76 protein-coding genes and 1 tRNA gene are annotated in these 96,142 nt (G+C 54.0%); 26 read left to right on the forward strand and 51 right to left on the reverse strand.

What is annotated here, in order from left to right; genetic code table 11:
* Nucleotides 1-420 precede the first annotated feature (420 nt).
* From PLF13_10010 to PLF13_10020, 3 genes are all read left to right on the forward strand, one after another.
* Nucleotides 421-2,631 (forward strand): UvrD-helicase domain-containing protein, encoded by a 2,211-nt coding sequence (locus PLF13_10010; GenBank protein HOP07612.1) that lies wholly within the window; start codon nucleotides 421-423, stop codon nucleotides 2,629-2,631.
* Nucleotides 2,632-2,831: 200 nt separating this feature from the next.
* A complete protein-coding gene (locus PLF13_10015) occupies nucleotides 2,832-3,659 on the forward strand; it encodes a ZIP family metal transporter (GenBank protein HOP07613.1) in 828 nt (275 codons plus the stop codon).
* A gap of 78 nt (nucleotides 3,660-3,737) precedes the next feature.
* On the forward strand, nucleotides 3,738-4,421 hold the full coding sequence (locus tag PLF13_10020) for a HEAT repeat domain-containing protein (protein HOP07614.1): 684 nt from the start codon (nucleotides 3,738-3,740) through the stop codon (nucleotides 4,419-4,421).
* 85 nt (nucleotides 4,422-4,506) lie between these two features.
* On the opposite strand, the gene PLF13_10025 is transcribed toward PLF13_10020, so the two are convergent.
* The 5 genes from PLF13_10025 to sat all read right to left on the reverse strand — a co-directional run bounded on the left by PLF13_10025 (nucleotide 4,507) and on the right by sat (nucleotide 9,380).
* On the reverse strand, nucleotides 4,507-5,352 hold the full coding sequence (locus tag PLF13_10025) for a YkgJ family cysteine cluster protein (protein ID HOP07615.1): 846 nt from the start codon (nucleotides 5,350-5,352) through the stop codon (nucleotides 4,507-4,509).
* Nucleotides 5,353-5,361: 9 nt separating this feature from the next.
* On the reverse strand, nucleotides 5,362-5,634 hold the full coding sequence (locus tag PLF13_10030; GenBank protein HOP07616.1) for a hypothetical protein: 273 nt from the start codon (nucleotides 5,632-5,634) through the stop codon (nucleotides 5,362-5,364).
* 131 nt (nucleotides 5,635-5,765) lie between these two features.
* On the reverse strand, nucleotides 5,766-7,640 hold the full coding sequence (gene aprA, locus PLF13_10035; protein HOP07617.1) for an adenylyl-sulfate reductase subunit alpha: 1,875 nt from the start codon (nucleotides 7,638-7,640) through the stop codon (nucleotides 5,766-5,768).
* 16 nt (nucleotides 7,641-7,656) lie between these two features.
* Complete coding sequence (gene aprB / locus PLF13_10040) at nucleotides 7,657-8,094, reverse strand: adenylyl-sulfate reductase subunit beta (GenBank protein ID HOP07618.1); 438 nt, start codon at nucleotides 8,092-8,094, stop codon at nucleotides 7,657-7,659.
* Between the two features lie 65 nt (nucleotides 8,095-8,159).
* Nucleotides 8,160-9,380, reverse strand: a complete 1,221-nt coding sequence (sat, locus tag PLF13_10045) for a sulfate adenylyltransferase (protein ID HOP07619.1) — start codon at nucleotides 9,378-9,380, stop codon at nucleotides 8,160-8,162.
* A 798-nt stretch (nucleotides 9,381-10,178) separates the two neighbouring features.
* Between sat and qmoC the strand changes: the two genes are divergently transcribed.
* Nucleotides 10,179-11,351 carry a quinone-interacting membrane-bound oxidoreductase complex subunit QmoC gene (gene qmoC, locus PLF13_10050; GenBank protein ID HOP07620.1) on the forward strand — a complete coding sequence of 391 codons (1,173 nt, stop codon included), beginning with the start codon at nucleotides 10,179-10,181 and terminating at the stop codon, nucleotides 11,349-11,351.
* Nucleotides 11,352-11,486: 135 nt separating this feature from the next.
* Complete coding sequence (locus PLF13_10055; GenBank protein ID HOP07621.1) at nucleotides 11,487-11,924, forward strand: hypothetical protein; 438 nt, start codon at nucleotides 11,487-11,489, stop codon at nucleotides 11,922-11,924.
* Between the two features lie 360 nt (nucleotides 11,925-12,284).
* Here the strand turns inward: PLF13_10055 and hemL are convergent, their stop codons facing one another.
* The 13 genes from hemL to PLF13_10120 form a co-directional block, all read right to left on the reverse strand.
* The gene (gene hemL / locus PLF13_10060; protein ID HOP07622.1) at nucleotides 12,285-13,577 is read right to left on the reverse strand and encodes a glutamate-1-semialdehyde 2,1-aminomutase; all 1,293 of its coding nucleotides are present in this window, start codon (nucleotides 13,575-13,577) and stop codon (nucleotides 12,285-12,287) included.
* Nucleotides 13,578-13,586: 9 nt separating this feature from the next.
* Nucleotides 13,587-14,561, reverse strand: coding sequence for a porphobilinogen synthase (hemB, locus tag PLF13_10065; protein ID HOP07623.1), 975 nt, complete (start codon nucleotides 14,559-14,561; stop codon nucleotides 13,587-13,589).
* 5 nt (nucleotides 14,562-14,566) lie between these two features.
* Nucleotides 14,567-16,117, reverse strand: a complete 1,551-nt coding sequence (cobA, locus tag PLF13_10070; protein HOP07624.1) for a uroporphyrinogen-III C-methyltransferase — start codon at nucleotides 16,115-16,117, stop codon at nucleotides 14,567-14,569.
* Nucleotides 16,114-17,031: a hydroxymethylbilane synthase gene (gene hemC, locus PLF13_10075; GenBank protein ID HOP07625.1), complete on the reverse strand. Its 918-nt coding sequence runs from the start codon at nucleotides 17,029-17,031 to the stop codon at nucleotides 16,114-16,116. Before hemC ends, cobA begins: the two co-directional genes overlap by 4 nt.
* 18 nt (nucleotides 17,032-17,049) lie before the next feature.
* Entirely contained in the window at nucleotides 17,050-17,694 is a 645-nt protein-coding gene (locus PLF13_10080; protein ID HOP07626.1) for a bifunctional precorrin-2 dehydrogenase/sirohydrochlorin ferrochelatase, read from the reverse strand.
* Nucleotides 17,691-18,917 carry a glutamyl-tRNA reductase gene (gene hemA / locus PLF13_10085; GenBank protein ID HOP07627.1) on the reverse strand — a complete coding sequence of 409 codons (1,227 nt, stop codon included), beginning with the start codon at nucleotides 18,915-18,917 and terminating at the stop codon, nucleotides 17,691-17,693. Before hemA ends, PLF13_10080 begins: the two co-directional genes overlap by 4 nt.
* Nucleotides 18,918-18,938: 21 nt before the next feature.
* Nucleotides 18,939-20,639 carry an FAD-dependent oxidoreductase gene (locus PLF13_10090; protein HOP07628.1) on the reverse strand — a complete coding sequence of 567 codons (1,701 nt, stop codon included), beginning with the start codon at nucleotides 20,637-20,639 and terminating at the stop codon, nucleotides 18,939-18,941.
* A 95-nt stretch (nucleotides 20,640-20,734) separates the two neighbouring features.
* Nucleotides 20,735-21,934, reverse strand: a complete 1,200-nt coding sequence (gene nrfD / locus PLF13_10095; GenBank protein HOP07629.1) for a polysulfide reductase NrfD — start codon at nucleotides 21,932-21,934, stop codon at nucleotides 20,735-20,737.
* 7 nt (nucleotides 21,935-21,941) lie between these two features.
* Nucleotides 21,942-22,742, reverse strand: a complete 801-nt coding sequence (locus PLF13_10100) for a 4Fe-4S dicluster domain-containing protein (GenBank protein HOP07630.1) — start codon at nucleotides 22,740-22,742, stop codon at nucleotides 21,942-21,944.
* Entirely contained in the window at nucleotides 22,742-23,125 is a 384-nt protein-coding gene (dsrJ, locus tag PLF13_10105) for a sulfate reduction electron transfer complex DsrMKJOP subunit DsrJ (protein HOP07631.1), read from the reverse strand. The genes PLF13_10100 and dsrJ overlap by 1 nt, the downstream gene beginning before the upstream one ends.
* Nucleotides 23,118-24,743 (reverse strand): (Fe-S)-binding protein, encoded by a 1,626-nt coding sequence (locus tag PLF13_10110; GenBank protein ID HOP07632.1) that lies wholly within the window; start codon nucleotides 24,741-24,743, stop codon nucleotides 23,118-23,120. Before PLF13_10110 ends, dsrJ begins: the two co-directional genes overlap by 8 nt.
* A 2-nt stretch (nucleotides 24,744-24,745) precedes the next feature.
* Nucleotides 24,746-25,744: a sulfate reduction electron transfer complex DsrMKJOP subunit DsrM gene (dsrM, locus tag PLF13_10115; GenBank protein ID HOP07633.1), complete on the reverse strand. Its 999-nt coding sequence runs from the start codon at nucleotides 25,742-25,744 to the stop codon at nucleotides 24,746-24,748.
* Nucleotides 25,745-25,777: 33 nt separating this feature from the next.
* Nucleotides 25,778-26,332, reverse strand: coding sequence for an RsbRD N-terminal domain-containing protein (locus tag PLF13_10120; protein HOP07634.1), 555 nt, complete (start codon nucleotides 26,330-26,332; stop codon nucleotides 25,778-25,780).
* Nucleotides 26,333-27,131: 799 nt separating this feature from the next.
* On the opposite strand from PLF13_10120, the gene PLF13_10125 reads away from it, so the two are divergent.
* The gene (locus PLF13_10125) at nucleotides 27,132-28,409 is read left to right on the forward strand and encodes a hypothetical protein (GenBank protein ID HOP07635.1); all 1,278 of its coding nucleotides are present in this window, start codon (nucleotides 27,132-27,134) and stop codon (nucleotides 28,407-28,409) included.
* A gap of 101 nt (nucleotides 28,410-28,510) precedes the next feature.
* On the opposite strand, the gene PLF13_10130 is transcribed toward PLF13_10125, so the two are convergent.
* The 8 genes from PLF13_10130 to PLF13_10165 all read right to left on the reverse strand — a co-directional run bounded on the left by PLF13_10130 (nucleotide 28,511) and on the right by PLF13_10165 (nucleotide 38,878).
* Entirely contained in the window at nucleotides 28,511-28,828 is a 318-nt protein-coding gene (locus tag PLF13_10130) for a TusE/DsrC/DsvC family sulfur relay protein (protein HOP07636.1), read from the reverse strand.
* A 70-nt stretch (nucleotides 28,829-28,898) separates the two neighbouring features.
* Nucleotides 28,899-30,593 carry an NAD(P)-binding protein gene (locus PLF13_10135; protein ID HOP07637.1) on the reverse strand — a complete coding sequence of 565 codons (1,695 nt, stop codon included), beginning with the start codon at nucleotides 30,591-30,593 and terminating at the stop codon, nucleotides 28,899-28,901.
* A gap of 173 nt (nucleotides 30,594-30,766) precedes the next feature.
* Nucleotides 30,767-32,254, reverse strand: coding sequence for a hydrogenobyrinic acid a,c-diamide synthase (glutamine-hydrolyzing) (gene cobB, locus PLF13_10140; GenBank protein ID HOP07638.1), 1,488 nt, complete (start codon nucleotides 32,252-32,254; stop codon nucleotides 30,767-30,769).
* A gap of 30 nt (nucleotides 32,255-32,284) precedes the next feature.
* The gene (locus PLF13_10145; protein HOP07639.1) at nucleotides 32,285-32,530 is read right to left on the reverse strand and encodes a hypothetical protein; all 246 of its coding nucleotides are present in this window, start codon (nucleotides 32,528-32,530) and stop codon (nucleotides 32,285-32,287) included.
* A gap of 10 nt (nucleotides 32,531-32,540) precedes the next feature.
* The gene (gene dsrB / locus PLF13_10150) at nucleotides 32,541-33,620 is read right to left on the reverse strand and encodes a dissimilatory-type sulfite reductase subunit beta (GenBank protein HOP07640.1); all 1,080 of its coding nucleotides are present in this window, start codon (nucleotides 33,618-33,620) and stop codon (nucleotides 32,541-32,543) included.
* A gap of 58 nt (nucleotides 33,621-33,678) precedes the next feature.
* Nucleotides 33,679-34,881 carry a dissimilatory-type sulfite reductase subunit alpha gene (dsrA, locus tag PLF13_10155; protein ID HOP07641.1) on the reverse strand — a complete coding sequence of 401 codons (1,203 nt, stop codon included), beginning with the start codon at nucleotides 34,879-34,881 and terminating at the stop codon, nucleotides 33,679-33,681.
* 480 nt (nucleotides 34,882-35,361) lie between these two features.
* Entirely contained in the window at nucleotides 35,362-37,599 is a 2,238-nt protein-coding gene (locus PLF13_10160) for an FAD-dependent oxidoreductase (GenBank protein HOP07642.1), read from the reverse strand.
* Between the two features lie 4 nt (nucleotides 37,600-37,603).
* Nucleotides 37,604-38,878, reverse strand: a complete 1,275-nt coding sequence (locus PLF13_10165) for a CoB--CoM heterodisulfide reductase iron-sulfur subunit A family protein (GenBank protein ID HOP07643.1) — start codon at nucleotides 38,876-38,878, stop codon at nucleotides 37,604-37,606.
* A 400-nt stretch (nucleotides 38,879-39,278) separates the two neighbouring features.
* Between PLF13_10165 and PLF13_10170 the strand changes: the two genes are divergently transcribed.
* Nucleotides 39,279-40,550, forward strand: coding sequence for a hypothetical protein (locus PLF13_10170; GenBank protein ID HOP07644.1), 1,272 nt, complete (start codon nucleotides 39,279-39,281; stop codon nucleotides 40,548-40,550).
* 60 nt (nucleotides 40,551-40,610) lie between these two features.
* Here PLF13_10170 and PLF13_10175 read toward each other — a convergent pair whose 3' ends face one another.
* Nucleotides 40,611-41,456 (reverse strand): hypothetical protein, encoded by an 846-nt coding sequence (locus tag PLF13_10175; protein HOP07645.1) that lies wholly within the window; start codon nucleotides 41,454-41,456, stop codon nucleotides 40,611-40,613.
* 241 nt (nucleotides 41,457-41,697) lie between these two features.
* Between PLF13_10175 and PLF13_10180 the strand changes: the two genes are divergently transcribed.
* A complete protein-coding gene (locus PLF13_10180; protein ID HOP07646.1) occupies nucleotides 41,698-43,440 on the forward strand; it encodes an ankyrin repeat domain-containing protein in 1,743 nt (580 codons plus the stop codon).
* A gap of 96 nt (nucleotides 43,441-43,536) precedes the next feature.
* A complete protein-coding gene (locus tag PLF13_10185) occupies nucleotides 43,537-45,234 on the forward strand; it encodes a cation:proton antiporter (GenBank protein HOP07647.1) in 1,698 nt (565 codons plus the stop codon).
* A 23-nt stretch (nucleotides 45,235-45,257) separates the two neighbouring features.
* On the opposite strand, the gene PLF13_10190 is transcribed toward PLF13_10185, so the two are convergent.
* Nucleotides 45,258-45,890 carry a hypothetical protein gene (locus PLF13_10190; GenBank protein HOP07648.1) on the reverse strand — a complete coding sequence of 211 codons (633 nt, stop codon included), beginning with the start codon at nucleotides 45,888-45,890 and terminating at the stop codon, nucleotides 45,258-45,260.
* Between the two features lie 222 nt (nucleotides 45,891-46,112).
* On the opposite strand from PLF13_10190, the gene PLF13_10195 reads away from it, so the two are divergent.
* From PLF13_10195 to PLF13_10220, 6 genes are all read left to right on the forward strand, one after another.
* Nucleotides 46,113-46,496, forward strand: a complete 384-nt coding sequence (locus tag PLF13_10195) for a hypothetical protein (GenBank protein ID HOP07649.1) — start codon at nucleotides 46,113-46,115, stop codon at nucleotides 46,494-46,496.
* Between the two features lie 34 nt (nucleotides 46,497-46,530).
* Nucleotides 46,531-47,511, forward strand: coding sequence for a DNA polymerase III subunit delta (gene holA, locus PLF13_10200; protein ID HOP07650.1), 981 nt, complete (start codon nucleotides 46,531-46,533; stop codon nucleotides 47,509-47,511).
* A gap of 2 nt (nucleotides 47,512-47,513) precedes the next feature.
* The gene (locus PLF13_10205) at nucleotides 47,514-48,137 is read left to right on the forward strand and encodes a sigma-70 family RNA polymerase sigma factor (protein HOP07651.1); all 624 of its coding nucleotides are present in this window, start codon (nucleotides 47,514-47,516) and stop codon (nucleotides 48,135-48,137) included.
* Nucleotides 48,138-48,142: 5 nt separating this feature from the next.
* Nucleotides 48,143-49,432 carry a zf-HC2 domain-containing protein gene (locus tag PLF13_10210; protein ID HOP07652.1) on the forward strand — a complete coding sequence of 430 codons (1,290 nt, stop codon included), beginning with the start codon at nucleotides 48,143-48,145 and terminating at the stop codon, nucleotides 49,430-49,432.
* Nucleotides 49,433-49,521: 89 nt separating this feature from the next.
* The gene (locus tag PLF13_10215; protein HOP07653.1) at nucleotides 49,522-49,974 is read left to right on the forward strand and encodes a PspC domain-containing protein; all 453 of its coding nucleotides are present in this window, start codon (nucleotides 49,522-49,524) and stop codon (nucleotides 49,972-49,974) included.
* On the forward strand, nucleotides 49,971-50,870 hold the full coding sequence (locus PLF13_10220) for a DUF5668 domain-containing protein (GenBank protein ID HOP07654.1): 900 nt from the start codon (nucleotides 49,971-49,973) through the stop codon (nucleotides 50,868-50,870). Before PLF13_10215 ends, PLF13_10220 begins: the two co-directional genes overlap by 4 nt.
* 82 nt (nucleotides 50,871-50,952) lie before the next feature.
* Here PLF13_10220 and PLF13_10225 read toward each other — a convergent pair whose 3' ends face one another.
* The 4 genes from PLF13_10225 to PLF13_10240 form a co-directional block, all read right to left on the reverse strand.
* Nucleotides 50,953-52,569: an Ig-like domain-containing protein gene (locus PLF13_10225; protein HOP07655.1), complete on the reverse strand. Its 1,617-nt coding sequence runs from the start codon at nucleotides 52,567-52,569 to the stop codon at nucleotides 50,953-50,955.
* Between the two features lie 379 nt (nucleotides 52,570-52,948).
* Entirely contained in the window at nucleotides 52,949-55,501 is a 2,553-nt protein-coding gene (locus PLF13_10230; GenBank protein ID HOP07656.1) for a C25 family cysteine peptidase, read from the reverse strand.
* Nucleotides 55,502-55,732: 231 nt separating this feature from the next.
* Nucleotides 55,733-56,926 carry a diaminopropionate ammonia-lyase gene (locus PLF13_10235; GenBank protein ID HOP07657.1) on the reverse strand — a complete coding sequence of 398 codons (1,194 nt, stop codon included), beginning with the start codon at nucleotides 56,924-56,926 and terminating at the stop codon, nucleotides 55,733-55,735.
* Between the two features lie 346 nt (nucleotides 56,927-57,272).
* Entirely contained in the window at nucleotides 57,273-58,658 is a 1,386-nt protein-coding gene (locus PLF13_10240; GenBank protein HOP07658.1) for a thrombospondin type 3 repeat-containing protein, read from the reverse strand.
* Between the two features lie 246 nt (nucleotides 58,659-58,904).
* Between PLF13_10240 and PLF13_10245 the strand changes: the two genes are divergently transcribed.
* The 3 genes from PLF13_10245 to PLF13_10255 all read left to right on the forward strand — a co-directional run bounded on the left by PLF13_10245 (nucleotide 58,905) and on the right by PLF13_10255 (nucleotide 62,612).
* The gene (locus tag PLF13_10245; GenBank protein ID HOP07659.1) at nucleotides 58,905-60,299 is read left to right on the forward strand and encodes an MBL fold metallo-hydrolase; all 1,395 of its coding nucleotides are present in this window, start codon (nucleotides 58,905-58,907) and stop codon (nucleotides 60,297-60,299) included.
* 207 nt (nucleotides 60,300-60,506) lie between these two features.
* On the forward strand, nucleotides 60,507-61,400 hold the full coding sequence (locus PLF13_10250; protein HOP07660.1) for a hypothetical protein: 894 nt from the start codon (nucleotides 60,507-60,509) through the stop codon (nucleotides 61,398-61,400).
* Between the two features lie 42 nt (nucleotides 61,401-61,442).
* The gene (locus PLF13_10255; GenBank protein HOP07661.1) at nucleotides 61,443-62,612 is read left to right on the forward strand and encodes a hypothetical protein; all 1,170 of its coding nucleotides are present in this window, start codon (nucleotides 61,443-61,445) and stop codon (nucleotides 62,610-62,612) included.
* Nucleotides 62,613-62,621: 9 nt separating this feature from the next.
* Here the strand turns inward: PLF13_10255 and PLF13_10260 are convergent, their stop codons facing one another.
* The 6 genes from PLF13_10260 to PLF13_10285 form a co-directional block, all read right to left on the reverse strand.
* The gene (locus PLF13_10260) at nucleotides 62,622-64,004 is read right to left on the reverse strand and encodes a hypothetical protein (protein ID HOP07662.1); all 1,383 of its coding nucleotides are present in this window, start codon (nucleotides 64,002-64,004) and stop codon (nucleotides 62,622-62,624) included.
* A gap of 355 nt (nucleotides 64,005-64,359) precedes the next feature.
* Nucleotides 64,360-64,433 (reverse strand) — tRNA-Arg (locus tag PLF13_10265).
* Between the two features lie 190 nt (nucleotides 64,434-64,623).
* On the reverse strand, nucleotides 64,624-65,634 hold the full coding sequence (locus PLF13_10270) for a Stp1/IreP family PP2C-type Ser/Thr phosphatase (GenBank protein ID HOP07663.1): 1,011 nt from the start codon (nucleotides 65,632-65,634) through the stop codon (nucleotides 64,624-64,626).
* A gap of 160 nt (nucleotides 65,635-65,794) precedes the next feature.
* On the reverse strand, nucleotides 65,795-67,165 hold the full coding sequence (locus PLF13_10275) for a T9SS type A sorting domain-containing protein (protein HOP07664.1): 1,371 nt from the start codon (nucleotides 67,163-67,165) through the stop codon (nucleotides 65,795-65,797).
* A 76-nt stretch (nucleotides 67,166-67,241) separates the two neighbouring features.
* Nucleotides 67,242-71,204 carry a T9SS type A sorting domain-containing protein gene (locus tag PLF13_10280; GenBank protein ID HOP07665.1) on the reverse strand — a complete coding sequence of 1,321 codons (3,963 nt, stop codon included), beginning with the start codon at nucleotides 71,202-71,204 and terminating at the stop codon, nucleotides 67,242-67,244.
* A gap of 529 nt (nucleotides 71,205-71,733) precedes the next feature.
* Nucleotides 71,734-72,189: a VanZ family protein gene (locus PLF13_10285; GenBank protein ID HOP07666.1), complete on the reverse strand. Its 456-nt coding sequence runs from the start codon at nucleotides 72,187-72,189 to the stop codon at nucleotides 71,734-71,736.
* 107 nt (nucleotides 72,190-72,296) lie between these two features.
* Here PLF13_10285 and PLF13_10290 point away from each other — a divergent pair, with 107 nt between their 5' ends.
* The 5 genes from PLF13_10290 to folE all read left to right on the forward strand — a co-directional run bounded on the left by PLF13_10290 (nucleotide 72,297) and on the right by folE (nucleotide 78,110).
* Nucleotides 72,297-73,355 (forward strand): potassium channel protein, encoded by a 1,059-nt coding sequence (locus tag PLF13_10290; GenBank protein ID HOP07667.1) that lies wholly within the window; start codon nucleotides 72,297-72,299, stop codon nucleotides 73,353-73,355.
* A gap of 218 nt (nucleotides 73,356-73,573) precedes the next feature.
* A complete protein-coding gene (gene tilS, locus PLF13_10295) occupies nucleotides 73,574-74,968 on the forward strand; it encodes a tRNA lysidine(34) synthetase TilS (GenBank protein HOP07668.1) in 1,395 nt (464 codons plus the stop codon).
* Nucleotides 74,925-75,476 (forward strand): hypoxanthine phosphoribosyltransferase, encoded by a 552-nt coding sequence (gene hpt / locus PLF13_10300; GenBank protein ID HOP07669.1) that lies wholly within the window; start codon nucleotides 74,925-74,927, stop codon nucleotides 75,474-75,476. The genes tilS and hpt overlap by 44 nt, the downstream gene beginning before the upstream one ends.
* A gap of 205 nt (nucleotides 75,477-75,681) precedes the next feature.
* Complete coding sequence (gene ftsH / locus PLF13_10305; GenBank protein ID HOP07670.1) at nucleotides 75,682-77,538, forward strand: ATP-dependent zinc metalloprotease FtsH; 1,857 nt, start codon at nucleotides 75,682-75,684, stop codon at nucleotides 77,536-77,538.
* Between the two features lie 2 nt (nucleotides 77,539-77,540).
* A complete protein-coding gene (gene folE, locus PLF13_10310; GenBank protein HOP07671.1) occupies nucleotides 77,541-78,110 on the forward strand; it encodes a GTP cyclohydrolase I FolE in 570 nt (189 codons plus the stop codon).
* Between the two features lie 169 nt (nucleotides 78,111-78,279).
* Here the strand turns inward: folE and PLF13_10315 are convergent, their stop codons facing one another.
* Both PLF13_10315 and purL read right to left on the reverse strand, forming a co-directional pair.
* Entirely contained in the window at nucleotides 78,280-79,002 is a 723-nt protein-coding gene (locus PLF13_10315; protein HOP07672.1) for a UDP-2,3-diacylglucosamine diphosphatase, read from the reverse strand.
* Nucleotides 79,003-79,165: 163 nt separating this feature from the next.
* Complete coding sequence (gene purL / locus PLF13_10320) at nucleotides 79,166-81,412, reverse strand: phosphoribosylformylglycinamidine synthase subunit PurL (protein ID HOP07673.1); 2,247 nt, start codon at nucleotides 81,410-81,412, stop codon at nucleotides 79,166-79,168.
* 268 nt (nucleotides 81,413-81,680) lie between these two features.
* Here purL and PLF13_10325 point away from each other — a divergent pair, with 268 nt between their 5' ends.
* Complete coding sequence (locus PLF13_10325; protein HOP07674.1) at nucleotides 81,681-82,055, forward strand: hypothetical protein; 375 nt, start codon at nucleotides 81,681-81,683, stop codon at nucleotides 82,053-82,055.
* Nucleotides 82,056-82,063: 8 nt separating this feature from the next.
* On the opposite strand, the gene nth is transcribed toward PLF13_10325, so the two are convergent.
* The 6 genes from nth to rpmE form a co-directional block, all read right to left on the reverse strand.
* Nucleotides 82,064-82,723, reverse strand: a complete 660-nt coding sequence (gene nth / locus PLF13_10330) for an endonuclease III (GenBank protein ID HOP07675.1) — start codon at nucleotides 82,721-82,723, stop codon at nucleotides 82,064-82,066.
* On the reverse strand, nucleotides 82,720-83,580 hold the full coding sequence (prmC, locus tag PLF13_10335; GenBank protein ID HOP07676.1) for a peptide chain release factor N(5)-glutamine methyltransferase: 861 nt from the start codon (nucleotides 83,578-83,580) through the stop codon (nucleotides 82,720-82,722). The genes nth and prmC overlap by 4 nt, the downstream gene beginning before the upstream one ends.
* On the reverse strand, nucleotides 83,577-84,569 hold the full coding sequence (locus tag PLF13_10340) for a hypothetical protein (protein ID HOP07677.1): 993 nt from the start codon (nucleotides 84,567-84,569) through the stop codon (nucleotides 83,577-83,579). The genes prmC and PLF13_10340 overlap by 4 nt, the downstream gene beginning before the upstream one ends.
* Nucleotides 84,570-84,586: 17 nt before the next feature.
* Nucleotides 84,587-85,657 (reverse strand): peptide chain release factor 1, encoded by a 1,071-nt coding sequence (gene prfA, locus PLF13_10345; protein ID HOP07678.1) that lies wholly within the window; start codon nucleotides 85,655-85,657, stop codon nucleotides 84,587-84,589.
* Between the two features lie 70 nt (nucleotides 85,658-85,727).
* Entirely contained in the window at nucleotides 85,728-86,696 is a 969-nt protein-coding gene (locus tag PLF13_10350) for a DUF1385 domain-containing protein (protein ID HOP07679.1), read from the reverse strand.
* A gap of 122 nt (nucleotides 86,697-86,818) precedes the next feature.
* Nucleotides 86,819-87,031, reverse strand: a complete 213-nt coding sequence (rpmE, locus tag PLF13_10355) for a 50S ribosomal protein L31 (protein ID HOP07680.1) — start codon at nucleotides 87,029-87,031, stop codon at nucleotides 86,819-86,821.
* A 666-nt stretch (nucleotides 87,032-87,697) separates the two neighbouring features.
* Between rpmE and PLF13_10360 the strand changes: the two genes are divergently transcribed.
* Nucleotides 87,698-87,952, forward strand: a complete 255-nt coding sequence (locus tag PLF13_10360; protein ID HOP07681.1) for a SemiSWEET transporter — start codon at nucleotides 87,698-87,700, stop codon at nucleotides 87,950-87,952.
* Nucleotides 87,953-88,130: 178 nt separating this feature from the next.
* Here the strand turns inward: PLF13_10360 and PLF13_10365 are convergent, their stop codons facing one another.
* Nucleotides 88,131-88,655 (reverse strand): hypothetical protein, encoded by a 525-nt coding sequence (locus PLF13_10365; protein HOP07682.1) that lies wholly within the window; start codon nucleotides 88,653-88,655, stop codon nucleotides 88,131-88,133.
* Nucleotides 88,652-89,224: a sigma-70 family RNA polymerase sigma factor gene (locus PLF13_10370; GenBank protein ID HOP07683.1), complete on the reverse strand. Its 573-nt coding sequence runs from the start codon at nucleotides 89,222-89,224 to the stop codon at nucleotides 88,652-88,654. The genes PLF13_10365 and PLF13_10370 overlap by 4 nt, the downstream gene beginning before the upstream one ends.
* 136 nt (nucleotides 89,225-89,360) lie before the next feature.
* Here PLF13_10370 and PLF13_10375 point away from each other — a divergent pair, with 136 nt between their 5' ends.
* Nucleotides 89,361-89,717 (forward strand): hypothetical protein, encoded by a 357-nt coding sequence (locus PLF13_10375; GenBank protein HOP07684.1) that lies wholly within the window; start codon nucleotides 89,361-89,363, stop codon nucleotides 89,715-89,717.
* A 135-nt stretch (nucleotides 89,718-89,852) separates the two neighbouring features.
* Here the strand turns inward: PLF13_10375 and PLF13_10380 are convergent, their stop codons facing one another.
* The 3 genes from PLF13_10380 to PLF13_10390 form a co-directional block, all read right to left on the reverse strand.
* Nucleotides 89,853-91,685 (reverse strand): ABC transporter ATP-binding protein, encoded by a 1,833-nt coding sequence (locus PLF13_10380; protein HOP07685.1) that lies wholly within the window; start codon nucleotides 91,683-91,685, stop codon nucleotides 89,853-89,855.
* Nucleotides 91,675-93,483, reverse strand: coding sequence for an ABC transporter ATP-binding protein (locus PLF13_10385; GenBank protein HOP07686.1), 1,809 nt, complete (start codon nucleotides 93,481-93,483; stop codon nucleotides 91,675-91,677). Before PLF13_10385 ends, PLF13_10380 begins: the two co-directional genes overlap by 11 nt.
* 713 nt (nucleotides 93,484-94,196) lie before the next feature.
* Nucleotides 94,197-95,621: a thrombospondin type 3 repeat-containing protein gene (locus PLF13_10390; GenBank protein HOP07687.1), complete on the reverse strand. Its 1,425-nt coding sequence runs from the start codon at nucleotides 95,619-95,621 to the stop codon at nucleotides 94,197-94,199.
* Between the last annotated feature and the right edge of the window lie 521 nt (nucleotides 95,622-96,142).

Genomic DNA, 96,142 nt, shown 5'->3' on the forward strand with positions numbered 1-96,142 from the left:
TGGGTGAGCCACCGATGCGCCGCACATCCCACCCGTGGACGGGTGGGCCACCGACGACTTTTTCAACACTTCCTTTCGCAGGAAAGACATTCCCCGGGGCGTGATGCGGCAGGGGCAGACCGGGAGGTCTGCCGCCCACGAAGCGGAAAAGACGTTTTGCGGGGTGCACTGCTGCTGGGGCAGACCGGGAGGTCTGCCGCCCACGAACATCCCACCCGTGGACGGGTGGGCCACCGACCGCCTTTCGCGGGAAAGACGTTTTGAGGGGTGCACTGCTGCAGGGGCAGACCGGGAGGTCTGCCGCCCACGAAACCCAGGACTGGGTGAGCCACCGGCGAATGAACGAACGCGTAAACCTTCATCAAAAAACCAAATGTGGTTGCCTTGTGCGTTTGAGTCTTTATATTCCGACCCGTACCTATGAACAGACTGCTCAATAACCTCAACGAAGCGCAGCTTCAGGCCGTAACCACGACCGAAGGCCCTCTCCTGGTAGTAGCGGGCGCCGGTTCGGGTAAAACCCGCGTCCTGACCCGACGCCTGGCATACATTTTAACCGAACGCAAAGCCGCCCCGCACGAGATTCTTGCCGTAACTTTCACCAACAAAGCCGCGGGTGAAATGAAACAGCGCGTGGCGGAACTGCTCGGGGGGGACATCCGCAGTCTTCAGGTATCGACTTTCCATTCCTTCTGTGCCCGGTTGCTGCGATCCGACGGACAACACCTCGGTTATGACTCGACCTTCACGATTTTCGATCAGGCCGATGCCCTGACCTTGCTGAAAAACTGCGTCAAGGAGTTGGGCTTCTCGACCACGCAGTTCAGCCCCAAAGCTCAACTGGGTAAAATCAGCCGGGCTAAAAATAAGCTGGTTCTGCCGAATGATTTCTCGACCAACTCCAACGGCTATTTCGAGAAGATCACGTCGCAGTTGTACGGCATGTACCAGTCCCGCCTGCGGCAGTGCAATGCGATGGATTTCGACGATCTCCTCGTTAACTCGGTGCTTCTGTTGAAAAATCACGAAGCGGTCGGGACGAAATACCGCGATCGTTTCAAATACATCCTGGTCGATGAATACCAGGACACCAACCATGTCCAGTATCTTCTGCTCAAGAATTTGGTCGGTCCGCACAAAAACATCTGCGTGGTCGGTGATGAAGACCAGTCGATTTACGGCTGGCGCGGGGCGGATATTCGCAACATCCTCGACTTCGAGCGGGATTTCCCCGGCGCCCGAACGATCAAATTGGAGCAGAACTACCGCTCGACAAAAACGATTCTGCGGGCAGCTTCATCGGTAATTAAAAACAACGAAGCGCGTAAAGACAAAACCCTTCGGACCGACAACGCCGACGGCGACAAAATCAGGCATTATCTGGTCGACAACGCCGAGGAAGAGGCAATCCGGATAGTCGATGTAATCGACAAGGAACGCGACAAGACACCGCTCAAGGAACAGGCTATTCTCTACCGTACGAACGCCCAGTCGCGACCTTTCGAAGAACAACTGCGGCGACGTTCGCTCCCCTATCAGATCGTCGGCGGGATAACCTTCTATGAACGCAAAGAAATCAAGGACCTGCTGGCCTATCTGAAGTTGATCGCAAATCCGCGGGACGAGGTTTCCTTCGGGCGAGTGATCAATTACCCCAAGCGCGGTCTCGGAGACAAATCACTCGAAGCGGTTCAGGAACGCGCCCGTGCGCATGACCTGTCTTACATGATGTATCTGCTTTCCGACAGTGCCGCGTCAGAACTGGGACGACTCTGGGGCAAGCTCGCGCCGTTCGTCAAACTGATCGAACAACAACTTACGAATAAAGACAAATTCCCGGTCGATCATATCATCCAGGACCTGGTCGAAGAACTGGGGATAATCGACCTGCTCAAAACCGAAGACGAGATTCAGGGACAGACGCGGGTGGAGAATGTCGAGGCCCTGATCGAAGGTATGAGCGACTGGTCGCGAGCCAATGAAGGGGCGACGCTGGAGGATTACCTGTCGGAGATTTCTTTGTTTACCGATCTCGATCAGTATTCGGAAATCGAGGACAAAGTCACGCTGATGACGATCCATTCCGCCAAGGGACTCGAATACGACACGGTTTACCTGGTCGGACTCGAAGAAGGCCTCTTCCCGCTCGAACGTTCGATTTCCGAACCGATGGCGCTGGAGGAAGAGCGGCGGCTGTTCTATGTCGGGGCAACGCGCGCCCGTCGGAGTCTGATGATTTCCACCGCCAGTTCCCGGTTCCGTTTCGGAGAAGTGGCCTCAACCGCTTCTCGATTCGTCGGGGAAATGGATCAATCGGTGCTCGATCGAAGAGATTTTCGTCGTCAAAGACGCTGGGAATACGAGACCTCACACCGAGCGCCTTCGCTGTTCGATAACTCGCACCGCTATCAGAGCAAAGCCAAGACCGAGGAACCGGTCGGGCTGCATTACGAATATGAAGGCCTGGAAGGGCTCCAGGTGGGGTGTGTCGTCCAGCATCCGACGTTCGGTCGCGGCCGGGTTACATCGATGGAGGGCTACGGCGAATCGCTCCGGCTGGAAATTATGTTCTCGGGAATCGGGATCAAAAAGATCATGGCCAAATACGCCCGTCTCAAGGTGATCGGATAACGGGACTGGTATCGGATTTATCGTGAACCGATTTACTCTCCGATTGTTTTAGTGGACAATTGTAGTGATTTGGGACGACCATGGAATGGTGTTTTTTCGGTAAAACATCATCCGACGGCGATTGATAAGCAAACTGCAGGGCTCGGTGAAAAGTGACTCCCCGGTGCCCGGCAGTTCTTTTGGAATAGAAGGATACGGATATGGACATTGTCCGGGCGATAACCGGAATGAATCCCGTTCTGCAAGCGCTCCTTGCGACAATTTTTACCTGGTTCATGACCGCTCTCGGAGCCGCCGGAGTATTTCTGCAGAAGGAGCCGAGTCGCCGGACACTCGACATGATGCTTGGCTTCGCGGCCGGTGTCATGATTGCCGCCTCTTATTGGTCGTTGCTGGCTCCGGCGATAGAAATGTCCGAGGGCGGCTCGCTACCGGCCTGGGTTCCGGCTACCTCCGGTTTTCTGCTCGGAGCGTTCAGCCTCCGCCTGGCGGATAAAGTCATTCCGCACATGCACCCCAAATTGCTGGGAGGCGGTAAAGATCATATTGAGGGTGTTAAAACCAGTTGGCATCGTTCGATTTTGCTGGTGGCCGCGATAACGCTGCACAACATCCCGGAAGGTCTCGCTGTGGGAGTAGCGTTTGGTGCGGTCGGAGCTGGTTTGGAGTCGGCCGATCTGGCCGGGGCGGTGGCGCTGGCGATCGGTATCGGCATCCAGAATTTTCCCGAGGGTCTTGCCGTCTCGGTGCCTTTGCGCCGTGAGGGAATCACTCGCATGAGAGCTTTCTGGTACGGGCAGTTGTCCGGAATCGTGGAACCGATGGCAGGCGTGTTGGGAGCGGCACTCGTTCTTATAGCCAAACCTATTCTCCCCTACGCTCTCGCTTACGCCGCTGGCGCGATGATTTTCGTGGTAGTCGAGGAGTTGGTGCCGGAGTCCCAGACCAGCGGCCATTCGCACGCTGCCACGATGGGAGCCATGATCGGCTTCGCGGTGATGATGACCCTGGACGTGGCGCTGGGGTAGGCGTACACCGAAACAACCGGGAACCGGGACCAATCGGGATTGTTTAAGCGTCTGAAAAAAGACTCGAGAGGATATGAATTGATTTCAAGACAAAAGAAAACAACCGGCGTATCGGGACAACGTCGCCGCAAACAAATAATAAAACAGATTCTGACAGAGCGAGATTTTTCCAAAATCGAAACCATAACGGCCGAAGACCCGAATGTGTTACGCGCTCTAGCCGGATTGCTTTTCGATAATGATCGGTTGGCCTGCTGGCAGGCAATCGAGGCGCTGGGCTTTGCTGCCTCGGTACAAGCCAAAACCGACTTGGAAAAAGTTCGCCGGTTGATCCGCAGCCAGTTCTGGCACATGAATGATGAATCCGGCAATATTGGCTGGTTTGCGGCCGAAGCGATCGGCGAAACGATTCACGCCGTCCCGGAGCTGGCCGATGAGTTCGGCGGGATGCTGCCGGCGTTTTTCATCGAAGAGCCGTTCGAGCAGGGCGCTCACTGGGCGGTGGCCCGGATTGCGGCAGTGCGACCGGACATCTACAAACCGATGATGCCGCTGATCACGAAATCGCTGGCGGCGGACGATCCGCATATACGGTTGTACACACTCTGGGTGCTGCGCGAGTTAGGCATCAAGTTCATCAAGGGAACGATTCGCGAGTTGGAGCCGGACGACGCTCCGGTCAGCTTCTACAGCTTCGAAACCGGGCAAATGGTCGACTCGACGGTCGGGGCCGAAGCCACGAAAATACTTACCAATTCCTGATTGCTAAATTTCTTTTCCCGACATACAAAAGCGGGAGCCCGGTGAGGCATCCCGCTTTTTTTGATATCGGTATGGTCTGCAAAGACTATTTCTTCGGGATTTTCCCCTTGGCCTTCAGCTCCGACTCCTTGGTCGCCATGACCACGTCGTTAACCTTCATGGTTTTCTCGCCGAACAGGGCAAAACGCAGCCAGCGGAAGCCGAACTTGAGCAGCTCGACGTCGTCTTCTTTGATCTTCTTCAGAACATCCTCTTCGACCACGAACTTTTTGAGGAAGGTACTCTCGAAAACGAACTCCCGGAATTTGTCGAGGTTGTAGGCAGCCGTGAAAAACATCTCGATCTTCTGCGGCGGAAAGGTGTTGCCGTGCTGCAGATACGGATGCAGGGTGAGGTCTTTCCACATTTCGCCGATCTCGTTGTAATCATGGATGCCCTGGCCATCGAGCCAGCCCTTGAGCGTCTGCTTTTTGGACTCGCCGAATCCCTTACAGATTTTCTCCTGAAGCAGGAAGTAAAATTCCTTCTGGAGGGGACCCTGGAGGTCGCCGGCGGGTGAGGCCAGACCGACCGGGTACATACGGCAGGCCCAGGGTCGGTCTTCATAGACGCCGCAACCCTTCTCGGTCACGAAATGGCAGCTCTTCTTTTCGTTTTCCTGCATTTTAAGGAGAACGACCGGAAAAGCGATGTTCTTATCGAACGGGATAATGGTGTACTTGGACAGAAATTCTTCCGAGGTGATCCCCAGCCTGTTCTTGAGCCTGAGGATGTCGTAGGGAGTCAGGAAGATGTTGACATCCGCACAGCACTGATTGAAACAGGCAACGCCGGGATGACAGGAGAACTGAAACTCAGTGTCCATCTCGAGGCGCGGGAATTCTTTGGGATCCTTGAGAATAGCTTCTTTGAGATTTTCTAATTCGCGCATGGTACTGATTTACTCCCAGACAATTCTGTCTTTGAGGGCCTCCGGCGACCAGACCGGCAAAGGTCCGCTCTGGCCCGTCTCCGGGTCATACCGATGGCGGTAAGAGACGTTCTGCTGGTACTGCTCTCTCATCCAGTCCCAGCCTTTCTTATAATAGGGGCATTCATCGTTGAAACAGACCAGGTGTGGATGCACGCCCCAGCCGGCCTCCACGGGCGGCTTCCATTTGAGCATCTTCTTGCCGCAGTATGGGCAAAGGGTTTTATCTTCGTTTTTATCCATGGTACGTTTATCACCTGTTAGTCGTTAACTCGTAGCCTTATACCGATATCGTTTATTTGCTGTCCCGTCAAATTAAAATCCTCCGGGCTTTGGCCCGGAGGATTTTATTATCAAACAAAAAGCACTTCCGCTTATTCGGTAATGCGAATGATGTCGCGTTTCATCATTTCCCATTCACCGTTGTCCGGATTCCAGCGGCAGTTGGCGAAGACTTCCCAGTCTTCCTTCATGCTCGGGCAATCCGTCCGGAAGTAGTAACCCGGCCAGCGGGTCTCTTCACGGAAGAGGATCGTGCGAATGTGAGCTTCGGCCTGCCACATACGATGGATGTTCTCATGGCAGCGCATCAGCTCGTGCAGGCTGGCAGCACCCAGCTTAACCGAATCTTCCTTAAGGAAGGTCAGGAGCTCGAGGCCCTTTTCCAACAGAACGTTGGAGGTCTTGAACTGACTGGACACACCACCGGCGTACTCATCCATCAACTTCTGCAGACGGAACATGAACTGCTTCGGACGGATGTAGTTCGGGTTGGTGTCGGGGTCGGTCGAGGCCTTCTGATTCTCAGCAAAGAGATCCAGCGGTTGCAGGATGGTCTTCTTGAGTTCTTCGACCTTGGCCATGTCGACCTTCGGCTCTTCGTTGTTCTCAACGACGTACTTACAGGCAGCCTTGGCGGCAATACGACCCTCGGTCAGTGAACCGGAGGAGAACTTGTGCGAGGAGGCACCGGAGGCGTCGCCGGCGGCGAACATACCCTTGACGGTAGTCATGTTGGTGTAACCCCAGAAGTAATCCTTCGGAGCGAGGTCTTCGGGACCCGAGACCCAGGCGCCGGAAGCACCGGAGTGGGAACCGATGAAGTACGGCTCACAGGCCGCGATCTCGGACGGCTTCTCTTCCGGAGCGGTGTTGGTGGCCGCCCAGAGAATAGCCTGCGAGATGGTCATATCGAGGAAGTCTTCCCAAGCTTCGTTCTCGAGTTCTTTCATTCTCTTCTTGAACTCTTTGGGATCATCCTTATGAGCGGCGGCGATGTTGGCAATGGCCTCTTCCGTACGCATGTAGATAGGACCCTTGCCGTCCATGACGTCAAGCATCATGAGCCAGTTACGGAGGTTGGCCGGAACCGGCTTCACCAGACCGTACGGCTGCCACTTCTGCAGTTCCTCGGCATTGGTCTGCATGTAGTTCTCACCCAGGCCGTTGGTGGCACGGGACTTGAACAGCAGGAACCAGGCGCCGACCGGACCGTAGGCATCCTTAAAGCGCACCGGGATGAAGCGGACTTCCTGACAGGTCATCTCAGCACCGGCCTTCAGGGTGAAATAGGCGGATGCGCCGGAGTTGAACGGCGGGTACCAGGAACGACCCAGACCTTCACCGGTCGAACGCGGCTTGAAGATGTGCACCGCGCCACCCATCATGACCAGCACGGCTTTCGCCTTGAAAACGTAGAACTTGTTCTCACGAACGGAGAAACCTACGGCGCCAACGCACTTGTTGCCGTCCATAAGAGGCTCGGTCAGGAAAACACGCTCGTAAATGTTGTCGGAACCGACGGCGTTCTTAGCAGCTTCGGCAACGATGATCTTGTAGGATTCACCGTTGATCATGAGCTGCCAGCGACCTTCGTGAACGTAATTGCCTTCGGCATCCTTCCAGATCGGCAGACCCCACTTCTCGAAGAGATGGACGGTACCGTCGACGTGGCGAGCGATCGAGGCAACCAGGTCTTCACGGGTGATACCCATCAGATCCTGGCGGACGTAGTCGATGTAATCCTTAATGGTGTTCTTTCCACCACAGACGTCGACATACTGGTTGATAGCGGACAGACCCATCGCAACCGCACCGGAGCGGTCCATGGCAGCCTTATCCACGACGGTGACCTTCAGGCCGTTTTTCTTGGCCCAATAGGCAGCTTCGACGGCAGCGCCGCAAGCGGCCATACCACCACCGGCTATAAGAACATCGGTGGAGACTTCGACAGTTTCAAAGTTCGGCATTTATCTCCTACCTTTCTTACTTAACGCCCGGCAGATTATCACACTTGGTACAAGTCGGCTCGCCCATCAGCAACTGATCTTTGAGATCATCCGGTGACGCAAAACCGCCGTCCGGCACCGCGGAACCTTCCGGGGTGGTACGGATCGGGAACTTGAACCGCTTCAGCATGCCATTACGGAACTTCACTGTCCACATAATGGTGTCCGTGGAACGCATCGGCGTAACGCTGGCGCCGAGCGGGACGAAGTCGGCGTAGCCGCGGACTTCAATGGCCTGCGTCGGGCAAATCTTGACGCAGCACATGCATTCCCAGCACATTTCCGGAGCCTGGTTGTAGGCCTTCATCAGGTCCTTGTTGAGAACCATCAGGTCGTTCGGACAAATGTACTGGCAAGCCGTCTTGTCAAGTGCCTTGCAGCCATCGCACTTTTCGGGATTCACAAAACTTGGCATTAATTCCTCCTAATTGGAAAATGCTTACGGCTTATGTAATCGCTTCTTATATCGTTTATTACTTCTTACTTCTTTTTCACATCACCGGTCGCCGCACCGTGCAGCTTGACCTCGACCTTGTCCTCATCCTTCAGACTGGCGTAGTACTCGCGCAGAATAGCGAGGACTTCGGGACGGCTGAATTCGGCCGGGACATCGCCGCCCTCGGAGAGAGCCTTGCGCAGAGCCGTACCGGACAGGAACAAACGGTCTTCTTTACCGTGCGGGCAGGTCTTCATCGATGCCATACCCTGGCACTTGTAGCAGTAGAAGGTCCAGTCGATCGGGAGCATCTTGCACTTCAGGGCGCCGTCCGGCAGCTTGTGGAAGATTTCCTGAGCGTCGAACGGTCCATAATAGTCACCGACACCGGCGTGGTCGCGGCCGATGATCATGTGGGTGCAGCCGAAGTTCTGGCGGAACACGGCATGCAGGAGGCCTTCACGCGGACCGGCATAGCGCATATCGAGCGGATAACCGCCGGTGAGTACGCGCTCTTTAACGAAATACAGGTCGGTCAGGGTGTTGATGCACTTCACGCGGACGTCGGCCGGAATGTCGCCCGGCTTCAGCTTGCCGACCAACTGGTGAATGTACAGGCCGTCGGAAACTTCGCTGGCGATCTTGGCCAGGTATTCATGCGAACGGTGCATCGGGTTACGCAGCTGCAGAGCGGCCACGGTCTTCCAACCACGCTTCTCGAACTCCGCACGGCTCTCGGCCGGACGCTGATAAACATCGCCGAATTCTTTCGGGAAATAGCTCTCGGAAAGAACCTTCACCGGACCGGCGATATTCCATGCCTTCTGGGCTTTGACCACCTTCACACCGGGGTGATCATCATCGGCCGTACCGAAAACATGCTTGCACTCGAATTCCTTATCGATCTGATAGCTCTCGGTCACCTTCATGGTGCCCATGATCTCGTTCGTTTCGCCGGAAATGAGGCAGATATCGGTGCCGGCGGCGATCTTCTCATCGTGAGACAGAGTAACCGGGATCGGCCAGAAAATGCCGTTGGCCATGGTCATCTTTTCGCAGACACCCTTCCAGTCGGCTTCGCCCATGAAACCTTCCAGCGGGGTAAAACCGCCGATACCCATCATGATAAGGTCGCCGGTCTCGCGGGTGGTCATGACCACTTTGGGAAGCCCCTCGGCGCGCTTAAGTTCCGCTTCGCGCTCTTTGCCTTCCAGCAGCAAGATCTTCAGTGTATCGCTGCCATGTGGTGGAATGAGATTAGACATAGTTAAACCTAACCGTTGGTTTATTGTTTATAATTCCTACTGATCCTATCGTCTTTTCCATGCGATATTTGTGCCTTTTTTCACAAGCACATCACTATATCTTTTAGGGGTGTTGGCTGTTTGGATGCACTTCGCCCCATACACATTGAGGACTAATAGTAATTTTTTTCACAAGGTCTGTCAAGCGGTTTTAGGCGGAAATCTTACATTTTTCGGCATTTTTCGTGATCGTCAACAAATTATTGTTATTTTTATTATGTTGGTTTCCAATTACTTACAAATCGAGACCGACGAAAGCCGAATTCTCCCCACGACAACCCTCAACAAGTCTTGCTTTATAAAAAGTTTAGGTATACTTCTGAGTATACTTTATCATTGGCAAGTCCTCTAGGAAGCTCCCTTTTGATACCCGGAAGAGACCATATCACGAAAAAAAAGCTATAGTTTTTTTTGCAATTAATACATCCGGAGTGCACATTTTCAGGATTCAGCAGTGAATAATCATACCGGGCCCGGATTTTCAAAGGAATATGTTTTTTTTGGCTATTAAAATTAACGATATACATATTGCCGGAGGACCTCAGATATTTACTCGGAGCCTGCCCTATTGCAATGCAAGGCAATGCCTTATATGGCAACAAAGAAGGCTGCGAGAATCTGGAAGTCCGACTAACATTGTGAAAAAAATAACAACAAAGGCCTTGACAGCATTGACGGGCAGAGCTATTTTTTTGCCCGTATGGCCTTCCCCGCTCCCAAGGGGTGGCGAGTGTCTATATTAACCGAAGGAGTTGCTCTATGGCCGAGAGGCAAACAGTGCAGCCGGACTTGGATTTCATACGAGAAATCCGTGCGGCCGGCGGCGACACGCTCAACAAGTGTTACCAATGCGCTACTTGTTCCACTGTCTGCAATCTGTCACCGGCGAATCAGCCTTTCCCCCGCAAGGAGATGATCTGGGCGCAATGGGGAATGGCCGACAAGCTGGTTAATGATCCGGATATCTGGGCTTGTTTTCAATGCAATGACTGCACCATCCACTGCCCTCGTGAAGCCCGACCGGGTGATGTCCTGGCGGCGGTGCGGACATTCGCTTATCGCAACTTCTCGTTCCCGTCGTTCATGGGGAAAGCACTGGCTAAACCGTCGGCACTGCCGGTTCTCCTGGCGATTCCGGCGATTATCCTGCTGGCTTGTATTTTCATCTTCGCGCCGCATACGGAAACCGGCGAGTACGTGTTCATGACCAGCAATGTGATCGACTACAATTTCTTCCTGCCGCACAGCTCGGTCGATGCTTTGTTCGTATTCGGCAACATCCTTATCTTTATCTTTGCCGCGGTTGGTTTCCTGCGTTTCTGGAAAGGTCTCAAACGGCCTGATGATGAAATCAAGGTCGGTTTCATCCCGGCGTTCATTCAGGTGTTTTTCGAGACGCTGAGTCATAAGCGTTTCAACATGTGCGAGACCAACAAACCGCGCACAATCGGCCACATGCTGTTGCTTTTTGGATTTATCGGCGCCATGTTCACCACCGGGGCGGTTTTCGTTTTCATCTTTATTCCCCACTACCTCAACTTGCTGGGTCTGGAAAGCCTTCATTCCTGGTTCAATCTGCCGATTGATCTGCCCAATCCCGTCAAGATCCTCGGCGTCCTCAGCGGTGTAGCACTTATGCTGGGCGGTATTTTGCTGATCGTTCGTCGCTGGACCAGCCGTGATATTGTCGGCGCCAACGGTTATGCCGACTACCTGTTTTTGTATATAATGACCATCGTCGGTCTGACCGGGATGCTCTCCTGGGTCACCCGTCTGATAGGGATACCGATGCTGGCTTATGTAAATTATTTCATCCACATGCTGTCGGTCTTTTTCCTGCTGTGGTATATGCCCTATTCCAAATTCGCCCACATGATTTACCGGACGTTGGGATTGGTGTATGCGCGGCAGATCGGACGTCAGCCAAGGTAAGTTTTTGATCGGGGGCTGCCTCAAAAACGGACCAATCAGGGAACATTCCCGACACTGCGATGTTCAGGAACCTGATACTTGGTTGGAACACTAGTTTCAGAACGTTGAGAGGATATAAAACAAGGAGATCAAAAGATGTCTACGAAAGAGATCCAAGACGCCATCGTTAACAACATGAGGCGCTGGCAGAAAGTCGAGAACGCTTCGGTGGCCTCGACCGGAGCCGTTATCGAAAATACCGACAATCCGGTCGTGCGTTTGATTATGGAAGTGATCCAGCGGGATTCTCAGTTCCATTACCGGGTTCAGGATTTGATTGCCGATAGTCTTACTACCAAAACTATCACCCTCAATCCGGACGAACTGGCCAAGGTCTGGGGGATGATCGAGAAGCATATCGCTCTCGAAAAGAAAACGGTCGAGTTGGCCGAAGAGGCCATGGCCTCTCTCAAGGGCAAGAAGATGGTGGTGCAGGAGTATCTGCTCGACTATCTGCTGACCGATGAGGAAAAGCACAACAAGGTGCTGGCCACGCTTGAGAAGATCAAGAAGGGGATGTACCCGTACGGTTGATCTCGACGATCATTGATGATTTTATAAAGGGCGTCGCACGACGCCCTTTTTTTGTGGGTAAGTTGGCAGTGGGTCTCCGATGACACGCCCACCCGAGAAACGTCTTTACCGCGAAAGCGGGAATCCATCTTCATTTTTAAGGTGCCCCACCCCTCGGGTGGGAAGTTTACAACGTTGTCAGGTGTTATACTCACGGTACACACAAGGACATCTGCCACCCACGAACGGCGCAAGGGACGAAGATAGGCTACTGCTTTCGCAGGAGCGACGTGATTCGGGTGAAGTCTTCGTGTACAAACAGGACATAGTCCGTAAGTCCCACCCGAGGGGTGGGGCACCAAGGCTAGTCGAAAGGCCGTGCTATTTCTCGGACTCGAGGAAATGTTCGACGCCTCGGAGTGTCGCCTCAAGGTGCTCTTCGCCGTGCGAGAGCGAGACGAACCAGGCCTCATAGCCCGAAGGCGGCAGAAAAACACCGGAGTCAAGCATGGCTCGATGGAAACGGGCGTACTTGTCCATATCGGAACGCCCGGCCGAGGCAAAATCGACAACATCCTCATCGGTGAAAAAGATCGTAAACAGCCCCTCGACCAGATTGATCCGAACGTTGCAACCGGCCTGCTCGAACAGCGCGGCCATCTGCCTGGTCAGCTTCTCCGAGAAATGCTTGAGATACTCATAGACGGTCTGATTGTTCAGGTTGCGCAGCATGGCAATGCCGGCCGCGGTTGAAAGCGGGTTGCCGGACAAAGTCCCGGCCTGATAAACCGATCCGAGCGGAGCCAACTGGTCCATCAGAGACAACCGGCCGCCCACACCGCCGATAGGTAAACCGCCGCCGAGAATTTTTCCCAGGCAGACCAGGTCCGGAATAATCCGGAAATAACCGGCCGCTCCGGCGGGAGACAGGCGGAAACCGGTAATGACCTCGTCGAAGATCAGGACGGCGCCGTGTTTTTTGGTCAGATCGCGCAGCAATTTGAGAAATTCCGGCTGCGGCGGGATAACCCCCATGTTGGCGGCCACCGGTTCGACAATCACCCCGGCGATCTCGCTCCCGTATTTTTCAAAGCACTCACGCACCGCTTCAAGATCATTGTACGGCAGCGAAAGAGTGGTTTGCGTAACGGTTTCCGGCACACCGCCGCTCGCGGGCAAAGAGCCGGTAGCCAATCCACTCCCGGCCTTGACCAGAAACATGTCGGAATGACCGTGATAACCGCCGTCGAATTTTACGATAATTTTCCGGCCGGTAGCGCCGCGAGCGATGCGGGCCGCCGTCATGCAGGCTTCGGTCCCCGAAGACACCAGCCGCAGCTTCTGAATCCAGGGCATGCGTTCGGAAACCAGATCGGCCAGTTCCAACTCGGCTTTGGTCGGCACTCCGAACGATGTCCCCTTATCGACAGCATTCTTGACTGCCTGGAGAATCGACGGGTGGGCATGACCGAGAATCAACGGCCCCCAGGACATGACATAGTCGACATAACGGTTGCCGTCAATATCGAACAGCCAGGCGCCCTGACCGTGGTCGGCAATGAACGGACTGCCGCCGACCGAACCAAAAGCACGCACGGGACTGTTCACCCCGCCGGGGATCAATTCGGTCGAGGCGGTGAAGACTTTACGGGAGTTATCGGTATTGTAGGGCATTCCGTCTTCCTATTCAGAGAGCCAGCGGGCCGCATCGAGAGCATGATAAGTAATAATGATATCCGCCCCGGCCCGTTTGATCGAGGTCAGGATTTCCATGACCAGTTTCTTCTCATCCACCGCTCCGATACCGGCCGCCGCTTTTACCATCGCGTATTCACCCGAGACGTTGTAAGCGGCCAGGGGCTGCTCGAACTCCTGACGGGCGCGATGGATCACATCCAGATAAGACAGCGCCGGTTTGATCATGACAATATCGGCCCCCTCGTCCACATCGAGGTCGATCTCACGCAAGGCCTCGCGCCAGTTGGCCGGGTCCATCTGGTAGCCTTTGCGGTCGCCGAAACGAGGGGCGGAGTCAACCGCTTCGCGAAACGGTCCGTAGAATGCGGAGCAGTATTTGGCCGAATAGGCCATAATGGCGCGGTCGCTGAAGCCGTTGTCGTCGAGCGCCTCACGGATAAACGCCACGCGGCCGTCCATCATATCCGACGGGGCTACGATATCGGCGCCGGCCCGGGTGTGACTGAGCGCTTGCTCGGCCAGAATTTCGAGGGTGGCGTCGTTGTCGACCTCGTTGTTCTTGACAACACCGCAATGGCCGTGATCGGTGTATTCACAAAGGCAGACATCGGTAATAACCAGAATCTCCGGGCAGCGCACTTTGATAGCACGCACCGCCCGCTGGACAATACCGTCGTCGTCGAGCGATGCCGAACCGGTAGCGTCTTTGTCGGTCGGCGTCCCGAACAGAATGACCGCCGGGATGCCAAGATCATAGGCAATGCGAGCCTCATCGGCAGCGCGGTCGACCGGCAGATTACTGATGCCCGGCATGGATGAGATCGGCGTGGGAGCAGTCACCAGATCGCTGACAAAGAGCGGATAAACCAGATTATCCGGACTGATTCGAGTCTCCCGCACGAGGCGACGAATAGCCTCGGTGCGACGAAGACGACGGGGGCGGTGGAAGGGTGATTCCATCTTCGTTATCCCTGCTTCTCTTTGGTAAAGTAGCTGACTAAAGCCTCAATGACACCCGGTAATGAATGTTCGGCCGCCTCGACCGTAACCTTGAGACCGTACGATTCGATCATGGCCGAGGTTGACGGTCCGATCGAGACAAGAACAGCTTTCTCAGTCAGTCGAGCTAGCTCGCCGACAGAGAATTTCTGAACGAGCCCTTCGGCCGTCGAGCCGGAGGAGAACAGAATCACATCGGGCGGGAAGTCAAACAAGCGGTTACGATATTCATCGGGCCATTCCGGATGATATGTATGGTAAACCTCGAGCGGCAACACCGAAGCACCGGCCGCGGTCAAGGTGTCGTAAACGGTATTATCAGAAAGATTCCCCTGCACCCGTACGACCTCGGCGCCGGCCAGGGAATAGGTCTCGCATAACTCCGACGCCAGTCGCGCGACGGTAGCTTTGGTCGGAATGAAATCGGCAGTAAGAGCATGTTCGCGCAAGGCACGAGCCGTGCCGTAACCGACCGCGGCGATGCGGTAAGCTGCCAGGTGGCGGACATCGCCGACCTTCTCAGCCAGTTGACGCATGAAATAGCGAACGCCGTTTTCACTCGTGAACAACAGCCAGCGATGCGATCCGGAGAGACGTTTTATTTTGCTCCAGGCGTTGTCATCGACCACCTCACGAGTGGCAATAGTCGGATACGGAAGGACTTCCGCGCCTAGTTCACGCAACTCATGATAAACCGAACCGGCCTGATCGGCCGGGCGCAGCACCATTACACGCAAGCCCGAAAGAGCTTTGCCGCCGTACCAGTCCAGGGTGCTGTGAAGCTCCACGGTCTCACCGATCATGAACAACGCGGGAGGTCGAATGGATTCTTGTTGAACCAGATCCGGCAGCGTTCCCAGCGTTCCGATTACACGACGCTGGGTCGGCAGCGTTCCGCGTTCAATAATCGCGGCGGGGCGATCAGGCGACATGCCGCCGTCAATAAGCTGACTCACGATCCCGGCCACTTCGCCGACGCCCATGTAAATCACGAGCGTGCCGTTTTTCAGGCGGGCGAGGTCATCCCACGGTACGGAAGAAACATCCTTGTCTTTAGCCTTATGGCCGGTAGCGAAAGTTACCAGCGAGGCACGCGTGCGATCGGTACAGGGGATGCCGGTGCAGGCTGCGGCCCCGATGGCGGCAGTAATACCGGGAATAATTTCGTAAACGATTCCGTGTTGCTTAAGATAAGCGGCCTCTTCCCCACCGCGCCCGAAGATCAGCGGATCGGCGCCTTTGAGCCGTACGACCGTTTTGCCTTCACGGGCAAGCTGAACCAGGAGAGCGTTTATTTCATCCTGAGGAAGGGCGTGGTCGGAGGCCTTCTTGCCGACATAGATCAACGCCGTTTCGGGTGGCAGAGAAATAATTAACTCCGGCGGGATCAGATTGTCGTAGACCACGGTGTCGGCCGACTCCAACAGGCGCTGACCGCGTACGGAGATAAGCTCCGGATCACCCGGACCGGCGCCCACGAGATACACTTTTCCGACATCGTTCTGTTCGGCGGTCATCGTTCCATCAACTCTCTGGCCCCCTGTTCGATCAGGTCCGCAGCCACTTGCCGGGCGAGGTTCTGCTCGGTTTGTCCGGATTCCGCCTCGGCAAAGGCATGAAGTCTGGTTTTGCCTGATTTGTCAAGTACGACGGCATCGAGCAAAAGCCGGTCGTTCTCGAAACGGGCATGGCATCCGACGGCAGCGGCACAACCGGCATTCAATTCGGATAGTAGATTGCGTTCGACAGCGAGACAAACACGGGCTTCGGGGTCGTCGATGAGGGCGGCATCGCGAAGGATGATGCCGTTGTCGGCTCGCGCCTGAACCAGCAGAAATCCCTGGCCGCCGGCCGGAAGAAAGGTCGATAAATCGAACAAGTCGGCAATGCGCTCGGTCAAACCGAGTCGAGTCAGTCCGGCTCGGGCCATGATTAAGGCATCGTATTGGCCGTCATCGAGTTTGGCGAGCCGGGTTTCGACATTGCCGCGAATCTCCTTGATCCGTAAATCGGGGCGAACATGCAACAATTGCGCGGCGCGGCGCGGTGAACCGGTACCGATCACGGCGCCCTCAGGAAGATATGCGAAGGTCGTTCCTGAATTGGCGACCAGGGCATCTTCCACGGGTGCTCGCGGCGGAACAGCAGCCGTCACAAGTCCTTCAGGCATAACCGAAGGGAGATCCTTGGCGCTATGGACAACGAGATCAAAACGCCCCTCGAACAAGTCAGCCTCAAGTTGACGCGTAAACACTCCCGGCTCCGGCATCTGCGAGAGCGCGGTGGTGCGATCCCGGTCTCCTTTCGAGATCACCTTAACCAGCTCGATCGTAACATCTCCCAACGCCTCAGTCAGAAGCTCACTGACGATACTTGACTGAACCAGGGCGAGACGGCTGGCCCGGGTACCGATTTTAATCCGGCGCGGCATGATTATATTCGTTCAGGATCAGTCACCGGCCTTGAGCCAGTCGCGAAGAATCTCCTGAACCTGTTCATCCTTAGGATTCTCTTTCAAAAGGTCTTTCCAGTCGGCGTTGAGAAACATGCCGAAACATTTCAGCCGGGCTTCCTGATCGTCAGGTCCATCGGCGTGTATCATTTCGCGAAACTGAACGGCATATTTAGCGATACGGGTCCAACGGTCCGGGAATATGTCGTCCATAATCAAACGCAGATAACCGGAAAGGTAGGGTGCTTTGCCGTCGGTCGAGATCGCCACGGTTAACGGCCCGCGCCGGGTTACGGCCGGCATGATGACATCGCACAACTCCGGCTGGTCGACCACGTTGACCGGCACCCCGGCAGCGATCGCTTCCTCGTACACCTGCTTGTTGACCGCCTGGTCGTCAGCCGATGAAATCACCAGGCCGAATCCTTTTACGTCGCCGGCCTGATACGGACGCTTTTCCAGCGTTACCTTCTTGCGCGAATGGTAGTATTCGATTTTCTCGACCACCTCCGGCGCAATGACGGTGATAGTGCTCTCGAATTCGAGGAGCGTGTTGATCTTCCGCAGGGCCACTTTGCCGCCGCCGACGACAAGACACTTGCGCCTCTTGAGCGAGAGCCCCACCGGGAGGTATTCGTTCATGACCTTCCTTTCTTTCCGTTTTCACCCTGCTCCGAGACTCGATATTTAACCTGGGCCATTTTATGCGCCATACGCTCGGCCGCTTCACGAACGGCGCGATGATACTGCGACGGCAACAAGTTGAAAATGGGAGCCAGTTCCTGATCCTTAATCGCCTCGAATTTCTCGGACAGGCTGTCGTATGTAAATTCGTGCTTAATATGATCGTACCAATAGGCGAACTCCTGGAGCCGCTCGGCGATAATCGCCTCGGCATTGGGAATCGCCGCCGCCCGCTCGCTCTGACGCTGGTCAACGAACGCCTGAACATCTTCCATGTCAAGCAGCTTCAAACCGGGATGGAACTCCCCGGACACTTCGACATCGCGCGGAATAGCAATATCCATAACGGTCAACTGCTTGTCGGGCATATCCGTGAATAAGTCGTTGAGCATCTTACGCGTTACAATCGGCTGCTCGCTGCCGGTGCTGGTAAAGACGATATCCGCTTCGCGCAGCAGAGCGGGAAGTTCATCCAATCCATGACCGGAGCCCTTGAATTTCGCGGCAAGGTCTATCGCTTTCTCGGGCGTGCGATTGGCGAAAACGAGCTTTTTGTGATGCAGTTTACGCCAGCTTGAAGCGGCCAGGCTGATCATGCGGTTGACACCGATGAACAACACGGTAGGACGAGTCGATAAATCGAGCCCGGAACGCAGCAGCTCTATTGCCGCCGAGCTAACCGAGCAAGCCCCCCGGCCCATTTCGGTATCGGTGCGAACCTGTTTTCCCACCCGGAACGCCTGGTGAAAAACACGATGGAGTATTTTTCCGGTCATTTTCACCCGACACGACGAGCTATAGGCCTCTTTTACCTGTCCGAATATCTGATTCTCACCGAGGACCATCGAATCGATCCCGGCGCACACCCGAAAGAGGTGACGGGCAACATGTTTCCCTTTACGCTGGTAAAAGCATTCTTCCAGACGTGCGATATCGATTCCCCGGTATTCCTGGTAGAATTGACAGAGGAGATCGAAGGGATCTCTTTTACGGGGACCGACAAAACAGAATTCGACGCGGTTACAGGTGGAAATAATTACGGCCTCAACGACGCCGTCGATCAAACCGAATTTCTCCAGCGCTTCGGCCGCATCTTCGGGGCCGATTTGCAGAGGTTCACGTTGTTCGACCGTCGAGGTCTTATGATTGATGCCGCAGAGAACTAAGCGCCATTCCGTCATCGTCTCACGAATTCCTCAATCTTATCCGGCCAGCTGGCGCTTCAGCATCGAAGCACCGCCGCCGACAATTCGTAGTCGGTTAAAGCCCGCCTTTTTCAGAATGACCGCCGCCTGATAGGATCGCGGTCCGCGCTGGCAAATAACCGCAATTTCCCGCTCCGGGTCAAGCTCTCCGATGCGTTCGGCCAAATCCTCGAGCGGGATTTTATGAATACCTGCAAACAGATCGGGATTGAGCGGCAGGGGGTCGGTTTCGACTTCGGTGTTCGTTCGGACATCAAGAAGAACCGGCTTGCCCTCGGCTATCGTCGCCTCCGACGGGAGTGTAAATCCAAAGCCGCGTTGCTGCGCTTCAGCCATTGAGGCTAACTGATGCAGGGGATCGAGTGCCTCGGAGTAAGGCGGTGCATAGCCATGCTCGAACTCCAGCAAATCGGCCACGGTCGCCTTGCGCCCCAGGTATGATGAAAAAACATCGACACGACGACAGATATTCCCCGGACCGGCCACCTGAATACCGAGCAGTTGCATATTGTCGGGACAATAAACCATTTTTGCCGTGAAGAATGAACTCTCGGGATAAAATTCAGGTTTGTCACCGAACGTTCCCCATACCGCGGCAGCATTCAGACCGGCCCGCTTAGCGGCTTCTTCGCTGAGACCCACGGCGCCGACGTTGACGTCGAACACTTTCACCAGAAAGGCCCCTAATACACCCGGAAAACGGCTGTTGCCGTCGGTGATATGGTCGGCGATAACTCGTCCGTGGCGATTGGCCAGCGAACCCATCGGCAAAAACAACGGCTGTCCGGTGAGAATATGGACCGACTCGACACAATCGCCGCCGGCGTAAATACATGGATCACTGGTCTGCATATACTCATTTACGGCAATACCGCGACTGGGACCGATTTCGAGTCCACAGTCAACGGCCAAATCGGTGGCAGGATGCACACCGACACACAGGAAAACGTAATCAACCGTGACCGGTTCCAAACCGGTAACGTGCAGGGTCAGGTGTTCTCCGTCTTTGACGATTCTTTCCACTCCGGCGCCGGTGTGAACCGCTACCCCCTGGCGCTTCATCTCGGCTTCGGCCAACAACGCCATTTCCGGATCGAGAGCATACGGCAACACCTGCCCCTCACGCTCGATCAGGGTCGTTTCGATCCCCCAGAGCCCGGCGGCCGCCTCGGCTAACTCGCAACCGATAAAACCGCCGCCGATAATAGCGACGCTTCCGATTTGACCGGTTTCAGCCAGTTTGCGGAAATGGATGGCATCATCGGGGCGCGTGAAATTGCGCACACAGTCGTCTTCCGGGATTTCGAACGGGGCTTTATTCGGCGTTGCCCCGGTGGCCAGCACCAGATATTCATAGCCGTGAACAATCTCGCGGTTTTCTTCGAGAAGTTTCACCCTCACGGTCTTAGCTTTGCGGTCGATTGCGATTACTTCGGCGGACGGCACGGCCGTGAAACCACGAGTGGCGGCGAACCATTTCTCATCGCGAACAACGCCGTATGCCGTTTTCATTAACTCGTTGAAACTGCCGACATCGCCGGAGGCAAAATACGGCATACCGCAGGAACCGTAGGAAAAGAGCTTTTCCTTTTGAAAAAGGGTGACGGTGACGTCGAGACGCCGACGCATAAGCGCTGCCGCAGCCTTGGGTCCACAGGCAACACCACCCACAACCACTATGTCTGATTTGTCGTTCATTTTACCTTTTCACACAGAAAGATACGGGGTTGCCCATCGGCAACCCCACGCATATAGTTCATGATCACTCCGTTTCCGGAGTCAATCGGTTAATATCATACTTTCGTCGCGACCGGTACGTCTTCTCCCTTAATCCGGTTTTGGACTACATCGCCGCGAACCGACAGCACCACTTTGTACAAAAGGGTTACGATCAGCAAGCCCAGCGCATAGACAGCCACGGAGATCATCAACTCCGGAACCGTCGGTACATACGACGGGACATGACCCAGGACCGACGGCACGAAACCGGTTACGATCAAAGCCAGCCCCTTATCGATCCAGAGCGAAACGAAAACCGCGATACAGGCAATGGCCAGGATCGGCTCGCTGTGACGGAATTTCGGCACCAGCAACAGCAGGAGCGAGAAGATCGCCAGGATCGACGAGAAATACATCCAGGGACCGATCCAGTTGTTCTCCGCTATCCCACCGAACATGAAATGGAAATGCGCCAGATGTTCGGGAATATCCGAGTAGTAAGCGGTGAAAAACTCCATCGCTACCAGGAAGACGTTCACGCACATGGCGTAGGTAACGATTTTACCCAGGTTCTGGATCGCTTCCTTGCCGGGATCGAAACGGGTCAGTTTGCGCAGGATCATCACGAAGAGGATCAGCAGCGCCGGACCGGCCGAGAACGCCGATGCCAGAAAGCGCGGAGCCAGCACGGCGGTCATCCAGAACGGACGAGCTGCCAGACCGGAGTACAGGAAAGCGGTCACGGTGTGAATACTGACAGCCCACGGGATCGAGAGAATGATCAGCGGCTTGACCCATTTCGGCGGCGGGATGGATTTACGTTCCGCCCCGAGGGTGGTCCAGCCGATAATCAGGTTCAACAACAGGTAACCCATGAGCGAAACCATATCCCAGAACATCATCGAATGCGGCGTCGGATGCAGCATCACGTTCAAGACACGGGTCGGCTGACCCATATCGACGAAGATGAACAGCATACAGACCAGCACCGACGGTATCGCTACGAATTCTCCCAGAATGACGATTTTGCCGAACAGTTTGTAGTTATGCAGGTAGTAAGGCAACACCACCATCACGGCCGAAGCAGCCACCCCGACCATGAAAGTGAACTGAGCGATATAGAAGCCCCAGGTAACGTCGCGGCCGAGACCGGTGATACCCAGACCCTCGTTAAACTGGCGGATATAAAAGAGCACACCGATACCTATAAGTACGAGCAGCCCGATTACCCAGGTCCAGTATTTCTTGTCTCCTATAAGTGCTTTTTCTAACATTGGTACCTCACACTACATAGTAGACTTCAGGGTTAGTACCAAGCGAGGGCCGACGACGAATCGTATAACGCTCCTGGAGGATTTTCCGAACCTCCGATTCGGGATCTTCGAGATCGCCAAAAATAAGAGCGCCGTGTTTACAAGCCTCGACGCAGGCGGGCATTTTGCCGCGCGCGAGTCTTTCCTCGCAGAACGTACATTTCTCCACGACCCCTCGGGTGCGCGTGGGATAGTCCGTCTTCATCTCTTTGATATGCGGCCGGGGATCGCGCCAGTTGAACGAGCGCGAACCGTACGGACAGGCGGCGACACAATAACGGCAGCCGATACAGCGGTGCCAGTCCATCATCACGACGCCGTCGCTTTCACGACGGAAAGTGGCGTTGGTCGGGCAGACCCGAACACAAGGCGGATTATCACAGTGGTTGCAGAGCACCAGCGTCGGCATGTGGTTGAGACCTTCCATCTGCAGCGGATGATCCTGGTCCTCGAAAACATGTTCGAAAGACTCCTTCCAGATCCACTTGACTTCGTCCTTGGGGTTGTCGAATTCCGGGACGTTGTGGATCAGGTGGCAGGCCTTGGAGCAGTCGGAGCAACCTTCCTGTTCATTGCATTTGCGTAAGTCGATTACCATGGCCCAGCGCTTCGCCGTAAGCGGTCCCTGATGAACCGGCGGCTGCGTCGTACTGTCGACCGGCGTGTTAGTGCTGTCAACGTTTCCGAAGGCGCGGCTGACCGAACCACCGGCCAGTCCCAGGGCGGTAAGCGAAGATACCTTCAGAAATCCTCTTCGATTGATACCCATTACTTAGCCACCTCCTTCGGCACGATATGACAATCCCAGCAATAGGGATCGACACCGGCGTAGTTATGGCACTGATCGCAGAACTTGTCCTTGTTGACATGGCAGCTCAGACAGGTGTTCGACAGGCTCTTTTCCATGGTAGTGCCGTCCGGTCCGGTGAAGAAACGCTCCTGTTTGCGGACGACATCATCGCGCCAGGTGTTGAGCAGGTCCATGTGGTAGCCGGTCATATAATCGGTCGCGGCCACACAGGCTTCACCCAGCGGTTTTTCCAGCACCGGCCGGTAGTCGGCGGTCTTGCTGGCGACGTTATACCAGATCGGGAAACTGATCAAAACCAGGAAGATGATCACCCCGACAATAACTTTCCCGGCATCATGCATCTTCGGTTTCCTCCTTCTTTTCGAGACCCGGCAGCGGTTCGCCTCTCAGATCGGTTTCGCGCTTTTCACCTTTCATGACCAGCGCATTTCCGAGCATCTCATGAATACCGGCTACTTCGACCTCCGGCACCCAGTATTCCATCAGCGGCGGAAGGGTCGCCTTGTCGATGGCACAGATACACAGAAGGGTATTAACGCCGTTTTTATCGTGTACGTAGCGAACGGCGTTGGCACGAGGGAGGCCGCCCCGCAGACGCATTTCCAGGTTTTCATCCGTGCCCAGTCCGGCTCCGGAACCACAGCAGAAGGTCTGTTCCCTGATCGTGTTCTCCGGCATTTCGGTGAACTTGTTACAGACGTTGCGAATCACGTAACGCGGTTCCTCGATCAATCCCATCGCTCGGGCCGGGTTGCAGGAGTCGTGGAAAGTTACATGGCGATGGTCGTTGCGGCTGGGATCCAGTTTCAATTTGCCGTTGCGAATCAAATCCGAGGTGAATTCCATGATATGGACCATCTTGGTCGATTTGGCATTCTTGAAAACGGTACCGGTGATCGGCGATTTCGGAACTTCGAGAAAATCAGCCGGACCGTTGAGGGTGTCCATGTATTGGTGTACCACCCGCCACATGTGACCGCATTCACCGCCCAGAATCCATTTCACACCGAGGCGCTTAGCCTCCATGTACATCTTGGCGTTAAGCCGCTTCATCATGTCGACTGAATGGAACAAACCGAAATTGCCGCCTTCGGAGGCATAACAACTCCAGGTATAATCCAGGCCGATCTCGTGAAACAGCATCAGATAACCGAGCAAAGTGTAATAATGGGGCGAGGCAAAATAGTCGGCCGACGGAGCGATAAACAGAACCTCCGCTCCCTTCTTGTTGATCGGCGCCTCAACCCTGATCCCGGTCAGCTCCTCGAGTTCATCGACCGCGAATTCGATACTGTCGACAAAACCATGTGGCTGAATCCCGAGGTGGTTGCCGGTTTGATAGCAGTTGGCGGCGGGAGTGGTGATCCATTCGATCGTCACACCGATCAGGTTCATCAACTCGCGAGCCATCATGGTGATTTCAGCGGTGTCGATACCGTACGGACAAAATACCGAGCAGCGGCGGCATTCGGTGCATTGATAGAAGTAGTAGAACCATTCCTTGAGCACCTTGACGGTCAACTTGCGGCCGCCGTTGAGTCCACGCAGAATTTTGCCGGCCGTAGTGAAGTCGTTGCGATAAACCGAACGCATCAGTTCGGCACGCAGGACCGGCATGTTCTTGGGATCGCCCGAGCCGATGTAATAATGGCATTTGTCGGCGCAGGCGCCGCAACGCACGCAGATATCCATGAACAACTTGAACGATCTGAATTTTTCCAGGCGTTGCTTGAAACCATCCAGGATAATCTTCTCCCAGCCGTCCGGCAGCGGCCATTCTTCGTCGTGCGGCTGCCATTTGCCCATGGTGGGCAAACCCAGATACTCGAGCTTCTCGCTCACCCCGGCGTAGTTATAGAATCCTCTCTTGAACTCTACACTGGGATCGGTCCATTTCTTTTGCGGCAGACCGTAATCTATCTGGATCAATTCTTCCGGTTTTTTCATTTTCTCTGCCATGGTTACTCCTCCTTATCCAACGGGAGGCCGGCAGCTCTCATGAGATCCCGGTATTCGTCTTCGTATTCTTCGTAGGTATGCACCTTAACCTCATGGCTTGGCCACGGATTGATGTAGCGCTTCATCCGGTTGTTGTTGGCCATGTTGCGGGTCGGACTCATGAATACCCCGGCCATGTGGACCAGCTTGCTGAACGGGAAGTAGATGAAGAGACAGCTCACGAAGAAGAGATGGATGAAGAACAAGATCCCGATTCCCTCGGGTGTCACCGGGTGTAAGCTGATCAGCCCCATACCCAGTTCCTTGATAGCTACCAGATCAGTCTTGTAAAAATACCTGAGCAGAATGCCACTGGTTACTATGGAACCGATCAGCAAGAGCGGAAAGTAATCACCGAGCAGCGAGATATAACGCATGCGCGGTTCCAGCACGCGACGGAAGAAAAGATACGTCAGGGCCAGGACGATAATGATATCGGTCATGTATAGAATCGGGAGACCAATCTGGAAAAATCCGTCCAGCGTCTGGACTACATAAACGAAGTGCGGAACGGGTTCGGCAAAGAACTTAAAATGCCGAATAAAAATGATGAGGAAACTGTAATGAAAAGCCAGGCTGCCCAACCAGAGCCATTTGTTGGAGCCATAGACCAGCTTACCGCCCTCTTTCAGTTCCTGCTTGGTATTGCGGAAGAGGGAGCGGAAAAACAGCACTTCCATCGCCATCCGCACCAGCACTCCCCAGAACGTATGAGGAGCCTCGATTTTGGATGACTTAATCCAGTCGTGCGTTTTCTGCTGGCCGCAGGTGGTCGGAATCCGAAACGGCACCGGCGATTTCGCCCAGCGAAATACCCGAGCCACGATCCCTACCAGGAAAATCACGATGGCAGAGTACGGTATGATCACCCCGAAAAGGTATTCGAGGTTGAGCACCCCGACACCTATCAGCGGGATCAAGAGCAGTACAATCACTGCCAGGATCGCCACGAAAATACTCATAGGTTAACGCATTCCTTCATCGAATATGTTCTCTCAATGCTTCTCTTCTTCGTTGTCGTCTTCGTCTTCATTATCCAGGGAATCGATATCGATCCCGCGTCGATTCAGATGATCCACCATCTTATAAGTCCTGCGCTTAGCCTCATTGACTTTAATCTGCGCCATCTGATCGCGACAAAGAGTGTACAAATCGAACGCCAACAACGCCAGCCGGTCGATCCGGCCTTCCAGCTTGCGCAGTTCAGTCGCTACTCGGGCATCATTGAGGGAGCCCCGCACCTGCTCGTAAATAACATCCTTGAGCAAATAAACAAAAGCGGTAGCCTGGGCCGGTGTGAACTCCTGCACAGCGCGAATCCGGATAATTTTATCGAGCGCCTGCGCCAGCACCGAGCGGCTCTCTCCTCCAACCAGTTCATCGAAAAGAACCTCGGTTTGCTCCCGAATGGCATGACCGACCGGGTTGGCGAACTGGTTTTTGCGATTGGTCAAGAAATTGGCCGAATCGGATGGATAAGTATCAACAATTCGGCTACGCCATTGAGTAATTATGGCGTCTCGTTTTTCGTTCAAAAGACTCGCTAGCATACGACCTGCATTGGCCGTAACCACCTCATACCATCCCCTGCTCGTGGTCCCCGGCTCGTTAAAAGTTTCACAAAGTCAAATGCCTTCAAACCTATAAGTTATTAGTTTGTACCATGCAGTCAACTGTTATTTTGTGAACAACGTAACTATCTGTGAGGCATTATTCTACTATAAGAAAATACGTGGCGGGAATCAGGACGGCAAAAGACCATTTTATCGGGGAAGCCGATCGAAAATTACCTATGATCTTTTTTTATAATTGACGCCCATCAGTTACCACCACGCTGCATATTGGCCACAACCACCATCGCGACGATTTCAGTCCCGGCATCAGCGGTTTCGGTATTGACTTAAACGGTGGCTCTATAATTGGGTGTTTCCTCAGAATGACGACGCCGAAAGAAGGTATCGTCGGGTGTCTCTACCCGATGGGATTGTTGACAAACCTCAATTGCGGCGGAGACAAGCCCCGCCGCTACGCGTTAAAGAGCCCTAACCTCGTGTAGCGGGCGGTTTTGTGTCGCCCGCATTACTGACGTGTCTTGCTGAACATCCGCGCGTACGGCGTTTTCAACACTCCCCGATGACCGTCTACGATCCAACCATTGCAAAAACAAGTATCGGGAATCTTGTTGGAATACTCCCCAAAACCACTATATTATGAATAGGTCGGTTATGGATTGAGGGGACCATATTTTGGTTGCTGCTTTTTTCATATCATGTCGTTGCTCAGTCGGGTGGTCGGATAGTCCGGCAACCTTGTACAACTTTGATATCTCTACCTTGTGAGGAGGGTACTGTGAAGATTCGATATCGTTGTTTGACAACTTCAGTAGCATGCCTTGTTTTCACCGCCGTTGGCCCGTCGACCTCATTTGCCGGGGAGCAAGTGCTACCCGCCTGGGATACGCTTTCGAACAGCCACTTCTCGTTGACCGTTTCCAACAACGGCAACATGGGTAATCAGGGAATCGGCGGCGTCAATCTGGATTTCTTCAATTTCGGGGACTGCGATTTTGTTGAGGAGGGCGCCACGGACACGGTTCCGGGTGATGCTTCGGTCTACCTGTACGACGGCTCGCCGGTGATCTGCTGGCCCGACGGCGACTCGGTTATATGCAACTATTCCATGTTCGGCTCCAACACGGATGACGGCTTCTCGTTCCTTCCCCAGGGAGACGCCAGTATCACGAGTGAAACCTGGGGATATGTTTATCATAGCTCGTTCACGACACGTGACGGTGCTCTGATGATCGAGCAAGAGATAATTGCACCGCACGACGGCGACACCTGTGAGTTTTTCGTCAAGTACCTGAAGATTTTCGTCAACGACGGACAAACTCATTCCAATCTCGCGATCGGCGAGGCCATTGACTGGAACATTCCGGCCGACTCCGGCGTGTGGAACCGGAGCGAGTTCGATACCAATCGCAGGATTATCTATCAGATCGGCTCCGAGATCTGTGATTCACTCGGCGATGCTCTGGAGTGTCAGGACAACGACCTGCGCTATGGCGGCATGGTTTTTTACATCGGCATGGATAATTACAACGCCTCCTATGACTTCGCCGGGGCGATAACCGCGGCCAATGCCGTATACATTGATCCGCTGGGGCGTTTCGACAACGACTCACTCTACGGGTTTATGTCGAATGCCGATGGGTATAATATCTCGGACTCGACTGACGCCGATCTTTTCACTCTATGGACATATCGCTCTAACTACACGCTCGGTCCGAACGACACCCTGAAGATATATACGTTCCTGTCTACCGGTAAAGATGGTGAGAGTGATTTCCTGAGTAAGGTGGATAAAGGTCGCGTCTGGCTGGAGTCTCTCATGCCAGTATCTGTTTGCATACCGGGCGATATCAACAACTCAGGCAGTGGTCCCGACATCAGCGACTTGGTTTACCTGGTCTCGTATATGTTTTCCGGTGGTCCGGAACCTCCCTGCATGGACATAGCCGACATAGACCGCAACGGCAACAATCCCGATATCGCCGATCTGGTTTATCTGGTTACATATATGTTCCAGAATGGACGAGACCTTCCCGCCTGCTACGGCTGCCGGTAAACGACTGAGCCAAGTCGTGAATAGTTTGTCTTACCGATAGAATAGAAAACGCCCGGGGCTGATGCTCCGGGCGTTTTTGAAATCAAAACGATTGCGGTCGATCACACACAACCGGTCGGCTTGGCCAGGCCGGCAACCTTACAGGCGCCCTTGGCCGGTCCCGACGGGAACAGCTCGTAAACCTTCTTGAGCGGGAATCCGGTCTCTTTGCAGAGCTTACGAATCATGGGAGCAATCCCAAACTTCAGGTAATACTCACGCAGGTAGTTGACCAGCTTCCAATGCTCTTCGGTCATATTATCAACGCCTTCAGTCGTAGCCAACGCCTTGGCGACATCCTCACTCCACTGTTCCGGCTCCATCATGAAACCGTCTTCATCGACCTCAATGCTGACCGAGCCTTGTTCAAATTTCGGCATCGTGAACCTCCATCAATACGATCAATTATAGGTACAAATGTCCATTCTTTTTCGTTTCAAACAAAACAAACTAATGCATTTCGATATATCCGCAAGGGCATTGTTCGGAACACTTTTTACACCCGGTGCAGACATCATGCTTGAAATAATACTCCTCGGCGCCGATCACCGGTCCGCCCTTCTGGGACGGTTTCTTGATCGCCGAATCCTGGCAGAGCGACCAGCAGGTGCCGCAGTCGAAACAAAGTCCGCAGCTCATGCAGCGTCCGGCCTCGGCGACCGCCGTTTCCAGATCGAAGGTGTAGGTAATTTCGGCCGTAAGGCTCTTAAGCGCCTCGTTCGGATCCATGTTCTTCGGTTCATGGCGCTCTTTGGCCTCGTAGTACTCGTGATGCATCTTGTCGAGCTTAACCGCCGGACCTTTCTTCTCATCCGGCATCGCTTCACCCGATATCGATTCGTGAATCGCTTCGGCGGCGCGACGACCGTGATGAATAGCATCGATCACCAGCCCGAGGTTGGTGTTGTCGCCGCCGGAGAAAGCCTTTTCGATCTTGGTCTTGAACTTTTCATCGACCTTGATCCAGTCTTTCCCTTCGACGAAATCCTCGAATCCGGTGAAATCCGGAGCTTGCGAAATTGCCGTCACCAGAGTGGTGAACTCGAGATCGAAAGTGTCCCCTTCAATCGGCACCGGTCGGCGACGTCCCGAAGCATCCGGCTCGCCCAGTTGCATCTTCTGGCATTTCATACCGGTCGCCCGGGAACCGTCGTTGTAGATTTCGATCGGAGCGGCGAGATAATGGATCTCGACTCCCTCGGCCAGCGCGCCTTCGATCTCTTCCTCGATGGCGGGCATCTCTTCACGAGTACGGCGATAGAGAATGGTCGCCTTGGCGCCCAGACGGCGGGAAATACGTGCCGCATCGATAGCGGTATCACCGCCGCCGACCACGACCACATTATCGCCGATCTCAACCGCTTCGCCCGAGTTGACTTTATGCAGCAGATCAACACCGGTCATGACATTGGGAGCATCTTCGCCGTCGACTCTCAGGTTCAAGCCGGTATGAGCGCCGATGCCGATGAAAACCGCGTTGAATTCATTCTTGAGAGCGTCGACGGTAACGTCTTTCCCGACGATGGTGTTGGTCTTCAGGTCCACGCCCATATCGAGGACGCGCTGAATCTCGGCATCGAGAATGCTCTGCGGCAAACGATAATCCGGAATACCGTAGCGGAGCATACCGCCGGTTTTCGGGAAAGCTTCAAAAATAGTGACCTGATAGCCGCGCCGGGCGAGCTGGTAAGCACAGGAGATACCGGCCGGACCGGATCCGATCACGGCGATCTTCTCGGAACGCTTCTGGTCGGTAAGCATCGGAGGCGTGAATTTCTTCTCGAGAGCATAATCACCGATGAAACGTTCGATAGCGTTAATCCCAACGCCGCCTTCCTTACCGTTCCGGTTACAAGCGGATTCACAGGGATGCGGGCAAACGCGACCGCACACCGAATGGAACGGCGTCGTCTCGGCAAAAATTTTCCAGGCTTTTTCGAGCGCTTCGTCCATCGGAGTTTCGAGCTGCTGAGCCTTGGAAATGGTCATCAGCATATGGCGAATGTGGTTATGATTGGGGCAGCCTTCCATGCCACAGGGGGCCGGTTTCGGCACACCTGACGGCCGGAGCGGTGATTGCTCGCGCGATGAAACCCCGCCTCCACGAGTCACCAGCTTTTTCTTTTTCTTTCCTATTAAACCCATTGTTACACTACCTTATCGAATAACTGCCTCAGTCGGATCAAGCTTGCTTCCGGCACATGCCAAACGGTGGCGTCTTTACCCGGTCTGCCTGGTAGTGAATGTCGAAAACCAAGTTTCCGGACTGCTGATCTGTTGTTGCTTCGTTATCCTTCATGGCGGCCGCGCCGCATCGTTCAGGCCCCGGCCAGTCCTACCTCTGTTACCATTTTAGCGTCGCCTCGTTCGCGACGGTGCTTATTATTCTCACGCAAGTCGGACGATGCTTTTTTCTCGGTTCCTCGCGCCGACCGATAATCGACCGCGGCCTTTACCATACCATCGGCCCACTCGGGAACGCCGTCGGCGTGCAAATGCGTATAGCAGGCAAGGACATTGTCGACACGAAGGCCGTCGACGGCCCGATTCAAACCCACCCCGCGAATCACCTTCAGGGCGGTAGACTGTTGCAGCGAATCCTTCGGACCGCTGTAGTGGAACTCATGCCCTCGAAACGACAACCCGCGCGGCAGGAACGGATTTTCATCCGTTACTTCCATCTGGACATAACCATGACCGACCGGTCTACGGCTCAGCGTCAGGTCGAGATCGAACACCCCGGCCATGGCATAGGTCGCATCACCGACGGTGAGATTACGGCAAAGATAAATCAGTCCACCGCACTCAGCGTAAATCGGGAGGCCGTCGGCCGCGGCGTTCTTAACCGACTTCATCAACGACCGATTGGCGGTTAAACGCTCCGCCTGCGTTTCCGGGAAACCACCGCCGATGTACAAGGCGTCGATTTCATCGGGCAGCTCACTCGTTTCGAGCGACGACAGCGGCAATAACCGCGCCCCGTGTTCGACCAGAGCTTCCAGATTTTCCGGATAATAGAAAGTGAATACGGAATCGGCAAAGTAACCGATCGTCACCTTCTCGGTTTTTTTATCGATCGTTCGCGTCAAGGACTCCTTCAACTCCGGAGCGGACTGAGCGATGCGCCAGATACGATCAAGGTCAAGATACTTATCAGCCAGATCGGCGAGGATGTCGTGCAGTCTGTCGCGATTCCCGAATTCGGCCGGTGTTACCAGACCGAGATGGCGTCCGGGGATAACCTCGGCCGCTTCCCCCAGCTTGGGAAACACCCCGACAACGGGAATGCCGCAGTAAGTCTCCACGGCCTTGCGAACCACGGCTTCATGGCGTGGTCCGGCCACCCGGTTGAGAATCACTCCGGCGATATTCAGGTCCGGTTCAAACTGCTGACAACCTTTGATCATAGCCGCAACCGTACGCGTTGTTTTCGTCGTATCGACGGTCAGGATCACGGGTGTTCCGAGAAGCCTGGCCAGTGATGCCGAACTGTGAGTCCCCTCGTCGTCCATGCCGTCGAAGAGCCCGCGATTGCCTTCAACCACGGCCACTTCCGCCCCAAGGGCATGACGGGTGAAGCGACTCAGGACCTCTGCCGACTCGACCATGAAGGTATCGAGATTGCGGCAGACGTTCTGCGCCACTTCACCCAGCCAGGCGGCATCTATAAAGTCAGGGCCTTTTTTGAACGGGGCCACCGACCGTCCCTGTCGCCGGAGTGCCGTAATGACACTGAGGCTCGATAACGTCTTGCCCGAGTCACCGGACAGGCCGGCTATCAGGAGACGCGGAACGGTCGCACCCATATTCAAACACCGACCCCGAAAGCGCGCGAACTAGTCGTTCGCGGCGCCTTCTTTGTGCGGAATCTCAAGGAAGCTGCCACCGAAGTACGTATAAACGCACTTGCCGCTGTTCACGAGCTGCTTGATGGCTTCTTTGCAGAGCTTCTTGTCGGCTTCGTCACCAAACAGTTCTATCATAGCTTTGGTGAGATCACCCGGCTTCAGCTTCTTAATCCCTTGGTTTTCCTTCACCATGGCGTACATGGCGTCAGCTACTTCTTCAACAGTCTTAGCCACTTTTACCCCTTTAGAAGGTTAGATGTGTTGACCGTTTGAACGACAGACCGGCATGCTTGAAGTCGTCAATGTGTTCTTTCTGGAATTTGATGCCGGCCATCCGGAAGAACTTCGGCCATCCGATACGCTCGATCCATTCGCCCATTCTTTCGTACTTGCGAGCGTTCTTAGCCCAGAGTTCAACCAGATTCCTAATGGCGCTGGTAACTTCCGGCCACCGCGGCGGGTTGTTCGGAAGGAACGGGATCGCCAGTTTGGAGAACTTCGGTTCCGAGCGGGCGTTGGAAACTTTACCGCCTACCCAGATAGACACACCGTCGTTGTCCGGATCGGCAATAGGCATAGCCGGACAGACGGTGAAACAGTTGGCGCAGAACATACAGCGCTGCTCGTCGATCTCAACCGAGGGGTTGCCGTCGACGGTAACCGGACGAATCGCCGCAGTCGGACAGGCGGCCGAAACACTCGGGATTTCGCACATGTTCTTCACCTGAGTGTGGTCGATTCGCGGCGGTTTGCGGTGAATACCGAGAATAGCGATATCGGAGCAGTGCACCGCACCACACATATTCAGACAGCAAGCCAGAGCAATGCGGAGCTTGCCCGGCAGCTTCATGTTTTCAAAGTACTCGATCAGCTCATCCATGACGCACTTAACGAGACCGGAGGCATCGGTCGCCGCCGAGTGGCAGTGAACCCAACCCTGGGTATGTACGATACTCGTGATGGAGTTGCCGATACCACCGACCGGATGGCCGAGAGCTTTCAGATCGGCAATCAACGGATCGATATTGGCTTGTTCGGTCGTCAGGAACTCGACGTTGTGACGGCTGGTGAAACGCAGGTGACCGCCGCAGTACTTGTCGGCCAGGTCGGCGTACTTGCGGATCTTATCGACACTGATCAAACGGCCGGAAGCGGCGCGCACGGTATACAACTTGGCACCCGATTCACTGACATGCACCATAACGCCCGGTTTCAGGACTTCATGATACTTCCATTTGCCGTAGTTCTCTTTAATGACCGGAGGCAAGAACCTCTCGTAATGAGGCGGGCCGTAGTCTGTCCGCCGTTCGTGTACTTCTGCCATCTTAAGACCTCTATTCGTAAATCGTTATTATCTCAGTTAACCCCGAATTTCTTCGGAACTATTCTTCATCCTCGTCTTCGTCGTCACCGGACAGATCATAGAAGACATAAGGATTGTCACGTGGAGAGGCCACCATCTCGGGCACCGGTTCGACGCCGATGGCATCGAGGAAGTTACCCAGACCGACACGCTGCATGAATTCTCCGACACGCTCACGAGCCTTGCCTTCTTCGCACCAGAGGTCCCAGATCTCCTCGACCAGTTCCTTCAGATCATCGTACGGAGGTTCCGGCTTCCAGAACGGAATCAGCACGGACGACAGCAATGCGCCCTCGATGATCGGAGCCTTGGCGCCGAGCAGAATCGTCGCACCGCGATCTTTTCCGGGAGCCAGAGCTTTCGGCATCACGTTGATGCAGTGCATGCAGCGAACACAATAGGAATTGTCGATATGCAGCTTTTCGCCGTCCCAATCCATGCACTTGCCGGGGCAGTTGGCGATAACATCGGACTCGATATCCAAGCCCTTATCGACATAGTTCTTTACTTCGGCCTGGTTGACCTGGATATCATCGCGCCAGGTACCGATGATCGACATGTCGGCACGAGCGATAGAGGCGACACAGTCGTTCGGACAACCGGAGAACTTGAACTTGAATTTATACGGGAAGGCCGGGCGGTGCAATTCATCCTGCCAATGCATAGTGAAATCGTAGCACATGGCCATCGTGTCGTAACAGGCCCATTCGCAACGGGACATACCACAGCAGCAACTGGGGGTACGCAGGTCGGAACCCGAACCACCAATATCGAAATCCATTTTCTGTAACTCATCGAACACCGGTTCGAGCTGCTCAGTACGAGTGCCCAGAAGCACCAGGTCGCCCGTGGAACCGTGCAGGTTCGTCAGGCCGGAACCTTTTTGCTCCCACATATCGGCGATCTTGCGCAGCACTTCGGAAGTGTAGTACCAACCGGCCGGCTGATTGACACGAATCGTGTGGAAGTGCGAGACATGCGGATATTTGTTCGGCAAGTCGGAATAACGACCGATCACGCCGCCGCCGTATCCCATTACACCAACAATACCACCGTGTTTCCAGTGACCAATCCGCTCGTTGTAGGATTGCTCCAACTGGCCCAGAAGATCGGCGGCCATCGGACTCTTTTCGGCCGCGACCTTAATCTCCTTCACAAAACTTGGCCATGCGCCCTTTTCGAGCTCATCAAGTTTCGGAGTTTTCGGAAGTTCGTTCGCCATTGTAACTCCTTAATTCAGATACACTGTGTATACCCATTCTTCTTAATCTTCGAAACGAAAATGGTTGATCCACCCCCGTGTTTTTTTGGCTCAACCCTCATCAAGAGAAATACCACCGTTTTTATCTCTTATCGGCCTTGTTACTTTATTCACTTAGCCAAGGTTTTATTTACCCAATTACGTCCAGTTAGTCAAGCGGAAAATGTGAAATTTTTCTTTTGCTCAAGGTCGCAGGCAGTGTTCCTCGAACCTTCTCAAGCCAAAAAGTATATGCCCGTAACCTATTAAATGTTAGTCGATTAAAAGCACCAAATAGGGGACTAAATCGGTCCCGATAGCTGACTGAGATTTCCTCACTTTTCAAATAGAATGCATATTTCTATTTCGCATTTACGTTTTTTAAGCGTTGGAATAGATTCCCAAATTCAAAAAAAAGCCCCCCGAAATCGGAGGGCTTTGTTTTTTCGACAAGTAATTGGCTTACATATCCTTGTATGGATTGGGACCAACCGTCTCCATAACCTCGAGAAAATCATCGAAAATCTTCGGGATTTTGTAGTAATCGGTGATCGCCAGTTCGTGAATTTCCACACGCTCTTCTTCAAGCACAAGCTGCTTGAGCTTGTCGCGTACGTTCTCCATACGGGTATGGGCCAGTTCGGAGCCACGGACGAAATGGCACTGGTAGTCGTCGCCCTTTTTGCACCCGATCAGCAAAACACCGTCGAAGCCGCTGGCCAGGGCATCGCCAACCCAGACTGAGTTCATCGAACCGAGGCACCGGAGCGGGATGATACGGACCATGGCGTTGTATTTCAGGCGTTGCAAACCGGCCATATCGACCGACGGCAAAGCGTCGTTTTCACAGATAAAAGCCAGAATGCGCGGCTTTTCTTCGAACTCGTCCGGCATTGAGATCGCCTTAATCTGTTGCGACATCATATTCACGCTGTAGTTCTTGAAGCTGATGATACGCTCCGGGCAGGCGCCCATGCAGATACCGCAGCGACGGCAACGGAACGGGTTCGGTTTCGGTGTCCCCTTGTCGTCCTCGTCCAGCGTGCCGAACGGACATTCCTCGGTACAGCGCTTGCACTGCGTGCAGCGCTGCAGGAAGAATTCCGGGATACTCAGATCGCCTGAGCGCGGATGAACCGCCTTGCCTTCGGACACGGCCTCAACCGCCTGGATCGCCTTGAGCGCTGCGCCGTAAGCGTCATTGGCGCTGGTAGCAAGATCCATCGGTGAGCGAACCGGTCCGGCGGCATAGATTGCCGTGCGGCGTGTTTCGTACGGGAAACAGATAAAATGCGAATCCGGGAAACCGTACTTCAGCGTCGGCAGATCGGTTCCCTGACGATAGGTCAGGTTGATAATCCTGGCACCGGCTTCAGCTCCAGCCGCAGCGGATTTCTCTTTTTTCTCGCCTTCGGCGGGAGCTTCCTGAGTTGCTTCCGGCTCATCGGGGGCCTCATCGTCGACCTTGGTTGTCGGCACCATACCGGTAGCCAGTACCACCAGGTCGGCTTGAACGTTAATATCTTCGCCGAGCAGAGTTTCAGTCAGACCGATCGATATTTTGCCGTTGACCGGCTCGACCTTGTCAATCTCACCCTTGGTCAGGAAGATACCGTCATCGTTTTGAGCCTGAGCGTAGAAACGCTCCCACTGACCCGGCGAGCGCAGGTCTTTGTACAGGATATAGACTTTGCTGTTGGGAATCGCCTCGCGGACATATTTGGCCTGTTTCAGCGAAACACGGCAACAGACTGCCGAGCAGTACGGCAAATGGTCCTGATCACGCGATCCGGCGCACTGAATAAACGCCACGCTCTCGGGAACTTTACCGTCGGACGGACGCTTGATGCCGCCGTTCTTGACCATGTCTTCCATCTGGATGTTGGTGATAACATCGGGCGACGCACCATAGCCGAGATGCCCCAGCCTTTCGGGCGGATATTGCTTCCAGCCGGTCGCCTGCACAATCGAACCAACGCGCAGAGTCGAGCTGTCGGCACCGCTCTGAAGAGTGACATCGAACAAACCGGGCTGGCCGTCGGTCCTCTTGACCCGGGTATTCAGATGGACTTCGATATTTTCATGTTTGCCGACTGCCTCGGCTAATTTTTCATAGCCGGAGTCTTCGAGATCGGCATACGGCGGATTTTTCGGGAAAACCTTGGCGAATCGGGTAGCCCAGCCACCGAGTTTGTCGGCTTTCTCGATCAAATGGACTTTGTAACCGGCATCGGCCGCCGCTTTGGCCGCGGTCATCCCGGTGATGCCGCCGCCTACGACCATGATATCCTTCGAAGTTTCCTCGATATGAGGTTGGGGCGGCTCACAGTTCTGCATCTTGATGACGCCCATCTTGACGTAGTCTTCGGCCATCACCTGGGTGTCTTCGTCATTCGGCTCGTGTGTCCAGGTAACCCATTCACGGAGAGGAACGCGCTCGGTCATAGCGCCGTTGAAAACGAATAGTTCCGGGAAAACCCGGCCGGAGCAAGCTCCCACGACGATCCGGTTGAGCCCTTGCTCAGCCGCCGTCGCTTCGATCATCTTGATGCCTTCTTCGGAGCAGAGCGCATCGTGGCATTTGGCCACGGCGGCGCCGCCTTCACTGGTAGCGAATTCGACGAGCTTATCGGTATCGAGGCACTGACCGATCTCACAACCTTTGCAGATAAAGCATCCAACTTTGGTTTCTACGGCCATGGTGTTACCTCCTTCCCGCGACGATTACCGCTTTCAGAGCCGCGCCGGTGCCGTCCTGAACCGATGCCGAGACATCGATCGGGCGGGCAGCCACGCCGATTCCGATCACGCCGTTGTTGTTGTCGGGAGCGACAAAACCGAATTCGTCGAGCCTGGTGCCAAGCGGCGGCGGATTGTCGACATTACTCGGCACCATGCCGGTGGCCAGAACAGCCATGTCGACTTCGGTCTTGGTCATCTCACCGGTGAGCGTGTTTTCGGCCTCGAGAATCACATTGCCGTTGGAGCATTCGGTGATCCGGGCCACTTTACCGCGATGGAAGTGGAACTTCTCATCAGCCTGCCGGGCTACGTAGAAATCTTCCCAGCGTCCGGGTGAGCGGACATCGATGTAGAACAAGTGAATTTCCGCATCAGGATACTGTTCACGCACATAAGTAGCCTGTTTCATCGAGGCCATGCAGCAGATCGTGCTGCAATACGGCAGATGGTTTTCATCGCGCGAACCGGCACACTGAACGAAACCGATCGTGCTGATCTCTTTGCCGTCCGAGGGCCGCTGAATCTTGCCCTGAGTCGGGCCGCTCTGGGAGGCGAGGCGTTCCATTACCACGTTCTGGATAACGTTCTTGATCTTGCCGCCGCCGAGGTTCTCGAGTTTTTCCATGTCGTAGGGCTTCCAACCGGTAGCCCAAACGATCGCGCCGACTTTAGCCGTGATCGTACGCGGCTGCATGTCGAGGTCGATCGCGCCGTAGGGACAAGCCTCAGCCACCTTTTTCATGCCGGGATCGGCAACGAATTTGGGATCGACGACATAGCGCGGCGGGTAGGCCAAGAGGTGCGGCAGATAGACTGCCTTGGTTTTATCCAGGCCGTAGTTGAAATCGCTGTCTCGTTCGATTTCACAAACCTTTTCGCAATCGCCGCAGCCGGTGCATTTTTCATTGACGAAACGGGGCGATATTTTGAGAGTGACCTCGAAATTACCCGGCTCGCCGGTGACGTTTTCCACCTCGGTCAGCGTCAGAACGCGGACATGCTCATTGCCGCGGATACGCTTGAGATTGATCTCGATACCGCAGGTGGGCGGACACATTTTCGGGAAGTACTGAAACATTCGAGCCACACGTCCGCCAATGCTCGGATCCTTCTCGACGAGAATGACATCCTTGCCGATTTCGGCGGATTCGATGGCTGTTGTCATCCCGGCAACGCCGCCGCCGACAATGAGAGTGTCGGCAGTGATCTGGCTATCGACCGGTTCGAATAACGCCATACTCAACTCCTTTATCTAACACTGCATGCGTATTTTCAAACCAAACTAATCTGGTTATGTTATTTTTCGCAGATTGTGAAATTATTAACAAACCACCGGGTGAAGATAATGTGTGTCTTAAAAGCTGTCAAGAGGTTTGAAGATCAAAAGATATGCTCCCCTCGAAAAGTATGGGGGGAGTTTTTGGGGGAAACAGAGAACTTGTCAGTACTTATGCCACCTTTTCAGCACCACTAAGTTAGCAGAGGGCTTTATATTTTCCATACATTTTTATAATGTTCCGCATAGCACTATAACAAGTGGGCAATTTCAAATCCCCCCCTCAATTCCCTTTGACAAAAATCGATATTCGACACTATATTAATCAGAACATATACCGCAGCAGACATGCGGAGGGATTGTGCGATTGTCAACGTTTGGGCCGTCGTGGCTAATTGCAGTTGTTGTCGCCGGTTCGGCGCCGTCGCAAACGGTGCTGGACCTGAATGCGGTCTATTGCTCCCATGCCGACACCATTCTCCCGGTTGAAATCCCATCGATATACTGGGACAGCAGCCAAACCGATCGTTTTGCAGCGATTCATCCCTCCGTGGTCGATTTCACCCTCCCCTGGAACGGTTTCCGTTTCTGGATGGCCATGACTCCCTACGACAGCGGTCTAAGCGAACATGAGAATCCATGCCTGCGAGTGAGTCAGGATGGAACGGAATGGATAGCGCTGCCCGGCTGTAACGATCCGCTGTTTACCACGGCTGATGTTATCTGGGCATCCTCCGGTATCGGACTGGACACCGCCACCTACCTGTCCGATCCCCGGCTTGAACGTGATCCCGATGGAAGTCTCTGGCTGATGTTTCGCGCTACCTGGTTTGAGGGATTCGTGGTTCTCCCCCATAGCGCTCTGCTGATCAGTCATTCTTACAACGGTGTCGACTGGTCCAAACCGGCTCTCATCTGTGAGCCTGCTTGTGACGTCTCGCTGATGAGCCCATCGTTCATGATCAATACTAATGAAAGCTGGACGATCTGGACCATCAACGGCCCGGTGATGGATGTTTTATCTCAACCCTTCCATTATCAATTACAACGTTACCGCTATATCCCGATGGAAAACAACCTCGAGTTGCTGTCCGTCTGTGATGAGACACCATCTCTTTGGCACATGGATTTCACGAAGGTTGACGCCACCTGTCTGATAGCCTTCATGACTATGCTGCCGAACTACGACCTCTTTGCGGCACAATCCCTTGACGGGGGAGTTAGCTGGGAAGTTGCCGATCAACCGTTGTTACAGGGAACCGGAATTCCCGGGACATTCAATCGACAGCTCTATAAAAGTTGCGGATTGATCAACCTGCGCCGATATGGGGCAGCTTTGACGTTATATTATGGCACCTGGCAGGGTGGCGCACCGGATGGTATCGCCTATACTCAAACATTTATCCCGTATTTTGGGGCCGGCCCCTGTCTTGACCTGAACCACGACGGCGAAGGACCGGACATCTCCGATCTAATGGTCCTGGTCAACTATATGTTTCTTGGCGCCGGGCCGCCCCAGCCGCTCACACTGGCCGATGTGGACACCAACGGCAGTTGTGGTGATATCTCCGATTTAGTTTGTCTCGTGACCTTCATGTTTCAAGACGGTCCCCTTCCCCCTGCCTGCCGGTAGTACTTATCATTTGTCTGAACTTCAGATCACCATTCTCCGGCCCGTATTATTTTGGCGCCCTTACTCCGCGTCCGTTGTCTTCACGGTGAATTTCACCTTGGTGCTGAGCGTTGATCCGAACCCCCGCCCGGTAACGGCTGCGGGAATAGTCATATCCGAAAGCAATTCAACCAGACTGATGTTTTTGTTATTTCTGTCGTAGACTACTTCACCGCTGCCCGCGAGTAATAGTCCGATATCGTTAAAATCAACACCATCGGCGCCGCTCAACGCCTGGTCGATGCTGAATCGGGCTATATTGTCGTCATATTCATCGAGAGTGTAAACCGTTTCCATACTCGCCGATGAGGCTTCCGGAAACGGAAGATTCAACGGCATCGAGTACGAGAAAGTCTCCCCTTTCTCGATCGCATCCGTCGGGAATGCGACCGAATTGATCAATTGCACCACCATCCCTTTGGCGAGGGTTATCAGTACAGGATCGATTCCCTCGACGGCATCGAGAACAACTTCACCGTTGAAATACGATCCCGAAGTCTCCAGGGCACTGTCCAGCGACGCCGGAAGTCCCGCCTCGACGGTGTCTCCATTCACAATTTGAACGTTTTCAGTGGCCTCGAGCCGCACAACCAGCGGCAGGCGGCCTTCCGCATCCACGACACCGGTTATTACCGTCGCCAATGAATGGGTCGTCTGCATCATGTCCATCGAACCCATCACTTCAGCCATTGTAAGACCGGCGCTGTCGGTACTGTCGACGTCAAAGATGCTATTTACCTCAGCCCAGGACTCTGTCTGGTAAAGTTTGTTCTCGAGAATTTCGTTTTCACATACGATTCCACTGTCGCTGCCGCCGCACGACATCAACAACCCCAGCAAAGAAAGCAGGAATAAAGCTCGGCGCATTCTCACTCCGTTCGTTTGACCGCACCCGCCGTCGTTTCACGTATTTTTTACCAAGCTAGCTTTATCCGGGAGTTAAGTCAAGCGAGTGCGATGATTTACTTACGTATGATCATACTCAATCCTATGGTGTCACAACGATCATGTCAGTTTGCTCCTCTTTCGGTATTTTAGAAATTGTCTTTCGGCAGTTAACAACCCATCTTGTGGAACAAAGCGATTATCGAAACCGAGCGAGGATAGAATGAGTCACCGAGGTTCGTTATTGATCACTGCCTTCATGGTCTTGTATCTGTGTATCGTGTCATACGCCGATACGATTCATGAAGCCTGCCTGAACGGTAATATGGAGCAGGTTCAAAGCCTCCTGGCTGATAATCCCGACTTGATCAATAAGAGCGATGATCGAGGCGATTACCCGCTTCACATCGCGGCTCATGAGGCCGATACGGGGATGGTTCGACTGCTCATCGACCAGGGAGCCGATCTTGAAGTAAAAAACCATTTCGGTTATACACCGTTCCTGACTGCAATCGATGCCAACAGCCTCGAAGTAGTTAAACTGCTGGTGGAAGCGGGCGTCGACCAGACGGTTGAATCACAACCATTCGGGAAACCGATTGACCTTGCCTTCTATACCGAATCCCGTTTTGGTCGTTCCGGAATCACCGAATATCTGATTTCTCTGGGGCATGAATTCGATCCCGATTATGTCGATTTTGCCGGTGATGCCCGGGTGTTCATCGCTTCCTGGTTCGGACATTCCGATATGCTGGAGCTGTTGCTCAACTATCATCCCAACCTTCAGATCGTACGCGAGGAAAACGGCGTCACCCCGGTAAGCGATGCCATTCAACGCGACAATGTTCGCTCCGCCCGATTGCTCATCGAGCACGGCGCCGACATCTATAAACCCGACCGTCAGGGTTTGCCTCCGATCTGGTACGCGGTTGACATGGGTATGCTTGAGACGATCAATCTTCTACTCGATCGAGGCGCGGAAGTTAAAACACGTCAATCGGCAACCGGTCAGACCTTGATACATCTGGCCGCCAAACGCGGTTACACCAGGATCGCGGAGCGATTGCTCAAGGCTGGTTGCGAGGTCGACGCTCGTGATGATATCGGTAAAACTCCGCTGTATTTCGCCTGTAAATACGGAAACCGGTCGGTAGCCGAACTCCTCCTGGCAGCCGGAGCCGATCCAGCCGGGTGTGAGGAGGACAATCGCGAGCCGTCACCCTGGTTGACCGACCATCCGCCTCATCCGGGTGAGGCCGTTGCCTGGATACTCGAACACCGCGGCTGGGGGATCAAGACCTCCGACCATCTGCTGATCATCGATGACGAAAACCGTGCCGTTCCTCGTCCCGATGAACCCTCGTTGGCCAACGGTTACTACACTGCCGAGCAACTCGCCAATCAGGACGTCGTGGTTCTCTATACCAACTGTAGCAGCTTGCCGGGAGAAAACCGGTATACCCACAACCTGGCCGACTCGATCAAGTCAATCCGTTATCTCGACAGCGATCTCGATTGTCGGCGCAGAGACAGCAGCGTCATCTATCTCAAACCGGGTGACATAGAAAGTTATGACGGGGTGATGATAAAAGCGTTCGATCCGTTGCAATCGCCCGTTTTACCGATTTTGTCGTATCTGATCGAGGTCGACGACCTCAACATCCTCTTTTGCGGTTTCAGTATCGATACCGCGCAAGCGTTCCGTACAGCATTCGATGATGCCCTCCAGGGAATCGACCGTCTGGATTTCGCGATCATGGCCATTCCCGATCCGGAGACAATCGGAAGCTCCGATCTGAAATACGTTGTCGACCGGGCACATCCCCGAGCGATCCTGCTGCATTCGCCAAACCGGGATTTCATGAATTACCGTAGAACCGCCGACGACATTCTGAACTGGGGCACAGGAACGGCGGTATTTGCTCCGGCCAACGCCGGCGACAGCTACCATTATGTGCGGGAATGAAAGCCGTACCATACGGCATCAACCTCTTCCTCGACACGGTCGAAAACACTCGACAAGCCGGTCGGTTTTACTCTATATAACGCTTGAGGAAGAACCATGACGGAGATCGCTTATCTCAGAGATATCGTAGTTATCCTGGCTTTGTCGGTTGCCATCGTAACCCTGTTTCATCGCCTGCGACTCCCTCCGATTGCCGGGCTTATCGCCGCCGGGGCATTGGTAGGACCTTTCGGTCTTGGCCTCGTGAGTGATCCTCACCAGGTCGAAATGTTGTCCGAGATCGGCGTCACATTGCTGCTGTTCGGTATCGGACTCGAAATCCCCCTGGACCAGCTCAAGAGACTCTGGCGACTGATTCTCATGGGCGGTGTAGCTCAGGTTGGTTTGACAACCGGCGTGGTTTATCTGATCGCTCGCGCCTTCGACATTCGCCCGCAAGAGGCGTTGGTATTAGGCTGCATAATTGCGATTTCATCGACTGCTATCGTTCTGCGCGGCCTCGAACAACGAGGCGAAATCGACGCTCCTCACGGCCGTTTCAGCATGGGGCTGTTGATTTTCCAGGACCTTTGCGTCGTCCCGATGATTCTGCTCATTCCGTTGCTGGGAGGAACCGGGTCGAGCGGTGCGATGGTAACCACTCTGGCCCGGGCACTAGGTATTGTGGCCGTAGTTCTTATCGCAGGGCATTATCTCGTACCACGACTCATGGAATTGATCGCTCGCGTCCGCCAGCGGCAGTTGTTCATTATGGCGGTACTGCTTATCTGCATCGGCACCGCCTGGCTCAGCGCCTCAGCCGGTGTCTCGCTGGCGCTCGGGGCGTTTTTGGCCGGACTGGTCGTAGCCGGAAGCCAGTATCGACATCAGGCGCTGGCCGATGTCATCCCGTTCCGCGAGGTGTTCATTTCGCTCTTTTTCGTTTCGGTCGGTATGCTTATCGACCTGCGCTCCTTAACCGCCAACCTCGGCAGTGTCGCTTTGTTGCTGGCGGCGATATTGATATTGAAATTTATCGTAATTTTCGCTACCGGCGTTATGCTGCGCCTGCCGCTACGCGTTTCGATCATGTCCGGTACGGCCTTGGCGCAAGTGGGTGAATTTTCATTCGTGTTGATGGGAGTAGCCGGCGCACATCAGGTGATGGCGGAGAATCTCAGCGCCAATCTGACAGCAGCGATTGTTTTATCGATGGTGATCACACCGCTGCTTTTATCGGCGGCGCCCAAACTGGCAGCCGGAGTCGGCAAATTGGGAGCGCTGACTCGTCTGCTTGAGATTTCACCGGCGGAACAGGCTGATCAGACCGAGCAAAAACGTGAAGGCCATGTTATTATCGGGGGCTACGGCCTGGCCGGACATCATCTGGCCGAAGCGCTAAAACAGTGCCGTCTTCCGTACATTATAGTCGATCTGAACCCGGAGAATATCCGACGCGGTCTGGCGGCTCACGAGCCGATCTATTTCGGCGACATTACCAGTCCGGATGTTCTCAGTCATCTTGATCTGAAACGGGCTTCGGAGTTCGTTATCGTGATTAACGATCCGGACGCAACCGCCCGAGCGGTCCGTGCTGCCCGAGCGTTATCTCCCGACATCCACATTCTGGCTCGAACCCGGTACATGATGGACAGCGGCCGGATGACCGCCGCCGGGGCTTCCGAAGTGGTTCCGGCGGAACTTGAGGCCTCCCTCGAAGTAACTTCCAGAGTGCTTAAAAGACATCGCCTGCAAGCCGATGATATCGATCGCCGTATAGACTGCCTGCGCGATACCGACCACTTACAGCACTAGCATTATGTGTCGACCGGTGATTCTCAATTCACCGGGAAGGTATAGTCAATCAACAACCAACGTACATCTACCGGGTCTTTATCGGGAATAACCGTCAGCGCCTCGATATCCATATAAAGGATGCCGACTTCGGGGGCATAATAGATTGTGTTGTGCTCGGTATAACCGGGGCCTTCCCAGGAACGGTCGATATGATAGGACAACATGAAATCACCGATTCTGATAGCCCATTGAGAGCTGTCGACCACGCTACAAGTATCGTACCAGTCGCCGCCGGGAGGAGCAACCGACCAACCGTTCCCGACTTTCGCCGGAAGAATTAGAATTGTCGGATCGGAATAAAGACCCAGGTACATCTTGACCGTATCAACTTTTACGACTACAGCCACGGTGTCGATAAAATCGTTGAATTCACGTCGCCAGAGGCGGGCCATATCCCCGTTCCCCATGATCTTCTGCCCCACGATCCGGACCTCAATAGTATCCTGGAATCCCTCGACACTATCGATAATTTCATAATGATAAATCGATCCGATCTCATTCGGAAAAAGTTCGGCTGCGTTTTCGGACGGGTTCACCAGAATATCGTTATCGCAGGCTAAGGCTATTATGAGAAGCAGCACCGCGATTATGATCAAAGTGATAACTCTATTCAAACGATCCTCCATATTATTAAGCAAAGATACTTGCTCTACAGATTCAGGCTCCTGATACAAGGACGAATATAGTCAATCGGTTGCCTAGTACAAAACGTTTCCAATCCTTTTTATATGCAGAACGGTGCAGGCGAGAAGGTACATTCCGCCAGTTAATATATTGACAAACAACAAGTTAATTAAGTCTTCAGGTCCGGCATAAGGGTTGCATTTCAGGCCGGTATGGAATGTTATTTTGGTTCTTTAGATTTGCCCGAAGGTAACGACACGCACAAATCGGCAGTCGTGGCTTTCCAGATTCCCCAGATAGGGATCAAGTTCAAGGCTCCTTTTGCAGCCGTCGATTCAGATCACGGTGATCTGGCCTCGCTCCTGGCCTTGCTTGAGTTCATCGACTCCAACCAGAAGTACTTTTCCAATCACACGTACCAGATATTCGGCAACAATCTCCATATCGTGAACATCCTCAACGGTCGCGAACAGGCTCCGGCCAAATTCGCCGGACTGGTGGCGCGGGCCGATGAATACCGTGAACGATATCGCTTTTCGCTGGATTGGGTTCCCTCAGGGGACAATCCCGCTCTCGACGAGTCTCTTTTTGATTGACCCTCCTTCGGAGTCGACCATATAATCAGTCGTTATGGTGACTCCGTCAGATCTGATCAAAGAAATCAACGCCGGTAAATTCCGTCCCGCTTACTATTTCTACGGGGCGGAAGACTACCGTATTTCGGAGGCGGTGAAATACGTCTCCCATAAATACCTGCCGGATCGGCAAATGGTCACCAACTGCCGCAAGCTGGACGCCAAGCGTACGCCGCTGGCCGACCTGATGGCCGAACTGGCCCAGATGCCGATGCTCGGCGAACGTCTGGTGGTTATAGTTTACAACTTCCAGCATTACAAACCGAAACAGATCGAACAGGTTGTAAAACTGCTAACCCCGGCTGATCCCTCGCGGGTGGTTATTTTCTCTTCACCTTCGCACTACGCCCCCAAAAAGAACTCAGCTTTCGTAAAAAACCTGGAATCGTCCGGAGTTGAAACAATTGAGTTCGGCCGGTTAACCCAGCGGCAGGTAGTTGCTCAAATTACCGGATCTCTCAATAAGGCAGCTTTAAAAATCGAACCGCAGGCTCTGGAATTCCTGGCCGGGCTGGTTTCCGGTAACCGAGGCGGCCTTGATACCGAGGTCTCGAAATTGATCAATTACAAGGGTGAAGGAGCCACGGTAACACTCGACGATATCCGCCATATCTGCTCCGGTTATGAGGTCTACAACGTGTTCGAATTGGCCGACAGGATGGTCGAGGGTCAAACGCAACTGGTGCTCAAAATGATCGCCGGGCTTTTATCCGAGGGACAATCGGGAGCGGCTATCTCCACCCTGCTGCAAGGGCATTTCATTTCGCTCTATCTGGTCAAAGAGGGAAAACAACCGATGGGGAATCGAGGCTGGATGACTCCCCGGCTTCGCAGCCAGGCCGCCCGGTTCAAGACCGAACAACTCGAACAGATTCTAATCGACCTGGCCGAACTGGACGCCGATCTGAGACGTAGCGACCTTGCTCCCAAAGCCCTCCTGGAACAAGCCGCTCTTAAGCTCTGTCAGAGGAATTGACCATGGCCGACAATCCACGGGAAGAAAAACCGATTCAGCCGGTATCCTCAACAGAGACCAAAGACGAAGAGACACGGCTGATCGAAGCGGCGCAGAACGGCGACAAAAGGGCTTTCGGGCAACTGGTCCGGAGGCACCAGAAGCGGTTGTTCCGCTTCATCTACGGCTTGACAGGTTCCTTTGACGTGACTGAAGATATTGTACAGGAAGCATTTATCAAGGCACATGGGGCGCTTGAACGGTTCCGGACGGGATTTGCCTTTTATCCCTGGCTGGCTACGATTGCGCGGAATTTGGCGTACAATCATATCGCCCGGGAGGAGAAACAGGATTCACTCAACGGGCTGAGTGAAAAAGGTTTTGACCCGGCCCAGACGGATCCGGGACCGCTGGATAAACTCCTGGATCAAGAGGGACAAAAACGATTTTACCAGGCCCTCAAGAAAATGCCTGCCAAGTATCGTAGCGTTTTCGTACTGAGGCATTTCGAGGATATGGACTATGCAGCTATTGCCTCGTATCTTAAAATACCCCCCGGGACGGTGGACTCCCGTCTGTACCGGGCACGGCAATACCTGCTGGAAGAACTTAAGGATCTTCTGCCGGACAGTCAGGCGGACAGGTGAATTCGATGAATCACGAGTATTATCGCGACCGAGTATCGGCTTATCACGATCAGGATTTGACACCCGAAGAAACCCGGATGATGCAGGAGCATCTGGAATCGTGTGAAGAGTGCCGGGCCTTACTCAAACAATTCGAAAAACTCGATCAACTGGTTGAGGCTCACTCCGGCCTGGACGGCGATGATTACTGGGAACAAGCGGCACAGAAGATCGACCGAGCCATAGCCGGTGAATCGGATGCAACTGAAGTAACCGATATACGTCCGGCTCATCATGGTTTGTTCTGGAAGATTACCGCGGTCGCGGCTTCGGTCGCCGTACTGACCTTTATCGGACTCAACCGAAACAAATTGTTCGAGCAACAGGAAACGATTCAAGAGCAACCATCCGAGGTATTATCAATACCGCACCAACCTCAGACAGACGACAACTTACCGGCAATGGATGAAGGCCGAGCGACAGTTGAAGAGCCTGAGACGATCGTGGGTGATTGGGATGAAGCTGAAGAGACTCCCGCACCTGCTATAGCTGAAACTCTTGAGCAAAGCGTCGATTCAAAAGCATCCATTACCACCGAAGAACAATTGCAGGAGAAACCCGAAGCAGTCGGTATAATCCTGACCGCTGATGCCATCAAAACACAGCCGGTAAAGAAAACAGCACCGGAAAAGGCCGAGATTGAAAAATCGGCCAAGGCTCCCCTGCCGCCTCAGGGAAACTCGGACAGCGAGAAAGATAAAGAAGAGAAATCTTCCAACCGGGAAGAAATTGGACACTCGATTAAGGTGACCTCACGGGCCGATGTCATAGATAAATTCCAGGTAACCAACCAGGTTGTCAGGACAAATCCGATTACCGACGTGGATTCTCTGCTTGACTCCGGCGCGTCAATCAGGCGGGAACGGATGAAGGTGGTTCAGGACTCGATCCGGGACTCAATACAGACTGAACTGAACTGTCTCCGTGAGAAAAGAGACGGATTATTGGCGCAAGTTCAACAAGGTGGACAATTACCGGGTGGCGCAGCAAAGGCGCTCGGATCGGAAACTGCCGACTCGAAACAATCTGCGCCCACCATGGCTGCCGGAGAAGCAGTTCTCACGGCCGATTCAATTCAGCAACTCCAGTTGAACCTGCTGGAAACATGGTATCAGATATCCTTAATAACACCCGATAGCACCGAATTCCACCAAGCTGTTGATTACCTTAATGTAGCAACCAATCATCATTCAAAAGAGGTTCGGGAGCAAGCGGGGGAATATCTTCAGATACTCGCTAAACACCGCCGCCCTTAAAAAGCCATTCACTCACATGAGTAACTTTTTAAGCCTTACCACCGTATATAAAGCCAAAGAGATCCTGGCCCCATAGCGAAGGAGCAGCCATGACTAGAAAGCTTTATAGATCCTCTCACGATAAATTCCTCGGCGGCGTCTGCGGCGGTTTGGGTGAGTATTTTGAAATCGATCCGACTCTGGTACGACTGATCGTAGTCTTACTGACCATGGCTACGGCCGGTTCCGTTACGCTTGCTTATATCCTGGCCTGGATCATCATACCGACCTGCCCCGAAGGCGTCCCGGCGCCTTCAGAGCCGATCCATTATCCTTCCTGGTCTCGCTATCTGCCCGGATTGTTGCTGGTTGTAATTGGTGCTCTCATGCTGATGCACGAATTCTGGTTCTGGTTCAGTTGGGGTGAAATGTGGCCGGTTGTCCTGATCCTCTTCGGGTTGTTCCTGGTTTTCCGTCACACTTCACGCAACCGTTCTACCCATGAAGAACACCATATCAACGGTGCTGATTATCACTCAAGGAACGGAGGAGAGACATCATGACTCCAGCACGTTTCAGATGGGGACTTATTTTCGTCACTATCGGCGCCCTGCTCCTGCTCAGGAACATGGGAACTCTTAACGATGATTTCTGGATCGATCTCGCGATATACTTCCCGGTCGTTCTGATAGCGATCGGCATCGAAAAGATATTCACGCACACCAGATTCCAGATCATTTCGTATGCCACTTCGGTCTGCCTTTTAGTGACAGCATTCTTCATAGCATTTCATAGCGGCAGCGGCGGCAGCGACAACAGTTTCTTTCACGAGTCAAGACATCGCCTTGAAGCCCCCAATGACGTGCAACTCATCAAGGCGGACCTGAAACTGGGAGAAACCGACCTGACCATCCGCGACAGCGGCAGAGACCTCATTTACAGCCGATTCGATCGCTTCACGCGCAAACCTCGTATCGATTACGATGTTGAGGACAGCGTCGCAGAGATCCAATACTCCGAGCGCGGCTCAGGATTGCTGGGGGGGATAATCAAGATCGATGCCGAAAACGAGCAGGACTGGTACGTTCGTTTCAGTGATATCATTCCACTCGATCTGGAATGCACGGGACACGGCTCCGACATTCATCTTAACCTGGCCACGACACCGTTGCGCCGGTTAACCCTCGATACCGACAATGCCCGCGTTTATCTCAAAATCGGCGATCTGGAACCGGAGGTGAACGTGACTCTGAACGGCGCCGATTCGAATCTCCGCCTGCGCGTACCGCGTTCAGCCGGGCTGCAGGTCAAAGGACAAGACTACGATTCTTATCTCGACCGCCTTGGTCTGATCGAAAAGGACGGTTTTTACATTACGAGCGGTTATGATTCGCTGCCGGTAAAAGTGAGTATCGACGTCGACGAGGCTCTCTCTTCCTTCACCGTAGATTTCTTCTAACTCGCATCAGCGAAGTTGACATGAAAAAAGGCGGAGACCTGACCGGTCTCCGCCTTTGTATTTTTGATAAATATCCAACCTATTATTCGAACGGGTTCAGAAGTTGTTCCGACGATACCTGACTTGGAGTCTGCGTGGTTTTGGAAGAACTGCTGAGGTCGTAGGTATCCCCCAGGTAGCAGTCATCACGATAGATCGTCAAATGCCCGCTGCCGAGATTCGGCATCCAGTCCCGCAGAATCGTGCTGGTGTTGATAAAGAACACGTTGTTGCAAACCAGGTCGATTGCATCGGGGAAATCCATCTCTTCCCAACGGATTCCGATTTCCATAACGTTGGTATCCGCGGGCACATAGTAATAAGCCAGGTCCCCCGGACCGCCGAGCACGATCCAGGTGGATTCATCGGAGGCTATTGACGACCAGGCTTCATAGCCGTGAGCACCGATTATTACGCGATACTCCGCTCCGATATCGTTGATGTAGGTGCCGTCGCTGGTGAAATGCGTGAATCCGGTCGCGGCGCTCTGATCGGTATCGAGGAAGATTCCTAAATCAAGAGCGGTATCGTTGGCCGGATCATCCCAGTTTTCCCAGAACTCGTAACGAAGCTCCAGTAAGGTGTCGGTGCTGCGAGAGAGCAAGCGCTTGAGATCTACGCGCTGGTCATCGTTGGCATCGGTTCGTATTTCCTGCCAGAGATAATACACCGGCATGGTGTCGGAGATACCCATACGGTCCTCGGCATCATAAGCACGAGCATAGACATTGTGCACCGTCCCGATTTCATAGCCGGAGGCATCCCAGAGGAACTCGAACGGTTCCGAGGTATCGTCATGACCGGTTTGATATACGTTGTCGATGTAAAACTCTACCCTGGTCACCCCGATCGGATGCTGTGTAACAATCGAGACGGTCACCGTATCACCGATAATGGCGGTATCTCCCATTATTGAGCTGTAGTACGGATTGACTACGAAGGCTTTCGGGATATACGGATCTACCCCGGTAGTGAAACGCCAGCTATAATTGGCAGTCAGATGGTTGCCGTATGTATCGACCGCCGCCGTCGTAATGGTCGCGGTGTAAACGGTCTGATAATCGAGCGTGTCATCGGGAGTAAAAACGGCCGTGGAATCGACATAACTGACCGTGCCGGAAACCGCGGGAGCTAAGTAGAACGAAGCCTCGGTAAAACCAGCCGGGTTCATCGTTTTGGAGAAAACGGCGCTGATCGGCTCGGCGGCATCGACGCCGGTAGCGTTGTTTAACGGAGTGGTTCTTATTATCTGCGGCGGCGTGGTCGCCGGATCATCGACGATACTGAACGACCAGACATAAGACTCGGCCAGTTCGTTGCCGGCCAGATCGGTAACACCGGTTCCAATCGTAAACTGATAGGTTGTTCCGTAAGCTAAAAGGGCACCCGGGATAAACGTAACCTCATTCGAATCAACCTCGAAACTGCCGGTAAACGACGGAACCGAGGTAATCGTACTCGCCGATACTGATCCCGAATCAATCGCCTCCGAGAACAGAATGATAATCGAAGTTTCGCGAGCAATCTGTTCGGCTTCGGCGCCCGGACTGACCGACTGCACCGTGGGGCGGGTGGTATCCGGCTCGGGATCGATGGGATTGTCCCCTTTGCAGGACGACAACATCAGTAAAAATGCCAGGGCCGGACTCGCGACCAGCATCAGGATTTTAGGAATTGCGAAGATAGCTGTTCCTCGTATTAAAGTAATTCGTTGTTTTTCTTATACTAAGTATATCGTCTTCTCGACGCAACCTCCCTAGTTCGAAGTTCCACCCCGGATCCCGGACGGAACAATACCGGTCTCCCCAAAATCTGGACTGCAACTTGATTATCACTTGAAAGCGCAGGTTCGAAGACGGACCTGCGTTACGGGGATTATGATCCGAATTTCCCCCTTGAAGGCGAGTTGCCATTCGCCAATCTCACCCAAGGGATGATCCCGGACACAAAACCGGCATCCTCCTGCAACTATCCCCCATCAACGGAAAAGGCCGGGAGCAATCCCGGCCTTAATCCATTCAACCATAGAGTCTATTGTCTTAGAAAACCTCAGGATACTCCGGGCAAGGCACCGGAGCCGGTCCCCAGTTGAACATGTGGTTCACCAGATAAATCAGGTCGGCGATGTTCGGGCCGATCCCGTCGCCGTCGATATCACTGGCGGCCATACACGGCGGCTCAGGGCCACCCTGGAACATGTAACTTACCAGGTAAACCAGGTTGGCGATATCGGGTCCGTTGCCGTTCCCTGAGACATCTCCGCGAATCTCGCAGCAACAGGCATCGCCGATACCGTCCAGATTGTTATCCTCCTGCCCCGGGTCGTATGCCGAGGGGCAGATATCACAGTGATCCGGCACACCGTCCTCATCGTAGTCGTCGCTGTCGTTATAACCGGGACAGACATCGCAGGAGTCGGGAGCGCCATCGCTGTCCGAATCGGCAAAATCATCGTAACCCTGACAGACATCGCAACCATCCGCTACGCCGTCGCCGTCTGAATCGACCAGGTCATCGTAGCCGGGACATTGATCGCAGGAATCGCCGATCCCGTCACTATCGCTGTCGGTCTGATCGGGATTGTTGACATAGGGACAGTTGTCGACATCGCCGCAAAGGCCGTCGCCGTCGCCGTCATCGGTTTCATCGTAGGGACAAACGTCGCAAAGATCACCGACCATGTCGCCGTCACTGTCGAGCTGATCCACGTTGTAATCACCGGGACAGTTGTCGAAAACATCGCAGGCGCCGTCGCCGTCACTGTCCGGCAAATTGGAAATGTCACACGAGGCGGCTCCCTTGATCGGCACGGTCGGGTCGCCGAACAGGTTCAACTCATAAGTACACCAGCGCATACATGATTCGTCGATACGGTAGGCATTATCTTCTTTGGAGTCATGGTTGGCCGGGCCGAGACGGGTGATATCCTCACCGAAGAGGGCATCGAAAAATTCACGGTCGAATCTTTGCGAGGGGCCGTCGGTATCGCCGCTGCCCCAGCCGTAGCGAGCGTTCAGAATAGCGGCAAAAGCGGCATAGTCGGTCTTGATCGTAAGATATTCGGCGTAACTGTCACTGAGATCGAACTCGCCCGCCATGCAGCCCTGGGAGTATTCGAAAAAGAGGTCGGTGTTGATAAGCTGATATTGAACGTAGCTCGAAGACATCTTCATGTTGTAGCTGCCGTTGCTGTGACCATAATGGTTGATAATATGCAGCCCCGCATTAATTCGTGTCTTCAACTCCGACACCGGCCAGTCACCAGTGGGCCAGGTCATATCGTAGAGACGATCTATCTCGTACTTATCTGATGGTATCCCTACCGTAGTGTACCGGTGGGCCGAACTGCCGTCGACAATTTCATCCTTGGAATAGCCGCCGTAATCACCGAGACCGCCGAAGCCGAGATACTCACCGAGCATGATAGCCTTTTTCAGATAGGCACCGTTGGCGTTCATGTACTGGATCGTCTTATTGACGAACCGATTCGCCTCGGTCGTGTTGCCGACGGAGGCACGTCCGAGATAAACCTCGGCCACCAGATCGACATCGCTGGAGCCGCGGCCATCGGTCGGCTCGCCCCAGCGATCGTCCATATCGGAGTTATAATTGCCGTCAAGACAGGCGAAGAAGAAATCCGACGGCATGGAATACTCAACATACTCGGAGCCGCTCCACGCCTCCACGAACAGGTCCTTGGCCGGAATAACGTCGTCATCGCCGCCGATCAAGACATAGGAAATACCATCGGCCGTATAACGTTCACGGATCGAGTCACGGATCACCACCGGATCACTGGAGCCAAGGGTTGAGGTCGTTACGATCTCCGTAAGAATGCCGGTTGTATCGTGGTAGTCCTTGAGTTGCTGGAACGATGAAGCCAGCGCATCGGTAGTGATGATCAGCATGTCGTATGACTTGGTTCCGGATTTGGCGGCCGCGTAGTAACTGTCGGCGGCATCCGGATTGTCGACTTTAGCGCGAATGGCGAGATCATCCTCGGGTAAACCACGGAACAGGTCGGAGCTCTTTCCGGCGTTCTGGGTGGTAACGGTCACCGTCAGTTTAGGATAAAAATACAGCTCACCTTTATCGGGAATATATTCCACCGGGGTGAGTTTCAGGACCAGATACGGGTATCCACGGAATTCCTGCACACCGATCTCTTCATATCGGTTTTCGGGAATCACCGTATTCAAAGAATAAACCTTGGGATCGGGAGTCGGCGGTTTCTGCGCACTCGGTCCGAGCGAGATCGGAGTCGGCGCCGCCACCGGTTCGACGTTCAAACCGGTAGCAACCAGTTCACGAACCGATCCCGTAACATCGACCGAGACTACTTCCGCACCAAGCGGGAGCAGAATCTCAGCACCGCGCGCCGGGAGTGAGGGCCAGCCGATTTTACCACCATTGGGAGCGTTTTCGATCTGAACCTGATCAAACGTTCCTCCGATGTTTTGGATCGTCTCGATCCGGGGATACTCGAATTCATAACTGACAGTTATCTGATCGGCCGAAACTGCCGCCGCCAACAGAAAAATCAGGGCGGGTACAAGTGACCGACAACGTTTGAACATTACCAAAGGAGTCACGCTTCACCTCTTTGAGTGCTTGACGATCATTCTTTTCGTTTTCAGGTGCAGGGCAGAATCCAAGCCGGAAGGGAAAAATAATTTTATGGCTTGGAATCGCCAATAACGGTGGCGGTACCAAAGGTGAGACTCAACCGCAGAAACTGAATCCTGTCTTGCACAATACATAATATAGGTCAAAAAGCAAAACCGTCAAGGTAAATGGCGTGGAATACCCTATGAATTAACAAGTTAGGACAACACAACCCGCGTGAAATGATCCGGGTCCGTGTCTCCCTCGGTGTTTAACAACAATATACGGCTCTTAGGGTTGAGGCCGATAGCAGCGCGGGCTGATTCGAGTTTCGGATCGTTGATCAGGGCCAGCAGCGCCGCAAGAGTTGCGGCGCCTGATTCACCCGCCACGATCTGGCGATCATCATCTGAGGGGAAATAATAAGCTCGCATAGCCTGCACCGCCCAGGAGTCATCGATTGCGAGAAAACCATCGAAGGCGTCACGAATAAGCGGCCAGACTACCGGTGAGATATTGGCGCAGTTGAGACCCGCCATAATCGTCTTGAGATTCCCTTTTGACGGAGTCGGGCGTCCCTGGGGATCGGCCGCCGATTCCAGCAAACAGGCTGATTCGGTCGGTTCCACACAGATTAGTTTGGCGGTACTTTTCCCCGGTCCATGACGATAGTACCAGGCGCCACAAGCGGCCAGGGTGCCGACGCCGCCGGGGATAAAAATCAAATCGAACGACGTCTGTCCCGCGGTTACTCCTTTGATTTCATCGAACAGCGTGATATATCCGGCGGAGACATCACGCGGAATCTCCTCGTATCCGGGCCATGAGGTATCGGATATAATCTGCCAGCCGTTCTGCTGAGCGCTGGATATGGCGGCTTTGACGGCATCGTCATAGCAGCCGTCGACTACAGTTACCCGGGCTCCTTCACGGCGGATGTTATCGATCCGCGCCGGGACGGTATCGCTCGGTACGAAGATCGCCGAGTACTGGCGCATGATTCGGGCGATATGGGCTACAGCCCGGCCATGGTTGCCGTCGGTAGCAGTACAAAACGTGTGCAGACCCGCCGGGACCAGTCGTCGGTTGCGGTAGATATCACCGGGACGGAGACCGGGACGATCCAATTCACGCCGAAGAAAACAATCAATGGCATAGCTCGCACCAAGGATTTTGAACGCCTTGAGACTGAACCGGAAGGACTCATCCTTGACCAGAATTTCCCCCACACCGAGTCGAGCCGCCAGATGCGGCAGCGAGATCAAGGGAGTTGGGCTATAACCCGCCATCGCTTTATGAACCGCACGCACGGCTCCGACCTGAAAAGGCCCGGTAAGCGCAGCCGGCCAGACAGGTTCGGTTTGACGATGCTGGTTCAGAATAAAGCGACTGGTTTGTTCATCGGCATCCATACAGATAAGTACGGCAAAACAGGCCGGTTACTCAAGCAGATTCGCAGCTCAGGATTGATAGTAATCTGATAATAAAACAGAAAATAACCGGCGACCGGTATTGCCTGAAGACACCTTCTTACCCGGAGATTGTCGACAAACCTCAATCGCGGCGGAGACAAGCCCCGCCGCTACGCGTTAAAGAGCCCTAACCTCACATAGCGGGCAGCCTGGTGTCTCCCGTATTACACCCGTATTACAGTTGTGGCTCAACGAATATCCAGGAGTATGACTTTTTCAATCTCCCCCCAAAGTCCCCCGGTACACCAAAGGACGTCTGCCGTTCATGAATGTCTTTATGAGATGATTATGGACAGGGGACAAGATCGTTGCCCTGTTGGAACATATACGACGTTAGCTTCACCAAATCAGCTATATCAGGTGCGCCCTGTGAACCGTTGACATCGCCGTTTAGCAAACAATCCGGAGCGGAGCCCTGTGAAAACATATAGTCGACCATGAACACCAGGTCCGTTATATCCGGGCCATCACCATTGCCGTTTAAATCACCCCGTAAGGTACAACAACAGGCATCCCCGACGCCGTCCTGATCGCTGTCGCGTTGATCGGTGTTTGCGATAACGACACAATTGTCGCAGACATCGCCGACCTTATCACCATCGCTGTCGGTTTGAGACGGATTATACGTTTGCGGGCAGTTGTCGAGGTAATCGGCATAGCCATCATTGTCGCTGTCGGTACTCCCCCCGACTCGACGCCAAAGCAACTCCTGCACGACTTCTCGTAGAAATACCAGAAGACTATCCTGTGAGTCGCTATAACCGGCCAGACTCAGATGCGAACCCGAGGCCTCACCGTTGAAGTAACGAGTTTGCAGACAATATCGATTGGCTGAGTCCGGGCTCGTTTCGCAGAGATGCTGATAGGAGTTCCATTTCCAGATATTTCGACAGGCCGCATCATCGTGGGTGAAGAATTCATCGCTGTCGAACCAGCTCGCCAGATCGTAGGTTATTTTAGCAACCGAGGAATCATACTGTCCCCGGTCGTTGATACGCAACGGCGTGCCGAACGCCAGCCCGACATTGATTTCCGGATGAGCCGCGATCGAGTCTCGCAGCACCCGGTAAAGGACCCTGATACTGTCCGCCTGGGCCTGGGTCATATATGCCCAGCAATCGTAGGGATTTTTAATCAGGACAAAATCGTATCCGTCAATTTCAGTCACGGGATTGGGGAACGATGAAGGAACCTCGTGAGTGGTAAACATCCTCCAGAACAGGGAGTCTTCCTTGTCCGGCATGAAAAAGAATTTATTGAGAATACCGGCATAGCCGTTCGTGCCCATACCGGTGTTGTCGTTCCAGATGCGCATGCGGTTGCCGGCGGCGCCGTCGAGGTTGTAAGTAAAATTGGAGAAACGATCAAAAGCGCAACCGTTGGAACCATCACCGGGAAGGGTGTCGGATATGGCGGTCGCGACGTAGTCGCCGTTCATGCGATAAGAGCGGAAAACGATCCGGGCGGTATCGGTTTCGGCCACTATCGTCATGGTATCGAGAGTCTCTATGATATTGCGATTATAACCGCCCCAGCAATACCCCTCGACTATTCCGGTTCCGACCGAATAGTGAATGAACAGGATCGAAATACGCTCCTGCCCCGCCCGAGCTACCGTCGATGTCGTTACCAGAGCTGCGATTATTATCAGCCACAGCTTCGTTGTCTTCAATTTAGTCTCCGGACAAAAAAACAGGACAAGTAATCTGATCAGTACAAAAGTTTCTGTTAATTAAATTAGTCTTATCCTCTGTCCTGTCAAGACAAAACGAGTCCACTTTCCGTTTCGGGGTATGTATCACCCCGGACTCAATCCGATATCTCCGCCGGTGTTACTGCCGAATCATTCTAAAACGCTTGTCCATTATTCGATTCGATAGTTAATTGTCTCAAAACATACTCATGAGGTTTATTTCTTATGGCTCAGTTATCTTTTCTAGGCGCCGTCGGCACCGTAACCGGATCGCGATTTCTGCTGGAAGTCGACGGGGTTCGTATGCTCATCGATTGCGGGATGTTTCAGGGTCAAAAGGAGAACCGATTGCGCAATTGGGAGAAATTCCCGATACCGCCGTCATCGATCGATCACGTTTTTCTGACCCATGCTCATATTGACCATGCCGGCTATCTTCCCCGGCTTTGCAACCAGGGTTTCAAAGGGAAAATACACTGTACCCGGCCAACCGCCGATCTTGCTCGGATTATGCTCAAAGACTCCGCTCATATTCAGGAAGAGGATGCCGAGTGGGCCAACAAGAAAGGTTTTTCCAAACATAAACCGGCCCTGCCGTTGTTCACGGTACGTGACGCCGAGCGTTGCATGCAGCAGTTCGAGCCGGTTCATTACGGCGAGCGACTCGACATCACCGATAAAGTCTACATGAAATTCAAGGATGCCGGGCATTTGTTAGGTTCGTCGATGGCCGACATCCGAGTCGAGGACGGTAAACGGCGTCGTAAAATCCTCTTCTGCGGTGATCTCGGCCGACCCGCTCGCGCCTTGCTGCGTGACCCCACCCAGGTTTATAACGTCGACTATCTCGTGATCGAGTCAACCTACGGCAACCGGCTGCACGATGATTCCAATTTCCGGGAAGAATTTATCCGGGTCATTCACGAATCCCGGGAACGCGGCGGCGTGCTGATCATTCCGTCGTTCGCGGTCGGACGGACTCAGACGGTGTTGTACATGTTGCGCGAACTCGAAACGAAAGGATTCATCCCTTCCCTGCCGATCTATGTCGATTCACCAATGGCAATCGACGCGCTCGACATTTACGAACGGCGGATCAAACAGCAGAATCTTTCCAGCCGTACTTTGACCATCAAGGGGATCAAGGTATTCCGTCCGCAACAACTCCACATCTGCGATACCCGTAAAAAATCGCAGGCGATCAACGACATCCAGAAAGACGCGATTATCATCTCGTCGAGCGGCATGGTCACCGCCGGCCGAATCATGCATCATCTGATCAACCGTCTTCCGAATCCAAAGGACACTGTGTTGTTCGTGGGTTATCAGGCCGAAGGAACACGCGGCCGCACGATGCTCGAGGGTGAACCGACCGTTAAAATCTACGGCCAGCACGTCCCGATCAAAGCCAAAATCGAAAACCTGTCCGGATTCAGCGGTCACGCCGACTACGATGAAATGCTGGCGTATCTCATGGCCTTCAACAAAGACCCGGAGAACGTATTCATCGTGCACGGTGAGAAGGATGCCTCACTTTCACTGGCGAATAAAATTCGCAAACAATACAAGTGGAATGTGACCGTCCCGGCATTCGGTGACACGGCCGAGCTGGACCTGTAGCTCTTAAAAACATCAGCAATAACCATGACATCGGCGGCGGAGCTTGTCTCAGCCGCCGTTTTTTTAAGAGAATAGTGTTCCGGTATAGCGGCATGATTTGTCTTCACCGCAGGGACAGGTCCGGAGATAAATCAAATTGCCGGGCGAGAAAAAAAGGGTTGAATTACCGCCTGCGAAACGAGTATCAAGGAGCAGGAGGAATAGAGAATGGACTACGGTAACATCGTCAAGGAATCGTTCAAGATTGCCTGGGAGCATAAATCACTCTGGGTTTTCGGTTTCTTCGCCAGCGGCGGTATCGGATTCAATTTCGATCCGAGCACGTTCGGGGGGAGCCGTTCCGAATTACCCTGGGGAACACCTAACGGCCTGGAGAATATATTTGATTCCCATTGGCTGCTGCCTTTTATCGGACTTATTGCTATCATAATACTGGTGTTCCTGATAGTTAATTTGATCTGTACCCCGGCTTTAATCGACGCCGTCAACCGCATCCGTCGCGGGGGAACCTACACATTCAAGAGCTCTTTTTCCGCCGGAGTAGATTTTCTCGGACGTTTCCTGCTCTTCTTCCTGATACTGCTCGCCTGCTCGATAGTGTTTTTCGGGGTGTTGGTCGGGATTGGGGCGTTAGCCTTTTGCATACATGTAGCTGTCGGAGTGGTGTCGCTTCTCATCCTTATCCCAGTTTTCATTCTCGGCATATCATTATGTTACGTCCTGACCGCACTGACCGAACGAGCCATGGTGCTTCGCAATATCGGCATTGCCAAAGCCTTCGATGAAGCCGTGCTTCTGATACGACGTGAACCCGGCAAGAACGCCATCATGTTGTTGATCAACATCGCCATTTCCATAGGCCTGAGCATGGGTTCAATGATCTTGTTCCTGATGATAGGTCTCCCGCTGGCGGCGCTAGGCGTATTGAGCGGTTTAAGTCTCATACCGGCTATAGTCTTAACGATGATTATCGGATTCCCGATTTCACTGGTGATAGGCGGTTTCGTGGGTACCGGCATATTCAATATGTACACCCTTTTCTATATCGAATTGGTCGAGCCGACCCAGCCGACCGCTGCTTCCATTCCGCCCGGTTTGTAATTTTGCCTTGATTTGCGGTGTCGGCAAGGTTTCCTTAGGCGCATGAAAAAAGTAATAATAGCTCTCGCAGTGTTTCTGTCGGCCGCCGCCGCGTTCGGGCAGTTTGTCGAATACAGCATATTCAGTTTCCAATACGACATTCCCGTGGTCGATTTCAACGACCGTTCCGCCTCGTTTCAACAAAGTCTTTATCCTCGACTGTTCACGGAAAGATCGGCCACATCGGATATGACCTGGGTGCAGAAAAACGACAGCACCCTGGCGGCTTTCTGGACCATCCAGGGCGACACCATCCTGCACATTCTCCGTGAATTGAGCGGCATTGAATGGCAGGAAGAGAGCTTTCCGCTTTACCTTGTCCGTTATTATCGCTCGCAGGGGGCCTCCGATCCGCTGGTGTTGCCGCTCGGCAGTTTCGGCGACGGAGACGTTCTCGAAGCGGCTCCCGAGGGCAGCCGTTTACAGTTGACTCTGATCTACCTGCTGGCGCATCGAATGCTCAATCAGGCCGCCTATCCACCGACGGGGACACAGTTGGGTATTTCATATCATCCGCTGATGCGGCCCGGCGCATATCGCCGGGACTGCCTCGCCATGCTTCTTGCATTGTCAACCGCCGAAAACATCATTGGAATAGACTCCACTAATGATGCCTATAATTCCGCTTTCTGGATAAATCACCAGCCCGGCCGAATGATTTTCGAGGAGTATTTCAAAAACCAATGGGTTCTTTCTCCCGATCACACGCTGGCCGACTGGATCGCGGCCGAACCATACAGCTCAACGCTAGTTTCGGTCACCCGTCCTCCGCGTACACAGCAACGTGACGTCAACGCGGGACCGGCCGAGTTCGTTGAAGGCCTGCCGCTCAAAGGTGAGCTGGGCTTTTCAGTCAAATTGGATGAGTCCAACCGCCTGATGATCGATAAAATCGATACCTATCGCCTCGCTTATGCCAACGGTCTGCGCCAGGGAGACCGGATTTATCGTGTCGACGGACGCCGTCCGCGCAATCAACTGGACATGGTTACCCGAATAACGGAGAGCCTTTATAACGGCGGCTCGACCCTTGACATCATCCGCGACGGCCAGTCCATGTTATTGGTTCTTCAGCCGATGAACACCGGCGGCGCTGAGTACGAAGAATACAACGAAACCTATGGTCCCGCTTTCCCCTCCGACAGTCTTTCCCCCGTCGACGGTCAGCCGTAGGCATGCCGCTTAATAGTAGTATTTGAGAATTACGAAGGGACGATCACTCACTTCCGGGGCTTCACTCGACCAGAAGTTGAGATATTCTTTTACCGGGGTCAGACCGATCTCTTCCTTTTGCAACCGAACCGTTCGGATTAGATCGCGCGGATCACGATAAATCGTGCGGACATTAATTGTCCAGACATCGTCGGGAAACTCATCGATTCCCCCCAGGACCAGAGGTGAAACTTCAGGAGCGGTCGACCAGGCAACGAGAGTCTCAGTCCAGGGATTTTCACCGGCAACGGCACGCCGAGCGGCAGCTGCTCCGGGCAGATAAGATTCTCCGGTGGGACGCAAACAGAGCCAGGCGGAATCAATATCGAACGGTGTCAAATACTCCGGCAACGGCGGCAGTTGCACCAACGCACGAGTGAATCCCATGAAAAATCGGCCATCATCCGCTTCGGTCGAGTAGTATTCCAGGCGCAGACGATCATCGTGATTATCACCCTGATGATAATCCCACCAGACGGGACAATCCGGACAACCGTCGAAATCGGTATAGACGATGTTGGCATCGTTGACGACATCTATGGAATCATAGATAAACCGCTTGAGAACAAATGCCAGTTCCGCGGTATTCAATTCGATTTTCACCCAGGTCGTTTCCGGATCGTATCTCGAATGGATCACCAATGTTTCATGATTCCCCTGCGGGACAATTGGGATAACGAAACGGCCGTCGTTGTCGGTTACGCCGCTCATACCGGCGATCTCTATCTGTGCGTCACTGACCGGTCCGTCGATGCGGTTGTAGACCTGCCCGGCGATAGATGTTGACGGCATCATTATATCCAGTTGTGAGATCGTATCCGGATCGAGGATTATCTCTTTCGTAACATAGTGTTGTTTGATCGCGTTCAGGGCATATTGACCGGCTCGCAGACTGTCTATCTTATAGGAACCGTCGGCGGCGGAGATAACCGAACGGCTGCCGCAGCGGATTAGAACATCGGCAACCGGAACAGCCGAACCGGACAGAAAAACATGTCCCTTGAGACCATCGGTGAATATCCTCGTTTCCATCAAGATATCGAAGTCGGTATGATATTTGATCGTTATCCCCTGCAGGTAGGGCTCATAGCCTTGCTTTGAGGCTGACAAAGTATTATAACCGGCGGAGAGATTGGTCAGAAAGAAATTGCCGTTGGCATCGGAGGTATCGATAACACCGTCGCACTCGACAATCGCGCCGACAATGATCTCATGATTTTCTACACTGCGCACCACCCCGGCCAGATCACCGACTCGTTCTACAGAATCGGTTGCTCTATCACAGCTTATGATCAGCCCTAACGCAACCGGCAATATCCAGAGGAGGGCGTCGATAGGTTCTCGAACCCGCATGTTACCTCCACCAGCACGCAAAGCATTACGGCACAGACTACCCACATATAATGACGAGAAGGATGACTTATTTGTCAAAACTAATTCTACCCAATCTGTTCGGAGGGCAACAACCGGACCGACCTATACCGATGCCATACAATAGGATATAGGTACGTCCAAGGGAACATAAACGAAGATTGACCTGACCATACCGGCCCTGATTCCGGGGAGAATCGGCCACATTCGCACACCTGTGGCGCCTGTCCGTGTAAGTACGGTGATACGATCAGTTGTTAATAGTAGAAGACGAGATAACCAGCAGATTCATCTGCTCTCATACTGGGAAATGAGGCGCGGCCGGCCAATAAAAAAATACGCCCAGGAGGAGTCGAACCCCCAACCTTCTGATCCGTAGTCAGACGCTCTATCCAATTGAGCTATGGGCGCATTTCGTGTCCTGAAATAACCGAGACAGAGCCGAAAGTCAAGGCTTTTCTGCACCGGATAAGATACCTTCGGTTTCGGGTCCACCGATCTTTGGGCTGCCCGCGTCGATAATATCCCCCGCATAAGATTCTCTCTGAGAAATTTACGACCTGGGTTCCCTTCCCGGAATCAGCAGCGTTAAAAAAGGGAATCATTCGCCGGTGGACATGAACTTAATCACCACAAATGCCACCACGATAAAAAGTACAAAGATCAGAAATAACCAAAACCTGCTTGACCCACCACCCCGCCCCTTAGATTTTGACGGCGGTCCTGCGGAATCCTGTTGGAGATGCTTATCGATCCGAGAGAGCCAGCGATCCTCGACATCCAGCAGTTCCTGCCCCTCGGCCGGTAAAGTGAAAACTTCGATTTCGTTAAACGATGACTCCCCTGTTTCAAGGATCTCAATACCAATCACGGTGACGTTGTCGGCCCCGCCGCGGTCGTTGGCAAGTTGCACCAGGTCCTTGCACATGCGCTCGATATCACCGGACTTGGCGGTCACGTCGTGGATATCCTCATCGTCGGCAAAACCACAGAGGCCGTCGGAACAGAGCATGAATTTGTCGCCCGGAGCGACTGTTATCAGACGATAGTCGATCTCCACGTTCTCGCGAACACCGAGAGCCCGGGTTATAACATTCTTGCCGACCCCCTCCAGTTCCTCATCGGCGCCCAGCATCTGTTTCTGGCGCATTTCAGCGACCCAGGAATGATCCATGGTCAACGGCGCCAGGCGCCGTTCCTCGACCCGGTAGGCCCGGCTGTCTCCGACATGCGCCACCGACATAAGATTGCCTTCAAGCGCAACCGCGACCACGGTCGTACCCATTCCGGACATGTTCAGATTGGCGGAGGCTTTGTTGTAAATCTGTCGGTTGGCCAGACGAATCGATTTGAGCAGCAGTTCACCCGATTTAGGCAAAGAGCGATCAAGAGCCAAATCCGGATCTGCCATCAATTCATCGCGGAAGGAATCGAAGGCAACGGATAAAATCTGCGAGGCGGTCATGGACGCTACCTCACCGGCCTGATGTCCTCCCATGCCGTCACACACGGCAAATACCTGGTGTTCTTTGTCGAGATGGAGAAAATCCTCATTCCCGCTTCGCACCAGGCCAATATCAGTTTTCCCTGCGACCTTAAATTTCAGCGCCACTTAATTATCCTGCTCGGTTTCTGCGATGATCGCCCCCGGCTGTAGCCGTATCAGCCGATGACCAGAGGTACTTTTAACTAATTAGGGACGACCTGCCAACGAGCGCAAGAAAAAAACCCCGGTCAAACGACCGGGGTTTTTATATCTGACGTAGCAGACACTACTTAACCAGAACCATCTTTCGGGTCTGGCTCGACTCGGCGGTGGTAATGCGATAGAAATACACACCGGAAGAAAGCGCCGAGGCATCGTATTCGAACTCATGTGAACCGGTCGACAACGATCCGAGATCGCGCATGTCGACAGTCCGACCGAGAATATCGATCACGCTCAATGAAACCGATGAACGGCTCGGGATCGAAAAGACGATGGTCGTGGTCGGGTTAAACGGGTTCGGATAGTTCTGACCCACCGAAAGTTCCGTCGGCAGCATGCCGAACGGATCGTCATCGATACCCGTAGCCACGACGCTGATCGTGAAGGAACCCTGCAGAATCAATGACGGATCGTAGGCTGAGGCGACGTAATAAGTAATCTCACTGACATCGTCCTGCTCGGCGTCGTAAGGGACCGTGACGGTGAACGTAACGTAGACTTCCTCGTCCGGATCAGCCGGCCAGAAGCTCAGCGGATCGTTGGTGGTCCAGGCCAGGTTTGATTCGGATATTATGCTGTACATGTCCGGGACGTTGCCGTCGTTGGTTACTCCAACCTGTACGTTCACCACCTCACCCGGTGAGGCGTAGGTATTGGCCGGAGCGGTCGTGATTGAGGCCGCGTATTCGACTTCGGCGTCGCGGATAGCTGTGACCGAACCGCTGACGGAAGCCGAAGGCAGCGCGGTCTGCGAATGAACCGTGTAGGACAGTTCGTCGTACATGTTGGAGGTGAACGGCGGAAGAAAAACATCGAACCAGACGTAAGCGGTCTGGCCGGGATCGGCGTAGATGTAATAGTCCGGAACGGTCACGGTCCAGCCGTTGGCCGAGGTGACTTCGATGGTGTAAAAGTCCAGACCGTTGCCGTTGTTCTGAACGCCCACCTGGAAACGCAGGGTCGTACCCGGATCGCCGCTCGTGTTGGATGGCGGATCGACCAGCGTCATGCCGAAGGTGAAATCGTTGGCGGAGAGATTAACGATCGAGGTAGCCTTATCCTGCCAGTAAATACTTCCGGAGACAACCTCGGCGGCAGCCGGACGACCGTTAATGTAGAAGCTGATCAGGTCACCGGTTTCAGCACCTTCGTCAACGGAAGGAGTCCAGGTGACATCGTCGCCATAGACGGCCATGGAGCCGTAAACGCCGGAGGAATCGAGAACGTTTTCGACATAATCGGTGCCGCAGAGCACGCCGTCGGGATCATAGGCGTCAATACGGGAACCGAGCGGAAGCAGATTGCTGCCGTTGTAGGTTACATCGCCCAGGAAACTCATCCAGTACGGCGTGGGATTAATATCCGCAAGTCCCATCGAAACCGACGCCAGGGCCACGGCAAGAGCTAAAGTCAGTGTAGTAATTGTCTTCTTCACTTTATTCACCCTGTATCTATCCGGCCGATTTTGCTCGGCCGGTGTTAGGATCATACTTTCGAATATCATGAATAACCTACTTCAACAACATCATCTTGCGTGTTTCGGTATAGTTATCAGAGACTAAGCGGTAGAAATATATGCCCGATGCAACCGGGGCGCCAGTATTATTCCGACCGTCCCAGGTCACTTCGTTATAACCCGCATCGGCAATACCTTCGAACGGAACGGCGACACAACGACCGAGGATATTGTAAACCTCAATGCGTGCCTGGCCGGAGTTCGGCAGTGAGAAGCCGATCGTAGTCGACGGATTGAACGGGTTCGGATAGTTCTGACGGAGACTGTAACTGCCGGGCACCATATCGTCGGACGTTCCCTTGGCCGTCAATGCCGACACCGCGATGCGGTCGCCTATGGCGGTCCAGGTAAACTCCTCGTTGGTCTCGACACCATCGACCTTGAGCGTGAAGGTCTGGCCTTCTTCGGCGCCGTCGACTGTCTCAGTGCTCGGGTCATCACCGTAGACCGGCATGAATCCGAACAGACCGTCGGACTGTAACTCGAAATGTCCTACCATGCGGCCGTCGGCCGTATGGGCGGTTACCGAAGCGCCCGCCGGAACCACCTCGCCGTCGAGTGTCAGTTTCTCGGCATACAGGTTGACCCAAGTCGGAGTCATATTGACACCGCCGACAACCTTCGCCGCGAACCGATCGAAATTGAGCTGAGGCGAGATTTCGGGGCCGATGCCCGGATAGAGCAACTCGCTCGGATATGAGGTCTTAATCCAATAACCGAAGCAGGGGCTCATCTCGACCAAAGTGTTGTGGAGATCATCACCCGGTACGTAATTGAGACCGCCGTTGTCAAAGCCCATCGCCACATCCAGATCTTCCATGATCGAAGCCAGCGCATCGCCGGTCGCCATGGCGTCATCCGGTAAATAGGAGACCAGATTCCAGCCGACGTTCAGCGGGATCACGGTAACGTTGGGAACGGCTTCACCGACGATCTGCAGCGTAATGTCGCAGTTGACCTTGATCCAGTAACCGCTGAGATGATCGGCGTATTGAAGTGTCGAAAAGAGCGGCATCGCCGGATCGTAGGTCAGACCACCGTTCTCGAAACCGAGGACCACATCAAGGCAATCGCTGATAGACGAAAGCACATCGGCAACAGCATCGGACTCGGTGTCGAGGTTCCAGGAGACCAGGTTCCAGCCCTCGGTCAACTGACATTCCTTGACATAGATATCACCCATGTGGAAACAGACCTCGATAGCGTCGCCGTTCTCGGTCCAGATCGGATCGTCCGGCGTATAGGCCAGAACGCCGTTGACGTAGAAGCGGATGGCATCGCCCGGCATCGCGCCTTCATCCTCGAGGCTGTACATATCGTCATGATAAACCGGCATGAAACCATAGCTGCCCGCTTCGGTGACCATCTGCGAACCGCAATGAACACCGTCGGGATCGTAAGCATCGATCACCGAACCAACCGGCAGCGGCGAACCCATGTAGGTATTATTGGCACAGTAGAAATTGACCCACTCATCGGTCCTGGCAAATTCCTCGACCGGCGTCAGGACTATCATAATACCGGACTGGCCGAAATTCAGATTCTCGACCTTACCCGGATAATAACCATCTTTGTAAGCCCACAGATCGAAAGGAATGACCTGCGAGTTGAAGAACTGGAACAGACCGGTAGCGTCGGTCATGGTCTGGTCATCCCAGGCTCCATGCGGGAAATCCGCCCAAAGCTCGACCGTGGCGCCTTCGATCTGATGTCCCTGCGGATCCACCACATAACCGCAGACATAGTTATCGGCTGAACCGACTACGATACCACCATCGATACCGCCCGGCACGACCTGCACCGGACCGGCACCGCAGTCATAAGTGAACAGCGGATCGGGGGTAGTTACCTCAATCGGATAGAAACCGTACAAGGTCGACTGGCTCAGAGTGAAATGGAATGTCGCCAGTACTCCGACACCGGCCGGGACGAACGGTTCATCACCGGTCTTGGAAGCTACGATAGTAACCGCGGTATCGTTGTCAATGACCGTCCGATCGATCCAGTTTTCGATCACCGAGCCGACGAACGAAATCGAATCCAGCGTAATCTCGCTCCAGTCACCCGACGGAGCCAGGGTAACCGACAGAGCACCCAGATCACAAACATGTTCGATCTTGACCGGCATTTTGACTCTTGCGCCAGGGACAGCCGGGATCGTCGTAACCGTCACGAAATCCTCATCCGACGGCGGCACGATAACGTCGAAATAAACCGTTACATACTGGGTCGCGGGATCACAAACCACTTCGGGATCGGCCGCTACGGCAAAAGTGACCTCATAGTTGCCGGCTGAGAGCGAGGAGCCGTCGACAGTCAGCGTTACCTGCGATCCGGAAAGACCGGACAGCGGATCGATGGTCAACCAGTCACCGCCGCTCTTGATAATCTCCCAACCGAAGGAAGCGTCGGAGCTGGTAATATCAAGCAACTGAGCGACAGGATTGGCGTCGCCTTCATACATTGCGAAATAGAAATCCGTATTGGACAAAGCCATTTCCGAGCAAGGCGGCGTGCAGTCCTGAACGATGAAATGAACATCATTGGAATCGATATCCTTGCCGTCCGAAACATAAGCCCAGGTCCAGACATCGCCGACCTGATCCATCGTCGGCACGAACTGAATGTAACCGGCGCCGTTGCCGGAGTCGACGAAGGTCATGCCGTCGGCCAGCGGACTGACCGTAAACGTCAGGGCGTCTTCATCAGCATCGGTCGCAGTCATCGGCAGAATCAGCACGGAGTCGGCACAGACAAAAGCCGAATCAAGCACCGACAACACCGGAGCATTGTTCGGCGCGGCGGCAAGCTCAAAAACTACCGTGACCGGAATATCGGTCTTGGCCACATTGTCGGTCACCGTAATAAGAGCGTAATAAACATCCGCAGACAGGCCATCCTGCGTTACCGTCACGAGCACGGAATCTTCGGTCGTACCGAGATCCTTTTCGAGAGATAACCAGTCAGTCGATTCCATGACGCCATAAGGCATTTCGCGGTGTTCGATTTCGTTAATATAGAGGTACTGACCGTCAGGATCGGAGGAACCGATTTGTCCGGAGAACCGGAGGGTGTCGGGAGTAACGACTAGCGTGAGTGGCGTCGGTTGAGAATCAATCGTAAGCTCTATATAAGCATATTGGTCACCGTTGCCGGCATCTTCCGAAGAGATTGTGACCGAATCCAGATAAACGCCCTCCGTCAGCCCGGCGATATCGATCGTCACCGTCACGTCAAGCGGCGTGGTTCCGGAAGCGGCATCGAGACTCATGTAGTCGGCAGTCTCGGAAGCCGTAAAGGCATAAGCGCCGTCATCGTCGAAGCTGACGTTGAAGGTCTGCGGCAGCGGACTACCGGCGCCTTCAATCCCTGAGAAATAGAGCGTATCGGGAGCAACCACGAGATTGGCCGGCGGTGTTGATCCGATATTATAGCAGTGGGGACCGTCCCAGGTCGGGAAAATATCAGCCGAGGTGCTGGCCCATTTCCAGATACCGGACGGCCGATACCAGGAAGAATCGAGGCAGAGAGTCTTGCCCTCATCGGCGCTGGAAATCGGTCCAACCGTGATTCGAGCGTAGATTTCATCGAATCCCGCCGGGATACCGGGATTGAACATACGGAAACCACCATAGCCAAGCGTATCGGCGTCGGAACCGGTGCTGTATGAAGTCATGAACTGCGACTCCATCATACTGGCAGTAATAGTTCCGGTCGAGTCAAGAGTAGCGCCGGTCCAGGTGGCACCTTCCGGGGAATATATACGGTATCCATTAGTAATACCGGCCGGATTGGTGGTCCCGGTTGCCATGCGCAGATAGAATACGGCTTGTGCGTCAATGGGGAAATTGCCTTCTACCAGGCCGTCGACATGGTCAAGGCTGATAGACTGCCCGTATACGGCGCCGCCGGCTCCCACCAGCAACGACACAAGCAGGATTAACAATCTGTTTCTCATCTTGCAAATCTCCTGATATATCTTTCACACATATTGTCAAAACAATTCATACTTGACCAGAGCATAGTCCGCCTTTACCGGCTTTTGACCCATATATGGCATGAGCAATGCCGGAAACGCGGTTCTTTTTTATCACCTTGGGTATACATACTCGAAAAGCCGGAAAAAAACCATCGTTCCGGCCCGCCAAGGTGTCCATCATCAGCATGTTAGTCCTATACGCATCAAGCATTTGCGGCCCTCGGCCGAACAGTTTCACCAGCGTCTGGAACATTTTAGCCCTCCAGAAAAGAAACAAACGCGACTTATCTCCAGACCAGCAATGTTAGACCAGGTTGTTTAGCAATTACTGTAGCTTAATCAGCTCTCAGCGTGTTGGACCTTCAGTAGTCAAAGCCGCCGTCTTACAGCAGCTTTTGAATTCGAAACGGCTTGACCTAAGCCGCTGTTATACCATGGGAAATATACCAAAAACCCCCGGATTGTCAAGGCCTCAGCCGATTTGACGCTAGTATTGTGCGGAAGTTGATCAGCGCCCCTGTTTTCGGGCGGCTAAACGGCGGCGGCGAAGCTCGAAAAAGGCTAAAACCAGCATGGCTCCGATAAAATCGGCAACGGCGTCGGCGGCCGAAGAAAACCGTCCCGGAATAAAGTGCTGGTAATACTCGTCAAAAGCTGCAAAAACAGCAACGAAGAGAGCGGCGAACAAAAAAGCCCGATTGGTTGGAATAAACTTACGGAAATTTGAAAAAGAGCGGAATACTATAGCCGCAAAAATGGCATATTCGGCGAAATGAGCCAGCTTGTCGAAGGCAAACATGCGCACCTGCGGCGTATGCAGATCGGGAATCGAAGAGACCGCAATAATCGCTGCAGCGTAAAGAATCATCGGCAAATGATACCAACCGAAACGATATGCCGGGTTGTTTTGTTTCTCCTGACTCAACATAGCTCCAAGCGTAAACATATTATTGCTTTCGGTCAACAACATTGCCTATTTAATAAACCAACGCGGCCGCAAGTTCCGCGCTGGATTCGGTCCGGATAACCGGGCCGGACTTCGTGAACGCTGACCCGGGCAGGTTGCAATTAATGACGGATAAGACAACGGTAAACCGAGAATGGGAACGTTCAGAACCGGTTTTTGGGGGAACGCCGATGCGCTCCATCCGAAAACTGGCCGTGGCGGTAACGGCTCTGATCGTGACCGTGGCGGTAGGTTCTCTGGGTTTCGCAGCGATCGAGGGTATGGCTCCGCTGGATGCTCTTTATATGACCGTCATCACGCTGTCGACCGTCGGTTATGGCGAGGTCCAGCCGTTACATGCAGCCGGTCGTGTACTGGCAATGGCCATCATTTTCATCGGCGTGGTTCTGACCGCTTATATTGCCGCCACGCTGGGTCAAATCGTTATCGAGGGGCAGCTTAAAGAGGTTTTCGGAAGGAAAAAAATGGACAGTCGGATTAAAAAGCTCAAGGATCACTCCATTATAGCGGGATTCGGCCGGGTCGGTCGACAGGTCGCCTCCGAGTTCGCCCGAACCAAAGCGCCGTTCGTAGTTGTCGAAAAAGAACCGAACACGATTCGCCGTCTGATCGATTCCGATTACCTGTTCGTCGAAGGTGAAGCCACCGATGAATACGTCCTCAAAGACGCCGGGATCGAACGTGCCCGAACACTTGTCTCTACCCTGCCGGATGAAGCCCATAACGTCTACCTGACCCTCACCGCCCGACACATGAATCATGATCTTAACATCATCGCTCGCGCCGATTTCGAAGAGGGCGAGAAAAAGCTCATGCGGGCCGGCGCCAATCATGTCGTTTCGCCACACGTCCTCGGGGGCATCCGGATGGCAATGTCTGCTCTGCGACCGAATGTCGGCGATTTCATGCACATGACCTCCCCCGGCATCGGCAACCTTTCGATTGAGGAGATGGTGATCCCGGAGGGCTGCGCCCTTTCGAATAAATCTATCGCCGATTCGCGCCTGAAACAGCAGTACGGCGTGACGATTATCGGACTCAAAAAACCGGGCGGCATCATGACCATCACCCCCGGTCCGGATGTCGTGCTCAACGACGGCGACACGCTGGTCCTGCTGGGTCCGAACGAAAAACTCGAAAAGCTCTATAACCACGTAAATTAGTTAATGTGCGGGATCGGGGATCGTTGTCTCGGAGGATGTCATTTCTGTGAAGGGAAGTGTTGAAATATTGCTTATGCGGCGGAGACAAGCCCCGCTGCTACGCGTTGATGAGACTTAACCCGGCGCAAGGCGGCATGTCTCGGTGAGACATGCCCTACTTTTCCCCCTCCCCCGCGCTTTTTGCTCGACTCGGGGCAGCCTCATAGCTACAATGAGACATGCTCGACAAGGTCCGACAAACAATCGCCCAATACGGCCTCCTCGCCCCCGGCGACCGGGTTCTGGTCGCCTTCTCCGGCGGTCCCGATTCCACGGCATTGCTCCACTGCCTCACCCAATTACGTAATGAATACGGATTGCGCCTTGAGGCGGTCTATATCAACCACGGCCTCCGCGAGAAAGCCGCCGAAGAAGAGGCTTTTTGTCGCGCCTTTTGCAAAAAGCTCGGCGTCGATTTTTATCCGGAAGTGCTTGATGTCCCGGCCCGGGCCAAAAAACAGCATGAGAGTATCGAACTGGCGGCTCGTCGCGGACGTTATGAAATTCTGAATCGACTGGCGAACGAACTTAATTGCGACCGTATCGCCGTCGGACATCATCGCGACGATCAAGTCGAAACGGTACTACACCGGATCATTCGCGGCGCGGGGATCGACGGTCTCGCCGGAATGCCGATCAAGCGCGGGAAAATAATCCGGCCGTTGCTCGCGATTTCGAGGCAGGAGATACTCGATTACCTGAAGAAGCAAAAACTCAAATACTGCCTCGACGAAAGCAACGAGCAAAACGACTATACCCGTAACTACCTGCGTAATCATCTGCTGCCGCTGCTTCGGACCGAAATGAATCCCGGCATCGACCGCGCCCTCTGGAATCTCAGCCGTACGGCCGGTGAAGACGCCGCTCTGCTGACCGAGATCGTGGCCCGCGAAGTCCGCAAATCGACCAATCGCACGCCGGGAGGGAAAATAGAGGTTGATCTGAGACGATTTCGCTCGTATGCTCCATCCTTAAGGTGGCGTATTTTGCGTTTTTGCCTTTCCGAGGAGCTGGGTTTACGTCCCGCAGTGGATCGTGTCGTTGTCGAGCGCTGCGACAAACTGGCTCTGAACGGCGGCAAAGCGGTCGCTTTACCGGATAGCGTACAGGCGCGTCTGGTCGCGGATAAGCTCGTACTGTATCGACCGCTAAAGGGTCGTTACGAGGAATCGCTGGAAATCGGCGGTCGTTGTCGAATCGGACGACCGGCGTATAATTTTCGATGTCGGCGGCGTCCGGCTGATGAGGCCGCAGTACAATACCAGCGGCGCAGTCAGCGCGTCCGACTTGACGGTAACCGGGTGAAACCACCCCTGACGGTGCGCAATATCGGCCCCGGCGACTGTTTCGGTCCGCTGGGTTTGAAAGGAACCCGGACCGTTTCAGACTGGCTGACCGACAAAAAAGTCGCTGCCCTCTACCGGGATGAAATCCCGGTGGTGTGTGACCGGAAAGGAATCATCTGGCTGGTCGGCTATGAAATCGCCGATCGCGTGAAAGTTGATGAGAATACAGAAGAGGTAATCGAAATTGAGTTCACTCACCGAAGACACCGACCGCAAGCGAAGGGTTGAACTGCTTCTGGATCAGGATCGCCTGGCGCAGAGAGTCCAGCGCATGGGCGCCCGTATCACCGAGGATTATCGCGGTGAAACGCCGATCCTGATGGGCATTCTTAAGGGATGTTTTGTTTTCCTGGCCGACCTGGTGCGCGCCGTCAATCTGCCGATGGAGGTCGATTTCGTCTCGGCCGCGTCGTTTCGACAGGGTACCCTCCGGGAAGAGGATATCACTATCGGTGTCCCCAACGCTATGTCGGTCAAGGGCCGTCACGTGCTGCTGGTCGAGGGGATTGTCGACACCGGTCGCACTTGCACTACGATCATCGACCTGCTCCGTAAACAGGAACCGGCCTCGATTGAGGTTGTTACATTGCTTGACAAACCCGCCAGCCACCGGGTGAAGCTGGATGTTAAGTATAAGTGTTTCAGCGTCGGCAATGAGTTCGTTATAGGTTTTGGTCTGGACAACAACCAGAAATACCGTAATTTGCCGTTTGTTGGGAAACTGGTCGACCGTTGAGACTATAAGAGACCATCGGGTGAGGCTTTATTGAAGTTTTGACCGACCCGATAGTATAAATGATAGCTCGATTACCTGAGTTCAGGAGTTTTAGTTGGCAAATCAAGACGACAATAAAGGACGATTCAATCTCGGCGGCCGCAAACCGAAGGACCCCGACAAGCAACCTCCCCCCTCTCCACTTAGGGGCTCCGGCCGGACGATCATGTTCTGGGTCGGGTTGATTTTGATCATGATCGTGGTCGTGTCGCTTTATGACAATTTCGACCGTGAATCCGCCGAAATCAACTACACCGAATTTATTCACGAACTGGACAACGATAATATCCTCGAGGTAACTTTTACCGAGCGGGAACTGGAAGGGAAACTTCGCCAACCGAAAGAGTTTTCAGTCGGCAACACCTCCGGTACTTTTTCAGAGTTCAAGACCCGTATCCCGTTCCAGGATATCAACTACCGCCTGGTGGACCGACTCGAAGATAAAAACGTTAAAATCATCGCCAAGGTCAAAGGCCCCGATCTGTTCTCCTATGTCGTGGCGATTGCACCGTGGGCGCTGCTGATATTTATCTGGCTTTTCTTCTTCCGACAGATGCAGGGCAACTCCGGTCCGAGGGGGCTTTTCTCGTTCGGTAAAAGCAAGGCCAAACTGTTGACCGATGAACGCCCCAGGGTAACGTTTAACGATGTCGCCGGCGCCGATGAGGCCAAGGAAGAGCTCGAGGAGATCATCGAATTTCTCAAAGACCCCGGCAAGTTTCAGAAATTGGGCGGGAAAATTCCCAAGGGCGCTCTTTTACTCGGTCCTCCCGGCACCGGTAAAACGCTCCTGGCCCGCGCGGTAGCGGGTGAAGCCGGCGTACCGTTTTTCTCGATGTCCGGTTCGGATTTCGTGGAGATGTTCGTCGGTGTCGGTGCTTCCCGGGTTCGGGACCTGTTCGACCAGGGCAAAAAGAATGCTCCGTGTATTATCTTCATCGATGAAATCGACGCCGTCGGACGTCATCGCGGCGCCGGTCTCGGCGGCGGTCACGACGAGCGGGAACAGACGCTTAACCAGCTCCTGGTGGAAATGGACGGTTTCGAATCGAACGAGGGCGTGATTCTGATCGCCGCCACTAACCGTCCCGACGTGCTCGACCCGGCCCTGTTGCGGCCCGGGCGATTCGATCGCCAGATAGTAGTCGGCACTCCCGACGTCAAGGGACGCGAGGGAATCCTCAAGGTCCATGTACGCAAAATCAAATTGGCAGACGATGTCGACTTGACGGTCCTGGCCCGCGGTACTCCCGGCATGTCCGGTGCGGATATCGCCAATATGGTTAACGAAGCGGCCCTGCTGGCGGCTCGGCGCAACCTCAATTCAGTGACCATGGACGAATTCGAAGAGGCCAAGGACAAGGTTCTTATGGGCGCGGCTCGTAAATCGCTGGTGATTGCCGACGATGAGAAAAAAGTAATCGCCTATCACGAAGCTGGACACGCTCTGGTCGGTAAGTTCATGCCCAAGGCCGACCCGTTGCACAAAGTTTCGATTATTCCGCGCGGCATGGCTCTCGGTGTAACTCAGTCGTTGCCGGTCGACGAACGACACACTCATACCCTGGAATACCTCAAATCGACTCTGGCGTACCTCATGGGTGGCCGGGTAGCAGTTCAAATGGTTTTTGACCAACTCGATACGGGCGCCGGGAACGATCTGGAGCGAGCCACTTCACTAGCCCGCAAAATGGTCTGTAACTGGGGCATGTCCGAAAAACTCGGACCGGTCACCCTCGGCAAAACCGAAGAGCATATCTTCCTCGGCAAGGAGATGGGCCAACAGAAAAACTACTCCGAGTCGACCGCCGAAATTATCGACCAGGAGACCAAGCGGTTTATCGAGGATGCCGAGCGGGCGGTTAAAAAAATCCTCCGCGACAACATCGACAAGCTGCACGCTCTGGCCAAGGCGCTCCTGGATAGGGAGATTCTGGACAGTCATGAAGTTGATATAATCATCGGGCGCGCCGGCGGCGACCAGGCCAAAGTGACGCAACCGGTCGAGACTCCGGAAGGCTGATAGTGGGTTTCGATTCGAAGAAAATATCCAAGGGCGTCAAGCTGATCCTTGAGGGGATCGGCGAGGACCTCGACCGTGAGGGATTAGTCCGGACACCGGAGCGAATGGTGGAGTATTTCGAGGAGGTCCTCGATGGTTATCGCGAGGATCCCGCCGCCGAGTTGAGTAAATATACGACTTCAAACAAGGACGAGATGATCATTCTCAAGGACATCTCGTTCTATTCCCTGTGCGAACATCACCTCCTGCCGTTTTTCGGCAAAGCCCACATCGCTTACATTCCGCAAAACGACAAAGTGGCCGGTTTTTCCAACATGGTTCGAGTGGTGGAAATTCTCTCCAAGCGGCTTCAGGTGCAGGAACGAATGACTTCCGAAATTGCCGACTCGATTGTCAAAGCGATTCAGTGCAAGGGCGTGCTGGTGGTGGTCGAGGCGGAACACCTCTGCCTGACCATGCGGGGGATCAAAAAACCAGGCAGCAAGATTGTTACTTCCGCGATTCGCGGCGCTATGCGCCGCACCGCCACTCGCTACGAGGCCCTCAGTCTTCTCGGCAAGACGGGGATGTAAGCGGACTTCTCAACGTCAAAGCATTTGATTCTATATGGCGGATCCGTCTTCGAATCCGCCTTTTCATTTATGATTGCGGTAATAAAATTTGATTCATGGGCGTCGTTGTGGGCGATAGGTCAAGACGCTTACAACTTGACGCAAGATGAATTTCCGCCCCCGCCGGTTCTCAGTCTCTTACATACTCCAGTGTCGTGGTGCCGTCGACTACCTTGGCGTAGGAAAAATTCTCGATAAAATCACCGGTGTTGACATAGACCCCGTTTCCGATCCCCTTGATCGTCGGGATATGTAAATGTCCAATCGCGACCAGATCGAACCCCTCATTCAACTTCATCATGGCATACGCCTCGTAATCGCTTACGAAATCCATGTCACGCTTCGAGGTGTACTCGCGCGAGGAGCCCGACACTTTCTTGGCCAGTGGGATCGCCCAGTCCGGCGGCAGCTTGCGATAGAGCCAGATATTGACCGGATTGCGCAGGATACATTTGAGAAAACGATACCCGCCGTCTTTTTTAGCCAGACCATCGCCGTGAAGACAATGCACCTTCTTACCGTCGTAGTCGAAATCGAATCCATCGCGATGCAACTCCACACCGATCTTGTTCGGGAAAAAGTCCCCCATCCAGAAATCATGATTACCCGAGACATAATCGACTCGCACGCCTCGGAGCACCAGGTCGCGCAACCGACAGAGAACATCATGATGTTCCTTGGGAATGGCGTGTTTGTACTCGAACCAGAAATCGAACAGATCGCCGAGAATCACCACTCGGTCGGCATCCTCGCGCATGAGCGCAAACAGGCGTTCCAGCCGCGCGAGCTTGAGCGCCTCTTTATGCAGATCGTTTGCCCCTAAATGGGCATCTGAAAATATATACAACGCCATGATTTCGGGATATCGGCACCCCACCCCTCGGGTGGGGAAATATCGACTTCAACCTACGGTGCCCCACCCCTCGGGTGGGACTATCGATTCGAAGCAATTCGTGGGCGGCAGACGTCCTCGTCTGCCCCGTGTTCATTCTTGGCCGGTCTCGGAGAGACCTGCCCTACTCCACCCGGTCCATGAATCGCGGCATCGCCTCGAAATACGTTTCAGCCATCTCTTTCAAAGAACAATCAATCAGACTGTCGATCTTCAACCGCTCACCGCCGACCGTACCGATCTTCTTGCACGGCACCCCGGCTTTATCGAAATGCGCCTGCACCTGCTCGGTTTTATCCGGATCACAGCTTATCACTACCCGCGACACCGTCTCGCCGAACAACAGGCAGTCGGTGCGAATACTCTCGTTCAACTCGATCGTCACCCCGATCTGTTTCTCCCGATCGGACATGCAACTTTCCGCCAGCGCTACGGCCAGACCGCCCTCGGCCGTATCATGCGCCGATTTTAGCAATCCGGTTTGAATTGCCTCCAGCAAGGCATCCTGAAGTTTCCTCTCCACCGTCAGGTCAACCTCCGGCACCGTGCCGCGCGTCTGCTGGAACAGCCAGTGCAGATATTCCGACGCTCCTAAATGCTCCTTGTTTTCGCCGAGCAGGAACACCACGTCGCCGTCGTCCTTGAAAGTCTGGGTTGTTATATGGTCCACGTTCGAGATAAGTCCGACCATGCCGATTGTCGGCGTCGGGAACACCGCTCGTTGCGGGTCCTCGTTATAGAATGACACGTTGCCGCCGGTCACCGGTGTATCGAACACCCGACAGCCCTCGCCCATTCCGGCCACGGCCTCGGCGAAGCAATAATATATCTCCGGCTTGTAGGGATTGCCGAAGTTGAGGCAGTTGGTCACCGCCAGCGGCTTACCGCCGGAGCAGACGATATTACGCGCCGCTTCGGCCACCGCATTGCGCGCCCCGGCGCGGGGATTGATATAACAATAACGGCCGTTGCAGTCGGTGGTCATGGCCAGCGCCCGGTCGGTCTTGCGAATCCGCAGCACCGCCGCGTCCGAACCCGGCCCCACCGCCGTACAGGTGCGGACCATCGAATCGTACTGGTCGTACACCCAGGCCTTGTCACAGATATTCGGCGCCGCCAGCAGCGATAGTAAATCCTTGTTCCAGTTACGGTCAAGCGGGTATTCACTTAGATTTAGTCTGGTATATTCATCCATGTAGGCCGGGCGTTTCTGCTCGCGGACATACACCGGTGCGCCGCCGCCCAGCACCAGCACTTCCGACGGAATCTGCGAGACAACCTCGCCTGCCTTGGTTACGGTCATCAGACCGTCGTCGGTCACCTCGCCGATAATGGTCGAATCCAAACCCCACTTGTCGAACACTTCCGTGATCGCCGCTTCCTTGCCCGGTTTGACGCAGACCAGCATCCGCTCCTGCGACTCCGACAGAAGAATCTCGTACGGGGTCATCCCCGGCTCGCGTTGCGGCACCAGATCGATCTCGATATTGACGCCCGACTTCCCCTTGGCCGACATTTCGGTCGAACAACAGGTAATCCCGGCTGCGCCCATATCCTGCACCCCGACCACGAGGTCTTTTTCGATGATCTCAAGAGTCGCCTCAAGCAGCAGCTTTTCCGTAAACGGGTCGCCGATCTGCACCGAAGGCCGCTTTTCCTGTGAGGCCTCGGTCAGCTCTTCCGAGGCGAACGTCGCCCCGTGGATGCCGTCCCGACCGGTCTTGGAACCGACAATCATCAGTTTATTGCCCGCCCCTTTGGCCACCGCCGAAATGATTCCGTCCGCCTTCACCAAACCTACCGCCATGGCATTAACCAGCGGATTGCCGGTGTAAGCCAGGTCGAAATAGACCTCGCCCGCCACCGTCGGAACACCGAAAGAGTTGCCGTAATCGCCGATTCCCCGCACGACGCCGTCGACCAGAAAGCGCACCCGCGGATTGTCGGGTGAGCCGAACCGGAGCGAATTGAGCGAGGCAATCGGCCGCGCGCCCATCGTAAAAATGTCGCGGAGAATGCCGCCGACGCCGGTCGCCGCCCCCTGATAGGGCTCCACCGCCGATGGATGGTTGTGCGACTCGATCTTGAACACCACCGCCAGGTCGTCGCCGATATCTACCGCCCCGGCGTTTTCTTCCCCCGCCTTGGCGAGCAGATTGTCTCCCTCGCGCGGCAGAGTTTTGAGCTGGGCGATTGAATTCTTGTATGAGCAATGCTCGGACCACATGACCGAAAACACCCCTAACTCGGTGTAGGTCATCTCGCGGCCCAGAATCTGTTTGATGCGCTCGTGTTCTTCTTTATTGAGCCCGTGCGCCTCGACCATTTCGGGGGTAACTTCGGGCTGCTTGTATTTGACATCAGTCGGCATGGCGTCTCCTTGTGTAAACGGAGAATATAGGGCGACAATGCGCTGAGGTCAATGTAGAAGGGAGACTCACAGATCGTTTCAATTGCTTAGTCTCTAATCTCCATCCCAATCTCATGGTAGGATCAAAACAACCACGTCAAGACTCCCCGATCAATCCCTTCGACAGGTATTACAGGGTTTGTGTTTGACATCCGTTGCACGCAGCGATACTATGCACTTATATCAAACTGAGCAAAGCCCTACGAGGATAGTAGGATGGGAGGCTAAAATGAGACTTTTGCTGGTTGTGTTAATAGTTGCTTTCAATCTCTTGTCAGGTTGCGGGTCGGACAGTACCGACCAGAAATCCAACCAGACGAAGCAGGCGCAGGCAAGGGCGGCCAAGCCCTTTGATACTATTGTTATCGATCTCTGCAAACTGGACCCGCAAAACGCCGACATGTGGAGACAAACGGGCATTAACCTGTTTTCTGACCCTACCCTGGGGCCCAAAAAGAAAGTTGGCAATATCCCCGCTTGCGATGGTATTACGGTGGACGTGATCGACAAAAAGACTTTTGAAGGGGTTGAGTTCTACTGGATTCGTTATAAGAAGCAGATTGGTTGGCAGACCAAACGCCTGTTGACCGGTGTCAACGACTGAAGCGACCATTACGGCAAAAACGAAGGACACACCTGCGCCAGAAAACACTCCCCGCATTTGGGACGGCGGGCGATACACAAAGCCCGACCGTGATAGATCAACAGATGCGACCAGTCGATCCAGTCCTCTTTCGGCACCAACTTCATCAAGTCCCGCTCCACCTTCACCGGGTCGGTTTCTTTCGTGAGGCCTAACAATCGACTGATCCGCCCCACGTGGGTATCGACCACGATCCCCTCGGCCAAACCGAACCCCACGCCCAAGATCACCGAGCCGGTCTTGCGTCCCACCCCGGCCAGCTTGGTCAGTTGATCCAGCGTCTGGGGAATCTCCCCGCCGTACTCCTCAAGGAGCTGTTGCGCCGAGAGCTTGATCGACTTCGCCTTGTTGCGGAAAAACCCGGTCGGCTTTATGTCCTCCTCCAACTCCCGGATATCTGCCGCGGCGAAATCCTTAATCGAGCGGTATTTCTTGAAAAGCGTCTTCGTGACCTCGTTGACCCGCTCGTCCGTGCATTGCGCCGATAAAATCGTCGCCACCATCAACTGGTGCACCGAGCGGAAGTCCAGCGAGCATTTCGCCGCCGGATAATGTTCCCGTAACCGGGCGATTATCTCCCGCACTCGCTCCTGCTTGTTGGCTTTCGACTCCCGCGCCATGTCGTTCAGTCACACTCCAGCACGATCAGCCGATCCCGCTGATTCAAATCCTTGATCACCACCAGCGACCGATAGCGGTCGTCATCGCCAGTCAAATCCGCTACCGCCTCGGCCTGACCCAGACCGATCTCGAACATGATCCGTCCCCCCGGTGCGAGGAAATCCGGAGCGTCGCGTAAAATCACCCGGATCGCATCAAGGCCGTCCTCGCCCGCCGTCATGGCTATTTTCGGGTCGGCCAGCACCTCGGGATCGAGCGTAACATAGTCACCATCGGTAATATAGGGCGGATTGGACATGATCAGATCGAACTTCTCGTCCGGCCGCACGGCTGAGAAATAATCCGACCGCCGCAGCTCGATTCGTTCCGCAAGACCGTACTCAGCCACATTCCTTCGGGCCACCTCGAGGGCTTCCTCAGAGATATCCAGCGCCACCACCGATCCATACCCCAACTCGGCAGCCATCGTGACCGAAATCACCCCCGAGCCGACGCCTACATCGAGCATTTTCGGGTTAACGAGCTTTTTTTGTTTAACCAGCGCCACCGCCTGTTCACAGAGCAATTCCGTCTCCGGGGTGGGCGCCATGACCGACTCGTTGACGAAAAATTTCCGGCCGTAAAACCAGGCTTCGTGAAGAATAAACTGAAGCGGATGTCGGGTCAGCCGGTGTTGGATGATCTGTTCGAAACGGTTGAGATGTGACTCGTCAAGTTGTTCCCCCCCATACATGTAAAGCTGCAAGCGCTCGCAGTTCAGCAGATGGCAGAGGATTAATTCGATCTCGGTCTTGGCCTGATCGATTCCAACTTTTTTCAGCCGGTCGGCCTGCTGCCGGACGAAAGGAACTATATCCTCGATCACTGTTTCCGAGCCCGGGCCCGTCGCGGCCCGTTTTTCCCTTTGTTGCCGAAGGCCAATCCACCGAAATAAATCAGCGCCACCAGACCGATGAAACTCCAGCAAACGGTTTTAGTTAATTCCGGGCTGAACTGAATCGAATGCGGGATGAGATAGATCGCCAGCATCACGAAAATCGACCCGACTCCGAACCGCGCGAGAACTTCCGCCGAATATGTATCGCGGCCGATTTTTCCCTTTGTCAGCGTTCTGATTCCGGCCAACAAAACGAACAGCATGTACACGAACAGTAGTTGTGTTTTATTGTCGGTGGCGTCAGTCCCGAATGGCACGCCCTCCCAGATTGTCCCGAAGGCATACCAGTTCATCGCGAATCCGAACGGATAACCGCCCAGGAAAGCGGCAATCACTCCCCACAGGAGTGAAACCAGCATCGGTCGCAACTCCCCCTTACCGCGAAGAAATTGCACCGCATGCACACCGGAAAGCGCCACGAAAAAGACCGTGACGAACATCAGGACGATATGGCTGATAAGAATCCACGCCGGAACGATCCCGATAAACTTGAGTGTAAATGGATCGCCGTTCTCGTTGAGCAGAGAGGCGCGTAAGCCACCGACGCGGTCGCGGACCTCGACATACCAATATGTCCGACCGCCACGGGAGCCGCATTGGATTTGACCAATATACTCTCCCGTCGTGGAATCGTATCCCATGGGAGCCGTAGCAAACTGCGCTCGCGGTGTGGTCAGATCCTGTTTGAATTTTGCCACACGAAGCTGCACGCGAAGGCTGTCCCCGTCTCCTCCGGTAACTTTGATCGGGATATACGCCAGTCCCTTTTCTTCCCACTTGGGAACGGTTATCATCTCGAATGATATCCCGTTCTCCTCATAGCTAAGCGGTTCCGAGCGCCCGCGCGAGTTACGGCCGGCGACCACCAGCACTATCGAAGTTAAAACAACGGCGATGATTATCCTGACGGCTTTCATGATTCCTCAACAGATATTTATACTTCCTGAAGGTTAAGACGTCGTTGCTGGTCGTGCTCACGCAACGGTTCGATAAGCAAATCGACATCACCGCCGAGCACCGGTTCGAGTTTATAAAGCGTTAGATTTATCCGATGATCGGTCACGCGTGATTGCGGAAAATTGTACGTGCGAATCTTGGCCGAACGATCCCCGGTCGAAACCATCGAGCGCCGTTCGGCGTCCACTTTCTGCCGTTGTTCCTCGATTATCCGGTCGTACAACCGCGCCCGCAGCACCTTGAGGGCTTTGGCCTTGTTCTTGTGCTGGGATTTTTCATCCTGGCAGGTAACGACCAAACCGGTTGGAAAATGCGTAATCCGCACCGCCGAATCGGTCGTGTTCACCGACTGCCCCCCCGGTCCGCTGGAGCGATAGACATCGACCTTGATTTCGCTCTCTTTCACCTCGACATCGACATCTTCCGCTTCCGGCAGCACCGCTACCGAAACCGCCGAAGTATGAATCCGTCCCTGGGTTTCGGTCACCGGCACACGCTGCACCCGATGCACCCCGGATTCGTATTTCATCATGCCGTAAGCATCCTCGCCGTCGAGCGAAAACACGATTTCCTTGAATCCGTTAAGGCCGGTCTCGTTGGAGTTAAGCACCTCCAGCTTCCAATGCTTATGGTCGGCATAGCGCTGGTACATACGGAAAAGGTCGCCGGCGAACAGTGCCGCCTCTTCACCGCCGGTCCCGGCTCGGATTTCCACAATTGCCGCGCGGTCATCGGCCGGATCGGGCGGCAGGAGTTTGAGCCGAAAGGCCATTTCAAGGTCCGGCAGTATTTCCTCGTTGGCCGCCAACTCCTCACGAGCCATTGCCACCAGTTCTTCATCCTCGTCGGCGTCGATAATTTCCTGAGCCTCGTTCACGGCCTTGACGACAGCCCGGTATTTCTCCCCGACTTCCAGCATTTCCGCCACTCGGCGGCGCTCCCGGCCCAGCTCTTTCATCCGGCTTTGATCCGACCCGATCGCCGGATCGGACATCCTTTGATCTATATCATCGAGCTTCTTGCGAAGCTGCTCTACCATCTCAAGCACAATTCGCCTCTTAACAAAATGGATATTGACAGGGTATGATAAGAAATCTTCGCGGGCAACAAAAAGGCCGCTATGAAGCGCCGATTCGTTCCGCCGGGAAGCGTGTTTCAGTCCGGCCCAATGAGGCCTCAAGCGCCACGATCGCCACCTCGAGCTGGTCGGCCGAGGGCTCTTTGGTGGTAATCAACTGTAACCACAGCCCCGGCTTGATCAAAAACTGGGTCAACTTGTTGTCGCGCGTTTTGCCGGAGAGCTTGAGCAACTCGTAAGACCCGCCCGCCACGATCGGCAGGAGCGAAAAATGCACCGCAAACCGGGTGGGCAATGTCGGCGGGCCGCCGGTTATCGCGGCATAAATCGAGTCCGATATGGCGTAGATGAATATCGCTATCAACGCCACGATCAGAATGAACGAAGTCCCACAGCGGGGATGCAGACGGGTATGCAGGGCCGCCCGTTCCGGGATAAGCTCATCGCCCGATTCGTAAGCATAGATCGACTTGTGCTCCGCACCGTGATATTGAAAAATCCGTTTGAACTCGCTGAAATAAGAAATGCCCCAGACATAACCCAGAAACAATACCAGCCTGATTCCACCCGCGGCCAGATTGAACCATACGGCGTTGCGGTCGATGTTGAAATAGTTGGAAATCGCCAACGGCAGGAAGAAGAAAATAAAAATCCCCACGGCCAAAGAAAACAACGCCGTTATCGCCAGCATGAAGCCGTTGGTCTTTTTTTCTTTCCCCTCGTAAGTTTCGCCCTTCTCTTCGGCGTCGAGCTTTTCCTGCTCCTGGATCGCCACATCGGCCGAGAAATTCAGCGTCTTGATGCCGAGGATCAGCATTTCCACGAATGCCACCGCTCCCCGAAGAATAGGGATATTGAGCCATTTCTTGCGCTTGGCCAGCGGCAGATAAGGATCCACCTTGACCTTTATCGTCCCGTCCGGCACCCGCACCGCGGTCGCCACCCGGTCGGAGGAGCGCATCATTACACCTTCGATTACGGCCTGGCCGCCAACATCAAGATCAGGCATGCATCATTTCCAAACTGGTTGTCGTCAAGAGTCTCTTCTTGCGCCCGGTCCGTTATAAAACAGCAGGCGGCGCCTTATCTGTTATACGCACCGCCTGCCCGGACTTGTGAGAATTAGCTGAGCTAACCCTGCTTCTGCACTTTAGCGTACTTGCGGCGGAACCGCTCGACACGACCGGCCGTATCGATCAACTTCTGCTTGCCCGTGAAGAACGGGTGGCAAGCAGCACAGATTTCCACGTTGATCGACTTACGAGTTGACCGGGTCGGATATTTAGCGCCGCAGGCACAAGTGATTTCTACTTCTTGGTATTCCGGATGAATTCCAGGTTTCACTTTTGTACCGCCTTTATCTTAGTCAACAATACTTTCATTTTTAGCGACTTATTCCGTTATCGGAATTCGCAGCCAATCAATATACGGTCATATTCCGGTTTGGCAAGAAGATTCTGTCCGGGCCTTACCGGCGTATCTACCATATAAATAAACCCCTTTTGCCCCTTCCGGTTCCAAAAACAAGCTCTAATTAGTCGAAAAACATAAATCAGGGTTCAATCATCCGCGGGTGTTGGCCCATTCGTCCCCGAGGAGGAGACCAATAACCGTTTGGTGGCCCGCCCGTCCAGGGATTGATGACAAACCTCTATCGCGACGGAGACAAGCCCTGCCGCTACGCGTTAAAGAGCCCTGACCTCGCGTAGCGGGCGGCCTTGTGTCGCCCGCATTACAGATGTGTTTTTACTGAATATCCGAGCGTATGACTTTTTCAACCCGCCCGCCCACGGGTGGGATATACCTGTAAGTTTCGGACAAAGGTGCTCCATCCCTTGGGTGGGAGAAACAAATCAAAATATCGCAGCACAGGTCCGTCCTCAAATCTGCGCTTACCACTTACATACAAGAAACCGTTGATATTCAAAAAGCTCCTGATATGGAACAAAAACAAAGCCTGCCGATTTCTCTTGACCGCACGATCTCCCGTCCGGTATCATCTACCCTGTTATGGACACAAAAACCATCATAGGGTTGATCGCCGGCGCCCTGACAACGGTCTCGTTCCTGCCGCAGGTTCTGAAAACCTGGCGGTCGCGATCCACCCATGACCTTTCTCTCTCGATGTATCTCGCTTTCAGCAGTGGTGTTGTTCTTTGGCTGGTTTACGGCGTGATGATTTCCTCGTTGCCGGTCATCCTGACCAACACTGTTACTCTGGCCCTGACCGCGGTTATTCTCGCCCTCAAACTCCGCTATCGGTGACAAACATTGGTGGTCTTGAGCAGGTCAAAACTCGTGCAGTTTTGACCTCATATCGAGCTGAAAGCTCGAAAGAATGCTATCGGAACCTCGCATCGCAAATTCCACTGGAGGGGTAAAACGCCAAAAAGATTAAGATGGATTCCTGCCTTTCGCGGGAAAGATGTTCCGTGAACGGCTGCTAGGCCAGGAACATAGCCTTGCCTCGGCGGGCGGTGCGAAGAGCATGGTCCAGCACACCGAACAAGGCCAGGATGATAATCGGCACCAGAATCAAATCGGGACGGATGCCTATCTTCTCCCACAAAGCCGTCCACGAAGGCATCAGCGCGGTCCATTCGCTGAATTTGGTCCAGTACTCGATACCCAGTTGCGATATCACATCGAAACTGTTGGTGAAGTAATAAAGAACCGCCAGCATGACCGCCACTCCGGCCGCCCAAAAAACTCCGGCATACGACCGGGAAGACGACGATGCGGGAACAATCTCCGGCTTTGCCGCGATAACGGCCCGCTCCACCAGGCGGTCGGTGAACTGCGCCGAAAGTTCGATCTCGGGTTCCTCCGCCGCAGCGGTATAGATCAGGCGATATGCCGCCACCGCCTCGCGACAGTCGCTGCACTCGGCCAGATGTTGCTCCACTGCTATCGCGTTCAACCCGGTGTCGAGATAGTCCTGTATTTCATCATCAGTCAGATGTCTCATTGCCAGCGTTCCTCCGACCCATAGCGGGCCAGCAGTCGTTCCTTGAGTTGTCGCCGGGCCCGGAACAAATAACTTTTCACGGTCCCTTCGGGCAGCTTCATGATGTCGCCTATTTCATTATACGACATCTCATCGAGATGGTACAACGTCAGAATGGTCCGATAAGGCGGCGACAGTTTTTCGATTTCGCACCGGATCCGGTCGGCGGTGTCGGCCTGTTCGGCCAGATCGTGCGGATCGGCAATCTCGGCCGAAACCGAATCCACCGTTCGGTCCTCGTCGACCAGGTCCTCGAAAAGCGGTACTTTCATTTTGTCGAGGAAATTCAAACTCTGGTTGTAGGCGATCCGGCCGATCCAGGTCGACATTTTGGACTCGAACCGAAAGCCGGGAAGATTCTCGAACAGTTTCATAAAGACGTTCTGGCAAACGTCCTCGCGATCATGTTCCGATGGTATCATCTTGAACACAATATGAGTCACCAGCTTACGGTATTGCTCGATGAACCGGCGAATCGCCTGCCGGTCTCCGGCTACCACCTTCTGAATTTCCGACCTGTCTTCGGTCATACATTAGTCTACGTAATCGGACCGGCCAGGACAGCTTTTGTTGCATAAAAAAACATGGTTATCGATGCAACCTTTCTCGATACAACCGGTCTGATCCTGACAGAAGAGATAAAATCGAAGACAAGGAGTTAGTATTATGAGTTCACAGCTTGTGGAAGCCCTGATTCCCCTGATCATATTCGGCTCGGGTGTCTATACGGTCAAACTGGTGCTGGACTATAAGGTCAAAAAGCAACTGATCGAACGCGACAAGGTCAACGAAAACGTCAAGTTTCTCTACCATGAAACACCCGATGCGCGAATTCTCTCGAACGTGAAATGGGGTATGATCCTGATAGGGATCGGTGTGGCGGCATTACTGAGCTGGTGGTTCCCCCGGTACATTTCAGAAGAAGGCACGGTCGGCCTGATGTTCCTGTTTGCGGGAATCGGCTTCCTGATCTACGCCTTCATGGCCGGCCAGAACAAACGAAAAAACAGCCCGCCACAGTAATTCAGTTCTGCTCCGATGGAGCACTTCCTCTCAGCACCCGGCGGCTTCGGTCCCCGGGTGTTTTATTTAGGGTAAAATGGGAAGGGGGTAGCCCGGACAAGGCTACCCCGCTTTGCGTAAAGAGGCCGCGAAACTCTAGGCCCCTATTTCTTCCGCCAGTTGATAGCGCCGATAGATACGGGCATATTCGCCGTCGGACTTCACCAACTGGTCATGTTTTCCCTGCTCGACGATCTTCCCTTCGCCGAGCACGATCACCTGGTCGGCTTTCTGAAGAGTGTCGGGCCGATGGGTGATCAACAATGCGGTCATTCCCGGCATCACTTCGTGCAGGCGATCCCAGAGAGCGGTTTCGGTGCTCGAATCGAGCGCCGAAGTGCAGTCATCGAGGATCAGGATGCGCGGTTTCCCGACCAGCGCCCGAGCCAGTGCGAGCCGCTGTTTCTGGCCGCCCGAAATGGACATACCGCGAGTGCCGATAGCGGTCTCGAGACCATCCGGGAAAGTCGCGATTTCGTCCTTGAGCTGGGCCACTTCGATAGCCCAGTCCAGAAGCGCCTGATCGACTTCCTTACGCCCGAAGGTGATATTGTTCCGGACCGTATCCGAGAACAAGGCCGGTTCCTGCGGGACATAACCGATGTTACGACGCAGGTCTTCGAGCTGGAATTCCTTCAGGTCACGGCCGTCGAGCTTAATCGTACCACCGGTCGGATCGACCAGACGCGGCACCATGTTGACCAGCCAGGTTTTGCCGCTGCCGACTCGTCCGACCAGAGCAATCGTCTGCCCGGGTGCGATCTCGAAAGAGATGGTATCGATAATCTTCCTCGGTGATCCCGGGAAGTTGAACTCGACACGGTCGAACACCAGTCCGCCCTGGACCGGGGAATTGGAATCTTCGGGACTACCAGATCCGCCGGAACCATTGGGACCTTCCGAGTCTCCCTCGACGACCATCGGGTGAACTTCTTCGAGTTCAACCAGACGGTTGATCGAGATCGCCGACTGACGCGACTTGACCAGGAACTGGCCGATGTCGAACATCGGAAAGATCAGGTAAACCGTGTAATACACGAACGCACCAAGTTTTCCGGTCGAGAGATCGGCATTGATAGCCATGTAACCGCCGGCGACCAGCACGATCACGATGCCGAGTTGCCAGATGTAGAAATACATCGACTCGACCACGGTCTGTGCCTTGACGGTTGCGATCTCGGCATCGCGACGGTCGTAGACGGCCTCGTCGAAAGAAGCCTTCTGGGCTTTCTCACGCACGTAGGCTTTAACCACTCGGATACCGGAAAAGCAGGCTTCCATGACGTCGTTGAAGTGTGATATCCGCTTCTGCAAATGCTCGTACCGTTTGTCGAGCACGGTGGCGCTGATAAAGAAAATGACAATCAGCACCGGCAGCGGTCCGACCGACCAGAGCATTAAACGGGTATCGATCGTGGCCATCATGATCAACGTGAAAGTCACCAACAACAACGCCTCGTAAAGCCGGAATATCCCGGAACAGGCAAACCATGATAGCTTCTCGGCAACATCATCGGTCATGCGCGTAACCAGATCGCCGGTCCGAAATTTATTGAAAAAGTTCGGGCCTTTGTCGGTGGTACGGTCAAAAGCATCCTGTCGGAAGAGCCATTCCAGCCGCAGGTTCATCCAGGCGCGATGACTCTGAACGAACGCATAAAGCAGGCACGATACCCCGCCAAACAGCACAACGGTCAGAGCGAGCGTCGCCGCCACCCCGAGACCGAATGAAGCACCGATATCCGCCAGCCAGACGGCAACGACGTCGTCCGGAACGGTATCTTTATCGAAGTAGTCGATACTCCATCCTATCAGGCGTGGGATCGACACCTGAAATGCTACCTGTACCGGGGTTAAAATAAGCAACACCGCCAGAACGTAGCGATAGCGCCGGTAGTATCTATAGAACCATTTTATCTTATCCAGCATTTGCTGTAACTCCGTTTCGATGTTTGAACTGCAGGTGGAACAGCTTTGAATAATAGCCGTTCGCCAGGATCAGTTCGGTATGGCTGCCGCGCTCGATTATCTCGCCGCGGCGAATGACCATAATCTGGTCAACATCAAGAATCGTCGAGAGCCGATGGGCCACGATAATCGAGGTCCGGCCGCTCATCAGCTTTTTGAGCGAGGCCTGGATGGTCCGCTCCGTTTCGGGATCAACCGAGCTGGTCGCCTCGTCGAGGAGCAGGATATCCGGATTGGAAGCCAGGGCTCGCGCGAACGAGAGCAACTGCCGCTCGCCGCGGCTGAAGTTCGAGCCTTTTTCCGACACTTCGGTGGCATAGCCGTCCTCGAGCTTGCCGATGAAACGATCGGCATCGACCGTTTTCGCGGCAGTTTTGATCCGGGTTTCATCGACACCTTCGGCATCGAGAGAAATGTTCGAGCCGACATCGCCCGGGAACAGGAAGATATCCTGCAACACGAGGGCAAATTGCCGACGCAGATCGGCTTTTCTGATTTTCCGAATGTCGATCCCGTCGACGGTTATCCGGCCGCGCTGTGGGTCATAAAGCCGCAGCAGCAGGCTGATGATCGTAGTTTTGCCGCCGCCGGTTACACCCACCAGAGCCATGCGTTTGCCCTTCGTTATTTCGAAAGTGGCATCCTTCAACGCCCAGTTGTTATCGCCGGTATAGCTGAACCAGACGTTTTCGAACCGGATCGCCTCTTTGAGGCCGCCCCAGGCAACCGGCTGTTCCGGATCGGGCAGGCATTGCGGTTCAGAGAGCAACGCGAAGATGCGCTTTGCACCGGCAATCGCCTTCTGAATCGTCGACAACTGCTCCGAGACACGCCAGATAGGATCATAGGATCGCCAGATCAGAATGATGAACATAATGATCGTACCGGAGGTGAGTAGTTCTGCATGGCGCCATTTATCGCCGAAATAAATCACAACGGCGAACATGACCGACTCGAAGAAGAAAACCAGGTTAAAGAATATGATAACCGCCACGTTGACGTACACATCCTCATCGAACTTAGCTTTGTTGGCCAGATCGACACGTCGACGGGCATAACTGCCGCGATGGAAGATCTGTACGATCGACATCGACTGTAAAAACTCAGTCAGAGTGGCTGTGACTTCAGCCATCTTTTTGCGAACGTTCAGAAATCGCCTGGTGGTTTTCCTTTCGAATATCACCACGAGGGCGGCGATGATCGGCACAACGATGATTAACAGCGACGCGAGATGCCAGCTATAGTAAAACATCACGGCGTAAATACCGGCTACGAGGAGCAAGTCCCCCACCACCAGTACCACCGTGTTGGTAAACAACATGCGTAACGACTCGGTGTCGGACTCGATCCGGGCAAGTAAACGGCCGACCGGATTGCGGTCGAAAAACGACACATCCAGCGACAGCACGTGATCGAACAGCTTACGCTTGAGCGTGACCATCACCGCCTGGCCGATCGTTTCCAGCTTGATGCGCTGGAAGTATTGCATCACGATTGTACCGACCTGGATGATGATAATCAGCGACGCCGTCATAAGGAGCCCATGGAAATCATGCGACTTTATGTCAATATCAACCGCGTCCTTAAGCAGAATCGGCCAATAGACCGAAAGGATCGTTCCCGTCGCCAACAGCACCAGGCAGAAGACTAGATCGTACTTATGCTCTTTCAGAAGCGGCAGCAGTCCGCTGAAGGCTTTACGCGAGGGGATATCGCGCTCAGCGGCGGTCTTTTCGTCTTCAAAGAATTCAGCGCTCATTGTCTTGTCTTTCAGATACTTAGTTTATTCCAGTGGCCAATTCATTCGACGGGACGGCCAATAAAAAACCCGCCGAACCTGATCTTGGTGCGGCGGGTGTAAACTCCGATTTTAGTGAAACAATTCACAAGCGTTTCTTACACCTCACGCCGCTATATGTACCATTAAGGCCGATGATGCACATGTAATTCACCTTAGACATTCAGGTACCTTTCCTTTCAAAGGCGCGGCTATGGTTAGAAACGAATCATTAAAGTCGATTTACGACGTAATTATCCTTTTGGTTTCGACCAATATAGAAAAAATTTTAATCCTGTCAAAACATTTTTTAGGGTCGAGATGGAATTTGTGATGAATGAGGGCATTAAGATCGAGTTACTGACGGTCACTCATTATAGGCTCGTAGGTCTGGTCCCGGAGAGAACAACGTTTTCGACAGCGCACTCACGAACGTCATTCCTGCGAAAGGGATTGTTGGCAAACCTCAATCGCGGCGGAGGCAAGCCCCGCCGCTACGCGTTGAAGAACCTTAACCTCGCGTAGCGGGCGGCCTTGTATCGTCCGCATTTATGAACATGGTCTGCAGAATATCCGCACATCCACGCATGTGACTTTTGCAACAGCCCTCAAGGAGCTGGCCACACAGCCGTCAATTGAAAGGGCAGGCTCGAAGACGGGCCTGCCCTATGGGTTCAGCGACAGAGTCTCGATGTCTACGGGCAGGGAAGCGGTGGTGTGCTCTCCTGGAACATGTATGAGATCAACGCGACCAGATCAGCGATATCAACACTGTAATCACCGTTGATGTCCAACTCCAGCAGGCATTGTGGCGCCGGCCCACCATTGAAGGCCCATTCAACCCAGAAGACTATATCCGATATCGAAAGCTGGTTATCATGGTCGGCATCGCCGCGAAGCTCGCAGCAGCAGGCGTCACCTATCCCGTCACCATTGCTGTCCTCCTGTCCCGGATTGGCAATATAGGGGCAGTTATCCTCAGGGCAGAGATCCTCTTCATAGCCGGGATCACCAAAACCATCCCGATCACGATCGTGACAATTGTCACACGCATCACCGACGCCGTCACCGTCGGAATCAGCCTGATCCGGATTATAAACCTGAGGGCAGTTGTCTCTGTTGCACGTCACGGGATATGCACTCCCGTAGCCATAACCGTCGCCGTCTTCATCCACACAGTGATCACAGACATCAGCGATATCGTCGTTATCCACATCCGCTTGATCCGGATTGTAAATATCGGGGCAATTGTCCTCGGGACACTGGTTGTCAAAACCGGGATCGCCGTAGCCATCACCGTCGGTGTCGGTACATTCATCGCAGGCATCGCCGATGCCGTCGCCGTCGTAGTCAGCCTGGTCGACGTTGGCCAGATCGGGGCAGTTGTCAGTCGGGCATTCGTTGTCGTAACCGGGATTGCCGTAACCGTCGAGGTCCGTATCGGTGCAATTATCGCACGCATCCCCGATACCATCGTTGTCGATATCGGCCTGGTCGGCATTGGCGACCGACAAGCAGTTATCCAGGTAATCGGCGACGCCGTCACCGTCGAGGTCCAGCGGTTGAGTATCCGAACCGGCGACAATACCACAATACGGTCCGCCCCAGGCCGGAGTTATCTGCTCAGAGTTATCGTTGATCCAAATCCAGCGATTAGAGGGTCGGAAAAAACAAGAGTCAATGCAGATGCGTTTGCCGTAGTCCTCCTCGCTCAACGGTCCGAGACGAATCGCGAGTGAAACATCATCGAAACCGGCCGGGATGCCCTCACCGACCATAACCATACCGGCACAGGAAACGGTATCGGAGCCGTTGCCGGGCCATTTGAAGAGAAAGACACCAAGATCGAGCATAGCACCGCCGAGTTCACCCACGGTGTCGATCTCGGAGGTAGTCCAGGAAGCGCCATCGGGCGAATAGATACGATAACCGTTAACGATTCCTCCAATGGATTCAGAGCCGGTCGTATAACGGAAATAGAAACTTACGGTCGTATCGACCTGCAATATGTTGTCGTAGATTACACCATCAAAATGATCGAGGGTGATGGTTTGTCCGGCTGTCGTGATTGGGATAAGAAACAACAGCAGCAGCGCCGTCAGGATTGAATGTCTCGTCATAGCAGTATCTCCCCTTTCGAAAATACTTAGAATCACCTCTCTAAGTAGAAGACGAAAGATGTCCCTACATTTGTTAATTTAATAATAACCGAGATAGACAATTCTGTCAATGCGCAATGTGTAACATAAACGACAAGAAGTATCGCGATGCCCAATTCCACCCGAGGGGAAGGGCACCGGCTGAGGTTACTCCCACCGTAGCGCAGATCCGTCTTCGAATCTGCCTGTTCACGTTTACCCACAGCCTCGAATTGTTTTCCCATGCTGAAAACGCGGGTTCGAAGACGAACCCGCGCTACGGGCTATCTGATTGGTGGGCGGCAGACGTCTCGTCTGCCCCTGCAGCAGCACACCCCGGAGAACGTCTTTCCCGCGAAAGGGATTGTTGACAAACCTATAAACAAACCCAGCTGCTCCGCGTTACAGTCAATCGTCGAAACTTCGCTTCGCAATCCCCAATTCCACCCGAGGGGTGGAGCACCAAGACTATGATCGTCGGGTTTCTACGTTCACGGGGCTTC

This window comes from Candidatus Zixiibacteriota bacterium, from assembly GCA_035380245.1.
Classification (GTDB): Bacteria; Zixibacteria; MSB-5A5; order GN15; family FEB-12; genus DAOSXA01.

Bases quoted from the DNA above. Each gene is read 5' to 3' on its own strand.
- qmoC (HOP07620.1), top strand. From the start codon at position 10,179: ATGGCCGAGAGGCAAACAGTGCAGCCGGACTTGGATTTCATACGAGAA.
- PLF13_10185 (HOP07647.1), top strand. From the start codon at position 43,537: ATGACGGAGATCGCTTATCTCAGAGATATCGTAGTTATCCTGGCTTTG.
- hemA (HOP07627.1), bottom strand. From the start codon at position 18,917: ATGACGGAATGGCGCTTAGTTCTCTGCGGCATCAATCATAAGACCTCG.
- dsrJ (HOP07631.1), bottom strand. From the start codon at position 23,125: ATGCATGATGCCGGGAAAGTTATTGTCGGGGTGATCATCTTCCTGGTT.
- dsrA (HOP07641.1), bottom strand. From the start codon at position 34,881: ATGGCGAACGAACTTCCGAAAACTCCGAAACTTGATGAGCTCGAAAAG.
- PLF13_10030 (HOP07616.1), bottom strand. From the start codon at position 5,634: ATGGATAAAAACGAAGATAAAACCCTTTGCCCATACTGCGGCAAGAAG.
- PLF13_10340 (HOP07677.1), bottom strand. From the start codon at position 84,569: ATGAAAGCCGTCAGGATAATCATCGCCGTTGTTTTAACTTCGATAGTG.
- PLF13_10090 (HOP07628.1), bottom strand. From the start codon at position 20,639: ATGAACGACAAATCAGACATAGTGGTTGTGGGTGGTGTTGCCTGTGGA.
- PLF13_10390 (HOP07687.1), bottom strand. From the start codon at position 95,621: ATGACGAGACATTCAATCCTGACGGCGCTGCTGCTGTTGTTTCTTATC.
- PLF13_10280 (HOP07665.1), bottom strand. From the start codon at position 71,204: ATGAGAAACAGATTGTTAATCCTGCTTGTGTCGTTGCTGGTGGGAGCC.
- dsrB (HOP07640.1), bottom strand. From the start codon at position 33,620: ATGGCAGAAGTACACGAACGGCGGACAGACTACGGCCCGCCTCATTAC.
- PLF13_10350 (HOP07679.1), bottom strand. From the start codon at position 86,696: ATGCCTGATCTTGATGTTGGCGGCCAGGCCGTAATCGAAGGTGTAATG.
- PLF13_10015 (HOP07613.1), top strand. From the start codon at position 2,832: ATGGACATTGTCCGGGCGATAACCGGAATGAATCCCGTTCTGCAAGCG.
- sat (HOP07619.1), bottom strand. From the start codon at position 9,380: ATGTCTAATCTCATTCCACCACATGGCAGCGATACACTGAAGATCTTG.
- hemC (HOP07625.1), bottom strand. From the start codon at position 17,031: ATGCCGCGCCGGATTAAAATCGGTACCCGGGCCAGCCGTCTCGCCCTG.
- PLF13_10255 (HOP07661.1), top strand. From the start codon at position 61,443: ATGAAAAAAGTAATAATAGCTCTCGCAGTGTTTCTGTCGGCCGCCGCC.
- aprA (HOP07617.1), bottom strand. From the start codon at position 7,640: ATGCCGAACTTTGAAACTGTCGAAGTCTCCACCGATGTTCTTATAGCC.
- PLF13_10120 (HOP07634.1), bottom strand. From the start codon at position 26,332: ATGCTAGCGAGTCTTTTGAACGAAAAACGAGACGCCATAATTACTCAA.
- PLF13_10130 (HOP07636.1), bottom strand. From the start codon at position 28,828: ATGCCGAAATTTGAACAAGGCTCGGTCAGCATTGAGGTCGATGAAGAC.
- PLF13_10195 (HOP07649.1), top strand. From the start codon at position 46,113: ATGGAATGTTATTTTGGTTCTTTAGATTTGCCCGAAGGTAACGACACG.
- holA (HOP07650.1), top strand. From the start codon at position 46,531: ATGGTGACTCCGTCAGATCTGATCAAAGAAATCAACGCCGGTAAATTC.
- aprB (HOP07618.1), bottom strand. From the start codon at position 8,094: ATGCCAAGTTTTGTGAATCCCGAAAAGTGCGATGGCTGCAAGGCACTT.
- PLF13_10290 (HOP07667.1), top strand. From the start codon at position 72,297: ATGACGGATAAGACAACGGTAAACCGAGAATGGGAACGTTCAGAACCG.
- tilS (HOP07668.1), top strand. From the start codon at position 73,574: ATGCTCGACAAGGTCCGACAAACAATCGCCCAATACGGCCTCCTCGCC.
- PLF13_10080 (HOP07626.1), bottom strand. From the start codon at position 17,694: ATGAACGAATACCTCCCGGTGGGGCTCTCGCTCAAGAGGCGCAAGTGT.
- PLF13_10025 (HOP07615.1), bottom strand. From the start codon at position 5,352: ATGCGCGAATTAGAAAATCTCAAAGAAGCTATTCTCAAGGATCCCAAA.
- hemB (HOP07623.1), bottom strand. From the start codon at position 14,561: ATGGAATCACCCTTCCACCGCCCCCGTCGTCTTCGTCGCACCGAGGCT.
- PLF13_10010 (HOP07612.1), top strand. From the start codon at position 421: ATGAACAGACTGCTCAATAACCTCAACGAAGCGCAGCTTCAGGCCGTA.
- PLF13_10380 (HOP07685.1), bottom strand. From the start codon at position 91,685: ATGCTGGATAAGATAAAATGGTTCTATAGATACTACCGGCGCTATCGC.
- nrfD (HOP07629.1), bottom strand. From the start codon at position 21,934: ATGTTAGAAAAAGCACTTATAGGAGACAAGAAATACTGGACCTGGGTA.
- PLF13_10165 (HOP07643.1), bottom strand. From the start codon at position 38,878: ATGGCGTTATTCGAACCGGTCGATAGCCAGATCACTGCCGACACTCTC.
- PLF13_10175 (HOP07645.1), bottom strand. From the start codon at position 41,456: ATGCGCCGAGCTTTATTCCTGCTTTCTTTGCTGGGGTTGTTGATGTCG.
- PLF13_10100 (HOP07630.1), bottom strand. From the start codon at position 22,742: ATGGGTATCAATCGAAGAGGATTTCTGAAGGTATCTTCGCTTACCGCC.
- cobB (HOP07638.1), bottom strand. From the start codon at position 32,254: ATGGGTGCGACCGTTCCGCGTCTCCTGATAGCCGGCCTGTCCGGTGAC.
- ftsH (HOP07670.1), top strand. From the start codon at position 75,682: ATGTTCTGGGTCGGGTTGATTTTGATCATGATCGTGGTCGTGTCGCTT.
- PLF13_10110 (HOP07632.1), bottom strand. From the start codon at position 24,743: ATGGCAGAGAAAATGAAAAAACCGGAAGAATTGATCCAGATAGATTAC.
- PLF13_10205 (HOP07651.1), top strand. From the start codon at position 47,514: ATGGCCGACAATCCACGGGAAGAAAAACCGATTCAGCCGGTATCCTCA.
- PLF13_10220 (HOP07654.1), top strand. From the start codon at position 49,971: ATGACTCCAGCACGTTTCAGATGGGGACTTATTTTCGTCACTATCGGC.
- PLF13_10180 (HOP07646.1), top strand. From the start codon at position 41,698: ATGAGTCACCGAGGTTCGTTATTGATCACTGCCTTCATGGTCTTGTAT.
- PLF13_10160 (HOP07642.1), bottom strand. From the start codon at position 37,599: ATGGCCGTAGAAACCAAAGTTGGATGCTTTATCTGCAAAGGTTGTGAG.
- PLF13_10385 (HOP07686.1), bottom strand. From the start codon at position 93,483: ATGAGCGCTGAATTCTTTGAAGACGAAAAGACCGCCGCTGAGCGCGAT.
- PLF13_10055 (HOP07621.1), top strand. From the start codon at position 11,487: ATGTCTACGAAAGAGATCCAAGACGCCATCGTTAACAACATGAGGCGC.
- PLF13_10225 (HOP07655.1), bottom strand. From the start codon at position 52,569: ATGCTGGTCGCGAGTCCGGCCCTGGCATTTTTACTGATGTTGTCGTCC.
- PLF13_10315 (HOP07672.1), bottom strand. From the start codon at position 79,002: ATGGCGTTGTATATATTTTCAGATGCCCATTTAGGGGCAAACGATCTG.
- PLF13_10365 (HOP07682.1), bottom strand. From the start codon at position 88,655: ATGAGACATCTGACTGATGATGAAATACAGGACTATCTCGACACCGGG.
- PLF13_10245 (HOP07659.1), top strand. From the start codon at position 58,905: ATGGCTCAGTTATCTTTTCTAGGCGCCGTCGGCACCGTAACCGGATCG.
- PLF13_10370 (HOP07683.1), bottom strand. From the start codon at position 89,224: ATGACCGAAGACAGGTCGGAAATTCAGAAGGTGGTAGCCGGAGACCGG.
- PLF13_10135 (HOP07637.1), bottom strand. From the start codon at position 30,593: ATGGGTTTAATAGGAAAGAAAAAGAAAAAGCTGGTGACTCGTGGAGGC.
- PLF13_10375 (HOP07684.1), top strand. From the start codon at position 89,361: ATGAGTTCACAGCTTGTGGAAGCCCTGATTCCCCTGATCATATTCGGC.
- PLF13_10250 (HOP07660.1), top strand. From the start codon at position 60,507: ATGGACTACGGTAACATCGTCAAGGAATCGTTCAAGATTGCCTGGGAG.
- PLF13_10325 (HOP07674.1), top strand. From the start codon at position 81,681: ATGAGACTTTTGCTGGTTGTGTTAATAGTTGCTTTCAATCTCTTGTCA.
- cobA (HOP07624.1), bottom strand. From the start codon at position 16,117: ATGACCGCCGAACAGAACGATGTCGGAAAAGTGTATCTCGTGGGCGCC.
- purL (HOP07673.1), bottom strand. From the start codon at position 81,412: ATGCCGACTGATGTCAAATACAAGCAGCCCGAAGTTACCCCCGAAATG.
- PLF13_10260 (HOP07662.1), bottom strand. From the start codon at position 64,004: ATGCGGGTTCGAGAACCTATCGACGCCCTCCTCTGGATATTGCCGGTT.
- PLF13_10210 (HOP07652.1), top strand. From the start codon at position 48,143: ATGAATCACGAGTATTATCGCGACCGAGTATCGGCTTATCACGATCAG.
- dsrM (HOP07633.1), bottom strand. From the start codon at position 25,744: ATGAGTATTTTCGTGGCGATCCTGGCAGTGATTGTACTGCTCTTGATC.
- PLF13_10235 (HOP07657.1), bottom strand. From the start codon at position 56,926: ATGGATGCCGATGAACAAACCAGTCGCTTTATTCTGAACCAGCATCGT.
- PLF13_10360 (HOP07681.1), top strand. From the start codon at position 87,698: ATGGACACAAAAACCATCATAGGGTTGATCGCCGGCGCCCTGACAACG.
- PLF13_10215 (HOP07653.1), top strand. From the start codon at position 49,522: ATGACTAGAAAGCTTTATAGATCCTCTCACGATAAATTCCTCGGCGGC.
- hemL (HOP07622.1), bottom strand. From the start codon at position 13,577: ATGCCCTACAATACCGATAACTCCCGTAAAGTCTTCACCGCCTCGACC.